Origin of the sequence: Geodermatophilus amargosae (assembly GCF_041028265.1) — a bacterium.
Lineage (GTDB): Bacteria > Actinomycetota > Actinomycetes > Mycobacteriales > Geodermatophilaceae > Geodermatophilus > Geodermatophilus amargosae_A.
Genome location: NZ_JABGCW010000013.1, coordinates 112643 through 221050, shown reverse-complemented (window position 1 = coordinate 221050; position 108408 = coordinate 112643). Strand labels below are relative to the sequence as shown.

Here is a 108408-nt window from a genome sequence, read left to right as displayed (position 1 = left end):
AGCGCCAGCAGGTTGGTCTGCTCGGCGATGCTGGTGATCACCTTCACCACGTTGCCGATCTCGGCGGAGGACTCGCCCAGCTTGGCGACGGTGGCGGTGGTGGTCTCCGCCGCGGTCACCGCGCGGGCCGCGACGGCGCTGGCCTCGGCGGCGTTGGTGGCGATCTCCCGGATGGAGGCGCCCATCTGCTCCGCGCCGGCCGCCACGGTCTGCACGTTCCGGCTGACCTCCTCCGCGGCGGTGGCCACGACACCCGACTGCGCGGAGGTCTCGCCGGCCGAGGCCGAGATCTGCGCCGAGGACGCCGACAGCTCCTCACTCGAGGCCGCCACCGCATCGGCGGAGGCGGCGACGGTGTCCAGCACCTCGCGCAGGGTCGTCTGGGCGCGGTCGAGGGCGTCGGCCATCCGCCCGACCTCGTCCCGGGACCGGATGCCGGTGGCGCGGGTCAGGTCGCCCTCGGCGAGCGCCTCCAGGGAGGCCTGGACTGTGCGCACCGGCCGGATCACCGAGCGGGCGGTCAGCCAGCTCAGCCCGACGAGCAGCAGGAAGCCGATCGCGGCCACCAGGTACGCGATCGACTCGTACCGGCTGACGGTGTCCTCGAGCTCCACCGCGGCGGCCTCGGCCTCGGCCTGCAGGGTGTCCTTGGCCTCGCCGACGGCGGCGTCGGTGAGGTCGTTGGCGGTCTGGATGTCCTCCCAGCGCGGCCGCATGCCGGCCTGGTCGGCGACCGCGCTGTTGACGAAGGCCGTGATGGCGTCGGTGTACTCGCCGTAGGAGCCCTGCAGGGCGTCGACGGCTGCTGCGCTGTCTCCGGTCAGCTCGATCTGCGCGAGCTCGTCGAGCAGCGCCTCCGGGGTCGCGACGTCGTCGGCCAGCTCGGCCAGCTGCTCGGCGGGGACCTGGCGGACCAGGGCCTTGAAGCCGTCGACCTTGAGCTCGCTGGCGCGGGTGTCGAGCTGGAGCACGAGCTCCTGCGCGTCGTTGAGCGCCTCCGCACGCTGCTGCTGATCGCGGACGGCGCCGTGGCCGAGCGTCGTCGCGGCGAGCAGCCCGCCCAGCGACAGCGTGCCGACGGCGACCAGCGCGCCGAACTTGACCGACAGCGGGCGGTCGGCGAACCAGCCGGCCGGACGCGAGGGGGATGCGGCGCTCACGAGTGCCTCCAGGGCTCCTGTGCACGCTGCGGCGGGGTGACCGGCGTGCAGGAGGAATGGTGGCGGCCGGCGGTGCCCACGCCGCGGCACGGGAAACGGCGGCGGACGGATCGTTGTGCGGCGGGTGGGGACCCTGCGCTCCGCCGTCGCCGAGTCGACGGCACCCGGTGGTGACCGGTGGCCGCCGGCGACCTCCGGCCAGGCGGGAGCGGGGGAGGGGCGACGTGTCGACCGCGCAGCGACCGGTCGGCGCCCGCGCCGCGGACGGTCACCTCCCGCCGCGCCGCGACGCGCCGGGGGAGCGGGTCAGTCGAGCAGGTCGGCCAGCTGCCGGAGCACCGCGACGACGGCGCCGGGGTCGGCCACCCGGTACCGCGCGGCTGTCTCGCCCTCACCGACCTTGATGCCGGCGTCGTCCGGGCCGAGCCTCGTGAAGACGTCCTCGTCGGTGCGGTCGTCACCGAGGTAGACGACGGCGGCCGCGCCGAGCTCGCCGCGCAGCCGGGTGACGGCGCTGCCCTTGTCGGCGTCAGTGACCGCGACCTCGAGCACCGCCTTGCCCGGCTTCTTCGTCAGTGACGGATCCACGGCCGCATCAGCGGCCGCCAGCAGCGCGGCGGCCGCGGCGGGGTCGGCGACCTGCCGCACGTGGACGGCGACGCTGGCCGGCTTGACCTCCAGCAGGGCACCCGGGGCGGCGGCCACCAGCGGCGCGAGCGTCTCGGCCAGCGCGTCGCGGCGGCCGGCCAGCTGCCCGGTGAGCGGACCGTCGAACTCGGCGCCGTGGCTGCCGATCCAGCGGTAGGGACCGGCGAAGCCGCTGACCGCCCGCAGGTCCTCGAGGCCGCGGCCGCTCACCAGCGCGACGGTCACCCCGTCGGCTGCGGCGACCCCCGCGAGCGCCTCGGCGGCGCCGGGGACGGGGACCGCTGCACCGGGGTCGCCGACCAGCGGGGCCAGCACGCCGTCGTAGTCGGTGGCGACCAGCAGCGGGCGGCGCCCGGCGAGACCGGTCAGCGCCGTCGCGAGGTCCGGGGGGACCGTCACGCCTGGGCCCGCAGGGCGTCGAAGAACGACGACGCCCAGTGCTCGAGGTCGTGCTTGACCAGGTACCGGCGCATCGCGCGCATCCGGCGGGCGCCCTCGGCCGGCTCGACCCGCAGCGCGCGCAACAGCTGGTTCTTGACGCCGGCGATGTCGTGCGGGTTGACCAGGAACGCCTGCCGGAGCTCGGCGGCGGCCCCGGCGAACTCGGACAGGACGAGCGCGCCCCCGTGGTCGGAACGCGCCGCGACGTACTCCTTGGCCACCAGGTTCATGCCGTCCCGGTAGGGCGTGACCAGCATGACGTCGGCGGCGCGGTAGAGGGCGGCGAGCTCCTCGCGCGGCATCGACTGGTTGAAGTAGTGCACCGCGGGGCTGCCGATCGAGCCGTACACCCCGTTGATGTGCCCGACCTGCTGCTCGATCGTCTCGCGCATGTGCACGTAGTGCTCGACCCGCTCGCGGCTGGGGGTGGCCACCTGCACCAGGACCGTGCCCGGCGCCTCGACGACTCCGTCCTCGAGCAGCTCCTGGAAGGCGTTGAGCCGGACGCTGATGCCCTTGGTGTAGTCGAGCCGGTCGACGCCCAGGATCATCTTCTCCGGGTCGCCGATCTCGGCGCGGATCTCCTTGGCGCGGGCCAGGACCTCCGGGGAGGAGGCCAGCTGGTCGAAGGCGGCGACGTCGATGGAGATCGGGAACGCCCGCGCGGTCACCGTCCGGCCGTCGTACTCGATCGTCGGGCCGCGCGTGGGCAGCTCGTGCAGCCGCCGGGCCAGCTGGACGAAGTTGGTCGCCGCGCTGGGCAGCTGGAAGCCGACCAGGTCCGCGCCGAGCAGGCCCTCGACGATCGCCGAGCGCCACGGCAGCTGGGTGAACAGCTCGTAGGGCGGGAACGGGATGTGCAGGAAGAAGCCGATGGTCAGGTCGGGTCGGCGCTGGCGCAGCATCGCCGGGACCAGCTGCAGCTGGTAGTCGTGCACCCAGACGATCGCGTCGTCGGCGGCGACCTCCGCGGCACGGTCGGCGAAGCGCTTGTTGACCTGCACGTAGGTGTCCCACCAGGTGCGGTGGTACTCCGGCTTCTCGACCACGTCGTGGTACAGCGGCCACAGCGAGGCGTTGGACATGCCCTCGTAGTAGCGGTCGACCTCCTCCTCCGAGAGCTCGACGGGGATCAGCGACATCCCGCCGGACTCGAAGGGCTCGGGTGCCTCGCCGGCCGAGCCGGACCAGCCCACCCACGCGCCGCCGCGGCCGGCGACGAAGGGCTCGAGGGCGGTGACCAGGCCGCCGGGGCTGCGCTGCCAGCGCGTCGTCCCGTCGGCGTCGGTCACCTGGTCGACGGGCAGCCGGTTGGCCACGACGACGACGGGGCTGTCCGCTCGCACGTCTCTCGCGTCTGACCCGGCCATACCGGTCCGACCCTATCCAGGACGGGCCCGTCAGGCACCCCCGGGCGGGCGGGGGGCAGATCAGCGGACGAGGAGGTAGCCGGCGGCCGCGGCCGCGAGGCCGACGACGAGCGTGGCCGCGACGTAGCCGACCGCCCGGCCGACGGCGCGCTCATCGACCAGCCGGACGACGTCGGCGCCGAAGCTGGAGAACGTGGTCAGCGTGCCGCAGAAGCCGGTGCCGACGAGGGCGAGGACCCCGGCCGGCACGTCCCGCAGGCCCAGCAGCACCCCGAGCACCGCCGCGCCGGCGACGTTGACGGCGAGCGTGGCCGCCGCCGGGTCCCGGTGGGCCCGGCCCGCCAGCCGGACGGCGAGCAGCCGCAGGGGAGCGCCGACGAGCGCGCCGGCCGCGACCAGCAGCGGTGTCACCGGCGCCCCGGGCCGCGCACCGCCCGGACCCCGGCCGCGACGGCGAGCACGCCGCCGAGGACCGAGACGAGCACGTAGCCGAGCGCCCGGGCGACCGCGCCGGCGTCGGCGAGGTCGACGACCTCCACCGCGAACGCCGAGTACGTCGTGTAGCCCCCGAGCACCCCGACGGCGAGGAACGGCCGCGCCCACGCCGGCTCGGGGTCGCGGCCGGCGAGCGCGCCGAGGAGGACGCCCATCAGCAGGCAGCCGGTGAGGTTGACGAGCAGCGTCGCCCACGGCCAGCCGCCGCCGGGGGAGGGGAGTACCCCGGCGACGCCCCACCGCGCCAGCGCCCCCAGCGCCCCGCCGACCGCCGCGAGCACGTACGCCACCCGCACCTCCGAGGCATAGGAAGCTCTCCCCACGTATCGGGGGTCGAGACGTGCGTAGAGCTTCCTATGCCTCGTTCGCCCTCACCGGCGGAGGGTCTCGGGGAAGAGCAGGTCGACGAAGCGGGCGGCGGTCGGCTGGGGCTCGTGGTTGGCCAGCCCGGGCCGCTCGTTGGCCTCGACGAACACCGCGTCGGGGCCCTCGACGTCGGGGACGAGGAAGTCGATGCCGGTGACCGGGATGCCGATGGCGCGGCTGGCCCGCACCGCCGCCTGGCCGATCGCCGGGTCGAGCCGGTCGGTGACGTCCTCGATCGTGCCGCCGGTGTGCAGGTTCGCCGTCCGCCGCACGCGCAGCCGCTCGCCGTGGGGGAGGACGTCGTCCATGGCGTACCCGGCGGCCCGGACGACGTCGGCGGTGACGTCGTCGAGCGGGATCCGCGACTCCCCGCCGGTGGCCCGCTCCCGGCGCCGGCTGGTCTCGCGGACGAGGTCGGTGACCGTACGGCGGCCGTCGCCGACGACCTCCGCGGGTTTGCGCACCGCGGCGGCGACGACCTGGTGGTCGATGACGACGACGCGCAGGTCCTCGCCGGCGACCAGTTCCTCGGCGAGCACGTCGGGGCAGAACAGCCGCGCCGCGGCCACGGCCCGGTCGAGTTCCTCGACGGTCCGCACACCCACGGTGATGCCCTTGCCCTGCTCGCCGCGGGCGGGCTTGACCACCAGCTCGCCGCACACGGCCAGCAGGTCCAGCGCCGGGCCGGCGTCCTCCTCGGGCACGGTGACGCCGCGGGGCACACGCACGCCGGCGGCCTCGACGATCCGGCGGGTCACCCGCTTGTCGTCGCAGCGGCTCATGGCGACGGCGGTGGTGAACTCCGACAGCGACTCGCGGGTGAGCACCCGCCGCCCGCCGAGCGACAGCCGCATCTCGCCGAACTCGGCGTCGGTCACCTCGACGCGGATACCGCGGCGCAGCGCCTCGTCGGCGATGATCCGGGCATAGGGGTTGAGCTGGTTCACCCCCGGCGGGCGGGCCGCGAACAGGGGCGTGTTGATGGGGTTCTTGCGCTTGACGCACACCGCCGGCGCCCGGACGAAGCCGAGCTTGCGGTACAGCGCGATGGCACCGGAGTTGTCGTGCATGACCGAGAGGTCGACGTAGGAGCGGCCGCGGCCGACGTAGCGCTCGGCCAGCACCCGCACCAGGGCCTCACCGGTGCCGGGCGGGGCGCTCTGGGCGTCGACGGCGAGGCACCACAGGCTCGTGCCGCCCTCCGGGTCGCCGAAGGCCAGCACGTGGTCGACCCCGGTGACCGTGCCGACGATCCGCCGCGTCCGCCGGTCCTCGGCGACGAGGTAGGTGAAGCAGCGGGTGCGGTGGTTGGCCCACATGGTCTCCGGGTCGCCGGACACCATGCGGTTGCGGGCGTAGATCTCGTTGATCGCCTGCATGTCCTCCAGCGAGGTCACCGTGCGCACGAAGACGCCGCGGATGAGCTCGGCACGGGGCCGGTAGCGGTACAGGTCGAGCCGGTAGGTGTAGCTGGGGTCGATGAACAGCTCGTCGGGGGCCAGCCCCACGAGGACGTGCGGGTCGCGCGCGTAGATGCAGATGTCGCGCCGGCCGGTCTCCTCGGCCCGCAGCGCGGTGAGGATGTTGCGCATCTCGGCGAAGGTCTGGCCGAAGACCAGCCGGCCCCAGGCGAGGTCCAGCACGACGTCGCTGTCCATGCCCTCCAGCTGGTGCTCGGAGGGCCGGGACCAGTTGCTGCCGGTGAGGTCGGGGGTGCCGGCCACCGTCATGCGACGGCGGTGGCCGGCGAGCCGGGGTGGCGCCACGGTGCCCTCCTCAGACCCCGTGGTTCTGCAGCCAGAGCTCCAGCAGGCCGAGTTGCCAGAGCTTGTTCCCCCGCAGCGGCGTCAGCTCGCCGTTGGGGTCCTCGAACAGCCGGGAGACGTACTCCGGACGGAACAGCGCCCGCTCCCGCGCCGCGTCGCTGGACAGCGCGTCCTTCACCAGCCCGAGGACCTTGCCCTCGAGGTGGGTGATGGCCGGCACGGGGAAGTAGCCCTTGGGCCGGTCGATGACCTCCGGCGGGATGATCCGGCGGCCCAGCGCCTTGAGCACGCCCTTGCCGCCGTCGGCGAGCTTGAGCTCCGGCGGGCAGGCCGCGGCCAGCTCCACGAGGTCGTGGTCGAGGAAGGGCACGCGGGCCTCCAGGCCCCAGGCCATGGACATGTTGTCCACCCGCTTGACCGGGTCGTCGACGAGCATGACCTCGCTGTCGAGGCGCAACGCGGCGTCGACGGCGGTCTGCGCGCCGGCCCGGGACATGTGGTCGCGGACGAAGTCCAGGCTCGGGTCGCCGTCGGGGGCGTAGCGCTCGCCGACCAGCGCGCGCATGTCCTCCGAGCGGCGGTCGAAGAAGGCCCCCGCGTAGCGCTCGACGGCCTCGTCGCGGTCGACGTCGGCCAGCGGCGGGTACCAGTGGTAGCCGGCGAACACCTCGTCGGCGCCCTGCCCGGACTGCACCACCCGGATCGACTGGCTGACCCGCTCGGACAGCAGGTCGAAGGCGACGACGTCGTGGCTGACCATCGGCTCGGCCATCGCGCCGATCGCGTGCCCGAGCGCGGCGGCGAGCTCGTCGGAGGAGACGCGGATGCGGTGGTGGTCGGTCCCGAACCGCTCGGCGATGACGTCGGAGTAGCGGAACTCGTCGCCCGCGTGCCCGCCGACGGTCTCGAAGCCGATCGAGTAGGTGGCGAGGTCGCGCTGCCCCTCCTGGGCGAGCAGCCCGACGATCAGGCTGGAGTCCAGGCCGCCCGACAGCAGCACGCCGACCGGGATGTCGGAGACCAGGCGACGGCGGACGGCGACCCGCAGCGCCTCCTCGATCGCGTCCTCCCAGTCGCGGGCCGACCAGCCGGAGTGCTCGGGGCGCCGCTCGTAGGTGGGCTCCCAGTAGCGGTGCTCGCGGCTGGTCCCGTCGGCCTCGATGACGCGGACGGTGGCCGGCGGCAGCTTGCGGACGCCGTTGAGCAGCGTGCGCGGCGCCGGGACGACGGCGTGCCAGGTCAGGTAGTGGTGCAGCGCGACCGGGTCGATGGAGGTGTCGACGTCGCCGGCGCGCAGCAGGGCCGGCAGCGACGAGGCGAACCGCAGCCGCCCCGGCGTCTCGGACAGGTAGAGCGGCTTGATGCCCAGCCGGTCGCGGGCCATGACCACCCGGCCGGTGTCCCGCTCGTGGATGACGACGACGAACATCCCGTGCAGGTGGTCGACGAAGTCGACGCCCCAGTGGTGGTAGCCCTTGAGCAGGACCTCGGTGTCGCTGGTGGAGAAGAAGCGGTAGCCGTGGCCCTCGAGCTCGGCGCGCAGTTCCTTGTAGTCGTAGATGCAGCCGTTGAAGACCGCCTCGAGGCCCAGTTCGCTGTCGACCATCGGCTGGGAGCCGCTGGCCGACAGGTCGATGACCGACAGCCGGCGGTGACCGAACGCCACCCGGCCCGCGCTCCACTGGCCCTGGCCGTCCGGTCCGCGGGGGACCAGCGCCTCGACCATCCGCGCCACCGCGGTGGTGTCGGCCAGGGAACCGTCGAACCTGATCTCGCCCGAGAGGCCGCACATGCATTCGATCCAACCCCAGCCCGACCGCTCACGCGACGTGGCCGCAGGAGTTCACAGAGACGTCACACGTCCCGGTTCCACGTGGAACCGGGACCCGGCGAACCGCCCGCCGCCCCCGGTCTGCAGGGTGGGGACGTGGCCGAGGACCCGCCGGGCGAGGCGCCCTGGGCGATGCAGCTGGTGGTGCGCGTCGAGAGGTCCGCGCCGCCCACCCGGACCGCCGTGTGCACGACCGCGGCGGTCGCGGTCGTGCGGCTGCTCGCCGACGACCGGGCGCTGCCGGGCGGGGAGTGGCATCCGCGGGTGCGGCGGTGGACCGACGGGGCGATCCGCAAGCACTGCCGGCGGGCGAGGGGAGTGGCCTGGGAGCGGGTGGAGACCCTCCCGGGCGTGACCGTCTCGGAGGCAGGGGCCGAGGTGCGGGCGCTGGTGCCGACGGCACTGGACGAGATGCCGCCCGAGGTGGCGAAGCTGCAGCTGTCGGGCAGCGAGCTGGAGGACCCGGACGTCCTGCGGACGGTCGACCCGGTGCCCGGCGGACCCGTCGTGGTGTCGGTCTGCCCGGAGCCGTTCCTGCCGCTGGGCAAGGCCGCGGCGGCCTGCGGCCACGCCGCGCAGCTGGCGGCGATGCGCATGCCCGCACGACGGCTGAGCGTGTGGTCCGCGGCCGGCTTCCCGGTGGCCGTGGAGCACCCGGACGTCGCCCGCTGGACCCGGCTGCGTCCACGGGCCGCGGTGGAGGTCGTCGACGCCGGGTTCACCGTGGTGGCGCCCGGCACCAGCACGGCACTGGCCCGCTGGGCGTAGGACCGCCCCGCAGGGCCGGCCGTCACCTCGGGTCAGAACGGACGCGGGTCGTCGTCCGGTTGGATGCCAAAGGGCGGTGGGTCGGGTGCCGGCGGTGGTGGTCGCAGCCTGGCCTCCACCGCCCGGGCGATCGCCGGGTCGGTGTGCGCAGGACGTCGACCAGCGTCATCGCCCGGTACTCGTCGAGCCGCCCGGCAGCCATCGCCGCCCAGGTGGCCGGCGCGTGGGTGCGGTGGGTCCACGCCCGGTGCGCCCGCTGACTGGCCGCCAGCCGGCCGCAGTCGAGGATCACCGCCAGCTCGGCCGTGGAGGACTCGGGGACCCCGGGCAGCTCGGGATCGGGGCCACGAGCGCGCCCGCGCGCCGGGAGTGCCCGGCTGCGGGTCGTCCTCATCGGGGGAGCCGTCGGCGAGGCCGAGGATCAGCTCGGCCTCCTAGGCCGCGTCCATGGCCTTGGGGGCCTGGAGCGCTGCAGCTCGGCGGCCGTCTGCTCGCGCGACAGCGACGCGACCGGCAGGCGCTGGAGTCGTACAGGCTGCTCGACGAGCCAGCCGGCCAGCGCCCGCTTCCTCCGGCGACACGTACGCCGCGATCTCCTGCACGACCCCGAACCCACGGGCGGGGTACGACGGTTCCCGCAGGTCGGGAGCGAGGAACGAGGAGATCGTCGACCGTCGGTTCGATGGTGCTGCGCGACCCGAGGTCGGGGACACCGGTGGTCTGCCCGGTGCGGCGGGTGGGGAGGCGCTGACCGGTTCGTCGCTCCCGGCCGTGGGCAGGAGCGGCGCCATGCAGACACGCACCCTGGGGTCCCTGTCCGTGCCCGCGATGGGGCTCGGCTGCATGGGGATGAGCGAGTTCTAGGGGACCGGCGACCAGGCGGAGGCCGAGCGCACGATCCGGCGGGCCCTCGACCTCGGCGTCACCCTCCTCGACACCGCGGACATGTACGGGCCCTTCACCAACGAGCGACTCGTGGGCCGGGCGATCGCCGGCCGCCGCGACGAGGTCGTGCTGGCCACCAAGTTCGGCAACGAGCGCGGCGAGGACGGCTCCTTCCGCGGCATCAACGGCCGGCCGGAGTACGTGCGGCAGGCGTGCGACGCCTCGCTGCAGCGGCTCGGCGTCGACGTCATCGACCTCTACTACCAGCACCGCGTGGACACCACGGTCCCCGTCGAGGACACCTGGGGCGCGATCGGCGAGCTGGTCGAGGCGGGCAAGGTCCGCGCCGCCGGCATCTCCGAGGCCGCGCCGGAGACCATCCGCCGCGCGCACGCCGTCCAGCCCCTGGCGGCGGTGCAGACCGAGTACTCGCTGTGGAGCCGCGATCCGGAGGAGGACGGCGTCCTGGCCACCTGCGCCGAGCTCGGCATCGGCTTCGTCGCCTACTCACCGATCGGCCGCGGCTTCCTGTCGGGGCAGATCCGCAGCGTCGACGACCTCGCCCCCGACGACTTCCGCCGCAACAACCCGCGCTTCCAGGGCGAGGCGTTCGAGCAGAACCTGCGGCTGGTCGACCGGGTCCGCGAGATCGCCGACGAGGAGGGCGTCACCGCCTCGCAGCTCGCGCTCGCCTGGGTCATGGCGCAGAGCGACCGCGCGGGCAACCCGGCCGTCGTCCCGATCCCGGGCACCAAGCGGGTGCGCCACCTGGAGGAGAACGCCGCAGCCGCCGACGTCCGGCTCGGCGAGGACGACCTGCGCCGCCTCGACGAGGCCGCTCCGGTCGGCGCCGCGATGGGGGACCGCTACCCCGACATGTCCGGCGTCCACCGGTGAGCCGATAGCGCTACGAAGGCCCCTCTCAGGCGACGGCGGTCCTGACCACCGGGGAGCGGAGGACGTCGGCGACGTGCGCCCGGGCCGCGGCGGCCAGCCGGGCGCCGGTGTCGGCCCACGCGTCGCGGACGTCCCGCGCGGGCCAGCCCGGCGGCTGGAGGGCGGCGGGCAGCAGCGGGTCCGCGGCGAGCACCGCACGGAGGTCCGCGCGCAGCCGCAGGTGCAGGGCCAGCGCGGCCGGGCCCTGGGGCACCTGTCCGGCGACGGCGCACAGCCGGTCGAACACGTGCGACCACGCGGCGGCCAGCCGGGGGAGGTCCCAGCAGCGGGCGGCTAGGTCGACGTCGGACAGCCGCGGGTCGGCCACGTGCGCGGTCAGCAGGTCCAGGCGCGAGGTGCGCTCGCCGGCCAGCTCGGCGTGCACCTCGTCGAGCGCCGACGGGTGCGGCGACACCCAGGTGGCCGGGGCGAGCGGGCCGAACCCGGCGCGGGCGAGGCCCCGGCGCACCCGCTCGCGCGCCGCCCGGTCGGTCTCCGGGACGCTGTAGACGACCATCCGCCACTGCCCGTCCCAGGGGTCCAGCCGCCGCTGGATGCGCTCGCCGCGGGCGGCCACGGACTCGCGCAGCAGCGCCGTCGGCAGGACCAGCGTCTCCCGTCCGCGCCGTGTGGCGCCCAGCCACCCCGCGCGACGCAGCGCCGCCGCGGCCACGCGGGCGCTGGGCTCGGCGACGCCGCACGCGGCCAGCAGCCGGACCAGCGTCTGCAGGGACACCGGGTCGCCGCCGAGGGCGTCCAGGTGCTCGGTGCAGAGGTCCACCACCAGGTCACGGACGGTCATGCCCCCATCACTACCCCCTGCCCGCAACCGGCTCGCGCGGCGGACGCGCGATCATGGAGGCGATGACCCCCTTCCTCGTCTGGTCGGCCACGACGGTCGCCGTCCTCGTGGCGCTCGCCGGCCTGGTCTCCACGCTGGCCCGCCGCCGGATCGGCCTGCTCCACCTGGCCGGTGCCGCGGTGCTCGAGGTGCTGCTCGTCGTCCAGGCGGTGGTGGCGGCGGCGGCGCTGGCCGGCGGGCAGCGGCCCCCCGAGACGGCGACCTTCGTGGGCTACCTCGCCGGCGTCGTCCTGCTGCCGGTGGCCGGCGTGCTGTGGTCGCGGACCGAGCCCAGCCGGTGGGCCGGGACGGTGCTGGCGGTGGCCTCGCTGGTCACGGCCGTGATGATCTGGCGGCTGGTCCAGCTGTGGGAGGCCCCGGGTGTCTGAGCCGGTCGGAACCGGGCCCGGCGGCACCGCCGCCGGCCCGGGGCGGGTGCTGGTGGGGGTCTACGCCGTCTTCGCGCTGGCCGCGGGCGCGCGGGCCACGATCCAGGTGGCGACCAAGTTCAGCGAGGCGCCGGTGGCCTACCTGCTGTCGGCGCTGGCGGCGGTGGTCTACGTGGTGGCCACCGTCGGGCTGGCCCGCGGCGGGCGGGGTGGACGGCGGACCGCCGTCGTCGCCTGCTCCATCGAACTGGCCGGCGTCCTGGTGGTGGGCACGCTGTCGCTGCTGGACCGGGCGGCCTTCCCCGACGAGACGGTCTGGTCGGCGTTCGGCCGCGGCTACGGGTTCGTGCCGCTGGTGCTGCCGGTGCTGGGCCTGCTGTGGCTGCGCCACCAGTCGGAGGTCGCCGCCGAGGAGGCCGCCGGGACCGCCCCGGACGACGGTCCCGGCCGGGCCTGAGCGACCTCGGCGAGCCGCCCCCGAAGTCCCCGCCCCCGAAGTCCCCGCCGCCGTAGTCCCCGCCGTCGTAGTCCCCGCCGTCGTAGCCGTTGTCGGCCCCGCCGGCGAAGTCGGCGCCCGGGTCCCCGCCGTAGCCGCCGTCGCCCGCCGCGTAGTCGCCGCCACCGGCGTCCCCGCCACCGTCCCCGCCGCCGTCGGCCCCCGCACCGTCCTGGTAGCCCTCGGCGTGGGCCTCCTCGTCGCCGCCGCCGAACAGGCCGCCGTCACCGAGACCGGTGTCGAACAGCGCGTCGGCCACGGCGGTCCCGACGACGAGGCCGCCGATGGTGCCGAGCAGGCTGCCGCCGATCGCGCCGCCGAACCCGCCCATCCCGCGCCCGTAGCCGCCGCCGTGACCGCCGCCGTAGCCCGGGCCGTAGCCGGGCCCGTACCCGCCGCCGCCGTACCCGCCGCCGCCGTGGCCCGGGCCGTAGCCGGGCCCGCCGCCGTACGCACCGAAGGTCCGCTCGAGGAACCCCGGCTGGCGCAGCTCGGCACGGGTGGCCACCCGCGCGAGGGTCTGCGCGTCGTCGCTGCGGGGACGCTCGGACGCCGGCACCCCGGCCGCGAGCTGGGTGAGCACCTCCTGCCGCTGCTGCGGGGTGAGCTGGCCGAAGGCCTCCGCGTGCGCCTGCTCGATCTGGTCGGGCGGCGCGGTGCGCAGCAGGTAGCGGTAGCGCTCGACGGCCTGCTGGTCGGTCAGCGGCGCGCGCTGCCCGGCCGCCGGGGGAGCAGGTGGGGGCTGCGGCGCGCGGTAGCCGTCGTACCCCCCGTAGCCCGAGGTCTCCGGCGCGCGGCGCCGGCCCAGGAGCCGGTCGAGCAGTCCCATGTCGTCTCCCTCCCGAGGCGTTCGGCGTCTGAGGTGCCCTCCTGGGAGCCGGGCACACCTGCCCGGGCGAGGTCACCCTCACGGTCGAGAGCGGCCGACCTGCGACGGCCGGTAGATTGGTTGCGTGCGATCGGACGACCGCCCGCGAACGGGGCAGGCCCCTCCACCTGGTGTCTTCCCCGGCGCGACCGCTCCGACCGACGCCCCGCCGGCCGACGGCATCCCCGCGCGGACGCGCGCCGCGATGGCCGAGGCCACGTCGCCCGGCGCCGAGGGCGGCCGGCAGGCCGGCATCGTCAGCGCCGCCACCGCCGTCCTCTCCGAGCAGGGCGAGTCGCCTTCCGCGTCCACCGCCCTGCCGGCAGTGCTGTCCGACGCCCCGATCGCGGTGCTGCTCATCGACCAGAAGTCCGGCGCGGTCACCTACGCCAACACCGCGGCGGTCGAGATGGCCGGCAACGTCCGCCTCCCGGTGGACGTCGACACGTGGGGGGCCTCGGCCGGCCTCACCGACCTCGGCGGTGCGCCGCTGGCCCGCACCAGCGGCCCGCTGTCCCTCGTGGCGCAGGGGCTGCCGGTCACCGGCGAGGCGGTGCGGCTCTCGCCCGGGCGCAGCACCGACGAGCGGCGGGCGTCGGGCAGGGACGGCGAGCAGAGCCGGCTGCTGTGGGTGACCGGCTTCCCTCTGTCCCAGCCCGGCAGCACGCAGGCGCTGTCGCTGGTCGTGCTGCTCGAGGTCGAGAGCGTGGCCGGCAGCGCCGACGCCGACGCCGAGCTGCAGGCGCTGCGCGAGCGGGCCGTGGTGGCCACCGACATCGCGTTCACGATCACCGACCCCCGCCAGGCGGACGACCCGCTGGTGTGGGTCAACCCCTCGTTCAGCCGGATCACCGGCTACTCCTACGAGGAGGCGGTCGGCCGCAACTGCCGGTTCCTGCAGGGCTCGAACACCGACCCGGCGACCGTCGACCAGATCCGCACCGCCCTGGCCGCGCAGGAGGCGGTCACGGTCACGCTGCTCAACCACCGCCGCGACGGCACGGCGTTCTGGAACCAGCTCGCCGTCAGCCCGGTCTTCGACGGCGAGGGCGAGCTGGTCAGCTTCGTCGGCGTGCAGACCGACGTCACCGAGCGGGTGCGGGTCGAGGCCGAGCGGGAGGCCGCGTTCGCCGCCGAGCGGGCCGCCCGGCAGGAGGCCGAGCTGGCCCGCGCGGTGGCCGAGCAGGCGCGGGCCGACGCCGAGCGCGCCCAGCGCGAGGCCGAGGGCGCGCAGGCCCGGCTCGCGCTGATGGCCGAGGCCACCAGCACCCTCATCGCCACCCTCGACGTCGCCGACCTGCTCGACCGGCTGGCCACGCTGTGCGTCCCGCAGCTGGCCGACTGGGTGGTCATCACCCTCGTCGACGAGGCCGGGGAGGTCCGCGAGCAGGCCTCCCGCGACCGCGAGCGGCAACGGACCGACCTGCGCCGGTTCGAGGCCGGCCAGTCGATCCGGCTGCCACCCGACTCGCCGAGCCGGCGCAGCATCACCACCTCGCGCGCGGTGCTCGTCGAGCACCTGACCGGCCGGCTGGACGGCGTGATGGCCTCCCCGGTGGCCCAGGAGATCGCCGGGCGACTGGGGGCGGTGTCGTCGCTGAGCGCGCCGATGGTGGCCCGCCGGCGGACCCGGGGTGCGATCACGCTGGTGCGCAGCTCACCGGAGCGCCCCTTCACGCCCGACGACGTCAGCCTGGTCGAGGACCTCGCCCGGCGCGCCGCCCTGGTCATGGACAACGTGCGCCTCTACCAGCAGGAGCACGCCGTCGCCGACACCCTGCAGCGGTCGCTGCTGCCCGACCTGCCCGACGTCGCGGGCCTGGAGGCGGCCGCGCACTACGTCAGCGCGTCCACCGCCGCCGACGTCGGCGGGGACTTCTACGACCTCCTGCAGCTGCCCGACGGGTCGGTGGGCATGGTGATCGGCGACGTCGCCGGCCACGACGTGGCCGCGGCCGCCGCCATGGGGCACCTGCGCGGGCTGATCCGCGCCTGCCTGTGGGACGCCCCGGACCCCTACCCCAGCACGGTGCTGACCCGGGTCGACCGGCTGGTGCAGGGGTTGCGGGTCGCGTCGCTGGCGACGATGGCCTACCTGCGTGCCGTCCCGCCGGCCGAGCCCGGGGGGAACTGGACCGTGCAGATGGCCAACGCCGGTCACCCGCCGGTGGTCCTGCGCTCGCCCGACGGGCACGTGCGGCCGGTCGACGGCGTCACCGGCCTGCTCGTGGGCGTCGACGTCGACGCCGAGCGGGCCACCCGCACGATGGAGCTGACCCCTGGCTCGACCGTCCTCGCCTACACCGACGGGCTGGTGGAGTCGCCCGGGTCGGACCTCGACCAGGGCATCGCGGCGCTGGTGGAGCGGCTGGCGGCCACCCCGGCCGACGCCTCGCCGCGCGACCTGTGCGACGCCGCGGTCAGCGGCACCCTCGACGGCCGCGACGACGTCGCGCTGATCGCCGTCCGCTTCCTGTAGGCCCCTCCGCAGGGTCCCTCAGTCGGCCAGACCGTAGCCGCCGCGGTGGAACAGCAGCGGCCGGCGGCCGGGCTCGGCGCCGAGGTCGAGCACCCGGGCGGCGACGATCGTGTGGTCACCGCCGTCGTACTCGGCCCACAACGTGCAGTCGATCCACGCCACGACGCCCTCGAGCACGGGCGAGCCGTGCCGGCTGGGCCGCCAGGGGACGCCGGCGAACTTGTCGGTGCCCGACCGCGCGAAGGCGGCCGACAGCTCCGACTGGTCCTCGGCGAGCACGTTGACGCAGAAGCGGCCGATGTCGCGCAGCCGCGGCCAGGTGCTCGACGTGCGGGCCGGCGCCAGCGCCACGAGCGGCGGGTCCAGCGACAGCGAGCTGAAGGACTGGCAGGTGAAGCCGATCGGGCCGGCGTCGGTGTCGGCGGTGACCACGGTGACACCGGAGGCGAAGTGCCCGAGCACGTCGCGCATGACCCGGGGGTCGACGACGTCCACGGGACCGGTCACGCCGGGTCCCCCACGGCGGAGCGCGGCACGGAACGCCCCCCGGCCCGGTAGAGGGAGCCGGGCAGCTCGTGGCCGACCGCGGACTCGGTGACCCGCGCGGCGGCCAGCAGCGCGTCCAGGTCGATCCCGGTGGCCACGTCGGACTCCTCGAGCCAGTAGACGAGCTCCTCGGTGGCGATGTTGCCGCTGGCGCCCGGCGCGAACGGGCAGCCGCCGAGCCCGCCGATCGAGGCGTCGAGCTGGGTGACCCCGGCCTGGACGGCGGCCAGCGCGTTGGCCTGCCCGGTGCCCCGCGTGTCGTGGAAGTGGACGGCGACCGGCGTCCCGGGGCAGGCGCGGCGGACGGCGTGCAGCAGGCGGACCACGCGGGCCGGCGTCGTCGTCCCGATCGTGTCGCCCAGGCACAGCGCGTCGGCGCCGGCGGTGACCGCGGCGCGGCAGACGTCGACGGTGCGGGCGATGGGGGTGCGCCCGTCGAAGGGGCAGTCCCAGGCGGTGGCGACGACGACCTCCAGCGAGCCGCCCGCCCCGTGCGCGAGGGCGGCCACCTCGCCCACGCCCGCGAGGGCCTCCGCGGTCGAGCGGCCGGCGTTGGCGCGGCTGTGCCCGTCGGAGGCCGACACCACCAGCTCGAGGTCGGCCATCCCGGCGTCGACGGCACGGACGGCGCCCCGGGGGTTGGCCACCAGTGCCGACCAGTGCACGCCCGGCCAGCGGGACAGCTCGGCGGCCACCCGGTCGGCGTCGGCCAGCGCCGGCACGGCCTTCGGGGAGACGAACGAGGTGACCTCGATGCGGCGCACGCCGGTGGCCACCAGCGCCTCGAGCATCGCCAGCTTGCCCTCGAGCGGGACGGGGGCCTCCAGCTGCAGGCCGTCGCGCATGCCGACCTCACGGACGTCCACGGACGTCGGCAGCACCAGGTCGAAGTCCGATGACACCGGCTGCCCTCCTGTCTGCTCGCCTGGACGGGGGAACCCCGACCATCCTGCCTGCCGAACAGGTTCCACGTGGAACCCATCCGGTAAAGAGTGGGGTGGGTACAACCGAGTTGAGGGAGAGGTGGGGACCGTGGACGTCAGCGAGGCCATGGGCACCCTGCCGCCCGCGGACCTGGGGAGTGCGTTCACCAACTCACCGATGGGCGTGGCGCTGGCCACGCCCGAGGGAGTGCTCCTCGAGGCCAACACCGCGCTCGGCGACCTGCTCGGGCTGGACTCCGCGACGATGCGCGGCTCGACGCTGTTCGCCGTCACCCATCCCGAGGACCTGCCCGGTGCGCTCGCCGTCTGCAGCGACCTGCGGGAGACCCACGGGCGCACCCGGCACGAGTGCCGGCTGGTGCGGTCCGACGGCGTGGTCGTGCCGGTGCAGGTGACGGCGTCCTGGGTCGACGGCACGCCGAGCGGCACGCCGCCGCACCTGGTGCTGGTCGTGGAGGACGTCACCGACCGCAAGGCGCTGGAGGCGCGGCTGCTGCACCTGTCCGCGCACGACCCGCTCACCGGGCTGCCCAACAGGCTGCTGTTCCGCGACCGGCTGCGTCACGCCCTGGAGCGGGGGCACCGCGAGCACACGCCCACCTGCGTCCTGGCCCTCGACCTCGACGGGTTCAAGGCGGTCAACGACGAGTTCGGCCACCCCACCGGTGACGCCGTCCTCGTGGCGGTGGCGGGTCACCTGACGTCGGTGCTGCGCGCCAGCGACACCGCGGCGCGGCTGGGCGGCGACGAGTTCACCGTCGTCTGCGAGAACACCGAGCGGGCCGACGCGGAGGTGCTGGCCACCCGGCTGCGCGAGGCGCTCCCCGGCAACCTGACCATCGGCGCGACCACCGTGCCGGTGGGCCTGAGCATCGGCATCGGCTCGGTCGACGGCGGGGTCGACCCCGAGGTGGCGCAGGAGGCGGTGGTCCGCGAGGCCGACGCGGCGATGTACGCCGACAAGGCCAGTCGCCGCTGACAGCTCCGGTCAGGGGCGGGAGCCGGCCCAGCCCACCGTCCGCGGCAGCCGGGCGAAGACCGCCGTGACCACCGGCAGCGGGAGCGCCAGGACGAGGAAGACGGTGAACCCGACGATGCTGTCGGCGTCCTGGCTCGCCGCCCCGACCACGAGGGCGAGGAACAGCACGACGACCGAGGCCAGCGCCGACGCGAACAGGACGACGGGAGAGCACCGGCCGAGCAGCCGCGCCGCCCCGGTGATCAGCCCGGCGGCGCAGGGGAGGCCCAGCAGCAGCGTGATGGTGATCGGGTCGTCCTCCTCGCCGGTGAGCACCGCGACGAGGAAGGCCAGCGACACCAGCGCGGTCAGCCCGCCCGTGACGAAACCGAGCACGGCCGCGGTCGTCGCCGACCCCGGCCGCCCGGGGCCGTCCGGCCAGGCCGGCGGGACCGGCGCCCAGCCCGGGCCGTAGGGCGCCGGCTGCCCGTACGGGGGCACGTAGGGCGGCACGGCGCCGTACGGGGGCGCGGCGCCGTAGGGGGGCACCGCGCCGTAGGGGGGCACCGCGCCATGGAGGGGCACCGCGCCGTACGGGGGTACGGCGCCGTAGGGGGGCACGGCGCCGTACGGCGCGGGCTGGCCGTACGCCGGCGGCTGGCCCTGTGCGGACGGCGCGCCGTACGGCGGGGGCGGCGGGACGGACCCGGGCGGGACGGCGTCCCACTCCTGCTCGTACGGCTGGCCGGTCATGCCCCCAGTCTGCCGACGCACCGGCTGCTCCCCGGTGCGCGGCCCGCGTGTCCACACCCGGAAGCGGCGGACATGGCCGTTCCTGCCGCACCTGTGGACGACGGGAGCGGGATCCGTCCGGTCCAGGGCAGTCTCCGCCGATGCCCAGCCCCGCTCACCTGGTCACCGGCGTGTTCCTCGGCAGCCACGCGGTGTCCGCCGGCGACCTCACCCCCCGGCAGCTGCGGTCGTTCCGCCGCGTGGTGCAGGGCGTGTACGCCGATCCGGCCCTGCCCCTCGACCACCGGCTGCGCTGCGAGGCGGTGGCGCTCCTCCTGCCGCCCGGCGCCGTCCTGGGTGGGGGCTCGGCCGCGGGCTGGTACGGCGCCCCGTGGCCCGGGCCCGGGGACCCGGCCACGGTCCTGCGGCCGCCGGACGTCGGGTCCGGAGTCCCGCGTGCGCGGAGCCCTGGTCACGGCCGGCGCACCCCCGCGACCCAGTTCGAGGTCCGGCACGGCGGCCGGTTCGTCGCCCGGTCGACCTCGCCTTCCCGGAGCTGCGGCTGGCCGGCGAGTACGACGGCGAGCACCACTTCGACGGCGTCCGGATCGTGCGGGACGACGAGCGCCACGCCCGACTGCTGGCCGCCGGGTGGCGGGTCATCCGCCTGAGTGCGGCCGACCTCCGCGCGCTGGACGCCGTCGTCCAGCGGGTCCGCGCGGCCCTCGCCGCCTGCTGAGGGCGGCAGGGATGACCGTTCCTGCCGCTGGGGTCAGGCGCCGAGGGCGGCGCCGACGACGGCGCGGGCCTCCTCCTGCACGCGGGCGAGGTGCTCGGGGCCCTGGAAGGACTCGGCGTAGACCTTGTAGACGTCCTCGGTCCCCGACGGGCGCGCGGCGAACCAGGCGTTCTCGGTGACCACCTTGAGGCCGCCGATCGCGGCGCCGTTGCCCGGGGCGGCGGTGAGCTTGGCGGTGATCGGCTCGCCGGCCAGCTCGGTGGCGGTGACGTCGGAGGGCGACAGCTTCCCCAGCGCGGCCTTCTGCTCGCGGGTCGCGGGGGCGTCCACCCGCGCGTAGGCCGACTCGCCGTACCGCGCGACCAGGTCCGCGTGCAGCTGCGACGGCGAGCTGCCGGTGACCGCCTGGATCTCGCCGGCCAGCAGCGCCAGCAGGAGGCCGTCCTTGTCCGTCGTCCACACCCGGCCGTCGCGGCGCAGGAACGAGGCCCCCGCCGACTCCTCGCCACCGAAGCCGACCGACCCGTCGAGCAGCCCGGGCACGAACCACTTGAACCCGACCGGCACCTCCACCAGCCGCCGCCCGAGGCCCTCGACCACCCGGTCGATGAGCGACGACGACACCAGCGTCTTGCCGACGGCGACGTCGGCGCCCCACTCCGGGCGGTGCGCGAACAGGTGGGAGATGGCGACGGCGAGGAAGTGGTTGGGGTTCATCAGCCCGGCGTCGGGGGTGACGATGCCGTGCCGGTCGGCGTCGGCGTCGTTGCCCGTGGCGATCGCGTAGTCGGCGCGCTTGCCGATCAGGGAGGCCATGGCCGACGGCGACGAGCAGTCCATGCGGATCTTGCCGTCCCAGTCCAGCGTCATGAACCGCCAGGTGGGGTCGACCAGCGGGTTCACCACGGTCAGGTCGAGGCGGTGCCGCTCGGCGATCGCGGCCCAGTAGTCGACGCTCGCCCCGCCCAGCGGGTCAGCGCCGATGCGCACGCCGGCCGAGCGGACCGCGTCGAGGTCGAGCACCGACGGGAGGTCGTCGACGTAGGTGCCCACGAAGTCGTAGCGCTGCGCGGCGGCGTGCGCCCGGGGGAAGGGGATCCGCCGCACGCCGTCGAGGCCGGAGGCGAGCAGCTCGTTGGCCCGCGCGGCGATCACCGAGGTCGCGTCGGTGTCGGCCGGGCCACCCGACGGCGGGTTGTACTTGAAGCCGCCGTCGCGGGGCGGGTTGTGCGAGGGGGTGACGACGATGCCGTCGGCCGGCCCGGAGCTCCTCCCCCGGTTGGCGGTGAGGATCGCGTGACTGACCGCCGGGGTGGGCGTGTACCGGCCGGCGGCGTCGACCAGCACGGTCACGTCGTTGGCCGCCAGCACCTCCAGCGCGCTGGCCCACGCCGGCTCCGACAGCGCGTGGGTGTCCCGGCCGAGGAACAGCGGGCCGTCGTACCCCTGGGCCGCCCGGTACTCGCAGATGGCCTGCGTGGTGGCCAGGATGTGCGCCTCGTTGAACGCGGTGTCGAACGACGACCCCCGGTGCCCGGAGGTCCCGAAGGACACCCGCTGCGCCGGCTCGGCCGGGTCGGGCACCAGGGTGTAGTACGCGGTCACCAGCGAGGCGACGTCGACCAGGTCGGCTGGGGAGGCCGGCTGGCCGGCGCGGGGATCGGTCACGCCCGTGATCCTGGCCTGACCGGCCCTCTCACGGCGACCGGGGTCACCCCACCCGGGCGGTGGTGCGGCGTACCCGCAGGCCGTCGAGCAGCAGCCCGGCGGCCAGCGCGGCGCCCGCGCCCTCCCCGGCGCGCAGCCGCAGGTCCAGCAGCGGCTCGAGGCCGAGGGCCTGCAGGACGAGGTCGTGCCCGCGCTCGCGGCTGCGCTGACCGGCCACCAGGCAGGCCTGCGCGCCCGGCTCGAGCAGCACGGCGGCCAGCGCGGCCACCGAGACGGCGAACCCGTCCAGGACGACCGGCGTGCGCGCCTGCGCGGCGCCGAGCACCGCGCCGGTGAGGACGGCGAGCTCCGGCCCGCCGAGCTCGGCCAGCGCCCGCGCGGGGCCGAGCCCGGTCCCGGCCCGGGCCAGCGCGGCGGCCACCACCGACCGCTTGCGCTCCAGCACCTCGCTGTCGGCGCCCGAGCCCAGCCCGGTGACGTCGGCGGGGTCGGCGCCCAGCAGCCCGGCGGCCAGCGCGGCGGCGACCGTCGTGTTGCCCACGCCCACCTCACCGAGCGCCAGCAGGCCCTCCGCCGCGGTGCCGAGCGCCCGCCCGGCCGCCAGCAGCCGCTCGACGTCGGCGGGGGTCAGCGCGGGGGCGGAGACCAGGTCGCCGCGGCGGCCGACCGGGCGGGCGTCCACCGCGCGGGGCAGCGGGTCGCCGGCCACCCCGGCGTCGACGACGACGGTCGCGAGCCCCGCCGCCGCGGCGGCCGTGGCGCCCACCGAGCTGCCGGCCAGCGCCGCGCGGACGACGTCGCGGGTGACGTGCCCGCCGTAGGCCGAGACGCCGCGCGCCGCGACCGGGTGGTCGGCGGCGGCGAGCACCAGCGTGCCGCTGGTGACCTCGCCGCGGCCGAGCGCCACCACCCGGTCCACGGCGCGGTCGAGCACGCCCAGCGAGCCGGGCGGGGTGAGCAGCCGGTCGGCCTCGTCGCGGACGCCGACCACCGCCTCCCGGCCGGGGGCGCGCAGGTGCGACGGGGGTGCCGCCGGGCCGCCGTCGTCGGCCGGCCAGCGGTCCTCCACGACGACGGCGTCCAGCGGCAGGCGCCGCGACCAGCCGGCCCGCTCCAGGCCTGGCGCGGGCGGGCGCTCGTCGGGCCAGCCCAGGCACAGCCAGCCGAGGGTGGCCACGCCGGCGGGCAGCCCGACCAGCCCGGCCAGCTCCTCGGGCCGGAACAGCGTCACCCAGCCCATGCCCAGGCCCTCGGCGCGGGCGGCCAGCCACAGGTTCTGGATCGCCGCGGCGCAGCTCCACAGGTCGGCGTCGGGGAAGGTGGCCCGTCCGAGCACGCCGGCCGCGGGCGTGCGCCGGTCGCAGCAGACGACGATCCCCAGCGGCGCCTCGCGCACGCCCTCCAGCTGCAGGTCCAGCAGCCGGCGCGCGGCGTCGGGCTCCAGCTGGGCGGCCTGGCGCAGCCGCTCGCGGTCGGTGAGGACGGCGGCGCGGTCGCGGACCGCGGCGTCCCGCACGACGACGAACCGCCACGGCTGGCTGTGCCCCACGGACGGCGCGGCGTGCCCGGCGGCGAGGACCCGCCGCAGGACGTCGTCGGGGACCGGGTCGGGGCGGTACCGGCGGACGTCGCGGCGCGCGGCGACGACGGCGTACAGGCCGTCGGCCTCCTCCGGCATGGCCCACGCGGCGGGGTCGCCGGCGCGCTGGGCGGCCGAGGTGGCGTCGCCGATGACCGGCACCGGCCGCGGGTAGCTCACGGGCGGTCCCGCCGCAGCCGGGCGGGCGCGCGCCGGGTCCACGCCTCCTCGAGCAGGTCGGCGACGACGGCGTCGTCGGCCGCCGCCAGGTCCACCTGGACGCCGGACAGGCGCGTGCCCCACCACAGCAGCGACACCGCGCCGCCCTCGGCCGCGCGCGCCTCCGACTCCCCGAGCATGACGTTGAGGATGCCCGGTGCCCACAGCGTGGCGAGCACCGTGGTCCCGAGCCGGAACGACGGGCGGCCGTGGTGGTCGGTCTCGGTGACCTCCGGGAGGGCGAGGGCCAGCGCGCGGACCTGCTCCTCGTTCATCCGCGCGGCGCCCCCCGGTAGTCGCCCACGCTCCAGCTGTTGCCCTCGGGGTCGCGGACGGTGAACTCCGTGCCGCCGTGGCCGGGCTCGCTGAGCGGCCGCACGACGTCGGCGCCGGCGTCCTGCACGCGCTTCCAGACGGTCTCGACGTCGTCGGTGACGAGGTAGGCGCCGGTGGCACCGGGCCGGACGGACCAGCCGCCGTCGTCGCGGACGGAGCCGAGCATGACCCCGCCGCCGGGCGGCCAGGCGAGCTCGGCGTGCACGACCAGGTCGCCGTCGGGGACGACGAGGGTCTCCTCGAAGCCGAGGACGTCGACCAGCCAGCGGATGAGGGCGGGGGCGTCGGCGGCGCGGAAGGCGGGCCAGACGGTGGGGGAGGGGGTCATGCCGCCGATCCTGGTCCGGCCGCGGCGGCGTGGTCTTGGACGAATCCGAACTCCGCGGCCAGCCAGCGCAGCGGGGAGAGCCCGGTGAAGGCGCGCCACTCGCGGGTCAGGTGGGCCTGGTCGGCGTAGCCGGCGGCCGCGGCGAGGCCGGCGAGGTCGGGCCGGGAGCGCCCGGCCAGGACCCGGCGGGCGCGGTCGAAGCGGACCACCCGGGCCGCCTCCTTGGGCGCCAGCCCGGTCTCGGCGCGGAACCGGCCGGTCAGGTGCCGTTCGGACCAGCCGATCCGGCGGGCGACGTCGGCGACCCGCAGCCGCCCGCCGCCGGCGAGGGTCAGCCGCCAGGCCTCGGCGACCTCGGGCGCGGGGTCGCCGGCCGGCCCGGCCGCCCGTCGCAGGACGTGCTCGGCGGCGGCGAAGCGCTCCTCCCAGGTCGCGGCCGCGCGCACCCGCTCGACCAGCTCGGGGCCGACGGCGCCCAGCACGTCGGCGAGGTCGACGTCGAGCGCGGCGAGCTCGCCCGCGGGCACGCCGAGCAGCCGGCGGGCGCCGAGCGGGGAGAGCGAGAGCTGGATGCCGGTCTGCCGGCCGGGGTGCCGGATCAGCGCCGGGGTGGTGTGCAGGCCGCCGACGAGCGCGTCGTAGCGGCCGGGTGCCTGCGCCGGGTCGGGGTGGGCGACGACGTCGAGCGGCTCGTCGAGCGTCACGACCAGCGTGAGGGTGGGGGAGGGCAGCCCGCGGTGCGTGCCGGCGGCGAGGCCCTCCTGCCGGTAGCCCACGGCGTCGGTGACCAGCCCGCGCAGCGCCGCGTGCGGCCGGTGCACGACGAACTCGCTGGTCACCCGCCCACGATGGCAGCGGCCGGCGACATCCTCCAGGTCCGGACGTGTGCACGTCCGCGGAAGTGCCCGCTCCGGTCACTCGACCGCGTCGAGGAAGCGGCGCAGCGTCTCGACGAAGACCTCCGGCTGCTCGGAGTGCACCCAGTGGCCGGCGTGCTTGACCTTCACCAGCCGGGTCGAGGGGAACAGCTCGTCCATCCGCGCGCGGTCCTCCGGCAGCACGTAGTGGCTCTTCGCCCCGGCGATCCAGAGCACCGGGCCGTCGAACGTGGCGCCCGGCGGCGGGTCGGGGAAGCCGCGCAGCTCACCGAGGTCGCGCTCGAGCGTCTCCAGGTTCAGCCGCCACCGCCAGCGACCCGAGCCGACACCCTCGCGGACCAGGCTCTGCAGCAGGAACGACCGCACCATCGTGCTGGGCACCGCCTCGCGCAGCGCCCGGTCGGCGTCCTCGCGGGTGCGCAGCGCGCCCAGGTCCACCGCCCGCATCGCGGCGATGAAGGCCGCGAAGGGGGAGGCCTCCTCGTCGGGGTCGTCGGTGCGCCCGCCGCTGAGCGGGTACTCGACGGGGGCGATGTCCACGACGACCAGCGCGCGCAGCAGCTCCGGCCGGCGCAGCGCCAGCGTCATGGCCACCTTGCCGCCCATCGAGTGCCCGACCAGCGTCACCGGCTCGCCGAAGGACTCCAGTTCCGCGGCGACCAGGTCGGCCATGTCCCCGTAGTCGACCCGCTCGGTCCACGGCGAGTGCCCGTGGTTGGGCAGGTCGAGCAGGGTGACGCGGTGCCGGTCGGCCAGCCCCTTGGCCGCCGTCGTCCAGTTCTTGCCCTGGCCGAACAGGCCGTGGACGAAGACGACGCGCGGCCCGGCCTCCCCGACGGTCCGCGCGGCCAGCCGCTCGTCGGAGGGCGCATCGGCGGTCACCCGGCGATTCCACCAGATCCCCGCTCCCCGGCCACCTACCGTGCCGGGGACGACGGGGGAGGTCCCACCATGCCCGGACGGCGCCGCGCCGCCACCACCACCAAGCGCCGGACGACGAAGCGGCGGACGACGGCACGCCGGCCACCGGTGCCCGACCTGCCCACCGCGGGCCCGGGCGAGCGGGTGTGGGTGCTCGCCGTCCCGTTCCGCGCCCCGGCGCCCGGCGCGGTGTGGCACGCCGGCCTGCAGGCGCACGTGTGGGTGGGCGCGCGGCTGCCGCCGGCGCTGGCGCCCCACGACCCGCCGCCGTACACCCTCGAGCGCTTCCTCGAGGACGAGCTCAACGACACGCCGCGCCCGCTGCCGGAGGGCGCGCCGATGGTGCCGCGCGAGGAGCAGTGCACCGGCGCCGAGGCCGTCGTCGCCTCCGCCGCCGCCGGGCACCGGGTGTTCCTGCTCGGCGACGACCCCGGCGTCGGCAAGACCGGCACCGCCGTGATGGCCGCGCGGGAGATCTGCGAGCTGCGCGGCGGTGAGCGGGTGCTCGTCGTCGCCGACCGCCCGGCGGCGATCACCATCCCGCACTGGACCCGCTCGATCGCCGGCTTCGGCGACGGCGGCCTGCGCTGGTGCGTGACCACCTGGGACCGGCTGGCGAAGGTGTCGAAGCTGTCGTTCGACGTCGTGATCGCCGACGAGGCGCACATGGTCCGGCACACCACGACGCAGCGGTGGAGGCACTGGAAGGCCGTCTCCGGCCACGCGCGGGCGAAGGACGTCCCGTTCGTCGTCGCGGCCACCGCCACCCCCGCGCACACGCCGCTGGAGCTGCCCTACCTCGCGCCGCAGTTCGCCCAGCGGCACGACGAGCCGCTGCGCGCCTGGGCCGACCTCCCGGCGAAGCTGGCCGAGCACGGGTTCCACGTGGAACGCGGCCGCTACGGCTGGACGTGGACCGAGGACGCCGACCAGCGCCGCGCCGACCTCGCCCGGCTGCAGGGCTGGCTGGCCGGCGGCGACCCGCCCGCGACCCTGCACCGCTCCGCGCCGTGGGGGCCGGTGTCGGTGACCGGGACGCCGGTGGCGCTCACCCCCGCCGAGCGGGCCGCCTACGAGTCGGGGTGGCAGGAGTTCCGCGCCGAGATGCGGCTGGCCCGCAGGGCCCGGCAGAGCGCCCGCGGCCGGGCGGCGCTGCTGCGGTTCCGGCAGAAGGCGGGGCTGATCCGCGCGCAGGCCACCGTCGACTGGGTGCGCGCCCAGGTGGAGGCCGAGCGGCAGGTGGCGGTGTCGGTCGAGTTCGTGGAGACGGCGGCCGACCCGATCCGCGAGGCGCTGCAGGACGCCGGCATCGCCGTCGCCTGCATCTACGGGCGCGACCGGTTCGACGTCGAGGCCGAGCGGCTGCGCTTTCAGACCGGCGCCGCGCCGGTGTGCGTGTTCACCGTGACCGCCTCGATCAGCCTGCACGCCGGCGAGCTGCTGCCCGGCGGCACCACCGCCTCGACGACGCCGCGGGTGGGCCTGTTCCACCAGCCGCGCTTCTCCGGCATCCAGGCCCGCCAGGTCACCGGGCGCACCCACCGCGACGGGCAGGTCTCGCCGTGGCGGGTGGCCTTCGCCGAGGGCACCGTCGAGGAGCAGGTGGCCCGGGTGATGGTGGAGCGGCTGGCGGTCAGCGGGTCGACGGCGGGCGCGGACACCTCCGCGCTGCAGGAGATCGCCGAGCTGCTCGACGCCGACTGGCTGCCGCCGGCCGCTCTGACGGAGTGAGGACCGCTAGCGTGCCCGGGTGGTCGTGGTCGCCGTCGCCGGTGTGGCCGTCCTCGCGGGCCTCGCCGTCTTCCAGGCGCTGCTGAACGGCGGGGCGCCGCTGGGCCGGTTCGCGTGGGGCGGGCAGCACGAGGTCCTCCCGACGCGGCTGCGCGTCGGCAGCGCGGTGGGGATCGCGGTCTACGCCGTCGCCGCCCTGGTGGTGCTGCAGGCGGCCGGGGCGCTCACCGTCCTGCCCCGCGGCCTGGTCGACGTCGGGATCTGGGTCCTGACGGGGTACTTCGCGCTCGGCGTGGCCCTCAACGCGGCGTCGCGCAGCCGGCCCGAGCGGCTGGTCATGACGCCGGTGGCACTCGCTCTGACCGTCGTCTGCCTCGTGCTCGCCCTGCGGTGACCGCGCCGGTCAGCGCAGGAACTCGGTGACCGCGCGCTCGGCACCGGCCGGGAGGGTGTGGTGCGTGGCCCCGGGCAGGGTCACCACCGTGGCCCGCGGCATGACCTCCGCGGCGCCGCGGGCCACCCGGCGCGGGTCCTGCGCCCGGCCGTCCGCGGGGACGACGACCAGCGTCGGCACGGTCAGCGCGCCCAGCCGCGCCGCGTCGGGACGCCGGGTGCGCACCGGCGCCGCCGCCGGGACCTCGGCACCCGCGGCCGCGACGTCGAGCCAGGCGTCGTCGACCGGCCGGCCGCCGGTCTCCCAGCGCACCAGCGCCCGCATCCGCCCGGCCGTGGGCCGGGTGAGCACCGGGACCGCGTGCAGCAGGTAGCCGGGGGAGAAGCCGGCGAAGGTGGTGGTCGGGTCGAGCAGCGCCAGCCGCCGCACCCGCCGGGGGCGGTCGAGGGCGAAGGTCAGCGCCTGCCACCCGCCGTAGCTGTGCCCGGCGAGGTCCGCGTCACGCAGGTCGAGGCCGTCGAGCACCTGCTCCAGCCACTCGGTGACGTCGTCGGTACCGGCCAGCGGGGTGCTCGCGGGGCTCCGGCCGGCGTCACCCACGGGGTCGACGGCGTGCACCCGGCGGACGGCGGCCAGCAGCCGCATCGCGCCCGACCAGGCCAGCGCGGTGGCGCCGCCCCCGGGGAGGAGCACCAGCGGGGGAGCAGACGCCGCTCCGCTGACCAGCACGTGCGTGCGGCCGAACCGGGTGTCGACCTCCCGGGACCGCACCGGCACGGGCCAGCGGGCCAGGGCGGCGTCGTAGGCCGCGTCGAACGCCGTCCGGCCGTCCCCCATGGGGCGGAGCCTGCCGGTGCCGCGGGGTCCCGGCAAACGGCCCGGCAGCGCCCAGGGAGGATCGGGGGCGTGCGGCGGGAGGCGAGCGTCCTGCACCTGGACCTGGACGCGTTCTTCGCCGCCGTCGAGCAGCGCGACAAGCCCTCGCTGCGGGGCCGGCCGGTGGTCGTCGGCGGGACCGGCGGGCGCGGCGTCGTCGCCACGGCGTCCTACGAGGCCCGCGCCTACGGCGCCCGCTCGGCCATGTCGACGGCGGAGGCCCGGCGCCGCTGCCCGGCCGGGACGGCGTTCCTCGGCGGCCGGTTCGGCGCCTACCGGCGGACGTCGGAGGTGGTCATGGGGCTGCTGGGCGAGGTCTCGCCGCTGGTGGAGCCGGTGTCGATCGACGAGGCCTACGTCGACCTGGCGGCCGTTCCCGGCCGCGACCTCTCCGTCGACGGCGTCACCGCGCTGGCCCGCGACCTCAAGGCGCGCATCGCCGAGGCCACCGGCGGGGTGACCGGCTCGGTCGGCATCGGCAGCTCCAAGCTCATGGCCAAGCTCGCCTCCGACCTCGACAAGCCCGACGGCCTCGTCGTCGTCGCCCCGGGCACCGAGCTGGACGTGCTGCACCCGCTCCCGGTGACCCGGCTCGGCGGCGTGGGACCGGCGACGGCGGAGCGGCTGCGGCAGGTCGGCGTCGCCACGGTGGCGCAGCTGGCGGCCAAGTCGCTGCCCGACCTCGTGGCACTGGCCGGCCGCGCGCACGGCACGGGGCTGTACCAGCTGGCGCGGGCCGACGACGACCGGCCGGTGGTGGCCGAGCGCGAGGCCAAGTCGGTGTCGCAGGAGTCGACCTTCGAGCGCGACCTCACCGACCTGGCCGAGCTGAACCGGCTGATCGACTCGATGGCCACGCGGGTGGGTGAGCGGCTGCGCTCCTCGGCGCTGTCGGGGCGCACGGTGACGCTCAAGCTGCGCCGCTACGACTTCACGACGATGACCCGCTCGCAGACCCTGCCCCAGCCCACCGACGACGCCCGCCAGGTCGCCTCGATCGCCCGGCGGCTGCTGGCCGAGGCCGGCACCGGCGGCGGCCTGCGGCTGATCGGCGTCGGCGTCTCGGGGCTGTCCCAGTACGCGCAGGGCGACCTGTTCGCCGTCGAGGGTCCCGCGCCCGCCGAGATGGCCGACGCCGTCGTCGAGGAGCCGGCCGCGCCCGAGCCGCCGGCCGACCGGCGGTGGTGGCCGGGGCAGGACGTCGTCCACGACGCGTTCGGGCCCGGCTGGGTGTGGGGCCGCGGGCTCGGGCGGGTGACCGTGCGCTTCGAGGGGCCGCTCACCGCGCCCGGGCCGGTGCGGACGCTGGCCGCCGACGACCCCGCGCTGCACCCGGGCGACCCGCCGGACTGGCGTCCGGCGACGATGAGGACATGACGGAACCGAGCGCGTGGGTGCGGATGACCCAGGCCGACCCGGGCCACTCGGCCGCCTACGTGCAGCGGTTCCGGACGCTGGCCGCCGGCGGGACGGACATCGTCGGCGAGGCCCGGCTGGTCGACGCGATGCTGGCGCGCGCCTCGCGGGTGCTCGACGCCGGCTGCGGGCCGGGCCGGGTGGGCGGCCACCTCGCGTCGGTGGGGCACCACGTCGTCGGTGTCGACGTCGACCCGGTGCTGATCGACGCGGCGCGGCAGGACCACCCGGGCCCGCGCTGGCTGGTGGGCGACCTCGCCGAGCTCGACCTGCCCGACCGCTTCGACGCGATCGTGTGCGCGGGCAACGTGGTCACGTTCCTCGCGCCGAGCACCCGCGGGGAGGTGCTGCGGCGGTTCCGGGCGCACCTGGCCGAGGGCGGGCGCGCCGTCGTCGGGTTCGGTGCCGGGCGGGACTACGCCTTCGGCGACTTCCTCGCCGACGCGCGCGCGGCCGGGCTCGAGCCCGACCTGCTCCTGTCGAGCTGGCACCTGCACCCGTTCACCGCGGAGTCGGACTTCCTGGTGGCGGTGCTGCGCCCCTCGTGACCCCGGCGCCCGTCCCCCCGCGATCATGGCGCCGGGACCACCCCCGACCGCCCTCACGTGGTCCGCGCGCCATGATCGCGGGGATGAGGTCCGTCAGCGGGCGCCGAGGGCGAGGGTCAGCTCCAGCACCGTCTGCGGGTCGTCGAGGCGCTTGCCGTAGAGGTCGCGCAGCTGCCCCATCCGGTAGCGCACGGTCTGCGGGTGGACGAACAGCTCCGCGGCCACCTGCTCGCGGCGGCCGTGGTGCAGCAGCCACGAGCGCAGGGTCTCCAGCAGCTTCTCCCGCGGGCCGGGGCCGAGGTCGTCGAGCGGGGCGAGCACCTGGGCGCGCAGGTCGGTCAGCGCCTCGCCGTCGGCCCGCAGCACCAGCTCGGCCAGCCGGACCTCGGTGTCCACCGGCGCCTCGCCCTCGGGCGCCAGGCCCAGCTGCAGCGCCCGCAGCGCGCGCGAGTACGACGACCGCGCGTCCTGCCACGGGCGGGCCGGCCCGACGACCGCGCCGCGCCCGGTCAGCGACGTCAGCAGCGCCGCCCGCGCGAACCCCTCGGCATCGGGGACCAGCAGCACCGCCCGCTCCGCCGAGGGCTCCGCGCCGGGCAGGTCCTCGCCGACCTGCAGGGTGCGCGCGTCGATCACCCGCGTCGCGTCCCGGGCGCCGGCCTCGGGCAGCAGGACGGCGGTGAGCGTGCGCGGCGGCGTCCAGTCCGCCCGCTCCGCGGCGACGTGCAGCTCGTACGGCGGCGCACCGGTGACCAGCAGCTCGGCCAGCCGCTCGAGGTGCCGGCGGCGCACCCGGCCGCTGGCGGCGAGCTGGTCGGCGTGCCCGGAGGCGCTGGCGGCCGACAGCTGGTCGATGTAGGCGAACACGAGCTCGGCGAAGCGGGCCAGCGTCGCGGCGGGCATCCCGGCGGTCACCGCCTTGTCGCTCAGGTGCCGCCAGGCCACCCGGGCGCCCACCCGGTAGGCCGACAGCAGCGCGTCCATCGACCGCCCGGTGCGCGCCTCGCCGCGGCCCAGCACGTAGGCGCCCTCGATGGCCGGGTCGACCGGCCGGCTGGCGTCCGCGCCGCCCGTGGCCAGCTCCAGGAAGCCACCGAGGGCCAGCTCGACGGCGCCCTCGATCTTGCGGCCCATCGGCCCGCGGAAGGCCTCGGCGTAGCTGGGCACCTCGACGACGATGGCCGCCACCGTCCGCTCGGCGACCGGCGTCAGCTCGGTGCGCAGCGCGGCAGCGACCTCGGGCGAGAAGGTCTCCTGCTGGGGTACCACGTGACCTCCCCGTGACCGCGGTTGTCCTCTGCGAACAGTAACCGCTCCGACGTTCACGTCCAGGGCACAGGTGATTGCCCCTCCTGCAGGGAACAGTGAGTACATGACCGCGACCGTTCCGCGCCCGACCGCGGCCAAGCCGGCGCTCCGGGCGTTGCGTGACCGCGTCATGCGCGTCGCCGAGCTCGTCACCACGCCCCTGCTGCCGGCCGACTACCTCGACCTGATCGATCCGCTGCGCTCCGGCGCGGCCCTGCGCGGACGGATCGAGGCCGTGCTGCCCGAGACCCGTGACGCCGCCACCGTGGTCATCCGCCCCGGTGCGGACTGGCAGACGCACCGGCCGGGCCAGTACGTGCGCATCGGCATCGACGTCGACGGCGTCCGCATGTGGCGCGCCTACTCGATCACCTCCGACCTGGGCCGGACCGACGGCTGCTTCACCGTCACCGTCAAGGCCATCCCGGGCGGCAAGGTCAGCAACCACCTGGTCCGCCACACGCAGCCGGGCACGATCGTCCAGCTCGACCAGGCCACCGGTGAGTTCTGTCTGCCCGAGCAGCTGCCCGGCAGGGCCCTGTTCGTCACCGCCGGGTCCGGCATCACCCCGGTGATGGGCATCCTGCGCAACCACCCCGAGCTCACCGACGTCGTCCTCGTGCACTCCGCGCCCACCCCGGACGAGGTCGTCTTCGGCGCGGAGCTGCGCAAGCTCGCCGCCGACGGCCGGATCCGGCTGGTCGAGCAGCACACCGACACGGCCGGGATGCTCGACGCCGCCGCGATCGCCGCGCTCGTGCCCGACCTCGCCGAGCGCGCCACCTGGGCCTGCGGCCCGGTCGGCATGCTCGAGGCGCTGGAGCAGCACTGGGCCGCGGCCGGCATCGCCGACCGGCTCTACACCGAGCGGTTCCGCCCGAAGGTGCTGGTCACCGGCGAGGGCGGCACGGTCACGTTCACGAAGAACGGGACGTCGGTCGAGGCCGACGGCGCCACCCCGATCCTCGACGCCGCCGAGCAGGCCGGCGTCCTCATGCCCAGCGGCTGCCGCATGGGCATCTGCTACGGCTGCGTGCTCCCGCTGCGCGAGGGCGCCGTCCGCGACCTGCGCACCGGCGAGCTCACCACCGCCTCGCCGGGCGACGGCGTCCTCGTCCAGACCTGCATCAGCGCCGCCGCCGGCGCCTGCGACATCGACCACTGACCCAGCGACACCCCAGGAGCCGCACCGCATGACCGTCCTGCAGAAGAAGACCGACAACCCCATCGAGCACCTCACCCCCGAGGACATCGAGCTCATCGGCAAGGAGCTCGACGAGATCCGTCAGGGCGTGATCGACAGCCGCGGCGAGTCCGACGCGCGCTACATCCGCAAGGTCATCGACGTCCACCGCAAGATTGAGCTGGGCAGCCGTGCCGTCCTGCTGGCCTCGGGCTTTCCGCCGGCCTGGATCGCCGGGACGATCGGCCTGTCGATCGCCAAGATCCTCGAGAACATGGAGATCGGGCACAACATCCTGCACGGTCAGTGGGACTGGATGCGTGACCCGAAGATCCACTCCACCACGTGGGAGTGGGACATGGCCAGCCCGTCCGAGCAGTGGAAGCACTCGCACAACGAGCTGCACCACACGTACACGAACGTCGTCGGCAAGGACAACGACCTCGGCTACGGCATCATGCGCGTCGACGAGGACCAGCCGTGGACGCCGATGCACCTCGGCCAGCCGCTGTGGAGCTTCATCAACGCCTGCTTCTTCGAGTACGGGATCGCCGCGTACGACCTCGAGCTGGCCGCCGTCGTCGCCAAGAAGCAGACCGGTGACCCGGACTTCCGCCGGCGCGCCCGTCAGGTGATGGTCAAGATCGGCCGGCAGGTGCGCAAGGACTACCTGATCCACCCGCTGCTCTCGGGCCCGAACTTCCTCTCCACCGTGGCGGCGAACTTCACCGCCAACCTGGTGCGCAACCTGTGGTCGAACTCGGTCATCCTCTGCGGGCACTTCCCCGAGGGCGTCGAGACCTTCGAGAAGAAGTCCATCGAGGGCGAGACCCGCGGTGACTGGTACCTGCGCCAGATGCTCGGCTCGGCCAACATCTCCGGCTCCAAGGCGATGCACGTCCTGACCGGGAACCTGTCCCACCAGATCGAGCACCACCTGTTCCCGGACCTGCCGAGCAACCGGTACGCCGAGATCGCGCCGAAGATCCGTGACCTGTTCGACCGCTACGGCCTGAACTACCACACGGCGCCGCTGCCGCAGCAGGTCGGCTCGGCCTGGCACAAGATCATCCGGCTCTCGCTGCCCAACGGCTGGCTGCAGAACACGACCCGGCGCAACCTGCCCTCGCAGGTGGCCAAGCTGTGGAAGATGACCACCGGTGCGCCGAAGGTCCGCCGCATGCTCGTCCGCGAGCAGGCCGCCATGGCCGCCGCGTAATCACTGCGCACGAGAGAGGGGCCCGGGACGCTGATCGCGTCCCGGGCCCCTCCGTGTATCAGCCCGCCGTCAAGCGGCCGGCGGCCTCGGGGTGAAGTTCAGCGGCAGCAGCAGCGCCGGGTCGCTGATCGGCACCTCCCAGACGTTCCCGGCACCGTCGGGGTCGATGACCTGACCCGTGCCGAGGAACTGGGCGATCTGCTCCTGCCCCTGCGCCGTCGCGGCCGGGTTCGCAGGGAAGGTCAGGATGAACCCGTGCGGGTTCGTCCCGGCGCCTGACGTCCGGTCGTTGCGGTAGAGGCTGGTCCGTGACCACAGGTCGCCCGCGTCGATGACCGTGTAGGACGTCGGGTTGGGCACGGTCTGGTCACCGAAGGCCACCTGGAAGACGACCCGCTCCGGCCGGATCAGTGGCGCGAACGTCTCCGGGCTGCCCGGCCGCGTGAGCCAGGTCGTCCGCGAGAGGTACTCCTGGATGGCCAGGGCACCCGGCACGTTGGCCGTCACCGGCCCTTCACCGCGCAGGGGCATCTGCTCGGTGAAGTAGGGCCGGGCGGGGTCGGTGCTGCCGTTGAGCAGGCCCACCGCCCCGAGCGCCTGGGCGGTGAGCCCTCGGAACGACGGCGAGAGCCGGGAGATCTCGGTGATCGGGCCGCCGGGGACGTTGAGCACCGAGCGGGTGACCGCCGGGTCGGCACCGGTCAGCATCGTGCCGTAGATGCCGCCGAAGCTCTGCCCGAAGTAGGTCACGTCCCGGCCGGAGAGGTCTGCAGTGCCGTCACCGTCGACGTCCGTGCCGCCCACCGAGCGGATCAGCGTCATGATGTCGGCCGCCGTCTGGCGCAGGGCGTCGCGGGACGACACCGCGGCGACGACGTCCCCTGCGGCCGAGGATCCCTCGGTGGAGCCGATCAGGACGTCCGCGTCGGCCTGGTCGACGCCACGACCGTAGGAAGGGAGCCTCTGTTCGCCGGCGGCAGTGGTGATCACCCATTGGCCGTCAGGCCCGAGGCCGTGCCCGACCACGTTGGTCCCGATGGTCGCGATGCCCCTTCGGGCGTTGGTCACGGCCGCGGCGAGGACGTTGGCGTCCGAACCGGTGAAGCCGTGGCCGAAGACGGCCACCGGCCAACCGCCGGTCGGCGGCGCACCCGGAGGCAGCACGGCGACGAAGGGCAGCGTCGCGGCAGCGACGGGTGCCGGACCGGCGTCGCGGGTCGGCGTCTGCGCGATCGTCACGTCCGGGCGCAGCCAGGACGGCGCCTGGAAAGAGCCGAATGCCAGGGTGCTGCCACCAGGCAGCAGTGCGGTCACCACCTGCGGAGTCGGCGCCGTGTTGGTCGGGCCGGTGTCCTGAGCGAGGGCGACCGTCGTCCCGGCAACCGGGAAGGCGCCGTCGGTCTGCAGCTCCGGCGTGATGCCCAACCGTGAGAAGGCGCTACCGCTGTCGATCTGGCGGCGGAGGTCCAGCAGGCCGTCGGTCGCGCTGAGCGTGGTGAAGGTGTCCTGGATGGACTTGTTGGCCGGTCCGCCCTGCACCCGCAGGCGGTAGGTGGTGCCGGGGGCGAGCTGCTCGGCCGGGTGGGCGTAGAGCGTGTTCGTGGCCGGGTCCCACACGACCCGGTCCACGCCCGTGCGCCAGCCGCCGTGGGCCTGCTGCACGGTGATCTGCGCCGCGGCCTGCACCGGGTCGACCGCACGGTCGAACCGGACGGCGATCCGCGGGTCGAGGTCGAAGCCGTCGAGCTGGTTGAGCTGCTGCACCAGGCCACAGCTGATGGCGGCGCCGCAGCCCTCCGTCGGCAGGTTCACGCGCCGGCCGGTCAGCTGCGCCGGGTCGCGCACGGTGAGGCTGTCGGACGGGAAGACCGAGAGCGGCTCGGCCTTGTCCGGGGTGGCCAGCGCGGGGGGCGCGGTGACCGAGAGAGCGGCCGTGAAGGCCAGCGCACCGATGAGCGACGAGGTCGTCCGGTGCCAGCGTCGTTGCTGCAAGGCATCTCCAGGTGGGGGTGAGGGGACGCCTATTGGTAGTCGCCGGTGTCTTGGATCACAAGGCGATCACGGAAACAGTGTGCGGAACCGTTCCCCCCTGCGTCCGGCCCCGGGGACGACCGGCAGCGGGGTCCTCGCGCGCCGCACCGACCGGGTGTCCGCCCTCGTCCGCACCGCGTGTTCCACGTGGATCGGCCCGAGACGCCACGGCGGCCCGGAGCATTCGCTCCGGGCCGCCGTGGTCGCTGCTCGACCGCCGTGTCAGGTCGTCGTGCCGTGCCGTGTCAGGTCGCGGTGCCGGGTCAGTTCGCCATGTCGACGAAGCGGCTGTAGTGGCCCTGGAAGGCGACGGTGACGTTCGCGGTCGGGCCGTTGCGGTGCTTGACCAGCATGATGTCGGCCTCGCCGGCCCGCGGGGACTCCTTCTCGTACATGTCCTCGCGGTGGATCATCATGACCATGTCGGCGTCCTGCTCGATCGAGCCGGACTCCCGGAGGTCGGACAGCATCGGCTTCTTGTCCTGACGCTGCTCGGACCCACGGTTCAGCTGCGACATCGCGATGACCGGGACCTCGAGCTCCTTGGCCAGCAGCTTCAGCGCACGGGAGAACTCCGACACCTCCTGCTGGCGGCTCTCGACGCGCTTGCCCGAGGTCATCAGCTGCAGGTAGTCGATGACCACGAGCTTGAGGTCGTTGCGCTGCTTGAGCCGCCGCGCCTTGGCCCGGATCTCCATCATCGTCATGTTCGGCGAGTCGTCGATGTAGAGCGGCGCGTCGGCGACCTCCCCCATCCGGCGGGCCAGCTTCGACCAGTCCTCGTCCGACAGCGTGCCGGCGCGCATGTGGTGCAGCGGCACCTTCGCCTCGGCCGACAGCAGACGCATGGTGATCTCGTGCTTGCTCATCTCGAGCGAGAAGATGACGGCCGGCATGTGGTGTTTCACCGTTGCAGAACGCGCGATGTCCAATCCCAGAGTGCTCTTGCCTACACCAGGCCTTGCTGCGATGACGACCATCTGTCCCGCTTGCAGACCATTCGTCAGTTCGTCGAGGTCGCGGATCCCGGTGGGCACGCCGCGGGCGGTGCCGCCGCGGGAGGCGATGGCGTCGAGCTCGTCCATCGTCGGCTGCAGGACGTCCTCGAGGCGCGAGTAGTCCTCGCTCATGCGCTTCTCGGTGACGTCGTAGATCTCCTGCTGGGCGCGGTCGACGATGTCGTCGACGTCGCCCTTGCCGCCGGCCGCGCCGTAGCCCAGCTGGACCACGCGGGTGCCGGCCTCGACCAGCCGCCGCAGCACCGCCTGCTCGGCCACGATGGCGGCGTAGTAGCCGGCGTTGGCCGCCGTCGGCGTCGAGGCGATGAGGGTGTGCAGGTAGACCGCGCCGCCCATCTTCGACAGCTGGTCGGTGCGGTTGAGCTCCGCGGCGACGGTGATCGCGTCGGCCGGCTCACCGCGCCCGTACAGGTCGAGGATGCAGTCGAAGATCACCTGGTGCGCCGGCCGGTAGAAGTCGGCTCCGTGCAACACCTCGACGACGTCGGCGACCGCGTCCTTGCTGAGCAGCATGCCGCCGAGCACCGACTGCTCGGCCGCGACGTCCTGCGGGGGCTGCCGGTCGTACGCCGGCGCCGCCGCCTGCGGCCGGCTGAAGTCGTCGGCCACCGCCACCTGGGTACCTCCCTCTCCTCGTCGGCACGCGCGCGTGCAGACCCCGGCCGCCCGGCCGGGGCCCGGTGGGGGAAGCACCAGGACGCCTCACGTGCTACTCGAACACGCGTTCGAGCACATTGCTACCGGGAGCCACCGACAGTTCTCGGCGCCCCGGCGCCGGGGAGGACGTTAGGAACCAGGGACGGACCCGTCCAACACCCGTGTGGGCCGCGTTCTGCACAACTTGTGGACAAGTCGGTGGACAGACCGAGTCGACATGTGGAGACGGCCGGGACACCGACCGGTCATCCCGCGGTCCCGGGCGCGTCACCTGCGCCGCGGCCGCCCACCGGCTGTGGACAGGAGAAAGTGGGCGTGGCGGCGGCGCCGGGCGTGTCGCGCCGTCCCGCCCTGAACAGCCGTCACAGCCGCGCCGGAGGTCGGCTGCCGGGCCTCCCGCGGCCATCCCGAGGACGGCGAGGAGGGCGGGTCCCTCCAGCGTCCCCCCGCTGCGGTCGAGTGCCGCGGGCAGCTCCCGGTCCAGCGCGGCCACCGCGTCCCGCCCGTGACAGCTGCCGCTGGCGCGCCGGGTGCGGCGCGCGCCTCGGTGCCCGCGGTGGGCGGGCTGCTGGTGCTGCCCGCCACCGGTCGCCACGACCCGGCGCCGCAGGGCTGAGGTCGGCGACCGCGCACGACAGGACCACACACGGCAGGAGGGGCGCCGGACGACGTCCGGCGCCCCTCCTGGGCGGTACTCGGTGCTGCGGGGCTCAGCCCGCGACGACCTCGATGGGCAGGGTCGCCGTGACCTCCGGGTGCACCCGCACGGTGACGGCGTGCTGGCCGGTGGTCTTGATGCTGCTCGGCAGCTCGATGCGCCGGCGGTCGAGCTCCGGGCCACCCGCGGCGGTGACGGCCGCGGCCACGTCGGCGGTGGTGACACGGCCGAACAGGCGGCCGCCGTCGCCGGCGCGGGCGGGGACGCGCACGGTCAGGCCGGAGAGGCGACCGGCCACGGCCTGCGCCTCCTCGAGCGACCGCACCTCGCGCGCGGCACGCGCGCGCCGCAGCGAGGTGACCTGCTTCTCGGCACCGCGGGTGGCCACGATGGCCAGGCCGCGGGGCAGGAGGTAGTTGCGGGCGTACCCGCCCTTGACCTCCACCGTGTCACCGGAGGACCCGAGACCGGTGACCTCCGCCGTCAGGATCAGCTTCGTGGTGCTCATGGTCAGCGCGCCGTCGAGGTGTAGGGCAGCAGGGCCATCTCACGGCTGTTCTTGACGGCCGTGGCGACGTCCCGCTGGTGCTGGCTGCAGTTGCCGCTCACGCGGCGGGCACGGATCTTGCCGCGGTCGGAGATGAACTTCCGCAGCAGGGTCGTGTCCTTGTAGTCGATGTAGGTCGCCTTGTCCTTGCAGAACTGGCAGACCTTCTTCTTGGGCTTGCGCACGGGGGGCTTGGGCACTGGGTTCTCCAGGTACGACTAGAGCGGGGAAAGAGGAGGGATCAGAAGGGCGGCTCGTCGGACGGGCCGGCCGGCGTCGACCAGGGGTCGCTGGCTCCACCGCCACCGCCGCCGAAACCGCCGCCACCACCGAAGCCGCCGCCACCACCGCCGCCGCCCTCACCACGGGAGGCCCGGGTGACCTTGGCGGTGGCGTAGCGCAGCGAGGGGCCGATCTCGTCGACCTCGAGCTCGATGACGGTGCGCTTCTCGCCTTCCTTCGTCTCGAACGAGCGCTGCTTGAGGCGCCCCGAGACGATGACCCGCGAACCGCGGGTGAGCGACTCGGCGACGTTCTCCGCCGCCTGCCGCCAGACGTTGCAGCGCAGGAACAGCGCCTCGCCGTCCTTCCACTCCTGCGACTGGCGGTCGAAGGTGCGCGGCGTCGAGGCGACGGTGAAGTTGGCGACCGCGGCTCCCGACGGCGTGAACCGCAGCTCCGGGTCGGAGGTCAGGTTGCCGATGACGGTGATGACGGTCTCGCCGGCCATGCTCAGTGGACCTCGGGCCGCATCAGCTTGGTGCGCAGGACCGCCTCGTTGAGGTTGAGCTGGCGGTCCAGCTCGGCGACCGCAGCGGGCTCGGCCTGGATGTCGACGATGGCGTAGATGCCCTCGACGTGCTTCTTGATCTCGTAGGCCAGGCGACGCCGGCCCCAGATCTCGGTCTTGACGGTGCCACCGGAGTTGGTGACGACGGTCAGGAACCGGTCGAGGGAGGGAGCGATGGTGCGCTCCTCCAGGTCGGGGTCGAGGATGACCATCAGTTCGTAGCGACGCACGGAGAACCCCACCTCCTCTGGTCTGTGGCGGCTGCAGGAGGTCTGCAGCAGGAGGGTCGAACACGCGTCGCGCGCCCTGTGCGCCGGGACGGCACACGGAACGCGCAGGTCGAGGATACCAGCGCGGCTCCCGCTGCCTCCCCGCCAGGACGGGAGCGACGTCCGCGGCGCCGGCGGGCACGGATCGCCGGGTACGTGCCCGCCGGCGGAACTACTGTCGCCGGGGTGGCGGAGCACCCGATCGGCGTACACGTCGGCCCCGGTCTGACGCAGGACAACGAGCTCGACGCCGGCGGCCCGCTGGCGCGCGCGGCGGAGATGGACGCCGACGGCGTGCAGGTCTTCCTCGGCGACCCGCAGGGCTGGAAGGCGCCCCTCCCCCGCCCGGACGCCGAGGACCTGCTGGCCTCCGACGTCGCGGTGTTCGTGCACGCGCCCTACGTGCTCAACGTGGCCTCGACCAACAACCGGATCCGCATCCCCAGCCGGAAGAACCTCGCGGTGCACGCGCGGGCCTCGGCGGCGATCGGCGCCCGCGGGATGGTCGTGCACGGCGGTCACGTGCTGGCCAAGGACGACCCGGCCGCCGGGTTCGACAACTGGCGCAAGACATTCGCCCGCCAGGCCGAGGACGGCGGCTTCCCGCTGCCGGTGCTCATCGAGAACACCGCCGGCGGGGACGCCGCGATGGCCCGCGAGCTCGGCGCGGTGGCCCGGCTGTGGGACGCCGTCGGCGAGTTCGGCGCGGGCTTCGTGCTGGACACCTGCCACGCCTGGGCGGCCGGCTGGGACCTCGCCACCGCCGTCGACGACGTCCGCGCGGTCACCGGCCGCGTCGACCTCGTGCACCTGAACAACAGCCGCGACCCGCACGGCTCCGGCCGCGACCGGCACGCGCCCCTCACCGAGGGTGAGATCCCGCTGGAGCTGCTGCTGGAGGTCGCGCGGGCCGCCGAGTGCCCCGTGGTCCTGGAGACCCCCGGCGACGCCGCGTCGCACGCCGAGGAGGTCCAGCTCGTCCGCGATGCCCTGCGCTGAGGCCCTGAGAGCGGTTTGGAAGCGGTATAGGAAGCGATCCGCACGTCGCGGGCGCCGGGACGTGCGGAGCGCTTCCTATGCCTCGACCCGTGCCTCGACGCGGCGGCGCAGGGTGACCCGGTCGGGAGCGCCGTCCAGCGGTCCGCCGGCGGGGTCGTCGACACCGGGCCAGCTGGTGCGGACGGGATCCTCGTCGGGGTGCAGGACGTCGCGCACGACCAGGCCCATGAAGACGACGACGGCGAGGTCGCGCGCGATCACCGCGAGGAAGAACCACTCGACGCCGACGCCGCGGTCCTCCGTGCCGAGGTACCAGAGCATCCGCAGCACCCAGAGCACCACCTCGCTGGCCTGCCACAGCAGCAGCGCGCGCCAGCGCGGCCGGGCGAGCACCGCCAGCGGCAGCAGCCACAGCGAGTACTGCGGGCTCCAGACCTTGGTCACCAGCAGGAACGCCGCGACCAGCAGGAAGGCCACCTGCGGCACCCGCGGCCGCACCGGGGCGCGCAGCACCAGCCAGCCGAGCCCGGCGACGACGAGCAGCACGCAGACCGCCACGACCGTGTTGAGCAGCACCGGCGGCGTGCCCTCGGGCAGCGGGCCGTCGAGGAACCGGCCGTCGGAGGCGGTGATCAGGACGTTCCACAGGCTGTCGGGGTCGGCCGGGCGGGCGGTGTTGAGGCGGAAGAACAGCGACCAGTTCCGCGGCGCCAGGAGCGCGACCGGCACGTCCACGGCCAGCCAGGCCACCCCGGCGGCGACGGCGGCCCGCAGCCACTCGCGCAGCCGGCCGGCCCGCAGGCACAGCAGGAACAGCGCGCCGAGCAGCAGCAGCGGATAGAACTTCGCGGCGACGCCGAGACCGAGCAGCGCCCCGGCCAGCACCGGCCGGTTGCGCGCCCAGGCCCACGTCCCGCCGGTGGCCAGGGCGACGGCGAACAGGTCCCAGTTGGTGAACGCGTGTACCAGCAGCAGCGGGGACAGGCCGATCATCGCCGCGTCCCACGGCCGGTGCCCGGCCAGGGCGAGCACCCCGCGGACGACGAGGAACGCGCAGCCGCACAGCAGCAGGCAGGTGGCCACGTAGTACGCCTGCACGGGCGGGACCTGCGGCAGCAGCCCGGCCGCCGTCGCCAGGTCGCCGTAGACCCGGCCGAGCAGCGCGGCCAGCGCCATGAAGGCGCCGGTGAGGACCGGGTACTCGACCCCGGAGTCGAGGTAGGGGAGCGACCCGGCGTCCAGGCCGTGCAGGGTGAACAGCGGGACGGTGTCGGAGTAGCAGAGGTGCGTGTACTGCACCGAGCCCGCCCAGTTGCCGTCCGAGCACGGCGCCTGCTTCAGCCACGCCCCGGCCAGGACGGCGGTGGCGTAGAGCAGGCAGATCCGCAGCGGCGTCCAGAACAGCGCGCGGCCGGTCACGGCGTGCCGTCCCCACGGCCCGCCGACCGCCTCGCTCGCCTGCGCCGCGACCGGGTCGGACCAGGTCGGCACCACGCGGTCCGGCCGGCCCGCGGGCACCGACCCGGGAGCCGGGAACGCCGCGGGCCCGTCCGCCGGCGGTTGCGCCGGGGCGGACGGGCCCGTGGGGGAGGAGCTCACCCGGTCAGTGTGCCGGGCGGGTCAGCCGACCGGCTGCGGCTGCGGCTGGGTGGTGGGTGCCGGCTGACCGGGTTGCTGCGGCTGGCCGGTGCCCGGGTCGGGCGGCACCGGAGCGGTGGTGCCACCGGTCACCGGGCCGTTCGGCGGCTGCTGCGGTACCGGGTTCGGCACCGGCGGCACCGGCGCGTTCGGGTCCGCGTTGCCCCCGTTCCCGCTGTTCGGGTCCACCGGCGTCCCGGGTCCCGGCACCGTCTCGGTGGGCGTGGCCGGGGTGGACGGCGCCGGCTGCGTGGTCGGCGCCGACTGGGTGGGGGGCGCCGACTGGGTGGTCGGCGCCGCCGGCTCGGTCACCGGCTCCGGCACGCCCTCGCCCGTGTCGCCGCGGATGACCGGCCGGTCGGGCAGGTCCTCCTCCGGCGTCCCGTCGAGCACCGTGTCCATGAACTGCTGCCAGATGGCACCCGGCAGGCCCGAGCCGTAGACGATCGCGCCGTCGTCGTTGCGGATCGGCTGGTAGCCGTCGCTGCCCATCCACACCGCGGTCGACAGCGACGGCGTGTAGCCGACCATCCAGGCGTCGGAGTTGTCGTCGGCGTCGATGCCCTGCGTGCCGGTCTTGGCGGCCACCTCGCGGTCGTCGTCGAGCGCCCGCCGCGAGTACTGCGCCACGCCCTCGAGCGCATAGGTGGTGTCGCTGGCGACCTGCTCGCTCATCACCTGCTCGCCGGCCGGGGCGCCGTTGTCGAGCAGCACGGCCCCCGCGGTGTCGGTGACCCGGCTGACGAAGTGCGCGTCGTGCCGCACGCCACCGCTGGCGAAGGTGGCGAAGCCGGTGGCCTGGTCGATCGGGCGCATCTCGTACTGCCCGATCCCGATCGAGGAGCCGGTGCTGCCGGTCTCGGGGTCGGCCAGCGTCGGCTTGTCGTCCAGCGACGACACACCGGTGGCCGGCCAGGTGTCGGGCATGCCGGTGGCGGCCAGCGCCGTCTCACGGACGTTCTCCGGGCCCACCTCGTAGGCCAGCCCGTAGTACGTCGTGTTCAGCGAGCGGGTCATCGCCTCGACCAGGGAGCAGGCCGGGCAGGAGGTGCCGCCGGAGTTGCGGACCGGCAGCCCGGGCCGGTCGGGGAACTCCTGCGGCGAGCTGCCGTCGCGGCGCGAGGTCACGCTGATGCCCTGGTCCAGCGCGGTCGCGAGCACGTAGGGCTTCATCGACGAGCCGGGCTGGCGGCGGGCCTGGGCGTAGTCGATCGCGTCGTCGCCGGCACCGACGTCCCCGCCGTAGTAGGCGCGGACCCCGCCGGTGCGCGGGTCGACGGCGACCAGGGCCTGCCGCAGGTTGTCCGGCTGGCCGTCCATCACCTCGGCGACCGCGGCCAGTGCGGCGTCCTGGGTGGGCTTGTCGACGGTGGTGGTGATCCGCAGCCCACCGGCCCGGATCTGCTCGTCGGAGTAGCCGCGGCCCTCGAGCTCGCTGATCGCCTGCGACACGACCAGGCCCTCGGGACCGGTCGGGATGCCCAGCGCGGAGGACTCCGGCCGCGGCTGGACCGGCGGGTAGACCGACGCGTCGCGGTCGGCCTGGGTCATCCAGCCCTCCTCGACCATCGCGTCGAGGACCAGCCCCCAGCGGTCCTGCGCGCCCTCGGGGTTGGCCTCCGGGTCGTAGGAGCTGGGGCTGCGGATCTGGACGGCGAGCACCGCGCCCTGCTGCGGGGTGAGCTGGGCCGCCGGGACGCCGAAGAAGGTGTTGGCCGCCGCCTCGATGCCGTAGGCGCCGCGGCCGAAGTAGATGGTGTTGAGGTAGTTCTCGAGGATCTCGTCCTTCGAGTACTCGTTGTCCAGCTTGACCGCCAGGAAGAGCTCCTGGAACTTGCGGCTGAACGTCTGGTCCGCCGTCAGGAAGGCGTTCTTCACGTACTGCTGGGTGATGGTCGAGCCACCCTGCGTCGAGCCGCCGGTCAGGTTGTTCCAGGCCGCCCGGACGATGCCGGTGAAGGAGATGCCCGGGTCGGAGTAGAAGTTCCGGTTCTCCGCGGCGAGCACGGCGTCGCGCGCGGCCTCGGACACCTCGGCCAGGCCGACGTTGGTGCGGTTGGTGTCCCCGAGGCGGGCCATCTCGGTGGTGCCGTCGGCGTAGTAGACGACGGTGGTCTGCGAGTTCTGCACCGAGCCGGGGTCGGGCACCTCGGTCGTGGCGTAGACGACGCCGACGAAGACGCCGAGCAGGAGGAACAGGCCGAGCAGGGTGCCCAGCGCGACCTTCAGCCGGCGACGGCGCCGCTGCTTCGTGCTGCGCGCCTTCTTGCTGCCGGGCTTGCCCCCCGCGGGCCGCGAGCCGGTGGGACGCGAGCCGCCGGGGCGGGAGCCGACGGAGCCCCCGGACCGCGACGCGTTCGTGCGGGCGCGGCCGCCGGCCCCGCCGGCAGCGGGCGTGCGGCCGGCCGGTGGGCGCCGCGGCGGGCCGCCGGCCGGCCCGACCGGCGTGGTCTCGTCGTGGGGAGGCACCAGGGAGCCCCTCCTCGGGTCTCGGTGGGCGGATCGGGTCCGGCCCAGCGTGGCGTCGTTGGCTGTGGGGCCCGGGGAGGACGCGCGGGCGCGCCGTCCCCCCGGGACGGGTGTGACGGACGGGTCCGCCGGTGTGCTCCCGCCGGCCGGCTCGGTCCAGCCCGTGGGGGCGCTAGTCCGTGGCGGTGCGGCGGCGCCGGCGCGGCTGACGCCCCGGCTCGGGCTCGACTCCGAGGACGTAGGAGGAGTCCAGGTGGTTCCACCCGCACCCGCGGCACACCTCGACGGTGTACACGGAGAACTCCTCCTGCGCGGCGTCCATCCGGGCGAGTTCCGCCTCGGTCTTCGCCTGCCCGGACACGTGGCCCAGCCCCTCACCGTAGACGTAGTTGACCAGGGTGAGGCGTTCACGGCGGCAGACCGGGCACGGCACGTCGGTCTGCCGGCCGTGGTAGCGGGCCGCGCGGGTCAGGTACGGGCCGGCGTCGCAGACCTCGAACAGGCCGGTGCGACCGGACCTGACGTCGGCCAGGACGGCCCGCCGCTGCAGCGAGTAGTCCACGACGGAGCGACGTCCGGGCACGGCCGCCAATGTACGCAGTCCGCGCCCTCCGGTCCCGTACGCGCGGGCGGTCCACGATCGGGCGCCCCACGTCGGGTTGCCGGCCCGTTCACACGCCGATGTATCGTCTCGATACATCGAACGGCAGGAGCCGATGGGGGGCGAGATGCTCGAGTTCGCCATCCTCGGACTGCTGCAGCAGTCCCCCATGCACGGCTACGAGCTGCGCAAACGGCTCGCGGAGGTGCTCGGGGGCCTGCGCAGCATCTCCTACGGCTCGCTGTATCCCGCGCTCAAGCGGTTGTACGCCGCCGGGCTCGTCACCACCGACGAGCCCGACCGGCACGCACCACTGCCGGCCGACGCACCGCCGCTCACCGGCCGGCGCGGGAAGGTGGTCTACACGATCACCGCGGAGGGCAAGGAACGCTTCGCGGAGCTGGTCAGCCAGGCCGGCCCCGAGGCGTACGACGACGGCAGGCTCTTCGGCGTCCACCTCGCCTTCTTCCGGCACACTGCCGCCGACGTGCGGCTGCGCATCCTCGAGGGGCGCCGCCGCACGGTCGAACGGCAGCGGGACGGCCTGCGGTCCTCACTGGCGCGGACCCGCGAACGGCTCGACCGCTACACGCTGGAACTGCAGCGCCACGGCCTCGACTCGGTCGACCGGGAGGTGCGCTGGCTGGCCGAGCTCATCGACAAGGAGCGCATCGACGGCGAGCAGAGCCGGCCCGGCCCGGCCCCGGGGGACGAGCGCCCACGAACCGGCGACGGGTGACGCCGCACCTCCGCGGCGCCGCACCGAGCACCACCGAACCGCGCACCACCCGCACCGCAGGCACGACGGCTGTCCAGCCCGCCGGCCGCACCGCCAGGACCGGAACGGTCCCGCGACACGGACCACCCGGTCCAGGGAGAAGGGAAAGCAATGGGAGCTGTCAAGGTCGCCATCGTCGGCGTCGGTAACTGTGCCGCCTCGCTCGTCCAGGGCGTGCACTACTACCGCGACGCCGACGAGACCGCCTCGGTGCCCGGGCTCATGCACGTCCGCTTCGGCGACTACCACGTCTCCGACGTGCAGTTCGTCGCGGCGTTCGACGTCGACGCCAAGAAGGTCGGCCGCGACCTCTCCGAGGCCATCGTCGCCAGCGAGAACAACACCATCAAGATCACCGACGTGCCGCCGCTCGGCGTGACCGTGCAGCGCGGCACCACCCTCGACGGGCTGGGCAAGTACTACCGGGCCACGATCGAGGAGTCCGACGAGGAGCCGGTCGACGTCGTCGCTGCCCTGCGCGAGTCCGGTGCCGACGTCCTCGTCTGCTACCTGCCGGTCGGCTCGCAGCAGGCCGCCGAGTTCTACGCGCAGGCCGCCCTCGACGCCGGTGTCGGCTTCGTCAACGCCCTGCCGGTGTTCATCGCCGGGACGAAGGAGTGGGCGGACAAGTTCACCGCCGCCGGCGTCCCGATCGTCGGTGACGACATCAAGAGCCAGGTCGGCGCCACCATCACCCACCGGGTGCTGGCCAAGCTGTTCGAGGACCGCGGCGTACAGCTCGACCGCACGATGCAGCTCAACGTCGGCGGCAACATGGACTTCAAGAACATGCTCGAGCGCGAGCGCCTGGAGTCCAAGAAGATCTCCAAGACCCAGGCCGTCACCAGCCAGGTCGACCGCGACATGGGCACCGACAACGTGCACATCGGCCCGTCGGACCACGTGCCGTGGCTGTCGGACCGCAAGTGGGCCTACGTCCGCCTCGAGGGCCGCGCCTTCGGCGACGTCCCGCTGAACCTGGAGTACAAGCTCGAGGTCTGGGACTCCCCGAACTCGGCCGGCATCATCATCGACGCCGTCCGCGCGGCGAAGATCGCCATGGACCGCGGGATCGGCGGCCCGATCCTGTCGGCGTCGTCGTACTTCATGAAGTCCCCGCCGGTGCAGTACAGCGACAGCGAGGCCCGCGACGCCGTCGAGGCCTTCATCCGCGGCGAGGTCGAGCGCTGACCCGCTGAGCGTCCCGCCCGCAGGCCCGTCCCCCGCTCCGGGGGGCGGGCCCGCGGCACGTCCGGGCCTGTCGGGACGCCGGGGACGCCGCCGCGCTGCCTACGCTGACCGCCATGCCGCGCCGACTGCTCGCGTCCGCGCTGGTCACGACCGGCGTGCTGCTCGCGGGCTGCTCCGACCCCGAGGCCGACCGGCAGCCGGGTGACCCGGTGACCGCCGAGGAGGCCGACGTGCTCGCCGGGTTGCTCGCGCGGGACACCGAGGAGGGCGGCGCGGACGTCGTCGTCACCGCGCCGTTCGGCGACGGCGGGCTGCTGACGCTCACCGGCGAGGTCGACTTCGCCGGCTCCGCCGGTCGTGCCCAGGCGGTGACCGACTACGGCGACGAGCGTCCCGACGACGTCCGCACGCTGTTCTTCACGCGCGAGCAGCTCTGGTTCGGCGACGTGCCGGGCCTGCCCGCCGCCCTGGCCGCCGCCGGGCTGCCCGACGCCCCGTTCGTGCGCCGCCCGCTGGCGACCGGTCCGGACGCGGTCCCGCTGACCGACGTGCTCGTCACCGTGGTGCTCAACCTCGGCGCCCCGGAGGCCGACGACGCCGCCGCCTTCCGCGGCGGGGAGCACACCTGGGAGGGCCAGCGCTCGATCGACCGGCGGCTGGCCACGGTCTACGCCGGCGAGACGGGCTGGTCGGTGGCCGTGGACGACACCAGCGACCTGCTGCTGCAGTACGTCACCCCGCTGCCCGGTCAGGACGCCGAGGTCACCGTGACGCTGTCGGACCACGGCCCGCGGACGATCGCGGTGCCCGAGGACGCTCAGACGGTGGACGCGGCGGCGCACCCGGAGCTGTCGGCGGCCACCGGGGTCTGAAGCACCCGGGCCTGGACACGAGGGGAGGGGGCGGCCTCTTCCCCAGACCGCCCCCTCCGGTGCCCTTCCTACCAGATCGCGCCGGCGCGCGCTGCCGGGAGACCTCCCGCGGCGTGTCCGGGTGGGGTCAGTTGGCGGAGGGGTCCGCCGGCGCCGTCGACAGCACGGCCAGCCGGCCGGTCTGCCGGGCGAGGACGGTGCGCCACAGCTGCGGACCGGAGAGGTCGCTGAGCACGTCGCCCGGGGTGCCCGGCACGCACGCCCACGCCCCCTCGGCGACCTCGGCGGCCAGCTGGCCCGGGGACCAGCCCGCGTACCCGGCGAACACCCGCAGCCCGGCCAGGCCGCTGTCGAGGGCATCGGGGTCGGCGTCGAGGTCGACGAGGTAGACGTCGCCGGCCACCCGCCGCAGGCCCGGGGCCTCGGCCGCGGCGCCGGGGCAGCTGGCCAGGCACAGCGCGGTGTCGGTCTCGCACGGGCCGCCGACGTGGAAGACCCCCGGCTCGACGGCGAGGTCGCACCAGCCGGGCAGCACGTCGCGGATCTCGACCTGGCTGGGCCGGCCGAGGACGACGCCGAGCGTGCCGGTGTCGTTGTGGTCGAGCACGTAGACGACGGTGCCGGCGAAGTTGGGGTCGGTGAGCGCGGGCATCGCGACCAGCAGCGAGCCCGGCACGACGTCGTCGAGGGTGCCGGTCGACAGCCGGGGCACCGCCGCGCGACGTCGGCCCGTGACCGGCCGCATCGGCGGGCCGGACTCGGGATCGGGTGACGGGGGCACCGAAGTCATCCCGTCCAGTGTGCAACAGTCCGCGGCCCGGGGGAGGTCGAGCCCGCGCCGTAGGGTGACCCGGTGCAGCGGGCCGCTCCGACCGTGCGGCACCTGCTGTCCCGCCGCGACTTCCGGCGGCTGCTCCTCACCCGGCTGTCCGCGCAGTTCGGCGACGGTGCCTTCCAGGCCTCCCTCGCCGGGACCGTGCTGTTCAACCCGCAGCGGGCGGCTGATCCGCTGGCCGTCGCGGCCGGTTTCGCCGTCCTCCTGCTGCCCTACTCGCTCCTCGGCCCGTTCGCCGGCGTCTGGCTGGACCGCTGGAGCCGGCGGCAGGTGCTCGTGCACGCCGACCTGCTGCGGGCCGGGCTGGTCGCCGTCGTCGCCGCCCTGGTCCTCGGCGGGGCGGCCGGCCTGCCGCTGGCCGTCACGGGGCTCGCGGTCTTCTCGGTGACCCGGTTCGTGCTGTCGGCGCTGTCGGCCGGCCTGCCGCACACCGCCGACGCCGGCACGCTGGTGACCGCCAACGCCCTGTCGACGACGTCCGGGGCGGTGGCCACGGTCGTCGGGGGCGGCGTCGCGGTCGGGCTGGTGCAGCTGGCACCGCCCGGGGACGCCGGGTACGCGGCCGTGGCGCTCTGCGCCGCGCTGCCCTACCTGGCGGCCGCCGCCGTCGCCGCCGGGTTCGGCCGGGGCGACCTGGGCCCGGACACCGCCACCCGCTCGGCCCGGCTGACGGTGCGGCGGGTCCTCGCCGGGATGGCCGAGGGTGCCCGGTCCGTGGCGGCGCACCCCCCGGCCGGGGCCGCGCTGCTGGCGATCGCCGGGCACCGGGTCGCCTACGGCCTGCTGACGCTGGTGTCCCTGCTGCTGTACCGCGGTCCCCTGCTCGAGGGGTCCGGCCCGCTGTTCCCCGGCGGGCTGGTGGGCCTCGGCCAGGTGGTCGGCGCCGGCGCGGTGGGCACGCTGCTGGCGGCGCTGGTCACCCCGGCCGCGGTGCGCCGGCTGGGCCGCCGGCGGTGGACGGCACTGCTGCTGGCCGGTGGCGGCGCGCTGCAGGTGCTGCTCGGGCTCACCTTCGCGCCACCGGGGGTCGTGGCGGCCGGGTTCGTGCTCGGCTTCGTCGGGCAGGGGGTGAAGGTCTGTGTGGACACCACGCTGCAGGAGTCCCTCGGCGACGACGTCCGCGGCCGGGTGTTCTCCGTCTACGACACCCTGGTCAACGTCACCTACGTGGCGGCCCTGGTGGCCGGTGCGCTGGTGCTGCCGGCCTCGGGCGTCTCCGTGCCGGTGCTGGTCGCCGTCGCGGCCGTGTACGCGCTGACCGCCGCCGCGTTCCTGCGCGGCAGCCGGGAGCCGGTCCCCGTCTAGAGACCCGGCGCGCAGACGCCGCGGCCGAGCTCCGCGAGCCCGGCGAGGTCGCCGGGGCCCAGGCCCTCCTGCCCCCGGTACTCCGGGTGCATCAGCTCCGCGGGGTCCTCGACGTGGTCGAGGCCGAGCACGTGGCCGAACTCGTGCATGAGCACCCCGCGGACCTCGGCCCGCCCCTCGACGGAGCGGGCCGGGCCGTCGGCCCATGCGGCGTCGATCGTGACCGTGCCGGTGACGTAGACCCACGACCCGGCGGCCGCGGCGGCCTGGCTCCCGCCGAGCCCCGCGACGGTGCCCTCCAGGTCGGGGACCTCGTCGGCCGTCGCCCAGGTGACCAGCACCGGCGCCCAGCGGTCGCCGTACCGGTCGGGCTGGAAGGCCGCCCGGTCCTGCGACCAGGACTCGTCGGTGGTCCCGTCGAAGACGAACCGCAGCCCGCTCGCGACCGAGAGGCGGGACAGCGCCTCCGCGACCAGGGCGGTCGCGCCCGGGGGCGCGCCGTCGGGCCGCATGACCCAGTGGACCGGCCGGCAGGGGTCGTAGGCGACGGGGGTGCCGTCGGGCTGGGTGTCGACGAAGGCGTGGGTCCCCGTGCCGGGCGCCGCCGACGGCGTGCCGAGCGGTGCGTCCGCCGCCTCGTGGCCGGGGGTGGGCCGGTCCGCCGCCGCGCCGGCGCCGGGGGGCGTGACGTCGGGGGAGGTGGACACGTGGCCGGACTCCCAGGGCCACGGGCGCGGGCCGGCCAGCACGGACGCCCCGAGGGAGAGCACGAGGACCACGACGACCGACAGCACCCCGCGGGCGGCCGACGACCGGCGGCGCGGCGGCTGCGGGGGACCGCCCTCCCAGGAGCGCCAGGGGGCGGGCTCCCCGTCGCGGCCGGTGGCGTCACCGAGCACCCGCTGCGGCACCCTGCCGGTGGGCGGGACCGGGACGGCCGGCGGGAGCGGCGGCGGCACGGGGGGCCGCCACTGCCCGGACGGCAGCTCCGACGGCCACGGCGGCCGTCCGCCGCGCTGCTGCTGCCCCGCCCCGTGCACCCGTCGCCCCGTCCCGTGGTCCGGCCGTCCGTCCTACCGGCGGACGGCGAGCCGGGGGAGGGGTGGGGCGGGCGGCGCCACCCGAGCGGGGGAGCCCCCGGGTCAGGCGCGGGCGGCCCACCAGGCGCGCAGCTCGGCCTCGGCCTCGTCACGGTCGAGGGGGCCGCGCTCGAGCCGGAGGTCCTTGAGGAACCGCCACGCCTCGCCGACCTCGCGGCCGGGCGGGAGGCCGAGGATCTCCATGATCGCGTTGCCGTCGAGATCGGGCCGGACGCGCGCGAGGTCCTCGGCCACCGACAGCTCGGCGATCCGCTGCTCGAGGGAGTCGTAGGTGGCCGACAGCGCCGCGGCCCGCCGCCGGTTGCGCGTGGTGCAGTCCGAGCGGACCAGCTTGTGCAGCCGGGACAGCAGGTCGCCGGCGTCGGTGACGTAGCGGCGCACCGCCGAGTCGGTCCACTCGCCGCGGCCGTAGCCGTGGAACCGCAGGTGCAGGAAGGTCAGCCGCGCGACCGCCTCCACGACGTCCTTGGGATAGCGCAGCGCCGTCAGCCGCTTGCGCACGAGCTTGGCGCCGACCACCTCGTGGTGGTGGAAGGAGACCCGGCCGCGGGGCTCGTGCCGCCGCGTGGCCGGCTTGCCGATGTCGTGCAGCAGCGCCGCCAGCCGCAGCACCAGGTCCGGCGACGGGGCGTCGTCACCGCCCGCCCGCCCGTCGGCCCGCTCCAGCGCGATCGCCCGGTCCAGCACGGTCAGCGAGTGGCTGTAGACGTCCTTGTGCTGGTGGTGCTCGTCGATCTCCATGCGCAGCGCCGGCAGCTCGGGCAGGACGACGTCGGCCAGGCCGGTGGAGACGAACAGCTCCAGCGCCGCCCGGGGAGAGTCCTGCAGCAGCGTCTTCGACAGCTCCGCCTGGACCCGCTCCGGCGTGATCCGGGCCAGCTCGCCGGACATCGACGTCATCGCCGCGACCACCTCGTCGGCGGGCGTGAGACCGAGCTGGGCGACGAACCGGACCGCCCGAAGCATCCGCAGCGGGTCGTCGGCGAAGGAGTCCACGGCCGCGCCCGGAGTCCGCAGCCGGCGGGCGAGCAGGTCACCGAGACCGCCGAACGGGTCGGTGACCGTGCGGTCGGGACCCAGCGACACCGCCATGGCGTTCACCGTGAAGTCCCGGCGGGCCAGGTCGTCCTCCAGCGAGTCACCCCACGCCACCTCGGGGTTGCGCGATTCCCGGTCGTAGCGGTCGGCGCGGAAGGTGGTGATCTCCAGCCGGGTGCCGCGGACCTCGGCGCCGACGGTGCCGAAGGCGATGCCCTGGTTCCACGTGGAACCCGCCCACCCGCGCAGGAGCGCGAGCACCTGCTCCGGCCGGGCATCGGTGGTGACGTCGAGGTCCCCGGCCGGCATCCCCGCCCCGGTGCCCGCCGCCCCGGCGCCCGCCGACAGCAGCGCGTCGCGCACCGATCCGCCCACCAGGTGCGTCTGGAACCCGGCGGCGGCGAAACGTCCGCCCAGCTCGACGAGCACGGGGGAGACGTCCACCAGCTCGCGCACGGTCTGCTGTACCGCCGGCGGGACACTCCCGACGGCCGGGCGACTCTGCGGCTCTCCGGACACGACGAGCCAGGGTAGTGGCGCGGCTCGCGCTACCCTCCTCGCATGGCAGGGACCGGCGGACGAGGGCGTCCCGGTCGCCGTCTGCGCCGGGTCGACGAGACCTCCGCGGGGGGCCTGGTCGTCGCCGACGACCCCCTCACCGGTCCCCGCGCCGCGCTCATCGGGCGCACCGACCGGCGCGGCCGGCTGCTGTGGTCGCTGCCCAAGGGCCACATCGAGGAGGGCGAGACCCCGGAGGACACCGCCGTCCGGGAGGTCGCCGAGGAGACCGGGATCATCGGCGAGGTGCTCGCCCCGCTCGGGATCATCGACTTCTGGTTCGTCGCCGAGGGCCGCCGCGTGCACAAGACGGTGCACCACTTCCTGCTGCGCGCCATCGGGGGCGCCCTGTCCGACGCCGACGTCGAGGTGACCGAGGTCGCCTGGGTCCCCCTCGACGAGCTGGCCGGCCGGCTGGCCTACGCCGACGAGCGGGCGCTGGTCGAGCGGGCGCCCGCACTGCTCGCCGACAGTGCGTGACCCGGACCCCGAGGTCCGTCCGAGGCAGAGTCCCCCGCGCCCCGGGGCCGGCCGGCGCGGGAGGACGGTGACCCGCGTCCTGACGGCGGCGCTGCTGGCCCTCCCGCTGGCCGCCGCACCCGCCCTCGCCCCGGAACTCTCCCCCGCGGCGGCGGCACCGGCCGCGCCCGCACCGGCCGCCGAGCGCCCGGTCGTCGTCGACCTCACCCGCCTCGACCCGCGCACCGTCGCCCCCGGCGGCACGGTGACCCTGGCCGGCACCCTCACCAACACCGGCAGCGAGACGCTGAGCGACCTCGGCGTCCGGCTGCAGCGCGGCGGAGTCGTCACCACCCGGGCCGACCTGCTCGCCGCCGACGCCGACACCGACCCCGTCACCGCGGTCAGCACGCCGTTCCTGCCGCTGCCCGGACCGCTCGCTCCCGGGGCCACCCTCCCGTTCACCGTCACCGCGACCACCGCCGACCTGGGCCTGGGCGGCGACGGCGTCTATCCGCTGCTGCTCAACCTCAACGGCACCGGCGACGACGGCGAGCAGCGCCGGGTGGGGGAGGTCCGCACCCACCTGGTGCAGCAGACCGCGCCGCCGGCCGCGGCGACCTCCGTCGCCTGGCTGTGGCCCCTGACCGAGCGCAGTCACCGTGACGCCGCCGGCGACTTCACCGACGACGGGCTGGCCGCCGAGGTGGCCGAGGGCGGCCGGCTCGACCGTGCGCTGGCCGTGGTCGAGCGGCTGCCGGCGGTGCTCGCGCCCGGCGCCCCCGCACCGACCCCGGTCGCCCCGGTGACCCTGGCCGTCGACCCGGCGCTGGTCGAGGAGCTCTCGGTCATGGCCGAGGGCCCCTACGCCGTGGCCGGCGAGCAGGACGCGGGCACCGGCACCACGGCCGCCGGCGCGTGGTTGGAGCGGCTGCGGGCCGCGGCCGCCGACCACCCCGTCGTCGCACTGCCCTACGGCGACGTCGACGCCGACGCGCTGCAGGCCACCGGTCTGGGAGCCGCGCTCACCCGCACGCTGCCCGGCGCACCGACCGGCGAGCCCACCGGGAGCGACGGCGCGGACGGCACCGACGGGGATCCCGATGCCTCCGGCACGCGGCCCACCGCCACCGACGCCTCACCCGGACCGGCCGGCGCCGCGCTGCTCGCCGACGTCCTCGGGGTCGCACCGCGGACCGACCTCGCCTGGGCGCCCGGCGGGGCCCTGCGCCCGGACACCCTGGCCACCCTGCGCGCCGGCGGCGTCGAGCGGGTGGTGCTCGCCTCGAGCGCGCTGAGCGATGGCGACGCCGTGCTCGGCGTCCCGGACGGCACCGCCGCCGCACGGGCGAGCGTGCCCGCCGACGACGGGCCGGTCGAGGCGCTGGTGGCCGACGCCGGGCTGTCCTCCGTCGTCGGCACCGCGGACACCGCCGTGGGCGGGCCGCGGATCGCCGAGCAGCGCTACGTCGCCGAGCTGGTGCTGGTCTCGCAGCAGGCGGGGACCGACCCCGCGGGCCAGAGCGTGCTGGTCGCCCCCGCGCGCGGCGTCGACCCCGATCCCGAGGCGGTCGCCGCGATGATCGCCGACACCGCACTGCCCGGCCTGCGCCCGGCCTCGCTGACCGACCTGGCCGCCGGCCCGGTCGCCGACGCCGGCACGCCGCTGGAGCAGGCCGGCGCCGCGGTGCTCGACCCGGCCGGCCTCGGCGAGCTCGCCGCCGCCGGCGGTCTGCGCGACGACCTGGCCGGCGCCGTCGTCGGCGAGGACCCGGCGACGGCCCTCGCCTCCTCCGACGCCGCGCTGGCCCGGGCGGCCTCGGCGGCCTGGCGGGACGACCCGGCCGGCTTCCTGGCCGCCGCGCAGGACGTCCGCGACACCGTCGGCGGACTGCGGGGGCGGGTGACCCTGGTGGCGCCGGCCGACGGGACGTACAGCCTGGCCTCCAGCGACGCGCCGCTGGTGCTGACCGTCCAGAACGACCTGCCCTTCGCCGTCCGGGTGCTGCCTCAGGTGCGCACCCGGGACAACGTGGGGCTGACCATCGGCGACCTCAGCGCGCAGGAGCTGGCCCCCGGCCAGCGCACGACGCTGGAGGTCCCCACCCAGGTCCGCCAGTCGGGGCGCTTCGCCGTCACCGCCAGCCTGACCACCCCCGGCGGCGGGGCCCTCGGCGACGACGTCGCCATCCAGGTCCGCAGCACCGCCTACGGGACGATCTCGCTGTCGATCACCATCGGCGCGGCCGTCCTGCTCGGGCTGCTCTTCCTCCGCCGCGGGATCCTCTTCCTGCGCCGCCGCGGGCGGACCGAGGAGGAGCTCCCCGACGGGGCCGGCGCCGCGTGGCCGCCCAGCCGGAGCCCGGTGTGACCGGCCGCCCGCGCAGCGACGAGGACGCACCCGCCCGCGACCCGGTGCAGCGCCCGCTGCCGCCGGTGCCCCCGGCGGTGTCGTCGGGGGACTCCCCGGCGCGGCCGGCCCGCGAGCGCTCGCGGCCGCTGCCCCCGCCGCCGTACCCGGTGGCCCCGCCCCCCGGCTCGGACCTCACGGGTGCGGCCCCGCGCCGTCCCATGCCGCCGGTCCCGCCCCCGGCGCGGCCGCGGCCGCCCGCCACCCCCGCGGCGGCTCCCGTCGCGGGCCCCGCGGCGACCCCTGCTGCGAGCCCTGCCGCGACCCCCGCCGCGCCCCCCGCCGTCCCCCCGGCGGCGGCCGCCCGGCCGGCGCCCCGGCCGCTGCCGCCGGTGCCCCCGCCGGTCCGGCGCCGGTTCATCCCCGCCGACGAGACGCAGGTCATCCCGATCCTGCAGCTGCCGCCGGTCCCGCAGGCACCGGAGGGGGAGACCGAGGAGGAGGCGCAGGAGCGCGAGGGCGCCCCGGGCGGCAGCCGCGGGATCCTGCGCGCCGCCGGGACGATGGCGGTGGCCACGCTGGTCTCCCGCGTGACCGGCCTGATGCGCACGATGGTGCTGGCCGCGGCGCTGGGTGTCGGGCTGGTCAACGACGCCTACAACACCGCCAACACGCTGCCCAACATCGTCTACGAGCTGCTGCTCGGCGGCGTCCTGACCTCGGTCATCGTGCCGCTGCTGGTGCACGCCCAGGAGCGTGACCGCGACGGCGGCGTCGGCTACGCGCAGCGGCTGTCCACGGTGGCGATCGCCGGGCTCGTGGTGGTCACGGTCGTCGCCGTCGCGGTGGCGCCGCTGCTCACCGCCCTGTACGGCATCCAGGGCGATCCCGAGCAGGTCCGGCTGGCCAACTGGCTGGCCCGGATCCTGCTGGTGGAGATCGTCTTCTACGGCGTCGGGGCGCTGGCGCAGGCGATCCTCAACAGCCGCGGCGTCTTCGGCCCGCCGGCGTGGGCGCCGGTGCTCAACAACGTCGTGGTCATCGCCACCGGCGTGCTGTTCGTGATGGCCAGCGGGCCCGGCAGCCTCGACCCGGCCACCGTCACCCCCGGCCAGGTCTGGCTGCTCGGCGGCGGCACGCTGCTCGGCATCGCCGTCCAGGCGCTGGTGCTCGTGCCGCTGCTGCACCGGGCCGGCGTCCCGCTGCGGCCCCGCTGGAGCCTGCGCCAGACCGGCCTGCGCGAGGCCGGCGGGCTGGGCCTGTGGGTGGTCCTGTACGTGGCGGTCAGCCAGATCGGCGTCATCGTGGCCACCCGCGTGGCCAACGCCGCCACCCGCGAGGGCGGACTGGGCTCGAGCGCGTTCGCCTACGGCAGCCTGCTCTTCCAGATGCCCTACGGGATCATCGGCGTCGCGCTGCTCACCGCTCTCGTGCCGCGGATGAGCCGCGCCGCCGCCCGGCACGACGTCCCCGGCGTCGTCCAGGACCTCGCGCTCGGGACCCGGCTGTCCGCGCTCGGGCTGCTGCCGGTGGCCGCCGCGCTGACGGTCGTCGGCCCGGCGCTGGGGATCGTGGCCTTCGCCCGCGGCAACACCTCGGTCGAGGACGCCCGGGGCATCGGCGAGGCACTGGCCGTCGGCGCCTTCGGCCTGCTGCCGATGGCGGTCACGCTCCTGCAGCTGCGGGTCTTCTACGCCATGAAGGACGCCCGGACGCCGACGCTGATCCAGATCGGCATGGTCGTGGTGCGGGTCCCGCTGCTGCTGCTGGTCCCGGTGCTGGTCGAGCCCCGGCACGTCGTCGCCGGGCTGATGCTGGCCACGAGCCTCACCTACCTCGCCGGCTGGGTGCTCGGGCACCTCGCGCTCCGGCGGCACCTCACCGGCGAGCGGGGTGGCGGGGCGCTCGGCCCGGTGCTGCGCATGGTGGTGGCCGCCGCCGTCGCCGCCGGTCTGGGCTGGGTCGTCGTCCGCGTGACCGACGACGCGCTGGGCCCGTCGCTGGCGGGCTCGCTCGGGACCCTGTTGGTCGGTACCGTGGTCGTCGGCGTCACGACCCTCGCCGGGTTCGTGCTCGCCCGCATCCCGGAGCTCCGGGCACCCCTCGCCGCCGTCCGCGCGCGGCTGGGCCGCGGGTGAGCGGCGGACCCGCGGGCACGGGCGCCGTTCCCGGGGCAGCGCGCCGCCGGGGAGAGAGGACAGGGGGACGGACGCGTCCATGACGGCCACGATCACCGGCCTCCCCGACCGGTACCGCCCGCTGGACCAGGTCGGCCCCGAGGAACGCACCGACACCGGTGTCATCCACTGCTGGCGCGCCAAGGACCGGATCCTCAACCGCGACGTCGCCATCCGCGTGCACGTGCCCGGTGGCCCCGCGGCGCGCGGCTGGATCGCCCGGGCGCTCACCGCCGGCGGGCTGGCGACCCCCGCGCTGGCGATGGTCTACGACGCCTCGGAGGGCACCGGCGGCGAGAGCGGCGTCGCCTACGTCGTCAACGAGTGGATCGAGGGGCAGACCCTCGCCGAGCGGCTGGAGTCCGGGCCGATGGGCGAGCGGGAGGCCCGCACGGTCCTGCGCCGGCTGGCCGAGGGCATCGCCGAGGCGCACCGGGTCGGCCTCCCCGTCGGCGGGCTGAGCCCCGAGACCGTCGTCCTGCGGCCCAACGGGCTGGTCGGCCTGCGCGCCGTCCCCGCGGCCACGGGCTCCGTCCAGGAGGACATCGCGGCGCTCGGCGCGCTGCTCGAGTACTGCCTCACCGGCCGGCAGGCCGGCGTCCCCGGTCCCGACGGCGCCCCCGGCCGCCCGCCGGTCATCGGGGCGCCCGACCTGGCCGCGCTGGTCCGCCGCGCCCGCTCCACCGAGCCCGGCGCCCGGCTGGCCAGCGCCGCCGCGATGGCCGCCCTGCTCGCCGAGCGCCCGCGGTCGCACGCCTCCGTCCCGGTCCGCGGCCGCGACGAGAGCGACAGCGGCTGGCTGCGCCGGCTGCGCGACCACCGCGACGCCGACCGGGAGTCCGAGCGGGACCCCGCGGTCGCGCAGGTCCCCGACGACGACCCGCAGCGGCTCGACCCGCACACGCTGCCGCCGGTGCCCCTCGGCCGCGCGCGCGTGCTTCCGCCCGCCTCGTCCGGGCCCGGCTACGACGCCGACCAGCACGACGACCACGACGGCGGCGGCCACGACGGCCACGACGGCCACGACGTCTTCGGCGACGCCGACGGCTACGACGAGGACGACGACGAGAGCCCCGGCCGCCGCCGGCTGCTGATGGGCGGCCTGCTGCTGGTCGCGGTCGCCCTCGTCGTGCTGCTGGCCTGGTGGGTCGGCACCAACCTGCTGTCGGTCGCCGGCGACGTCGACGAGCGGCCCGGCGCCGCGCCGCCGGCCGGCACGAGCAGCGCCGCCCCCGCCGAGGACGAGGCCGCACCCTCCGCCGCCGGCCCGCTGGTGGGCATCACCGGTGCCACGGTGTTCGACCCCTTCGGCGACGGCGAGCCGGAGAACGACGACGAGGTCCCCGCGACCTACGACGGCGACCCGGCCAGCACCTGGTCGACGCTGAACTACCGGGGCTCGGCCGACTTCGGCAACCTCAAGCCCGGCGTCGGGATCGTCTACGACCTCGGCTCCGAGCAGGCGGTCGGCGGCGTCACCCTGACGACCACCACGCCGGGCATCGCCGTCGAGGTCCGCACCGGCGACGCCCCCGACGGCGACCTCGACTCCTTCGCCGTCGCCGCCGCCGGCAGCGTCGACGGGACCACCGACCTCGCCTTCGAGGAGCCGGTCACCGCGCGCTACGTGCTGGTGTGGGTCACCGGCCTGGTGCCCGCCGAGGGTGGCTTCGCCGGCGCCCTGGCCGAGGTCGGCGTCACCCCTGCCTCCTGAGGGTGAGCTGCACGTCAGCGGCCTGACGGCGGGAATCTCGCCCTACGATGCGTCGTTGTGCCGCGCGTGACCGATCCCCAGCCCACCCCCGGCCCCGCGACGACCACCGAGGTCCGCTCGCCCGTGATCCCGCCCGCGGAGCACGACGGCGTCCGTGACCTGGTCATCATCGGATCGGGTCCCGCCGGGTACACCGCGGCCGTCTACGCCGCCCGGGCCAACCTGCACCCGCTGGTCTTCGAGGGCTCGCAGTTCGGCGGCGCCCTGATGACCACCACCGAGGTGGAGAACTTCCCCGGCTTCGCCGAGGGCATCCAGGGCCCCCAGCTGATGATGGACATGCGCCAGCAGGCCGAGCGCTTCGGCGCCGAGCTGGTCGCCCGCGACGTCACCGAGGTCGACCTCACGGCCACGCCCAAGGTGGTCAAGGTCGGCGACGAGGTGACCCTCGCGCACGCGGTCATCGTCGCCACCGGCTCGAAGTACCGGTACCTCGGCCTGGACAACGAGCAGCGCCTGCTCGGTCACGGCGTCTCCGCCTGCGCCACCTGCGACGGCTTCTTCTTCCGGGACCAGGACATCGTCGTGGTCGGCGGCGGCGACTCGGCGATGGAGGAGGCCACCTTCCTCACCCGCTTCGCCAAGACGGTGACCGTGGTGCACCGGCGCGAGGAGCTGCGCGCCTCGAAGATCATGCAGAAGCGCGCGCAGGACAACGAGAAGATCCGCTGGGCGCTCGGCAAGCAGGTCACCGACGTCCTCGGCGACCGGACCGTCTCCGCCGTGCAGCTGACCGACGTCGCCACCGGCAGCACCGAGGAGCTCCCCGTCTCGGGTCTGTTCGTCGCCATCGGCCACGACCCGCGCAGCGAGATGTTCGCCGGGCAGCTCAAGCTCGACGACGAGGGCTACGTGCAGGTCGAGCACCCCACCACCCGCACCAACATCGACGGCGTCTTCGCCTGCGGCGACGTGGTCGACCACGTCTACCGGCAGGCGATCACGTCGGCCGGCACCGGTGCCGCCGCCGCGATCGACGCCGAGCGCTGGCTCGCCGAGACCTTCGACGAGCGCTGAGGACGGCACGGGCATAGCGCACCGCCCCTCCGGGTTATCCACCAGGAGGTCCACCCCCAGACCTCGAACGCGACACAGGGAGAACGACCATGGCAGGCAACACCGTGACGGTGACCGACGCGACCTTCGCCGACCAGGTGCTGGGCAGTGACAAGCCCGTCCTCGTCGACTTCTGGGCCGAGTGGTGCGGGCCGTGCAAGATGGTCGCCCCGGTGCTCGAGGAGATCGCCAAGGAGCACGGCGAGAAGCTGACCATCGCCAAGCTCAACATCGACGAGAACCCGCAGATCGCCCGCGACTACCAGGTCATGTCGATCCCGACGATGACCGTCTTCCAGGGCGGCAAGCCGGTCAAGAGCATCATCGGCGCCAAGCCGAAGGGCGCCATCCTCTCCGACCTCTCCGACTACCTGTAGGTCGACGGTCGAACGTCGAGGGCCCGCTCGTCCACCAGGACGGGCGGGCCCTCGCCGTTCCGGGAGGACCGTGCCCCCCCGACTGGGCCGGGAGCGGCCGCAGAGGCCACAATCGGGACACGATGGGTAGCGAGAGCGACATGCAGCCGCTGGGTCCGGGCAGCCACGGAGCCGCCGTCGCCGACGTCCAGGCGGCGCTGCGCAGCCTGGGCCTGCTCGAACCCGGCACCGACGGGGTCTACGACCACGCCACGGGGCTCGCCGTCCGCCACTTCCAGCAGGTGCGCGGGCTGTCGGTGGACGGCCGGGTCGGCGAGGAGACCTACCGGGCACTGTCGGAGGCACGCTGGTCGCTGGGCGACCGGCTGCTGCACCACGACCCGGTGCGGCCCATGCGCGGCGACGACGTCACCAACCTGCAGGAGCGGCTGCTCGAGCTCGGCTACGACGCCGGCCGCGCCGACGGCATCTTCGGCCGGGAGACCGAGACCGGACTGCAGGCCTTCCAGCGCGACTACGGGCTGACCGCCGACGGCACGTGCGGTCCGGCGACGCTGCGAGCGCTCCGCCAGCTCGGCCGCAAGGTCACCGGCGGCCGTCCCCAGCTGCTGCGGCAGAGCGCCTCGTTCGTCGAGAGCGGCCCGCACCTCATCGGCCGGCGCATCGTCGTCGACCCCGGGCACGGCGGCGCGGACACCGGCGTCGCCGCCGGTGAGACCACCGAGGCCGACCTCGTGCTCGACCTCGCCAGCCGGATCGAGGGCCGGCTGGCCGCCGCCGGCGCGACGGTCTACCTGACCCGCGGCCGCCACCAGGACCCGACGCCGGCCGAGCGCACCGCGTTCGCCAACGACGCCCGCGCCGACCTGTTCGTCTCGCTGCACGTGGACGCCCACGACTCCCCGCACGCCCGCGGGGTCGCCAGCTACCACTACGGCACCGGCTCCGGGACGTCGTCGACGGTGGGGGAGCGGTTCGCCGACCTCGCCCGGCGCGAGGTGGTGGCCCGCACCGGCATGCTCGACCTGGGCGGGCACCCCAAGACCTGGGACCTGCTGCGGATGACCCGGATGCCCGCGGTGCGCCTCGACGTCGGCTACCTGTCCCACCCGGTCGACCGGCTGCTGCTGCTCGACGCCCGCCTGCGCGGCACGGTGGCCTCGGCCGTCCTGGCCGCCGTCCAGCGGCTGTTCCTGCCCGCCGACGCCGACCCACCCACCGGCACCTTCGTGCTCCCTGCCCCGTCATCGTCCCGATGACACCGCGGCCAGGAGCCGTCCCCGGCGTCTGCTGAGCCGGACCCACCCCTCGTCGCGGAGGCCTCCGGCCCCCACTCCCCGGAGCGCCTCGCGGGGCGGCTCACCCGTGGGACCGGTGGGGCGCCTGGCGCCCCAGGTGTGACGGGTCCGTCTCATCCCGCCGTGTCGGGGAGGTCGGCCCCGAGCCGTCCCTACACTCGGTCCGTGGCCTCTCTCCCGCCGTCGCACGGCCAGCCGCACCGCACGCCGCCGCAGCAGCACGGGCACGTGGTGCCCCGCCATCCGCGGCTGGACCCGCTGGCCGACCGGTACGCAGCCCGCACGCACGGCATGAAGGCCTCGGAGATCCGCGCACTGTTCTCCGTCGTCAGCCGGCCCGAGGTCGTCTCGCTGGCCGGCGGCATGCCCGCCGTCACCGCGCTCCCGCTCGACGCCGTCGGCTCGATGATCGGTGAGCTGGTCAGCGGGATGGGCGCCCAGACGCTGCAGTACGGCTCGGGCCAGGGCGACCCCCGGCTGCGCGAGCGGATCTGCGACGTCATGGCGCTCGAGGGCATCACCGACGCCTCGCCCAGCGAGGTCGTGGTCACGGTCGGCTCCCAGCAGGGGCTGGACCTGGTCACCCGCGTCTTCTGCGACCCGGGCGACGTCATCCTCGCCGAGGGACCGTCCTACGTCGGCGCGCTCGGCGTCTTCCAGGCCGCCGAGGCCCGCGTGCGGCACGTGCCCATGGACGACGACGGCCTGATCCCCGAGGCGCTGGAGCAGGCGCTCCTGGAGTGCCGGGCCAACGGCGACCGCGTGAAGTTCCTCTACACGGTGCCCAACTTCCACAACCCGGCCGGCGTGACGCTGTCGGAGCCGCGCCGCCAGGCGATCGTCGACATCGCCGACCGGTACGACCTGCTGGTCATCGAGGACAACCCCTACGGCCTGCTGGGCTTCGACCACGAGCCGATGCGCGCCCTGCGCGCCCGCGACAACCAGCGGGTCATCTACCTCGGCTCGTTCTCCAAGACCTTCTCGCCGGGCCTGCGCGTGGGCTGGGTGCTCGCGCCGCTCGCCGTCCGCGAGAAGCTCGTGCTGGCCACCGAGGCGCAGGTGCTGTGCCCGCCGTCGCTCACCCAGTACGCCGTCGCCCGGTACCTGGACACCCAGCCCTGGCGCGAGCAGATCAAGCTGTTCACCGAGCTCTACCGCGAGCGGCGGGACGCCACCCTGGAGTCCCTCGAGGCGCTCATGCCCCCGGGCACCACCTGGACCCGCCCCGACGGCGGCTTCTACGTCTGGCTGAAGCTCCCGGACGGCCTGGACAGCAAGCTGATGCAGCCGCGCGCGGTCGGCGCACACGTCGCCTACGTGCCGGGCATCGGCTTCTACGCCGACGGGTCGGGCCGCGAGTACATGCGGCTGTCCTACTGCTACCCCGAGCCCGACCAGATCCGCGAGGGCGTGCGCCGCCTCGCCCGGGTCATCGAGGCCGAGCTCGACCTGCACTCGACCTTCGACGCGGTCGACACCGGCACCTTCCGGGCGGTCGGCCGATCCGACGGCACCACTGCCGGGACCGTCGTCGGCCCCGCCACCAGCGACCGGATCGAGGACTGACGCCCGTGACCGAGCCTGCTCCCTCCCCGGTCGCCGACCGGTCCCCCGAGGAGACGCCCCTGCGCGCCGTCGTCCTGGCCGGGGGACTGACCTTCGAGCGCGAGGTCAGCCTGTCCTCGGGCACCCAGGTGGTCGAGGAGCTCGCCCGCGTCGGCGTGGACGCCGAGCTGCGCGACGCCGACGCCGAGCTGCTGCCGGGTCTGGCCGCCGCGCCGGCCGACGCGGTCTTCGTGGCCCTGCACGGCGCCACCGGTGAGGACGGCGCCCTGCGCGCGGTCCTGGACCTGGCCGGCGTCCCCTACGTCGGCTCCCCGGCCGCGGCCTGCCGGCTGGCCTGGGACAAGCCGGCCGCCAAGTCGGTCGTGCGCACCGCCGGCGTGACGACGCCGGACTGGGTGGCGCTGCCGCACAGCACCTTCCGCGAGCTCGGCGCCGGTGCCGTGCTCGACCTCATCGTCGCCCGGCTGGGTCTGCCGCTGATGGTCAAGCCGGCCTCGGGCGGCTCGGCGCTGGGCGCGCAGAAGGTCAGCCGGGTCGAGGACCTGCCCGCCGCGATGGTCAGCTGCTTCGCCTACGGCGACACGGTGCTGGTCGAGCGGTTCGTCGACGGCGTGGAGCTCGCCCTGTCGGTGATCGACCTGGGGGAGGGTCCCGTGGCGCTGCCGGCGGTGGAGATCGAGCCGGAGTCCGGCGTCTTCGACTACACCGCCCGCTACACGCCCGGTCTCACCGAGTACCACGCGCCGGCGCGGCTCTCCGACGACGTCGCCGCCCGCGCGGCCGAGGTCGCGGTGCGGGTGCACGAGGCGCTGGGCCTGGCCGACCTGTCCCGCACCGACGCGATCGTCACGCCCGACGGCGAGGTGCACTTCCTCGAGGTGAACGTCTCCCCGGGACTGACCGAGACCTCGATGTTCCCCATGGCCGTCGAGGCCGCCGGTCACGACCTGGGTGAGGTCCTCGCCCGGCTGCTCACCCGCCGGGCCCGTCCCGCCTGACCCACCCTACGGAGAGCCCGGGTTCCGTCCGTGACGGAACCCGGGCTCCGGCGTGGGTCAGGCGCCGTCCGGCTCGTCCCGGCGGGCGGTGACGTCCGGCGCCATCTGGCCGATGATGCGCTGCAGGTCGTCCACCGATCCGAACTCGACGACGATGCGTCCCTTGGCCCGGCCGATCTGGATCTTCACCTTCGTCTCGAAGACGTCGGACAGCCGGCCGGCGAGGTCCTCGACGCCGGGCGCGCTGATGCGGCGGCTGCGGCGGCGCGCGGCCGGCTGCTCGGCCGCGGTCAGCGCGACGGCCTCCTCGGTGGCCCGCACCGACAGCCCCTCGGCGACGATGCGCGCGGCCAGGGCCTCCTGCGCCTCGGCGTCGTCGAGGCCCAGCAGCGCCCGGGCGTGCCCGGCGGAGATGACCCCGGCGGCGACCCGGGTCTGCACCTTCACCGGCAGCTTGAGCAACCGGATGGTGTTGGTGACCTGCGAGCGGCTGCGCCCGATCCGCTGGGCCAGCTCCTCGTGGGTGGCGCCGAACTCCTCGAGCAGCTGCTGGTAGGCCGCCGCCTCCTCCAGCGGGTTGAGCTGGACGCGGTGGATGTTCTCCAGCAGCGCGTCGCGCAGGAGGGCGTCGTCCTCGGTGTCCCGGACGATGGCCGGCACCGTCTCGAGCTCCGCGGCGCGGGCGGCCCGCAGCCGGCGCTCGCCCATGATGAGCTCGTAGCCGCCCTCCCCGCGCTCGCGGACGACGATCGGCTGCAGCAGGCCGAACTCGCGCACCGAGTAGGTGAGCTCCTCCAGCGCCTCGTCGTCGAACACCTGCCGCGGCTGGCGGGGGTTGGGGACGACGTCGGTGACGGCGACCTCCCGCAGCTGCGCGCCGGGGACGCCGACCGCCGCCACACCGGCCGCTTCGGCCTGCGCGGCGACCGTCGCGGCGACCTGGGCGGCCGGCGGCAGCAGCGTCACCGACGCCGGGGCCGTCCCAGCAGCCCCAGCAGCCTCGGTGGCGCGTACCGGGCCGTCGCCGTCGGTCTCGGGCAGCGTCGGCTGCTCGACCGGCGGGGCGCTGGTGGGGATCAGCGCCGCGAGCCCCCGGCCGAGGCCGCCACGCTTGCTCATCGGGTCTCCTCGTCGACGGTGGTGGGAACGGGCAGGACGGCGGCGTCGGGACCGGTGGAGGTCTCGGCCGCCCGGTGGGCACCGGTGCGGACCGCCGGCATCGGCGCCGTGGGCGGCGGGGGAGGCGGCGCGCCCATCGGCCGGCCGTCGGGAAGCGGCGCCAGGCCCACCCCCCGCTCCGCGAGCTCGCGGGCGGCCTCGACGTAGCTGGTCGACCCCCGGGACCCCGGGTCGTAGGTGAGCACCGACTGGCCGTAGCCCGGCGCCTCCGACACCCGGACGTTGCGCGGGATGACCGTCCGCAGCACCAGGTCGCCGAAGTGGCTGCGGACCTCCTCGGCGACCTGGTCGGCGAGCCGGGTCCGGCCGTCGTACATCGTCAGCAGGATGGTGCGGACGGCGATCCCGGGGTTGAGGTGCGCGCGCACCAGCTCGATGTTGTTGAGGAGCTGCCCCAGGCCCTCCAGCGCGTAGTACTCGCACTGGATCGGGATGAGCACCTCGTCGCCGGCCACGAGGGCGTTGAGCGTGAGCAGCCCCAGCGACGGCGGGCAGTCGATGAGCACGTAGTGCGGCCGCTGGTCCTCGGGCAGGGCGGCGACGTGTCCCTCGATCGCCCGGCGCAGCCGGTACTCGCGCGCGACGACGGAGACGAGCTCGATCTCCGCGCCGGCCAGGTCGATCGTCGCCGGGACGCAGCGCAGGTTCGGGCTCGCCGTCGTCGGGTGGACGACGTCGGACAGCGAGCTGTCCCCGACCAGGGCGTCGTAGATGGACGGCGTCCCCACCGTGTGCTCGACGCCGAGGGCCGTGCTCGTGTTGCCCTGCGGGTCGAGGTCGATGACCAGCGCCCGCAGGCCGTAGAGCGCGAGCGCCACCCCGAGGTTGACCGTCGAGGTGGTCTTCCCGACGCCGCCCTTCTGGTTGGCGACGGTGATGACCCGGATGCGGCCGGGGGCCGGGAACGGCTCCTGGTCGGCGGCGTGCAGCACCCGGGTGGCCCGCAGCGCCTCCATCGCGATGGGGCTGTCGAACTCCGCGCCGGAGCCGGCCGACGAGTCGGCCGCGAGACTGCTGCGCAGCCGCTGGCCCGGGTCGGTCATCGCGGGTCCTCCCTGCCGTCCCGTTTCACGTGGAACGGGACGGGTACCTGTGCGCGTTCCACGTGGAACGCCGTTGCCGTCCGACGGGGGCTCACGCTCGGCCCCGCGTCATCACCACCACGGTAGTGGCAGCCTCCCCCAGCCCGGCGCCGACAGCCCGTGGGTGCACGTCGCGCATCCCGGCGGCCTCGAGGTCCGGCACGAGTGCCGGCAGCTCCTCCAGGGCGCGGGCGCCGACGAGGGCCACCAGCTGGGCTCCGGGGCGCAGCAGCCCGCGGCACCAGCCCACGAGTCGCGGGAGCGCGGCCACGGCCCGGGCGGTGACGACGTCGACCGGCCCCACCGCGGTGACGACCGAGCGCTCCTCGGCGCGGCCGCGGACCACCCGCCACGCGGCGCCGAGCTCGCCGACGACCTCCTCGAGGAACTCGACCCGCCGGGCCATGGGCTCGACCAGCGTCATCCGGAGGTCGGGACGGGCCAGCGCCAACGGGATCCCCGGCAGGCCGGCCCCGCTGCCGACGTCGACCACCCGGGCGCCCTCGGGCACCGCCTCGGCGACGGCGGCGCTGTTGAGCACGTGCCGCTCCCACAGCCGCGGGACCTCCCGCGGGCCGATCAGCCCGCGGGTGACGCCGTCGGAGGCGAGCCGGGCGACGTAGCGCTCGGCGCCGGGCAGCCCGTCCCCGAAGACCGAGGCCGCGACCTCCGGGGCGGGTGGGGCAGACGGGACGGGAGTGTCGCTCACCGCTCCGGCAGGACCACGACGCGCCGGTGCGGCTCCTCGCCCTCCGACTCGCTGCGGACCCCCGCGACGCCGGCGATGACGTCGTGGACGACCTTGCGCTCGAAGGGGTTCATCGGCGCCAGCCGCTCGGCCTGGCCGCTGCCGGCCACCCGGCGGGCGGCCTCGCCGGCCATGGAGGTCAGGTCGGCGCGGCGGCGGGCGCGGTAGCCGCCGACGTCGAGCATCAGCCGGCTGCGGACACCCGTGGCCTGGGCGACGGCGAGGCGGGTGAGCTCCTGCAGCGCCTCGAGCACCGCGCCGTCGGACCCCACCAGGTCGTCGAGGTCGCCGCCGACGATGGCCACCGAGGCACGGTCGCCCTCGACGTCGAGGTCGATGTCGCCGTCCACGTCGAGGATGTCGAGCAGCCGCTCGAGGTAGTCGCCGGCGACGTCGCCCTCACGGACGAGCAGGTCCGTGCCGCCGGCCGCGGCCGCCCGGCCGTTGCCGGAGGCAGCATCGGCGGGGACCTGACCGACGGGGATCGGGTCGGCGGCGGTCTCGTCGGTGGGCTCGAGCACGGCGTCGGCGCTGTGCGCGTCGGCGTCGGGCAGGTCGGGGGTCTCGGCCGGCGCGGTGGCGGCCGGGCCCTGGTTCGGGACGCTCACGGAGGTACCTCCAGTCGGTGCGGGCAGCCGGGGCGGGCCCGGTGGTCGGGAGCCGGGGGCGCGCCGGCGCGCGGCGTCCTCCCGGCGGGTCCGCGGCGACGGCGTCGTGGGGACGCCGGCGCGGACCGGGGTCTAGCGGCGCTTGCGCTTCCCGCCGGTGCCGGCGGGACGGCCGTGCGGCGCCCGGTTCGCCGGCCGCGACGAGCGGCTGGCACCGCCGGGACGGCCGGACGCGGTCCCGCCCGAGGCGGTCGCGCCGGTGCCGGTCGTGCCCGTCCCGTCCGCGCCGTCGGCCCCCGTGCCGGCCCGCGCCGAGCCCTCGGGGACGCCGTCGACGGTGCTGCCGGCCCCGCCGTCCACCGTGCCGCCGTCCTTGGTCAGCGTGACACCGCCGCCCGCGGGACGGGGGCCCTTCGGGCGCACCGGCTTGGCGCCCGGCTTGGGCGCGAGGGTCTTCGGGTCGATCGCCGGCTTGTCGGCAGCGGCCTTCGCCTTGGCGCCGGGGGACCCGGGCGGGGGCATCTTGCGCAGGATGAAGAACTGCTGGCCCAGCGTCCACAGGTTGTTGGTCATCCAGTACAGGAGGACGCCGATCGGGAAGAAGAAGCCGGTGACGAAGAGGCTGATCGGCATGCCGTAGAGCAGCAGCTTCTGCACCATCGCGGCCTGGCCCTCGACCGGGCCGGAGCGCGCCATGATCTGCTTCTGCGTGAAGAACGTCGTCGCGCACATGACCACCATGAGCACGAGCGCCACCACGCGGATGCCGCCCTGCGTGACGCCCGGCAGCGCGAGGATGTCGGCGGCCTTCTGCCCCGTCATGTTGAACGACGAGGAGATCGGCGCACCGAACAGCTCGGCGCGGGCGGCCTGGTCGGTGAGGGTGTCGTCCCAGCTGTAGAGCCCCTGGGCGTCCGGTCGCAGCCGGCGCAGCACGTGGAACAGCGACAGGAAGACCGGGATCTGCGGCAGGATCGGCAGACAGCCGGCCAGCGGGTTGACCCCGCGCTCCTTCTGCAGCGCCATCATCGCCTGGCTGAAGCCCTGGCGGTCGGCTCCGTACTGCTTGCGCAGCTTCTGGATCTCCGGCTGGATCTCCTGCATCGCCCGCTGGCTCTTCACCTGCTTGACGAACAGCGGGAAGAGGATCAGCCGGACGGTGACGACCAGGAAGACGATCGACAGGGCCCAGGTGATGCCGCCCTCGGGCGGCAGGAACGTCGAGAACACCGCGTGCCACTGCTTCATGACCCAGGCGATCGCGGTGTACAGCCAGTCAAGCAACGCCAGCCTCCTGCTGCGGGGTCCGGCGGGGAGCCGGCGGGGTCTCGGGGGCGGGACGACGGGCGCCGTCGGCGGCGGGCACCACGACGACCGGGGTCGCCGCGGGTGCTGCAGTGCTCGACGTGCGGCCGGCGTCGCCGGTTCCGGTGCGCGTCCGGTCCCCCCGCGGCGGGAGGACCGGGTCGTAGCCGCCGGGGTGCCAGGGCGCGCACTTCAGCAGCCGGACCAGCGCCAGCCAGGAGCCGCGGCCGGCGCCGTGGACGGCGACCGCCTCGGCGGCATAGGCGCTGCAGGTGGGCGCGAAACGGCAGCGTGGGGGCAGGGCGGGGCTGATGGCGCGGGAGTAGAAGCCGATGCCGGCCAGCAGTCCGCGCGCCAGCGGTCCGGGGCGCCGCTCCCCGCGGGTGCTCACGAGCGGGTCCGCTGGGTGGGGGGCCGGTCCCCGAGCACCCGGTCGAGGCCCGCGGTCAGGTCGCGGTGCAGCTGCTCCGACGTCGCCGTCGCGGCCTCCGGACGGGCCCGGACGACCAGGTCGGCGGTGTCCGGCAGCCGACCGAGCTCCTCGCGGACGACGGCGCGCAGCCGCCGGGTCACGCGGTGGCGCACCACGGAGTTGCCGACCGCCCGGCCCACCACGAACCCGGCCCGGGGACCGGTCCCCGGTCCCCCTGTCGCACCGTCGTCGGGCACGTCGAGACCCCCGGCCGTGCGGGCCGGGGGTCGGACGGGGAGGAAGTGGAGCACCATGGTCGGCCGACCTGCGCGCCGGCCCGACCGGACGACCGCGGTGAACTCCGGACGCCGGCGCAGGCGGGCCTGCGCGGGCAGCACCTCAGGCGGAGAGCTTCTCGCGACCCTTGCGGCGGCGGCCGGTCAGGATCGCGCGGCCCGCGCGGGTGCGCATCCGCAGCCGGAAGCCGTGGGTCTTGGACCGGCGGCGGTTGTTCGGCTGGAAGGTGCGCTTGCTCACGGGGGACTCCTACGGCAGGACATCGGTGGTGCGGCCGGCCGGAGGGCAGGCACGCGGCGGGCTCCGGGAGGGGCGGCGGGGCTCCTCCGCGGGATCCCGCGAGGCTGGTCGCTGCGGCCCGGCCACGGGAACTGCCCGGACCGGTCCACAGACTCCGACCAGCATAACCGAGGCCCGCCAGGACCGAGGACGCCGCCGGCACCGATCTGCCGACCACCGTGCCGCCGCCGTGCCGCTGCCGTGCCGCCGCCGTGCCCACACGGTGCCGTCCCGACGGCGACCCGTCATGGTCCACCGGCCGGGCGGACCGTCGGTGTCGGCACGCCGACGCCTCGATGACGACACGCCGGACGACACGCAGACCGGACGTCCCCAGCGTCCGCGGACGTCGTTGCCGGGCTGTGGACGGGGCTGTTAGCGTCGCCGTCGCTCCGGTCCGGGCAGTCCGTCCGGCCCGGGGGCCGACCACCCGGTCGACCTGACCGCCGTCCGCCTCGAGCCGTATCACGACCTCCCTCCCGACCAGCGACGACGCCGGGACCCTCCCGCCCCAGCGGGTCGACAAGGCGCCCTGTCGCCAGTCGTGCACAGCCTGTGGACACTCGTGTGGATCCCCGTGTGCCTGGATGTCCACAGCCCGGACGACCGCGGCACGGGGGACGCCGGCCACGGGGACACCGAGGTCGCGACAGCGGGGACGAGTGCAAGGGGAGGACACGGTCATGGCCGATGCCACGGAGGACCTGGCGGAGGTCTGGGACTCGGTCCGCGAGCGACTGGCGACCAGCCTGACCCGCCAGCAGAACGCGATGCTCAACCTCACCCGGCCGGTGGGGCTCGTCGGCGGGACCGCGGTCCTGGCCGCCCCCAACGAGTTCACCCAGACCGTGCTGGAGTCCCGGATGCGCCGGGTGCTCGCCGAGGCGCTCTCCGAGCAGCTCGGCCGGGACATCGGCGTCGCGATCCAGCTCGAGGACTCCCCCGCGTCGGCCGAATCCGAGCCCGTGCAGGCACCCACCCGCCGCCCGTGGACCCCGGTCGACGCCGGTCCCACCGACGAGGACCGCGAGCGGGCCGACGACGGGCGCAGCGCCTTCGGTGTGCGCAGCGACGCCCGCCCGCTGGAGCGGGCGCCCTTCGAGCCGTCACCGTTCGACGCCGGTCCCCGCTCGCCCTACGACGCCCCGCGCCACGACGCCGTGCCGCCGGCCGCCGCCGAGCCGCCGGCACCGGCCGGTGACCCGGCCGGCGAGTGGCCCGGCACCGACTGGAGTCCGGCCAACCGCGGGCGCAGCGGCGGCCGGCGCCGCGGCGTGCCGGCCGGCGAGGGCGCCGAGGTGCTGCCCTTCGACCTCGGCGACGACGAGGACTCCGGCGAGCCAGTGCAGCGGCGGAGCGGGAACAGCGGCCGGACCGGGGGGAGCGCGGTCCCGCTGTTCGGCGACCGCCGTCCGCCGGCCGGCCTGGACCCGGGCCTGAACCCCAAGTACGTCTTCGACAGCTTCGTCATCGGCAACAGCAACCGCTTCGCCCACGCCGCGGCCGTCGCGGTCGCCGAGGCACCGGCGCGGGCCTACAACCCGCTGTTCGTCTACGGCGACTCCGGCCTGGGCAAGACCCACCTGCTGCACGCGATCGGGCACTACGCGGCGCGGATGTTCCCCAACGTGCGGGTGCGCTACGTCAGCACCGAGGAGTTCACCAACGAGTTCATCAACCTGGTGCACTCCGGCCGGGCCGAGGACTTCCGCCGCCGCTACCGGGACATCGACTTCCTGCTCATCGACGACATCCAGTTCCTGGAGCGCGCCGAGCGGACGCAGGAGGAGTTCTTCCACACCTTCAACACGCTGCACAACGCCAGCAAGCAGATCGTCATCACCTCCGACCGGGCGCCGAAGAAGCTGACGACGCTGGAGGACCGGCTGCGGACGCGGTTCGAGTGGGGACTGATCACCGACGTCCAGGCACCGGACCTCGAGACCCGCATCGCGATCCTGCGGAAGAAGGCCTACGGCGAGCGGCTGCAGGTGCCCGACGCGGTGCTGGAGTTCATCGCGAGCAAGGTGCAGACCAACATCCGCGAGCTCGAGGGTGCGCTGATCCGGGTGACCGCCTTCGCCAGCCTGAACAAGCAGCAGGTCGACCTGCCGCTGGCCGAGCTGGTCCTCAAGGACCTGATCAGCGACGAGCAGGGCCCGCAGATCACCGCGGCGATCATCATGGCCGCGACCGCGGAGTACTTCTCCGTGACGATGGAGGAGCTGCAGGGCGCCAATCGCAGCCGCACGCTGGTCAACGCCCGCCAGATCGCCATGTACCTGTGCCGGGAGCTCACCGAGCTGTCCCTGCCGCGGATCGGCGCCTCCTTCGGCGGCAAGGACCACACCACCGTCATGCACGCCGTCAAGAAGATCACCAACCTGATGAGCGAGCGCCGGGCGACCTACACGCAGGTCACCGAACTGACCGCGCGCATCAAGAGCCGGGCCCGCCAGTAGCCCTCGGGCTGGGGACACCGCGCCGGCTGTCCACAGCCGTGGACGTCGACGGCGGCCGGCCGGCGGCGGGTCCGAGCCCGTCGTCGCGCGGCTGACCGGCGGTCACCGGCCCCCGCGCCGTCGACATCTCGCCGAGTTGTCCCCAGGGATGTGCACACCCTGGGGAGATCGTGATCGGTGTGTGACGGGACGTCTCCGGGGAGCGCTGGCACCGCGTTCCGTCCCCAGGTGGTTCCCCATGTGTGCACGGAGCTCCGCGCTGAGGTCCTGACCTGCGCTTTCGACGTCGCAGCGGGCCGTCGTCCCCACCTCGCGCCGGTGCCGGCCGCCGCGCGCCCCACGGACCTGGGCACGGACTGGGGACAGACAGGGGGCGGAGCGGGGACAGGACGTGGACGACGGACGGTGACTGTGCACGGCCGTCGAGATGTCCACGTGTCGACAACAGGAGGACACGAGTTGCCCACAGTGGGCCAACATGTCGACTCGGGCGCTGACCTGCACGAAGGGCCCCGATCCCCAGCTTCCACACCGGTGATGACGGAGATGAGGGATGTATTCCGGGATTCCTGGAACCCCAGTAGGGGTGGGGACGCTGCGGCCCGGAGGGGCTCCGGGCCGCAGGGACAGGGACGAGGACAGGGACCGGGAGCAACGGAACGGACACCTGATCGGGTCCCGGGTTCCCCGCACCGTGGCCGGACGGGCACGATGAGCTGCGCAGGACGTACAGAGCACCGCTCCGGGTCGCCGCACGGACGCCGGACGGCAGTGGTGCACAGACAGCAGTGAGCCGTGCAGAGCTGGGGTGGATCGGTCATGGAGTTCCGGGTGACACGCGAGGTGCTCGCCGATGCCGTCGCGTGGACGGCGCGCAGCCTCCCGCCGCGGCCGTCGGTGCCGGTCCTCGCCGGGATCCTGCTCGAGGTCGACGGCAGCCAGCTGTCGGTGTCCGGCTTCGACTACGAGGTGTCCGCGCGCGCGGAGGTCGACGTGCAGGCCGGTGAGAGCGGACGGGTGCTGGTGCCCGGCCGGCTGCTGGCCGAGATCACCCGCGCGCTGCCCCCGCACCCGGTCGACGTCCGCGCCGAGGGCCCGCGGCTGTCGATCACCTGCGGCAACGCCCGCTTCAGCCTCCCGACCCTGCCGGTGGAGGACTACCCGTCGCTGCCGTCGATGCCGTCGTCGGCCGGGGTGGTCGACAGCGACGTCTTCGCCGAGGCCGTCGGGCAGGTCGCCGTCGCCGCCGGGCGCGACGACACCCTGCCGATGCTCACCGGCGTCCGGCTGGAGATCGAGGACGACCGGGTGACCCTGGCCGCCACCGACCGCTACCGGCTGGCCGTGCGCGAGTTCGCCTGGCGCCCGGAGACGTCGGGCATCTCGGCCGCGGTGCTGGTCCCGGCGCGGACGCTGGCCGACGCCGCCCGCACGCTGACCAGCGGCCCGGAGATCGTCGTCTCGCTGTCCTCCGGCGGCTCGGGCGAGGGCATTCTCGGCCTGTCCGGCAAGGACCGGCAGACCACCACCCGGCTGCTCGACGCCGAGTTCGTCAAGTACCGGGCGATCATGCCGAGCGAGTCCGCCGCGTACGCGACGCTGCCGGTCGTGCAGTTCACCGACGCGGCCAAGCGCGTGGCCCTGGTGGCCGAGCGGGGCACGCCGCTGCGCTGCGAGTTCACGCCGGGGCAGGTCACCCTGCGCGCCGGTGGCAGCGACGACGAGGGCCAGGCCGAGGAGCGCTGCGACGTCGAGTTCGACGGCGACCCGCTGACCATCGGCTTCAACCCGACGTTCCTGCTCGACGGGCTGGCCGCGGTGCACACCGGCCGGGCGCGGATGGACTTCACCAGTCCCCTGAAGCCCGCGGTGCTCTCCGGCGTCGAGGAGCCGGCGACCGACGACGACGGGCAGCGGCCCGCGGAGCGTCCCGGCAGCTACCGCTACCTGATCATGCCGGTGCGACTGCCCGGCTGAGGACGCCGCAGCCGCGAGGTGTCCCGGGCCGCCGGCCCGGGCACGGCTGTGCGCGGGCACCCGCACCGGCGCGTGCGCCCGCATGACGACGACGGTGTGCGACGAGAGGACGAAGCCGTGCAGCTGGGGCTGATCGGGCTGGGCAAGATGGGCGGCAACATGGCCGAGCGGCTGCGCCGCGCCGGTCACGAGGTGGTCGGGTACGACCACTCGCCGGGGAAGCGGGACGTCGACAGCCTCGAGGCGCTGGTCGGCGCGCTGTCGGCGCCACGCGTGGTGTGGGTGATGGTGCCGGCCGGTGAGCCGACCCGGGCCACCGTCAAGGAGCTGGCCGGCCTGCTGGACGCCGGCGACGTGATCGTCGACGGCGGGAACTCCCGGTACACCGACGACCAGGTCCACGACGTGATGTGCCGCGAGAAGGGCATCGGCTACGTCGACGCCGGCGTCTCCGGCGGGGTGTGGGGCCTGGAGAACGGCTACGCGCTGATGGTCGGCGGGTCGAAGGACGACGTCGCCAAGGTGCAGCCGGTGTTCGACGCGCTCAAGCCGCCGTCGCCGACCGACGAGTCCGGCCAGGCGGTCCCCGGTGCCGGGTTCGTGCACGCCGGGCCCGTGGGCGCCGGGCACTTCAGCAAGATGGTCCACAACGGCATCGAGTACGCGCTCATGCAGGCCTACGGCGAGGGCTACGAGCTGCTGGCCGCCGTCGACCTGATCGAGGACGTGCCCGGCGTCGTCAAGTCCTGGACCCAGGGCACGGTCATCCGGTCCTGGCTGCTCGACCTGCTGGTGCGCGCCCTCGACGAGGACCCGGCGCTGGAGCGGATCCGCGGCTACGCGGAGGACTCCGGCGAGGGCCGCTGGACCGTCGAGCAGGCCATCGAGAACGCCGTCCCGATGCCGACGATCGCCGCGTCGCTGTTCGCCCGCTTCTCCTCCCGCCAGGACGACTCGCCGACCATGAAGGCGGTCGCGGCGCTGCGCAACCAGTTCGGCGGGCACGCGGTCCGCGGTATCCAGGCGCAGGAGGTCGAGCGACCGGCGTGAGCACGGCCGTCGTCCTCCCCGCAGGGCGCTGATGTACGTCCGGCACCTGCAGCTGGTGGACTTCCGCAGCTGGGAGAAGGTCGACCTGGCGCTGCAGCCCGGGCCGACGGTGTTCGTCGGCCGCAACGGGGAGGGCAAGACCAACCTCGTCGAGGCGGTCGGCTACCTCGCGACCATGAGCAGCCACCGGGTGTCGGCCGACGCCCCGCTGGTGCGCCACGGCGCGGGGCAGGCGGTGGTGCGCGCGGCGCTGCGCCGGGAGGACCGCGAGCTGCTCGTCGAGGTCGAGGTCAACCCGGGCCGGGCCAACCGCGTGCGGGTCAACCGGTCGTCGCTGCCGCGCCCGCGCGAGCTCCTCGGGCTGGTGAAGAGCGTGCTGTTCGCCCCCGAGGACCTCGCGCTGGTGCGGGGGGACCCGGCCGAGCGCCGCCGGTTCCTCGACGACCTGTTGGTCAGCCGCACGCCGCGGCTGGCCGGGGTGCGCAGCGACTACGACCGGGTGCTCAAGCAGCGCAACGCCCTGCTCAAGACGGCGCGGATGGCCCGCGGCGATGCCCTCGCCACCCTCGACGTGTGGGACGCCCACCTCGTCGAGCTCGGCGGGCAGCTGCTGGCCGCCCGCCTCGCGCTGGTCGCCGACCTGGCTCCGCACGTCGCCCGCGCCTACGCCACGGTGGCCGGCGCCGGCGGCGCGGCCGCGGGGCTCGGGTACTCCGGCACCGTGCCGCTGGCCGGCGACGGTGCGCCACTGGCCCCGGACGCTCCTGCGCCGCGGGCCGCCGAGTTGTCGGCCGCGCTGCGCGAGCGGATCGCCGAGCGGCGCCGCGACGAGGTGGACCGGGGGATGACGCTGGTCGGCCCGCACCGCGACGACCTGGTCCTGCACCTGGGCGTCGTCCCGGCCAAGGGCTTCGCCAGCCACGGGGAGTCGTGGTCGCTCGCGCTGGCGCTCAAGCTCGGCTGCTTCGGCCTGCTGCGCGCCGACGGAGAGGAGCCGATCCTGGTGCTCGACGACGTCTTCGCCACCCTGGACGCCGGGCGGCGGGCGGCGCTGGCCGAGGTCGCCCGGTCCGCCGAGCAGACGCTCATCACCGCGGCCGTCCTCGACGACGTGCCCGACGAGCTGAGGGGAGCCCGCGTGGAGGTCGGCGAGGGGACGGCGACGCTGGCCGGGACCGCCGGGGAGGTGCCCGGTGACTGACGACCGGCCGCCTCCCGACCGGCCGGGACGGCCCAGCGACATCGCCCGCGCCGCACTCGAGGCGGCCCGTGCGGCGTCGGCGTCCCGCCCCGCGCCCACCCGCCGCCGGGTGGCCGGCCCGCGGCGCCGGTGGACCGGCCCCGGACCCGGCGACGACGACCCGCAGCCGCTGGGGCGCCTGGTCGACTCGCTGGTCAGCACGCAGGACTGGTCGGAGCAGACCCGCGTGGGGGCGGTCTTCGGCCGCTGGTCGGCGATCGTCGGGCAGGACATCGCCGGCCACTGCCGGCCGGAGACGCTGACCGAGGGCGAGCTGCTGGTCGTCGCCGAGTCCACGGCCTGGGCCACCCAGTTGCGGCTGCTCGCGCCGACGATCCTCGCCAGGCTGCGCGCGTCGGTCGGCGGGGACGTCGTGACGCGGCTGCGCGTTGTCGGACCGACGGCCCCCAGCTGGAAGAAGGGCCCGCGGTCGGTCCGCGGGCGGGGGCCCCGCGACACGTACGGATGAGGACGGTGCCCCGATGAGCAGCCCCCGCGACGACCGGCCCGGCGACGACGACCCGCGCGACCGGGACGACCGGGACGACCGGCAGGAGCCCGCACACCCCGGCGAGGACGACCGGGCACCCGGGAGCACCCCCGTGACCGTCGGGTCCGGCCGGCCGCCGCGGGAGCCGGGGGTGGTGGAGCAGGTCTTCGCCTACCGGGGCGACACGGTCGGCGCGCAGGGCTGGGCGCTGCAGCACGGCTGGGAGATCTCCGACGGCACCGCGCCGCAGGACGCCGTCCTCGCCGAGCTGGTGGCCACCGCCCCGGTGCGGGCGACCAGGGACCACCGCCCGGCCGGGGTGATGCGCGGTCGCAGCGGCACGCTGGAGCTGGTCGCCTTCGACGTCGTCTTCGCCGACAAGCGGCGCACCGTGCCCGAGTACGCGGTCACCGCCGCGCCGGTGCTGCTGCCGCTGCCCGGCCTGCGGCTGTCGCCGGCCCGCTTCTGGCGCCACCGCACCGGCGGCCTGCTGCACGTGCCCAGCGGCGACCCGCAGTTCGACGCCCGCTGGGTGCTGCTGGCCGCCGAGGACGGCGAGGCGGTGCGCCGGCTGGTCGGTGACCTCACCGTGCGCGGGCTGCTGATGCACTCCGACGACGGCGACGAGTTCTGGGCGGCCGCGGGCCACCTCGCCGCCGTCCGGCCCGACGGCCACCGTCCCGAGCTGATCGAGCACCACGCCCGCCTGCTGGGCGCGATGGTCTCTGCCCTGGCCGGCGTCCCCTGAGCACCGCCGAGGCCCCCGGGACCGCGCCGTCCGCCGGGCTGCGCGACCTCCTGCCGCTGGTCCGCCCGCACAGGCGACCGCTGCTGCTCGCAGCCGGGCTCTCGCTCGTGGGCGCGGCGGCCGCGCTGGCCCAGCCGGCGCTGACCGGCCGGGTGATCGGCGCCGTCGGTGCCGGCCGGCCGCTGCTGCCCGCCGTCACCGCGCTGGTGCTGGTCCTGGTGGCCGGGGCGGTGCTCGACGCGGTGCAGTCCTACCTGCTGCAGCGCACCGGCGAGGGCGTCGTGCTCACCACCCGCCGCACGGTGGCCGACCGGCTGCTGCGGCTGCCGGTCGCCGAGTACGACCGCCGGCGCACCGGCGACCTGATGTCGCGGGTCGGCGCCGACACCACGCTGCTCCGGGCCACCGTCACCTCCGGCGCGGTGGAGGTGGCCGGCTCGGTGGTGATCGGCGTCGGCGCGCTGGTGGCCATGGCGCTGGTCGACGTCTGGCTGCTGCTCGTGACCGTCGCCTCCGTCGCGGTCGGCATGACCGTGGTGATCAGCAGCAGCCGGCGGATCCGGAAGCTGTCGCGCCTGGCGCAGGAGGAGGTCGGCGCGATGACGGCGGCCGTCGAGCGGGCGCTGTCGGCGGTGCGCACCATCCGGGCCAGCGGGGCCACCGGCCGCGAGGTCGAGGCCGTCGGGGAGAGCGCGGCGCGCGCCTACCGCGCCGGGGTCTCGGTGGCGCGGGTGCAGGCACTGGTGGCGCCGGCCGGCTCGGTCGCCGTCCAGGGGGCCTTCCTCGCCGTCCTCGGGCTCGGCGGCTACCGGGTGGCCACCGGCTCGATCGCCGTCGCCGACCTCGTCGCCTTCATCCTCTACCTGTTCCTGCTGGTCATGCCCCTGGGCCAGGCGATCTCGGCGTGGACCCAGCTGCAGACCGGGCTCGGGGCGCTGGCCCGCATCCAGGAGGTGCTGGTCCTCGAGCCGGAGCACGACGCCGTCCCCGAGGTGGGCGGTGCCACCACGGCACCGCGCCGGCCCGCGCCCGGTGTCCCGCTGCTGGAGCTCGACGACGTCTCGTTCGCCTATCCCGACGGCACGCAGGTGCTGCGCGGGGTGTCGCTGTCGGTGCCGGTCGGCAGCCGGGTGGCGCTGGTCGGGCCGTCGGGCGCGGGGAAGTCGACGGTGCTGGCGCTGGTCGAGGGCTTCTACCCGCTGACCGGCGGCACGATCCGCTGGGCCGGCACCGACGTCCGGGAGCTGCCGCGGGCGGCGCTGCGCGCGCAGCTCGGCTACGTCGAGCAGGAGGCGCCGGTCCTGGCCGGGACGGTGCGGGAGAACCTGCTGCTGGCCGCACCGGACGCCGGCGACGACGCCCTGTGGGCGGTGCTGGCCGACGTCGGGCTGACCGGGGTGGTGCAGCGCTCGGCACGCGGGCTGGACGTGCCGGTCGGCGACGAGGGCGTGCTGCTGTCCGGCGGCGAGCGGCAGCGCCTGGCGATCGCGCGGTCGCTGCTGTCCCGCCCGGCGCTGCTGCTGCTCGACGAGCCGACGGCCAGCCTCGACGCCCGCAACGAGAACCTGCTGCGCGAGACGCTGGCCGCCGCGGCCGCCGACCGGGCGCTGCTCGTCGTCGCCCACCGGCTGTCCACCGTGCTCGACAGCGACCAGATCGTCGTCCTCGACGGCGGCCGGGTGGTCGCCCGGGGCACGCACGCCGAGCTGGTGGAGACCAGCCCCCTCTACCGCGAGCTCGCCACCGCCCAGCTGCTCGTCTGAGGCCACGCACGATCAGGTGACCTGATCGCGCTGCGTCCTGGCTCACGGTCGACGGTGAGCCAGGACGCTCCACCGTGAGCCAGGACGGACGCCTCCCCTCGTCAGGCCGCTCGCGAGGACGCCGTCGCGCCACGCTGGTCGAGCGCCTCGGCGGTCCGGGTGATGTTGCGGATCATGCTGCCGAAGACGACGCCGTGGAACGGTGAGACGCTCCACCAGTAGAGCTGTCCGAGCAGGCCGAGCGGGTGGAACGTCGCCTTCTGCCGCAGCTGGGCACGCCCCGAGTCGGCACGTTCCACGTGGAACTCGAGCCAGGCGAGGCCGGGCAGCCGCATCTCCGCGCGCAGCCGCAGCAGCCGGCCCTCCTCCAGCTCCTCGACCCGCCACCAGTCGAGCGCGTCACCGACGTGGAGGTCGGCCGGGTCGCGCCGGCCGCGGCGCAGCCCGACGCCGCCCACCGCCCGGTCCATCCAGCCACGGACCTCCCAGGCCAGCGGGAAGCTGTACCAGCCGGTCTCCCCGCCGATGCCCTCGACGACCCGCCACAGCGCGTCGGGGGTCGCGTCGGTCTCCCGGGTGCGCTCGTCGAGGTAGAGGCTGCCGCCGGCCCAGTCGGGATCCGACGGCAGCGGGTCCGACGGCGCCCCGGGGACCGAGGCGCCGGTCCACCGGGTGTCGACGGCGTTGTTGCGGACCCTCAGCACGGCCAGGCGCACCGCCTCGTCGAAGCCGAGCAGCCCCTCCGGCGGGTCCGGCACGTACTGCGCGATGTCGTGCTCCTTGCAGACGACGGTGTTGCGCAGGGACTCCACCAGCGGCCGCGCGATGGCCGCCGGCACCGGCGTGATGACGCCGACCCAGTGGCTCGACAGCGACGGCGTGAAGACCGGGACCGGCAGGATCCGCCGCCGCGGCAGGCCGGTCACCTCGGCGTAGCGCTGCATCATCGTGGCGTAGTCCATGACGTCGGGACCGCCGATGTCGAAGCAGCGGTGCACGTCGGGCGGCAGCGTGGCGCAGCCGACCAGGTAGCGCAGGACGTCGCGGATGGCGATCGGCTGGATCCGGCTGTGCACCCAGCGCGGGGTGACCATGACCGGCAGCCGCTCGGTGAGGTAGCGCAGCATCTCGAAGGACACCGAGCCCGAGCCGAGGACGATCGCCGCGCGCAGGACCACCGTGGGCACCCCGGAGTCCAGCAGCACCCGCGCCACCTCGGTCCGGCTGCGCAGGTGGGGGGAGAGCTCCTCGTCGTCCGGCTCGAGCCCGCCGAGGAAGACCAGCCGGCCGACGCCGGCCTCCCGCGAGGCGCGGGCCACCACCTCCGCGGCCCGCCGCTCGGTCGCCTCGAACTCCGGGCCGCTGCCCAGGGAGTGGACGAGGTAGTAGACGACGTCGACGCCCTCGCAGGCCCGGGCCACCGCCCCGGCGTCCGTGGCGTCGGCCTCGGCGACCTCCACCTGGGCGATCCACGGCCGGTCGCGGAGCTTGCGCGGCGAGCGGGTGAGCACCCGGACGCGGTGGCCGGCGGCCAGGAGCTCCGGGACGAGGCGACCGCCGACGTAGCCGGTGGCGCCGGTGACCAGACAGGTGAGCGCACGTTCGGCTGGTGCCATGTCGACCAGTCTGCGAGGGCCGGACCACCCGTGCCCGACAGCCGGAACGGTTCCGCGCCCGCCGGTCGCGCCCAGCGGCCCTGGGCGGGCGTGTCGCACCCTGGGGCAACACAGGTGGTGCGTCCGGGGCCGCGAGTGGCACAGGAGCGGCCTCAGGGCGTGCGTGACGCCGTTCCTGTCGGTGGACCCGGTAACATGGGAACCAGGAATCCCCAGCATCCGGCTCAGTGGCGCTGTGCGCCCTCGGACCGCCTCCCGTGCGGGAGGTCCCGCACGCCGGTCGCTCGACAGAAGGGCCCCACGTGGTCGCTCGACCGAAGACCGAGAACGCCTACTCCGGCAGTTCGATCACCGTCCTCGAGGGACTCGAGGCGGTCCGCAAGCGGCCCGGCATGTACATCGGCTCCACCGGCGAGCGCGGCCTGCACCACATGGTGTGGGAGGTCGTCGACAACTCCGTCGACGAGGCGCTGGCCGGCTACTGCGACACCGTCCGGGTCACCCTGCTGGCCGACGGCGGCGTCCGCGTCGAGGACAACGGCCGCGGCATCCCGGTCGACATGCACCCGCGCGAGAAGCGGCCGACCGTCGAGGTCGTCATGACGGTGCTGCACGCCGGCGGCAAGTTCGACGGCAAGAGCTACGCCGTCTCCGGTGGTCTGCACGGCGTCGGCGTCACCGTCGTCAACGCGCTGTCGAGCTCGCTCGACGTGCGGATCTGGCGCGACGGCAAGGAGTGGCACCAGTCCTACACGCTGGCCAAGCCCGGGCCGCTCGAGGAGGTCGGGCCGACCACCAAGAACGGCACCCAGATCACCTTCTGGGCCGACGGGTCGATCTTCGAGACGACCACCTACTCGTTCGACACCATCAGCCGCCGCCTGCAGGAGATGGCCTTCCTCAACAAGGGCCTGACCATCGTCCTGCGCGACGAGCGGGCCGGTCAGGGCAAGGCCGACACGGGCATGGCCGACGAGATCTCCGTGGCCGAGGCGGCTCCCGCCCCGGGTCACGAGGACGAGGCGTTCGAGCCCACCGAGATCACCTACCGCTACGACGGCGGCCTCGAGGACTACGTCCGCCACATCAACGCGAAGAAGAGCCCGATCCACCGCTCGATCGTCGGCTTCGGCGCCGAGGGCCTCGGCAAGAACGACATGCGGATGAGCGTCGAGGTCGCGATGCAGTGGTCCGACGCCTACTCCGAGTCGGTCTACTCCTTCGCCAACACGATCAACACCCACGAGGGCGGCACCCACGAGGAGGGCTTCCGCACCGCGCTGACGTCGATCGTCAACCGCTACGCCGTCGAGAAGAAGCTGCTCCGGGAGAAGGACGAGAAGCTCACCGGCGAGGACATCCGCGAGGGCCTGGCCGCGATCGTCTCGGTCAAGATCGGCGACCCGCAGTTCGAGGGCCAGACGAAGACCAAGCTCGGCAACACCGAGGTCAAGGGCTTCGTGCAGAAGGTCTGCAACGAGCAGATCTCGCACTGGTTCGAGGCCAACCCGGCCGAGGCCAAGACCATCATCACCAAGGCCGCCTCGGCCGCCCGCGCCCGCCGCGCCGCCCAGGACGCGCGCAAGCTCGCCCGCAAGAACCTGCTGAGCAACAACTCGCTGCCGGGCAAGCTGGCCGACTGCCGCTCCACCGACCCGCGCGCCTCGGAGATCTACATCGTCGAGGGCGACTCGGCCGGCGGCTCGGCCAAGTCCGGCCGCGACTCGATGTTCCAGGCCATCCTGCCCATCCGCGGCAAGATCATCAACGTCGAGAAGGCACGCATCGACCGGGTCCTCAAGAACACCGAGGTCCAGTCGATGATCACGGCCTTCGGCACCGGCATCCACGACGAGTTCGACGTCTCGAAGCTCCGGTACCACAAGATCGTGCTGATGGCCGACGCCGACGTCGACGGCCAGCACATCCGCACGCTGCTGCTCACCCTGCTGTTCCGCTTCATGCGGCCGCTGGTCGAGGCCGGCTACGTCTACCTGGCCCAGCCGCCGCTGTACAAGATCAAGTGGGGCGGCAAGTTCGGCGACGAGTACGTCTACACCGACAAGGAGCGCGACGCCGTCCTCAAGGCCGGCGCCGAGGCCGGCCGCAAGCTGCCCAAGGACGACGCGATCCAGCGGTTCAAGGGGCTCGGCGAGATGAACGCGACCGAGCTGTGGGAGACCACCATGAACCCCGAGACCCGGATCCTGCTCCAGGTCACCCTCGAGGACGCCGCGACGGCCGACGAGCTGTTCAGCGTGCTCATGGGCGAGGACGTCGACGCCCGCCGCAGCTTCATCACCCGCAACGCCAAGGACGTCCGCTTCCTCGACGTGTGACGCGGACCCCCTGCGCCCTCCGCTGCTCGCGGCCGGGGGGCGCAGGGGTCCCACACGGCGCCGACCGCGACTCCCTCCTTCGACAGTGGAGAACTGAACCGTGACGGAGACCCCACCCCGCGACCGCGTCGAGCCGGTCGACCTCCAGCAGGAGATGCAGCGCAGCTACATCGACTACGCGATGAGCGTGATCGTGGGCCGCGCGCTCCCGGAGGTCCGGGACGGGCTCAAGCCCGTGCACCGCCGCGTGCTGTTCGCGATGTACGACCAGGGCTTCCGCCCCGACCGCGGGTACGTCAAGTGCGCCCGCGTCGTCGGTGAGGTGATGGGTAACTACCACCCCCACGGCGACAGCTCGATCTACGACGCCCTCGTGCGGCTGGCCCAGCCGTGGTCGATGCGCTACCCCCTGGTCGACGGCCAGGGGAACTTCGGCTCCCCGGGCAACGACCCGGCGGCGGCCATGCGCTACACCGAGGCCCGGCTGACGCCGCTGGCCATGGAGATGCTGGCCAACATCGACGAGGAGACCGTCGACTTCCAGCCCAACTACGACGGCAAGAACCAGGAGCCGCTGGTCCTGCCGGGGCGCATCCCCAACCTGCTGATCAACGGCTCGGCCGGCATCGCGGTCGGCATGGCCACCAACATGCCGCCGCACAACCTGCGCGAGGTCGCCTCCGCGGTGTTCTGGATGCTCGAGCACCCCGACGCCGAGCCGGAGGAGGCCCTCACCGCGTGCATGGAGCGGATCAAGGGCCCGGACTTCCCGACCCACGGCCTGATCGTCGGCCGCGACGGGATCGAGGACGCCTACCGCACCGGCCGCGGCTCGGTCCGCATGCGCGCGGTGGTCACCGTGGAGGAGGACGCCCGCGGCCGCGTCCAGCTCGTCGTCACCGAGCTGCCCTACCAGGTCAACCCGGACAACCTCGCCGAGGCGATCGCCGAGGGCGTCAAGGACGGCCGGCTGCAGGGCATCAGCGAGATCGCCGACGAGTCCAGCGACCGCGTCGGGCGCCGGCTGGTCATCACGCTGCGCCGCGACGCCGTCGCCAAGGTCGTGCTGAACAACCTCTACAAGCACACCCAGCTGCAGACGTCGTTCGGCTGCAACATGCTCTCGATCGTCGACGGCGTCCCGCGGACGCTGCGCCTCGACGAGCTGGTGCGCCTCTACGTCGACCACCAGGTCGAGGTCATCCAGCGGCGGACCCGCTACCGGCTGCGCAAGGCCGAGGAGCGCGCGCACATCCTGCGCGGCTGGGCCAAGGCCCTCGACCAGCTCGACGCCGTCATCGCGCTCATCCGCAGCAGCCCGTCGGCCGACGAGGCCCGCAGCGGGCTGATGGAGCTGCTCGACGTCGACGAGATCCAGGCGGTCTCCATCCTCGACCTGCAGCTGCGCCGGCTGGCCGCCCTCGAGCGTCAGCGGATCCTCGACGAGCTGGCCGAGATCGAGGCCCGCATCGCCGAGCTGCAGGCGATCCTCGACTCGCCCCAGCGGCAGCGGGAGATCATCCGCGACGAGCTGGCCGAGATCGTCGACAAGTACGGCGACGACCGCCGCACGCAGTTCGTCGCCAACGACGGCGACGTCTCGATGGAGGACCTCATCGCGGAGGAGGAGGTCGTCGTCACCATCACCCGCACCGGCTACGCGAAGCGGACCAAGAGCGACCTCTACCGCTCGCAGCGCCGCGGCGGGAAGGGCGTGATGGGGGCCGCCCTCAAGCAGGACGACCTCGTCGACCACTTCTTCGTGGGCTCCACCCACGACTGGATCCTGTTCTTCACCAACAAGGGTCGGGTCTACCGGGCCAAGGCCTACGAGCTGCCCGAGGCCAACCGCACCGCCCGCGGCGCGCACGTGGCCAACATCCTGGCGTTCCAGCCGGACGAGAAGATCGCCCAGGTCATGCAGATCAAGGACTACGGCGTCGCGCCGTACCTGGTCCTGGCCACGGCGAACGGGCAGGTGAAGAAGACCCGGCTGTCGGACTTCGACTCCCCGCGCAGCGGCGGCGTGATCGCGATCAACCTGCGCGAGAACGACGAGCTGGTCGGTGCCGCGCTGATCGATCCGGAGCAGGACCTGCTGCTGGTCACCCGCGCGGCCATGTCGATCCGGTTCAAGGCCGACGACGCCACGCTGCGCCCGATGGGCCGGGCCACCGAGGGCGTGCGCGGCATCGTGCTGGCCCCGGGCGACCGGCTCCTGTCGATGATGGTGGTCGAGGAGGGTGTCGACGTCATGGTCGCCACCGAGCGCGGCTTCGCCAAGCGGACCGGCATCGAGAACTACCCGGCGCAGGGGCGCGGCGGGAAGGGCGTGCTCACCGCCGACCCCAAGGCGCGCAAGGGTGCCCTGGTCGGGGCGCTCGCGGTGCGGCTCGGCGACGAGCTGTACGCGATCACCTCCGGCGGCGGCGTCATCCGGACGCCGGTCAACGGCGTGCGCCACAACAAGGACCGGGCCACCATGGGTGTCAAGCTCATGAACTTGCCCGAGGACGTGACGATCGTGGCGATCGCCCGGACGACGGACAACGACGAGCCCGCCGCCTAGTGTGAGACCGGGAGCACGGCGAGTGGCGACCTCGGGTCGCCGCTCGCCCCCGGCTCCCTCTGACGGGAACGACCGGCGCCCGGGCGCCTCCGGCACCGCGCCGGGGCGACCGGACGCGACGACGCGGCGAGGGCCGCAGGCGAACGGGAGAACGGCATGAGCGACCGGCCGCAAGCGGTGCGCACCGGGGTCCGCCCGGACGGCGCGCTCGGGTCGGACGGCACGCCGGGGGCGGGTGCGTCCCCGGCGGGTGCGTCTCCGGTGGGTGCGTCTGCGGTGGGTGCGTCCGCGGCCGGCCAGCAGGGCCCGGGCGGCCCGTCGCTGACCAAGCCGTCCACGGGCCAGGCCCCCGTCCAGGCACCGGGCCAGTTCACCGGCCAGGCTCCCGCCCAGGTCCCGGCCGATGCCACCGTCCCGCCTCCGTCGAGCAGCACCCAGGTCGTGCCGCCGGCCTCCGTGGCGCCGCCGCCGGCCGCCGGCGCCCGCACCGGGCAGCAGCCGGCCGCCGCCAAGGGCAAGAGCCGCGGTGGCCGCGGTCCGCGCCGGGCGCGGCTGCAGCTGCGGCACATCGACACCTGGTCGGCGCTGAAGATCTCGCTGGTCCTGTCGATCGCGCTGTTCTTCGTCTGGATGGTCGCGGTCGGGATCCTCTACGGCGTCCTGTCCGGACTCGGCGTCTTCGACACCCTCAACGACCTGTTCGGCCAGCTCGGCACGGCCTCGGACGGCGAGGGCGGCAGCAACGTCATCACCCCGGGCGTGGTCTTCGGCGGCGCCGCCGTCATCGGCGCGATCAACATCGTGCTGATGACCGCGCTGTGCACCGTCGCGGCGTTCGTCTACAACCTCTGCGCCGACCTCGTCGGCGGCCTCGAGGTCACGCTCGCCGAGCGGGACTAGCGCGGTACCCGCGTGCGGGGGCCCGGGAGGGTCCAGGTACGCTGGTCGAGGTCCACGGGCCTGTAGCTCAGGCGGTTAGAGCGCATCCCTGATAAGGATGAGGCCGGAGGTTCAAGTCCTCCCAGGCCCACCCGTGTACCGGTGCCCCCGGCACCGCGGAGCGAGGCCCCGTCCGTGGCCGCCGTCCCAGGAGGTACCGCGTGCTCAAGAAGTTGGCCCTGGCCGCAGTCGCGGCCGGCGCCGTCGCTGCCGTCCGCCGACGCTCGTCCGGCAACGGCACGAGCGAGGCCGATCTGTGGCACGAGGCCACCAACGGCCCGCAGGCGGTCAGCCGCCCCACCGCCCGCTGATCCCACGCTCCCGTCCGGGAGCTCCCGGGGACAGCCCGGGGACGTAGCTCAATTGGCAGAGCACCGCCTTTGCAAGGCGGGGGTTAGGGGTTCGATTCCCCTCGTCTCCACTCCGCCCGGCCTGACCGGGAGCGCCCCGCGCGCAGGTGGGAGAGTGGGTGTCGTGACCGAATCGACTCCCGCACGCCGTGCCGTGCTGCACACCAACCACGGCGACATCACCCTCGACCTGTTCCCCGACCACGCGCCGAAGACGGTCGCGAACTTCGCGGACCTGGCCGAGGGCCGCCGCGAGTGGACGCACCCGGCCACCCGCCAGAAGACGACCGACCCGCTCTACGACGGGACCGTCTTCCACCGGATCATCGACGGCTTCATGATCCAGGGCGGCGACCCGCTCGGTCAGGGCATCGGCGGCCCCGGGTACCAGTTCGGCGACGAGTTCCACCCCGAGCTGACCTTCAACCGGCCGTACCTGCTGGCCATGGCCAACGCCGGCCCGGGCACCAACGGCTCGCAGTTCTTCATCACCGTCGGCCCCACGCCGCACCTGAACCGCAAGCACACGATCTTCGGCGAGGTCGCCGACCAGAGCAGCCGCGAGGTCGTGGACCGCATCGCCAAGGTGCGCACCGGCCGCAACGACAAGCCCGTCGAGGACGTCGTCATCCAGTCGGTCGAGGTGCAGCGCAGCTGACCACCGGTCCCGACGACGGGGGCGCCGGCCGGCCGCCGGCGCCCCCGTCGGCCACCTGCTACCGCCACCCGGACCGGCCGACGGGTGTCCGGTGCGTCCGGTGCGAGCGGCCCATCTGCCCGGAGTGCATGACGCCGGCGTCGGTCGGCTTCCAGTGCCCCGACGACGTCCGCGCGGGCAACGCCGGCGTCCGCCGTGCCCGCCCCGTCTCCCGCCTGGCCGGCGCGCGCCGCCGGTTCGGCCCGGTGACCGTCTCGCTGGTCGCGGTCAACCTCGTCGTCTTCGTCATCACCGCCGTCTCGGCGGCCTCGGTCGGTGAGAGCCCGCTGGACAACTGGCGCTCGCCGGTGTTCCAGGAGTTCTCGCAGGTGCCCGTCCTCGTGGACGTGCTCGGCCAGGACTGGCGGCTGCTCACCGGGGCGTTCCTGCACATCGGGATCACCCACCTGCTGCTGAACATGCTCAGCCTGCTCATCTTCGGCCCCGAGCTCGAGGGCCGGCTCGGCCGGTGGCGCTACCTCGCCGTCTACCTCGTCTCCGCTCTGGGCGGCGCCGTGGCCATCCAGTTGTTCGGCGACCCCGGTCGGCCCGTGGCCGGTGCCTCCGCGGCCCTCTACGGCCTCCTGGGCGCCCTGGGCGTGCTCATGGTGGTGGCCCGCCAGGACCTGCGGGGCCTGCTCACCCTGCTGGCCATCAACGTCGTCATCAGCTTCCTGCCCGGGGTGTCCCTGCTCGGCCACCTGGGTGGCCTGGTCGCCGGCATCCTGGCCACCGGGCTGCTCGTCCTCGCCCGTCGGCGCACGGCGCTGCAGGCGGGGGGCCTCGCGCTGCTCGCGGCGACGCTGGTGACCCTCGCCCTGTCCGTCCCCCCACCGCTGGTGGTCCTCGGCCTCTGAGCCCCCACCCGGCCGCAGTGCCTCAGGCCGGCCGCAGCGCCTCGAGGGCCTGCGCGACGGCCGCCGGGTCGGTCCCCAGGTCGCGGCGGCCCAGGACCACCAGCGTGCCGGCGTCGTCGGGACCACCGGCGGTGTCGAGCTCGAGCAGCCGCGAGCGCGTCCCCAGTCGCCGCGTCGTCCGCAGCCGCACCCGCAGATCCGGCCAGGGCAGCCGCGTGCGGCCGCCCAGCGTCCGCACGACGACGCCGGCGTCGTCGGCCGCCAGGCGAGGCCGAAGGACGACGTCGCGCAGCGCCAGGGCCAGCAGCAGCACCCCGGCCGCGCCGACCAGGAGCCGGCCACCGGCATCGAGGGTCAGAGCGGCCGGCAGGAGCAGCACGCCGCCGAGACCGAGGGCGACCGTCTCCGCCGTCCGTGCCGACCAGTGCACATCTCCACCCTCCCAGGCCGTGTCGTCCGTCCACAGGCCGGGTGCCCTGGGGACGGCGCCCCGGAGGAGGGGATCTGCCCTGCTCGGCGCGCGTGTCGACTCCTCGACGCCAGGTCCGTGATTGCTGTGTGTGACCGTCCCGGTGCAGCGCCCTTGTCGACACATCCACAGCTGGGTACACAGCTGGGGACAAAGCACAGACCTGTAGTTTCCGGGCCGCCCTTCACGTCACACCCGCCCCACCGGTGAGGAACGCACTGCTCAGCGCGGTGCAGTCGAACACGCGTTCTCCACACGTGGTGGACAACCCTGGGGGTGGATCGTCATGTCGACCTGTGGATGCACCCACCGGCTGTGCACAGCGGTGCACACCCCCGGTGGCAGCCGCTCTCCCCGGCCCGTGTACGGACGGAGGCCCCCGTCCCGGACGCGGGACGGGGGCCTCCGGTGAGGTCCGGTGCGGCTACCTCCAGCGCATCGACATGATCAGGCCGAGCACCATGGCGCCGAAGCCGATGGCGAAGTTCCACGCCCCCAGCGAGACCATGAACGGGATCTGGTCGCCGGCCACGTAGTAGACGACGATCCACAGCAGGCCCAGCACCATCAGCGTCACCATGAGCGGCGCGTACCAGCGCGGGCTGGGCTGGACGGCCCGCGCGCTCGCCGCCCGCGACTGCAGCACGCCCTCGGGCGGGGTGTAGACCGACTTCTTGCGGACCTTGGACTTGGGCACCTGGACCGACTCCTGCTGACTCGCTCGGCTGCCGGTCCGTCACGACCGGCACGATCGCCGTCCAGCCTAAGCTCCGGGGGGAGCCGCACGGTCCTCCCGACGGTCGTGCCTCGCCCTCGCGTCCCCCCAGGAGCCGCTGTGACCCCGCCCGCGCCCCCGGCGACCGTCCGGCGCGGCCGGTCGGGCTGGGGCGCCCTGGTGCCCGTGGTGGCGCTGGCCGCGGGGCTGCTCTTCGCCACCTCCGGCCAGACCGCCGAGGGGTCGGACCTGCGGGCCGGCAACGTCACCGAGCTGTCGGGACTCATCGCCCAGCGCAACGAGGTCATCCTCGAGCAGCAGCAGCAGCTGGCCGACCTGCAGCGCCGGGCCCGCGAGCTCACCGACCAGGCCGCCTCCCGGGACGGCGCCGTCGCGCAGGCGCAGGCCGCCGGGGACGCCGGCGCCCTCTCGGCGGGCCTGGTGGCCCTCCGGGGGCGGGGGCTGGAGATCACCCTCGACGACGCCCCGCGCCGGCCCGACGGCAGCCTGCCGATGGGCGCCCGCGCCGACGACGTGGTGATCCACCAGTCCGACGTGCAGGCCGTGGTCAACGCCGTGTGGGCCGCGGGGGCCGACGGAGTGGCCGTCATGGACCAGCGGCTGGTCGCCACCAGCGCCGTCCGCTGCGTGGGCAACGTGCTGCTGCTCCAGGGGCGGACCTACTCGCCGCCGTTCGTCGTCACCGCGATCGGGGACCCGGCCGCCATCCGCGCCCAGCTGGCCGCCTCGCCGCAGGTGGCGGTCTTCCAGCAGGCGGTCGAGGACTTCGGGCTCACCTTCGGCGTCCGCGACCGGCCCGAGGTGACGGTGCCGGCGTACACCGCCCCGCTGGACATGGCCTACGCCACAGCCTCTGACGGCTGAGCGGGCGCTGCGGTACACAGGGACCGTGAGCCGGCCCGTCCTCGTCGTCGACAACTTCGACAGCTTCGTCTACAACCTGGTCCAGTACCTGGGCCAGCTGGGCGTCGAGTGCGTCGTCCGGCGCAACGACGCCGTGACCGTCGACGAGCTGCCCGACCTCGACGTGGCCGGTGTGCTGCTGTCCCCCGGGCCGGGCACGCCCGCCGGCGCCGGGGTGACCGTCCCCATGGTGCGGGCCGCAGCCGAGGCCGGGACGCCGGTGCTGGGCGTGTGCCTCGGGCACCAGGCGATCGCCGAGGCGTTCGGCGCCGAGGTGGTCCGGGCGCCGGAACTGCTGCACGGCAAGACCAGCGAGGTCGTGCACGACGGCGCCGGCGTGCTCGCCGGGCTGCCCTCGCCGTTCACCGCCACCCGCTACCACTCGCTGGCCGTGGACCGCGCCACCGTCCCCGACGAGCTCGAGGTCACCGGCGCCACGGAGTCGGGTGTCGTCATGGCGCTGCGGCACCGCGAGCTGCCCGTCGAGGGCGTGCAGTTCCACCCCGAGTCGGTGCTCACCGAGGGCGGCCACCAGATGCTCGCCACGTGGCTGGCGACCTGCGGCCTCGCGCCCGACCCCGCCGTCGTCGAGGCGGCCGCGGCGGGCGCACGGAGGCTGTCCGCAGCCGTGTGACCCCGTATGACAGAAGGGCCCCTCCCGGACGGGAGGGGCCCTTCTCTCGTCTCAGCCGGTCGGCGGCGAGGGTGACGTGGGGGTGGGAGTGCCCCCGTCCCCACCCGGGACCGCCCGGTAGACGATCAGGACGATCGCGCCGTCGGCGGCCACCGAGGAGCCCGGCGTCGGGTTGCTGCCGGCGACCGTCTCCGGGGTCTGACCGGCCCCGGCCTCGAGCGGCTGCACGGTGATCGTGCCGGTGAAGCCGGCGGCGGCCAGCGTCTGCCGCGCCTGCTGCTCGGTCTGGCCGACGATCGCGGTGGGCACGCTGATCTCCGCGGCACCGCCGGACACCTGCAGGGTGATCGCCTGGTCGGCGCCCGCCTGCTGGCCGGCGGCCGGGTTGGTGGCGATCGCGGTGCCGGCGGGCTGGTCGGAGTCGACCTCGCTGACGGTCACGTTGCGGAAGCCGGCGTCCAGGAGCGCCTGGCGGGCGGCGTCCTGCGGCTGGCCGGCCACGTCCGGGACCGCGTCCGTGCCGTCGGACACCGACAGCGTGACGGCGGTGCGCGGCGCGACGGCGGTGCCCTCCTCCGGGTCCACCGCGACGACGGTGCCCTCCTCGGCGAGGGAGTCGGTCTGGTCGGAGCTGACGGTGCCGGTGAACCCGGCGTCCTCGAGCGCGGTGCGCGCCCGGTCCTCGTCGAGGTCGACCACCTGCGGCACGGTCACGGTGTCGGGCGCGCCCGCGACCGTCAGGTCCACCTGCGTGCCCTCGTCGACCCGGGCACCGCCGGCCGGGGTGGTGGACTGCACCGTGCCGACGGCGGCCTCGTCCTGGCTGGGCTGCGTGGTCACCGTGCCCACCTGCAGGCCGGCCGCCTCGATGGCTGCCTCGGCGTCGGCCTGCGGCTGACCGACGAGTCCGGCGGGCACGGTGACCTGTGCGGTGGCCTGCGGCTGCGGGTCGTCGTCGCCGGAGTTGACCAAGAGGGCCACCCCGACGACGGCGCCGATGAGCACCAGCGCGCCGACGACCAGGGCGATCACCCGGTTGCGCTTGCGCCGGCGCGCGGCCTCGTCGTCGTCCCAGTCCCCGTCGCCGTAGGCGCCCGGGGTGGCGCCGAGGATGGTGGTCTTCTCCTCGTCGCCCATGACCGGCGTGGCCTCGACCCGCTGCCCGGCCAGTGCCCGCAGCAGGTCGTTGCGCATCTCGGCGGCCGACTGGTACCGGTTGGCCGGGTTCTTGCTCATCGCCTTCATGACGATGGCGTCGAGCTCCGGCGGGATGGCGGGATTGACCGACGACGGCAGCCGCGGGTCCTCGCGCACGTGCTGGTAGGCCACCGAGACGGGCGAGTCGCCCGTGAACGGCGGCGCGCCGGTGACGAGCTCGTACAGCAGGCAGCCGAGGGAGTAGACGTCGGAGCGCGCGTCGACGGCCTCGCCGCGGGCCTGCTCGGGGGAGAGGTACTGGGCGGTGCCGATGACCGCGGCGGTCGAGGTCATCGTGGCGGCGGAGTCCGACACCGCCCGGGCGATGCCGAAGTCCATCACCTTGACGGTGTCCTGGGGCGTGATCATCACGTTCCCGGGCTTCACGTCGCGGTGCACGATGCCGTTGCGGTGGCTGAAGTCGAGGGCGGCGCAGATGTCGGCGGCGAGGGTCATCGCCTTCTCCGGCCGCAGCACACCCTCGCGGCGCAGCACGTCGCGCAGCGTGTCGCCCTCGACGTACTCCATGACGATGTAGGGCGTCGCGCCGCTCGGCGACCGGTCCTCGCCGGTGTCGTACACCGCGACGATCGACGGGTGGTTGAGCGAGGCGGCCGCCTGGGCCTCCCGCCGGAAGCGGACCTGGAACGACGGGTCGCGGGCCAGGTCGCTGCGCAGGACCTTCACCGCCACCTCGCGGCCGAGCCGCAGGTCCCGCCCGCGGTGCACCTCCGCCATGCCACCGCGGCCGAGCACCCCGCCGATCTCGTAGCGCTCGCCGAGCACCTGGGGGGTGGTCATCGGTGGTCCTCTCGAGCGGTGCTCCGGCGGGTCGCAGGCGCCCCCGGACAGGGTGCAGCGCCGGGCGCTGACCCGGTTCCGGCGGGCAGCGTAACGGCTGACGGGGCCCGTTCCCGGGCGGCGCGAGGGAGCGGTGTCACTCCGCCCCGTCCGGCGTGCGCCCACCCGTCGGGACCGGGGGGACGGCGTTCCCCGCACCGGGCTCGGTCTCCTCGGTGACAGGCGGCTCGGTGGGCGCCGCCGGCGGCGGCGGCGCCGAGGAGCCGGGCGCGGTCGTCGTGGGCGTCACTGCCGTCGTGGGCGCCGGGGCCGGCGGGGTCGGCGTCGAGGGCTGGGCCGTGGTGGTGGGCGCAGGCGGGGGCGTCGACGTCTGGGTCGGCGTCCCGCCCCCGGTGCCGGCGCCACCGCCGTTGCCCGGGCTGCTGCCGCCCGTGTCACCGTCGTCCTGGCCGCTGCTCCCGCCGTCCCCCGGGTCCTCCTCGGTCTCCGGGACGCGGTGGTCCTCCTGGGCCACGAACAGCGTGACGCCGGAGCCGCGGGGCACCGGGATGCCGGCCGGGTCGACGGCGGCGACCTCGCCCGCGTTCAGGTCGACGCCCGGGGCGGCCAGCTGGTCGGCGTCCGCGTCGGCGAGCGTCACCTCGAGACCGGCCTCCTGGAGCTCCTGACGCACGTCCTCGGCGTCCTCACCGATGTACTCGGACGCGGCGGGGATGGTCACGAGCTGCTGCGTGGCCGTGGGCGTGCCGCTCGCCGAGGCGCTGCCCGACGTCGTCCCCGCGGCGGTACCGCCGGGGTCGTCGCCGTCGCCGGCGAGGAGGAAGTACGCGCCGGTGACGACGCCGGCGACGAGCAGCAGCGACAGCAGCGCCCACAGCAGCCGGCGGTCGCCGCCCTTGCGCTGCGCGGGCCGGCCGTCCCAGCCGGTCCGGTCGTCGTCGACGGGCGGGCCCTGCAGCGGCGGCATGGTGCGCGCGCCGGCGGCGTGCCGGCCGCCGGTGCGCGGGCCGGAGGCCGTGGCGGCGCCGACCGCGGCGGCGCCCGCCGCCATCCCGGTGGCCGGGCCGCCGAGCACGCGGGTGCCGTCGGCGTCGACCTCGGGGATCACCTCGGTCCGTGCGGCGGCCATCATCCCGGTGCCCGACGTCGCCGCGGCCGGCCCGGCGGGGCCGAGGCCCTTGCCCGCGGCCACCGAGCGGATCGCGGTGGCGAAGTCGGCGCCGTCGGCGAAGCGGTCGTGCGGGTCCTTGGCCAGCGCCCGGTCGATGAGCATCCGCACCGCCGGCGGGACGTCGCCGGGCAGCGGGGGAGGCTGGCGGTTGATGTGCGCCAGCGCGATGGCCACCTGCGAGGTGCCGTCGAAGGGCCGCCCGCCGGTGAGGCACTCGTAGCCGACGACGCCCAGGGAGTACACGTCGGAGGCCGCGGTGGTCTCCAGGCCCTGTGCCTGCTCGGGGGAGAGGTACTGCGCGGTGCCGACCACCATCCCGGTGCGGGTCAGCGGCGTGGCGTCGCGGGTGCGGGCGATGCCGAAGTCGGTCAGCTTCACCACGCCGTCGGGCCGGACGATGAGGTTGCCCGGCTTGATGTCGCGGTGGACCACCCCGGCGGCGTGCGCGGCCGACAGCCCGTCGGCGGCCTGCTCGAGCACGTGCAGCGTCCAGTCGACCGGCAGGTGACCCTCCTCGTGGAGGATCGTCACCAGCGGCTTGCCCTCGACGAGCTCCATGACGAGGAAGGCCAGGGTCTGGCCGGGACCGCCGGCCTCGGTCTCGCCGTAGTCGTAGACCGAGGCGATGTTCGGGTGCGACAGCGCCGCGGTGTGCCGCGCCTCGTTGCGGAACCGGGCGACGAAGCTCGGGTCGCCGGTGAACTCGCTGCGCAGCACCTTGGCCGCGACGACGCGGTCGAGGACGCGGTCGCGCGCCCGCCAGACCTCGCCCATGCCGCCCGTGGCGATCGGCTCGGTGATCTCGTAGCGGCCGGCCAGGATGGTGCCGGTGGACAGGGCCATCAGCCCCCCTGACCCTCGAGATAGGCCTGCATCACGTCACCGGCGATCGGCGCGGAGACGTCTCCGCCGGTACCCCCGCCGTTCGCCACGAACACCGCGACGGCGATCTGAGGGTCGTCGGCCGGGGCGAAACCGACGAACCAGTTGTGGTCGGGCACGTCCTCGGCGACCTGGGCCGTGCCGGTCTTGCCGGCCACCGCCACGCCGGGGATGCGGGCCGCGCGGCCGCTGCCGTTGGCCACGACGCTCTCCATCATCTGCTGCAGCTGGTCGGCGACCTCCGGCGTGACCGGCGAGGAGAACTCCTCCGGGTCCGACCGGTCGATCACGGTGAGGTCGGGGGCGCGCACCTGGTCGACGAGGTACGGGGTCATCAGCGTCCCGTCGTTGCCCACGGCCGCGGCGATCATCGCGGCCTGCAGCGGGGTCATCCGGACGTCGCGCTGGCCGATGGAGCTCTGGCCCAGCGCCGCCTCGCTCTCGATGTCGCCGATGCCGCTGCCGGCGACCTCCAGCGGGATCTCCATGCCCTCCCCGGTCATGCCGAACGCCTCGGCCATCTCCCGCACGCGGTCCTCGCCGAGGTCGATGCCCAGCTGGGCGAAGGCGGTGTTGCAGGAGATGGTCAGCGCGTCGAGCAGCGACTGCTCCTGGCTGCTGCTGCACGAGGACCCGTTGAAGTTCTCCAGCGTCGTGGAGGTGCCCGGCAGCGTGAGCAGGTCCGGAGCCGGGACGACGGTGTCGGGGGTGTACTCGCCGCTGGACAGTGCGGCCGCCGACACGATGACCTTGAAGACCGACCCGGGCGGGTAGTTGTCCTGGGTCGCCCGGTTCAGCCGCGGGTCGGTGTCCATGGCGCCGAGCTCCTCGGCGTAGGCGCGGATGGCGGCGGGGTCGTGGCTGGACAGCAGGCCCGGGTCGTAGGTCGGGGTGCTGGCCATCCCGAGCACCGCGCCGGTGGACGGGTCGAGCGCGACGACGGCGCCGGTGACCCCCTCGAGCCCGGCCATCGCGGTCTCCTGCACGGCGGCGTCGAGGGTCAGGACGACGTCGCCGCCGGCCGGGTCGCGGCCGGTGAACAGGTCGGCCAGCCGCCGGGTGAACAGCCGGGCGTCGGAGCCGGCGAGCACGTCGTTGGCGGCGCGCTCCATCTGCGCGCTGTTGTAGAGCAGCGAGTAGTAGCCGGTGACCGCGGCGTACGTCTCCCCCTGCGGGTACTGGCGCAGGTAGGTCAGGGTGTCCTGGGTGGGTGTCGACAGCGCCACCTCGGTGCCGTCGACGACGATCGAGCCGCGCTCGCGGGAGTACTCCTCGCTGAGCACGCGGGTGTTGCCGGAGTCCTCGCGCAGCTCGTCGGAGCGCACGACCTGGATGTAGTTGACGTTGACGATCAGCAGCGTGAACAGCACCAGCACGCTGATCGCCACCTTGCGCAGGGGCGCGTTCACCGCGACACCACCTCGGTGGGCGCCTCGCCGAAGGCGGCCCGGGGCGGGGCGGGCGGGGTCGCCGGGCGGCGGGCGGCGTCGCTGATCCGCACCAGGACGGCGACCAGCCCGAAGTTGGCCACCAGCGAGGACCCGCCGTAGGCGACGAACGGCGTCGTCAGGCCGGTGAGCGGCAGCAGGCCGGTGACGCCGCCGAGGACGACGAACAGCTGCCAGGCGACGGCGAAGGCCAGGCCGCCGGCCAGCAGCTTGCCGAACGCGTCGCGGACGATCAGCGACGTGCGCAGGCCGCGCTCGACGAGCACGAGGTAGATGACGATGACCGCGACCAGCCCGAACAGGCCGAGCTCCTCGCCGATCGCCGAGGCGATGAAGTCGCTCTTGGCCACCGGCACCTGGTCGGGGCGGCCCCCGCCGAGCCCGGCGCCGAACAGCCCGCCGGTGCCCAGCCCGAACAGCGACTGGACCAGCTGGTAGCCGCCCTCGTCGCGGTAGGCGAAGGGGTCGAGCCAGGTGTCGACGCGCACCTGCACGTGGCCGAACACCTGGTAGGCGAGGAACGCGCCGCCGGCGAACAGCGCCAGGCCGATGAGCAGCCAGCTGGCCCGCTCGGTGGCGACGTAGAGCATCACCACGAAGATCCCGAACAGCAGCAGCGAGCTGCCCAGGTCGCGCTCGAAGACCAGCACGAGGATCGACACGACCCAGACGGCGAGCACCGGGCCGAGGTCGCGGCCGCGCGGCAGCTCCAGGCCCACGACCCGGCGGCTGGCCAGCGCCAGCACGTCGCGCTTGTCGACCAGGTAGGCGGCGAAGAAGACGATCAGGCAGATCTTGGCGAACTCACCGGGCTGGATGCTGAAGCCGGCCACCCGGATCCAGATCTTGGCGCCGTACACCTCGGAGATCGACGCGGGGAGCACCGCGGGCAGCGCGAGCAGCACCAGGCCGACCAGGCCCAGGGTGTAGGCGAAGCGGGACAGCAGCCGGTGGTCGCGCAGCACCACGACGACGGCGACGAACAGCGCCACGCCCACGGTCGCCCACAGCAGCTGCACGGGGGCGTCCTCGCGGGTGGCCTCGCCGTCCTGCAGGCCGGCGAGGTCCAGCCGGTGGATCATCGTGAGCCCGAGGCCGGTGAGCACCGCGACGGCGGGGAGCAGCAGCGGGTCGGCGTACGGGGCGAACCGGCGGACGACGAGGTGGACGACCACCCAGAGCGCGGTGAACCAGCCACCGAAGGTGAACAGGTCCGCGCGCAGCGAGCCCGTGACCGTGACGTCGACGATGCACTGCGCCGCGAGCGTGATGAGGACGGCGAAGCCCAGCAGCGCCAGCTCGGTGTTGCGCCGCGTGGGCGGGACCGTCCCCGGGGCGGCGGCGCGCGGGTCGGTCGTGGGCCCGCCCATCACTCCGCCTCCCGGCAGTCCACTCCCGGCTCGGGCGACGAGGCCGGGGTGCCCGACGTCGGCGCGGCCTCGGTGCTGCTGCCCGGCCCCGGCGCGGTCGGCAGGGCCCCGGTGTCCGGGGAGGGCAGCCCGCCGTCAGGCAGCGGCGGCAGCGAGGTCCCGGCCGACGGGGGAGCGTCGGCCGGAGGGGTGGACGGTTTCGTGTCGCACGCCGGCAGGGTGGCGTCGTGCAGGTCGTCGACGATGCGCTGCGCGTCGCCGGCGTCACCGGCGTCGATGCCCTGCCGCACGCTGTTCTGGTCGTAGGAGCTCAGGTCGTCGAGGTGGATGTCGGTGACGTCGTCGACGCGGTAGAGGTCCAGGCCGAGCAGGTCGGTGTTGAAGCCGCGGTAGACCGCCACCCGGTCGCCGTCGTCGGCGGCCGCGACCCCGACGAACCAGTGGGTGAGCACCCACAGCCAGGTGGCGATCCCGCCGACCAGCAGGAGCAGCACCACCCCCCCAGCGACGAACAGCCGCCGCCGAGGGCGGCGGCGGTCGGGGGGAGCGGCTGCCGTGGAGGTGCTGGTCGGTGGAGGTGGCGCCGGCGGGGGGTCGGCCAGCGCGGCCCGGCCGGCCGCGGAGCGCGGGTCGACCTCGCGCTGGCCGCGGTTGTCGCCGGCCGCGCCGTCGACGACCGGCTCCATGGGGAAGCCGCTGCCGGAGTCCTCGACGACGTCGGCGACGATCACGGTGATGTTGTCCGGGCCGCCGCTGCGCAGCGCCAGCTCGACCAGCCGGTCGGCGGTCGACTGGGGGTCGGGGTCGCGGAGCGCCTCGGCCAGCGTCTCCTCGCTGACCACGCCGGACAGGCCGTCGGAGCACAGCAGGTAGCGGTCGCCGGCGCGCGCCTCGCGCATCGACAGGTCGGGGTCGACGTCCTGGCCGTTGAGCGCCCGCAGCAGCAGCGAGCGCTGCGGGTGGTGGTTGGCCTCCTCGGGCGTGATCCGCCCGTCGTCGATGAGGGTCTGCACGAACGTGTCGTCGTGGGTGATCTGGGTGAAGACGCCGTCGCGCAGCAGGTAGGCGCGGGAGTCGCCGACGTGGCAGAGCGCGAGCCGGCCGCCGGCGAAGAGGACGGCGGTGAGCGTGGTGCCCATGCCCTCGAGCTGCGGGGACTCGCGGATGACCTCGCGCAGGTGCTCGCTGCCGTCGAAGACCGCCTCGCGCAGCGCCTGCAGCATGTCGCCGCTCGGGGCGTCCTCGTCGAGGTGCTCCAGCGCCGCGATCACGACCTTGCTGGCGACGTCGCCGGCCGCGTGCCCGCCCATGCCGTCGGCGACGGCGAGCAGCCGGGGCCCGGCGTAGACCGAGTCCTGGTTGTTGCCGCGGACCAGACCCCGGTCGGAACGGGCGGCGTAGCGCAGCGCGAGACTCATCGGACCCTGCTCACGTCTGCTCTGCCGCTCCCCGTGGTCACCTGCGTCGTGCGTGGACTGGTCATGAGCGCAGCTCCATGGCGGTCTGGCCGATGCGGATCGGCTGGCCGGGAGCCACGAGCAGCGGGCCCTGGACCCGCTGCTGGTCGAGGTAGGTGCCGTTGGTCGAGCCGAGGTCCTCGACGTACCACTGCCCGCCCCGGTTGGTCAGCCGCGCGTGCCGCGAGCTGGCGAAGTCGTCGGTGAGCACGAGCGTCGAGTCGTCGGCGCGGCCGATGAGGATCGGCTGCTCGCCCAGGGTGATCTTCGTCCCGGTCAGCGGACCGGCGGTCACCACCAGTGTGCGCACGCCACGGCCGCGCTTGCGACCGGGGGCGGCCGCGCGCGGTGGCACCGATGCCACCCGCCCGGTCCGGCCGCCGAACAGGTCGGCCCGGACGACGCGGAAGGCCGCGAAGATGAACAGCCAGAGCAGCAGCAGGAACCCGAAGCGGAAGACCTGCAGGACGATCTCGGCGGTCACGGCCGGCCCCCGCCGCGTCGCCCCGTGCGTGCGAGCTCGCTCACGTGCCGTCCTGCCGGTACACCAGCACCGAGTGCCCGATGCGGATGACGTCGCCGTCGGACAGGGCCTGGCGGGTCACCCGGCGGCCGTTGACCAGGGTGCCGTTGGTCGAGCCGAGGTCCTCCACGACGGCGGTGCCGCTGTCGAGGACGACGTCGACGTGCTTGCGGCTGACGCCGGTGTCGGGCAGCCGGATGTCGGCGTCGGTGCCACGGCCGATGACGTTGCGGCCGGTGGTGAGCTCGTGGCGGGTGCCCGGCCCGTCGACGACGAGCACGTGGGTGAGGCCGGGCCTCGAGCCGGCGCGACCGACGACCGACGGGTGCTGCCGGCCGGTGTCGGTGGCCACCCGGCCGGGCAGCGGCGGCAGCGGCGGGACGCCACCCGAGCCGTGCAGCGGCGGTGCCGGGGGGACGGCGACGGCGTCGGCCCGCGAGCCCGGGTTCGCCGGGTCGGCGACGTGCGAGCTGACCTCGAAGACGCCGGTGGGGAGGTCGTCGGAGCGCTCGAGGCGGACCTGTACCGCGCCGAAGACCTGCCAGCCCTCGTCGTCGATGTGCTCGGACACCATGTCGGCGAGCTCGGTGGCCAGCTGGCCGGACCACTCGGCGAGGTTGTCGTAGTCGGTGGGGCCCAGCCGGACGTCGTAGACGTTGGGGGCCAGCACCCGGCCCTCGCCCATGACCGAGCGCTGCTCGTCGGCCTCCCGCTGCAGCGCCTTGGCGATCTCGGCAGGATGGACCTTGCCCTTGAAGATGCGCGCGAAGGCGAAGCCGACCATGCCCTCGAGCCGTCGCTCGAAGCGCTGCAGCACGCCCACAGTCGCTCCTCCACGCTCGCCCGGACAGGTGGCCCTCCGACTGATCCTAGCCGGGTGACCGCGTCGTGACCGGCCAGGAACACGGGTTCCCCGTGCCTGGCGCGGGACACCCGGGAGGACGACGGACCCCTGCGCCGGGCGCCGCCGGACGACTGCTAATGTGGCTCCTCGCCAGGGCAAGTGGCGGAATGGCAGACGCGCACGGTTCAGGTCCGTGTGTCCGAGAGGACGTGGGGGTTCAACTCCCCCCTTGCCCACCCAGAGACGAGCGGCCCCCGGGGATCCCGGGGGCCGTTCTGCGTGTCGGGGCGGGGTGCGGAGCCGCTCAGGCGGTGCCGGCGGTCTCCTGGAGGAACGCGGCGGAGTCGTAGTAGGTGCGCACGCCGGTGAGCAGGCCGTCGTCGGAGCCGTCGCCCTCGATGACGGTGACGCCGCGGTAGCTGAACGGCTTCCCGCTGCGCAGCGTGCCGCGCGACTCCCACTCCAGCGCGGCCGTCTTCTCGCCGACGGTGCTCGAGGTGAACGTCGTCTCCAGCTCGCCGAAGACGTGGCGGTAGTCCTCCCAGAACCGCTGGGCGCCGTCCCGCCCGCGGGCCTCGTGGTCGGAGTTGAGCTTGACCAGCTCGGCGTCGTCCCCGGTGAGGTCGACGAGCGGCTGCGGGTCGGACTCGGCGTCGAGGTGGTGCAGCGCTGCGGTGAAGCGCTCGGTCAGGTTGTGCACGGGGGTCCTCCCGGGACGTCGTCTGCGGTCCCCGGCACCTACCCGGCCGATCGCGGACGCACCCGCACCGGAACTCAGACGGACAGCCGCTGCGGGTCGGTGCCCTGCGCCCGGCGCTCGCCGATCGTGCGCGCCAGCAGCACCACGCCCCAGGGGCCGATGACCCAGACCGGCCAGGGGTACTGCAGGTCCCCGGTGGCCAGCATCGAGACCAGCCAGATGCCGACGACGATCACAGCGGTGGTGGCCCACCCGGTCCACGCGCCGCGCAGGTCGGGGCCCCAGGCGCCGTGCCAGGCCCCGCCGTACACGGCGCAGGCGGCGTTCGAGCGGGCCGGCTCCTGGCCGGCGGCCTCCCGGCGGGCCGGGAGCGGCAGGTCGGCGGTGAGCTCGGCCAGCTCGCCGTAGGTGCGGGCGGCGTGGGCGCGCGCCGAGCGGTCCTCGTACTCGGCCAGCGTCAGCCGGCCGTCGGCCAGGGACTCGTCCAGGCGGGTCACGACGGCGGTGCGGTCGGTGTCGGCGGCGAGCAGGTGCGGCTCGGGCATCTCGGGCTCCTCGTCAGGCGGTGTGCACCGAGTCTTTCCCGCGGCCGGGCCCACCACCATTGACAGACGTCACCGATCCCCCGTGCGTCCTGCACGCCGGGCCGGCTCAGCCGTTGGCCGGTGTGGCCTCCCTGGCCAGGTGCTTGCCGATGACCATCCGCTGGATCTGGTTGGTCCCCTCGAAGATCTGCATGACCTTCGCCTCGCGCATGTAGCGCTCGGCGGGGTGGTCGCGGGTGTAGCCGGCGCCGCCGAGCACCTGGACGGCGTCGGTGGTCACCCTCATGGCGGCGTCGGTGGCCACGAGCTTGGCGATGCTGGCCTGGCGGGAGTAGGGCTTGCCGGCGTCCTTGCGGCGGGCGGCGACCAGGTAGGTGGCGCGGGCGGACTCCACGGCGGCGGCCATGTCGGCCAGCAGGAACGCCACGCCCTGGTGGTCGACGATGCGCCGGCCGAAGGCCTCCCGCTCGAGGGCGTAGGCGACGGCGACGTCGAGGGCGGACTGCGCCAGCCCGACGGCCACCGCGCTGACCCCGAGCCGGCCGGAGTCGAGTGCCGACAGTGCGATGGCCAGGCCGCGGCCGGACTCGCCGACCATCCGGCCGGCCGGCACCGCGACGTCGTCGAGGCGCATGGCCGCCGTCGTGGAGCCGGTGAGGCCCATCTTCTGCTCGGGCGGCGCGGCGCTGAACCCGGCCAGGTCGGGGGTGAGGTGGAAGCAGGAGATGGCGTTCGGGCCGTCGTCGGGGGTGCGCAGGAAGGTCGAGTAGAAGTCGGCGTGCCCGCCGTGGGTGACCCACGCCTTCTCGCCGGTGGCCGTCCACCCGTCGTCGGTGGTCTTGGCGCTCGCGCGCATGGCGGCGGGGTCGGAGCCGGCGTGCGCCTCGGACAGGCAGTAGGCGCCGAGCAGGCGCCCGCCGACCATCTCGGGCAGCCACTGCTGGCGCTGCTCGGGGGTGCCGAAGCGGTCGACCGGTCCGCAGGCCAGCGTGTGCACGCTGACGCCGAGCGCGACGCTGGCCCACCGCATGGCCAGCTCCTCGACCACCTGCAGGTAGACGGCGTACGGCTGGCCGCCGCCGCCGACGTCCTCGCCGAAGGGCAGCCCGAGCAGGCCGGCCTCGCCGAGGAGGGCGAACACCTCGCGAGGGAAGCGCTCCTCGCGCTCGTACGCGGCCGCCTTCGGCGCCAGCTCGGCGTTGGCGATCTCGCGGGTGAGCGCGACGAGGTCGACGGCCTCCCGGGTGGGCAGCTCTCGGTCGACGGCCACGGGGATCCCCCTCATCGCAGGTGCTCTGTCACGCTCGGCAGTACCGGCGACGATACGCCGGTACTGTCCGGCGTCCAGGCGCATGCTGGCCGGCCGGGAGGTGCCGTGACGACGACGGAGATCGCGGGGAGCGGCGAGCGCCGGCTGACCGCGCGCCAGGCCCAGCTCCTCGACCAGCTCACCGAGGTGTTCCTCGCCGAGGGCTTCGCCGGCTTCACGCTCGAGGACCTCGCCGTCCGGCTGCACTGCTCGAAGACGACGCTGTACGCGCTGGCCGACAGCAAGGAGCAGCTCGCCGTCCGGGTGGTGCGGCACTTCTTCCGCCGCGCGACGGCCGCCGTCGAGGCGCGGACCGCGGGTGAGACCGACCCGGCGCGGCGGGTGACCGCCTACCTCGAGGCCGTCGCCGTCGAGCTGACGCCGGCGTCCCGGGCCTTCCACCGGGACCTGGAGGCCTTCCCGCCGGGCCGGGCCGTCTACGAGCACAACACCGCGGCCGCCGCCGAGCGGGTCACCGCCATGATCGCCGAGGGCGTCGCGGCCGGCCGGTTCCGCGAGGTGCACCCGGGGCTCGTGGCCGACACGGTGACCACGCTGATGTCCCGCATCGGCCGCGGGGACACCGCCCGCGCCACCGGCCTGGACGACGCCACCGCCTACCGAGAGCTGGCCGCGCTGCTGCTGCACGGGATCAGCCGGTGAGGATCGCCGCGGCGTCGTGGGACGACGAGGAGGTGCAGCGGCTGACCGCCGCGCAGCAGGCCGAGCTGCGGGCCCGCTACGCCGGCGACACCGAGCCGGGGACGCCGCCGTCGGCCGCCGACGTGAGCGTGGTGCTGGTCGCCCGCGACCCGGCCGGGACGGCGGTCGGGTGCGGGGCGCTGCGGACCCTGGGCGCCGGTGCCGCCGAGGTCGAGCGCATGTACGTGGTGCCGGAGGCGCGGGCGGGGCGTGTCGAAGCTGCTGCTCGCCGGGCTGGAGGACGCGGCCCGGACGCGGGGGTGGACCGTGCTGCGGCTGGAGACCGGCCCGCGCCAGCCGGAGGCGATCGCGCTGTACGAGCGCGCCGGCTACCGGTCGATCCCCGCGTTCGGCGGCTACGTCGACGAGCCCGACGCCGGGTGCTCGCTGTACTACGAGCGGGTCCTCGGCCCGGCCTGACCCGTCAGGCGGAGAGGGCGTCGTCCTCCTCGTCGGGCAGCGTCCACGCCAGGTGCCAGTAGGGCAGCAGCCCGGAGGCGAACCAGAGCAGGAAGCCGAGGCAGAGCGCCAGGACGGTGTGCCCGGTGCCGGAGGCGAGGGCGATGCCTCCCGCCCAGGCGGCGAAGGTCAGCGCGGTCATCGGCCACCCGACGCTGCTGTGGGAGTGCTCGCGCAGGCCCTCCTGGTGCTCGTCGAGGGAGTGGCGCCCGCGGTCGAACACCCCGCGGATGCCGAGGTTGAGCAGCGAGTGCAGCGGGATGAACAGCAGCATCCCGGCCGACCAGGCGAGGAAGTAGGCGGTGGTCCAGCCGTCGTCGGTGAGGGCCTGGACGAGCGTGGCGACGGCGAGGGCACCCAGGAGGGCCGCCTCGGCGAGCACCGCCCGCACCCGGACCCGGTGGGTGCGGGTCCACGCGTAGCGGCCGTCCTCGAACGTGCGGGCGAGGAACGTCTGGTCGGGTGAGGTGGTCATGGCGTCCTCCGGGTGAGCTCGGAGCCGATCGCGGGCAGCGGGTCGAGGGAGAAGACCGCTTCGACCGGGAGGTCGAAGAAGCGGGCGATGCGCAGGGCCAGTGCCAGCGACGGGCTGTACTCGCCGCGCTCGAGGTAGCCGACCGTCTGCGGGTGGACCCCGACACCGTCGGCGAGCTCCTTGCGGCTGACCCGGCGCTCCGCCCGGAGCACGGCGATCCGGTCGTGGACCCGGTCGGCCTCTCCTCGTGGCTGACGACCCATGCCGCGCTTTGTAGCATTATTGCTACGGGTGGTGCAAGGAGTAGGACGAGGGGACGGCCGTGCGGAGCACCGGCGGGTCAGGCCGCAGGGACCAGTGCCGCGGGAGTGGTGATCTGTGACCCGTCGGGTCGCCAGGTGTGCCATCGACCGTCGGGTCGTCGTTCGACGCGGAAGCCGTGGTGGACCTGGGTGTGGTGGCGTTCGCACAGCAGGGCTGGGTTCTGCAGCGACGTCTGGCCGCCGTCGATCCGGTGCACGAGGTGGTGGACGTCGGCCCACCAGGTGGGGGCGGCGCAGCCGGTGAACACGCAGCCGCCGTCGCGCAGTTCGACCGCGCGGCGCAGGTGGCGGTCGGCGAGGCGGTGTTCGCGGCCGAGGTCCAGCGGCACGCCGTCGGGGCCGACCACGACGCGGGAGACGGTGCCGTCGCAGGCCGGCCAGCGAGCGCGGGCGGCGGAGAGGACCGCGCCGGAGCCGAGGGTGGCGGCGTTCCTGCCGGTGGCGGGGTCGTCGAGGTCGTCGGGGTCGTCGAGGTCGATGCGGGCCGCGACGTGCGGCTCGACCGTCCGCAGCGTCGGCAGGCCGCCCGCGGCCAGCGCGTCGTCGCCCACAGGCTGTCGTCGGCGTGCCGCGCCAGTGTGAGCGACCGCTGCTCGGTCGGATCGGGTTCCGGGCCGTCGGGGTCGAGGTCGTCCAGGGGGCGCTGCACCACCTGCACCAGGTCGCCGTGCGGCTGCTCGATCGCGACCTGGGTGGACACCGCGTCGATCACCGCCAGGTGCACACCGGCCGCCGGTCGCCGCGGCGTCACCGCCCGCGCCGCCTCGGCCACCTGCGC

Annotated in this window: 99 protein-coding genes, 3 tRNA genes and 1 pseudogene (1 of these 103 running past the window's edge); 47 read left to right on the top strand and 56 right to left on the bottom strand. The window is 74.9% G+C overall.

Annotated features, from left to right (window positions below; all coding sequences use genetic code 11):
• The 7 genes from HLV61_RS16975 to HLV61_RS16945 form a co-directional block, all read right to left on the bottom strand.
• On the bottom strand, window positions 1–1160 hold a 1160-nt coding region (locus tag HLV61_RS16975; protein WP_369257507.1), incomplete at its 3' end, for a methyl-accepting chemotaxis protein.
• 306 nt (window positions 1161–1466) lie between these two features.
• Complete coding sequence (gene otsB / locus HLV61_RS16970) at window positions 1467–2207, bottom strand: trehalose-phosphatase (RefSeq protein WP_369257505.1); 741 nt, start codon at window positions 2205–2207, stop codon at window positions 1467–1469.
• On the bottom strand, window positions 2204–3595 hold the full coding sequence (locus HLV61_RS16965) for an alpha,alpha-trehalose-phosphate synthase (UDP-forming) (RefSeq protein WP_369257503.1): 1392 nt from the start codon (window positions 3593–3595) through the stop codon (window positions 2204–2206). Before HLV61_RS16965 ends, otsB begins: the two co-directional genes overlap by 4 nt.
• A gap of 84 nt (window positions 3596–3679) precedes the next feature.
• Window positions 3680–4030 carry a fluoride efflux transporter FluC gene (locus HLV61_RS16960; protein ID WP_369257501.1) on the bottom strand — a complete coding sequence of 117 codons (351 nt, stop codon included), beginning with the start codon at window positions 4028–4030 and terminating at the stop codon, window positions 3680–3682.
• Window positions 4027–4404, bottom strand: coding sequence for a fluoride efflux transporter CrcB (gene crcB / locus HLV61_RS16955; RefSeq protein WP_369257499.1), 378 nt, complete (start codon window positions 4402–4404; stop codon window positions 4027–4029). The genes HLV61_RS16960 and crcB overlap by 4 nt, the downstream gene beginning before the upstream one ends.
• Window positions 4405–4485: 81 nt before the next feature.
• Window positions 4486–6246, bottom strand: coding sequence for an N-acetylglutaminylglutamine synthetase (ngg, locus tag HLV61_RS16950; RefSeq protein ID WP_369257497.1), 1761 nt, complete (start codon window positions 6244–6246; stop codon window positions 4486–4488).
• Between the two features lie 10 nt (window positions 6247–6256).
• Window positions 6257–8038 (bottom strand): N-acetylglutaminylglutamine amidotransferase, encoded by a 1782-nt coding sequence (locus tag HLV61_RS16945; RefSeq protein ID WP_369257495.1) that lies wholly within the window; start codon window positions 8036–8038, stop codon window positions 6257–6259.
• A gap of 135 nt (window positions 8039–8173) precedes the next feature.
• Here HLV61_RS16945 and HLV61_RS16940 point away from each other — a divergent pair, with 135 nt between their 5' ends.
• Together HLV61_RS16940 and HLV61_RS16935 are read left to right on the top strand one after the other, a co-directional pair.
• A complete protein-coding gene (locus HLV61_RS16940; protein WP_369257493.1) occupies window positions 8174–8845 on the top strand; it encodes a peptidyl-tRNA hydrolase in 672 nt (223 codons plus the stop codon).
• 885 nt (window positions 8846–9730) lie between these two features.
• Window positions 9731–10627: pseudogene (locus tag HLV61_RS16935) on the top strand (aldo/keto reductase); the annotation flags it as partial.
• Window positions 10628–10652: 25 nt separating this feature from the next.
• On the opposite strand, the gene HLV61_RS16930 reads toward HLV61_RS16935, so the two are convergent.
• Window positions 10653–11468, bottom strand: coding sequence for a PaaX family transcriptional regulator C-terminal domain-containing protein (locus HLV61_RS16930; protein ID WP_369257491.1), 816 nt, complete (start codon window positions 11466–11468; stop codon window positions 10653–10655).
• Window positions 11469–11530: 62 nt separating this feature from the next.
• On the opposite strand from HLV61_RS16930, the gene HLV61_RS16925 reads away from it, so the two are divergent.
• From HLV61_RS16925 to HLV61_RS16915, 3 genes are all read left to right on the top strand, one after another.
• Complete coding sequence (locus HLV61_RS16925) at window positions 11531–11896, top strand: hypothetical protein (protein WP_369257489.1); 366 nt, start codon at window positions 11531–11533, stop codon at window positions 11894–11896.
• Window positions 11889–12353 (top strand): hypothetical protein, encoded by a 465-nt coding sequence (locus tag HLV61_RS16920; RefSeq protein WP_369257487.1) that lies wholly within the window; start codon window positions 11889–11891, stop codon window positions 12351–12353. The genes HLV61_RS16925 and HLV61_RS16920 overlap by 8 nt, the downstream gene beginning before the upstream one ends.
• 992 nt (window positions 12354–13345) lie before the next feature.
• The gene (locus tag HLV61_RS16915; protein ID WP_369257485.1) at window positions 13346–15739 is read left to right on the top strand and encodes a SpoIIE family protein phosphatase; all 2394 of its coding nucleotides are present in this window, start codon (window positions 13346–13348) and stop codon (window positions 15737–15739) included.
• Between the two features lie 18 nt (window positions 15740–15757).
• Here the strand turns inward: HLV61_RS16915 and HLV61_RS16910 are convergent, their stop codons facing one another.
• Together HLV61_RS16910 and HLV61_RS16905 are read right to left on the bottom strand one after the other, a co-directional pair.
• Window positions 15758–16246, bottom strand: coding sequence for a flavin reductase family protein (locus HLV61_RS16910; protein ID WP_369257483.1), 489 nt, complete (start codon window positions 16244–16246; stop codon window positions 15758–15760).
• A complete protein-coding gene (locus HLV61_RS16905; protein WP_369257481.1) occupies window positions 16243–17187 on the bottom strand; it encodes a hydroxymethylglutaryl-CoA lyase in 945 nt (314 codons plus the stop codon). Before HLV61_RS16905 ends, HLV61_RS16910 begins: the two co-directional genes overlap by 4 nt.
• A gap of 130 nt (window positions 17188–17317) precedes the next feature.
• On the opposite strand from HLV61_RS16905, the gene HLV61_RS16900 reads away from it, so the two are divergent.
• Complete coding sequence (locus HLV61_RS16900) at window positions 17318–18208, top strand: diguanylate cyclase domain-containing protein (protein ID WP_369257479.1); 891 nt, start codon at window positions 17318–17320, stop codon at window positions 18206–18208.
• Between the two features lie 9 nt (window positions 18209–18217).
• Here HLV61_RS16900 and HLV61_RS16895 read toward each other — a convergent pair whose 3' ends face one another.
• On the bottom strand, window positions 18218–18940 hold the full coding sequence (locus tag HLV61_RS16895; RefSeq protein WP_369257477.1) for a hypothetical protein: 723 nt from the start codon (window positions 18938–18940) through the stop codon (window positions 18218–18220).
• 140 nt (window positions 18941–19080) lie between these two features.
• On the opposite strand from HLV61_RS16895, the gene HLV61_RS16890 reads away from it, so the two are divergent.
• A complete protein-coding gene (locus HLV61_RS16890; RefSeq protein ID WP_369257475.1) occupies window positions 19081–19590 on the top strand; it encodes a hypothetical protein in 510 nt (169 codons plus the stop codon).
• Between the two features lie 101 nt (window positions 19591–19691).
• On the opposite strand, the gene pgm is transcribed toward HLV61_RS16890, so the two are convergent.
• The 6 genes from pgm to HLV61_RS16860 form a co-directional block, all read right to left on the bottom strand.
• Complete coding sequence (gene pgm / locus HLV61_RS16885) at window positions 19692–21326, bottom strand: phosphoglucomutase (alpha-D-glucose-1,6-bisphosphate-dependent) (protein WP_369257473.1); 1635 nt, start codon at window positions 21324–21326, stop codon at window positions 19692–19694.
• A 43-nt stretch (window positions 21327–21369) separates the two neighbouring features.
• Window positions 21370–23085: a 5,6-dimethylbenzimidazole synthase gene (gene bluB / locus HLV61_RS16880; protein ID WP_369257471.1), complete on the bottom strand. Its 1716-nt coding sequence runs from the start codon at window positions 23083–23085 to the stop codon at window positions 21370–21372.
• Window positions 23082–23399, bottom strand: coding sequence for a hypothetical protein (locus HLV61_RS16875; RefSeq protein WP_369257469.1), 318 nt, complete (start codon window positions 23397–23399; stop codon window positions 23082–23084). Before HLV61_RS16875 ends, bluB begins: the two co-directional genes overlap by 4 nt.
• Complete coding sequence (locus HLV61_RS16870; RefSeq protein WP_369257467.1) at window positions 23396–23788, bottom strand: VOC family protein; 393 nt, start codon at window positions 23786–23788, stop codon at window positions 23396–23398. Before HLV61_RS16870 ends, HLV61_RS16875 begins: the two co-directional genes overlap by 4 nt.
• On the bottom strand, window positions 23785–24627 hold the full coding sequence (locus HLV61_RS16865; RefSeq protein WP_369257465.1) for a helix-turn-helix transcriptional regulator: 843 nt from the start codon (window positions 24625–24627) through the stop codon (window positions 23785–23787). The genes HLV61_RS16870 and HLV61_RS16865 overlap by 4 nt, the downstream gene beginning before the upstream one ends.
• Before the next feature lie 75 nt (window positions 24628–24702).
• Window positions 24703–25548 (bottom strand): alpha/beta fold hydrolase, encoded by an 846-nt coding sequence (locus tag HLV61_RS16860; protein ID WP_369257463.1) that lies wholly within the window; start codon window positions 25546–25548, stop codon window positions 24703–24705.
• A 69-nt stretch (window positions 25549–25617) separates the two neighbouring features.
• Here HLV61_RS16860 and HLV61_RS16855 point away from each other — a divergent pair, with 69 nt between their 5' ends.
• Window positions 25618–27318: a helicase gene (locus tag HLV61_RS16855; RefSeq protein ID WP_369257461.1), complete on the top strand. Its 1701-nt coding sequence runs from the start codon at window positions 25618–25620 to the stop codon at window positions 27316–27318.
• A 19-nt stretch (window positions 27319–27337) separates the two neighbouring features.
• The gene (locus HLV61_RS16850) at window positions 27338–27712 is read left to right on the top strand and encodes a hypothetical protein (protein ID WP_369257459.1); all 375 of its coding nucleotides are present in this window, start codon (window positions 27338–27340) and stop codon (window positions 27710–27712) included.
• A 9-nt stretch (window positions 27713–27721) separates the two neighbouring features.
• On the opposite strand, the gene HLV61_RS16845 is transcribed toward HLV61_RS16850, so the two are convergent.
• Window positions 27722–28549 carry an alpha/beta fold hydrolase gene (locus HLV61_RS16845; protein ID WP_369257457.1) on the bottom strand — a complete coding sequence of 276 codons (828 nt, stop codon included), beginning with the start codon at window positions 28547–28549 and terminating at the stop codon, window positions 27722–27724.
• A 69-nt stretch (window positions 28550–28618) separates the two neighbouring features.
• Between HLV61_RS16845 and HLV61_RS16840 the strand changes: the two genes are divergently transcribed.
• Together HLV61_RS16840 and HLV61_RS16835 are read left to right on the top strand one after the other, a co-directional pair.
• Window positions 28619–29965, top strand: coding sequence for a DNA polymerase IV (locus HLV61_RS16840; RefSeq protein WP_369257456.1), 1347 nt, complete (start codon window positions 28619–28621; stop codon window positions 29963–29965).
• Window positions 29962–30552, top strand: coding sequence for a class I SAM-dependent methyltransferase (locus tag HLV61_RS16835; RefSeq protein WP_369257454.1), 591 nt, complete (start codon window positions 29962–29964; stop codon window positions 30550–30552). The genes HLV61_RS16840 and HLV61_RS16835 overlap by 4 nt, the downstream gene beginning before the upstream one ends.
• 93 nt (window positions 30553–30645) lie before the next feature.
• Here the strand turns inward: HLV61_RS16835 and HLV61_RS16830 are convergent, their stop codons facing one another.
• On the bottom strand, window positions 30646–31821 hold the full coding sequence (locus HLV61_RS16830; protein WP_369257452.1) for a PucR family transcriptional regulator: 1176 nt from the start codon (window positions 31819–31821) through the stop codon (window positions 30646–30648).
• Between the two features lie 103 nt (window positions 31822–31924).
• Between HLV61_RS16830 and HLV61_RS16825 the strand changes: the two genes are divergently transcribed.
• Window positions 31925–33025: a ferredoxin reductase gene (locus HLV61_RS16825; RefSeq protein ID WP_369257450.1), complete on the top strand. Its 1101-nt coding sequence runs from the start codon at window positions 31925–31927 to the stop codon at window positions 33023–33025.
• 28 nt (window positions 33026–33053) lie between these two features.
• Window positions 33054–34262, top strand: coding sequence for a fatty acid desaturase family protein (locus HLV61_RS16820; protein WP_369257448.1), 1209 nt, complete (start codon window positions 33054–33056; stop codon window positions 34260–34262).
• 69 nt (window positions 34263–34331) lie between these two features.
• Here the strand turns inward: HLV61_RS16820 and HLV61_RS16815 are convergent, their stop codons facing one another.
• The 6 genes from HLV61_RS16815 to rpsF all read right to left on the bottom strand — a co-directional run bounded on the left by HLV61_RS16815 (window position 34332) and on the right by rpsF (window position 40194).
• The gene (locus tag HLV61_RS16815) at window positions 34332–36254 is read right to left on the bottom strand and encodes an Ig-like domain-containing protein (protein ID WP_369257446.1); all 1923 of its coding nucleotides are present in this window, start codon (window positions 36252–36254) and stop codon (window positions 34332–34334) included.
• A 302-nt stretch (window positions 36255–36556) separates the two neighbouring features.
• Complete coding sequence (dnaB, locus tag HLV61_RS16810; protein ID WP_440284929.1) at window positions 36557–37921, bottom strand: replicative DNA helicase; 1365 nt, start codon at window positions 37919–37921, stop codon at window positions 36557–36559.
• 758 nt (window positions 37922–38679) lie between these two features.
• A complete protein-coding gene (rplI, locus tag HLV61_RS16805) occupies window positions 38680–39135 on the bottom strand; it encodes a 50S ribosomal protein L9 (protein WP_369257442.1) in 456 nt (151 codons plus the stop codon).
• A 2-nt stretch (window positions 39136–39137) separates the two neighbouring features.
• Window positions 39138–39374, bottom strand: coding sequence for a 30S ribosomal protein S18 (rpsR, locus tag HLV61_RS16800; RefSeq protein ID WP_073422051.1), 237 nt, complete (start codon window positions 39372–39374; stop codon window positions 39138–39140).
• Between the two features lie 41 nt (window positions 39375–39415).
• Window positions 39416–39904: a single-stranded DNA-binding protein gene (locus tag HLV61_RS16795; protein ID WP_369257440.1), complete on the bottom strand. Its 489-nt coding sequence runs from the start codon at window positions 39902–39904 to the stop codon at window positions 39416–39418.
• A gap of 2 nt (window positions 39905–39906) precedes the next feature.
• Window positions 39907–40194, bottom strand: a complete 288-nt coding sequence (gene rpsF, locus HLV61_RS16790) for a 30S ribosomal protein S6 (protein WP_369257438.1) — start codon at window positions 40192–40194, stop codon at window positions 39907–39909.
• A 225-nt stretch (window positions 40195–40419) separates the two neighbouring features.
• Between rpsF and HLV61_RS16785 the strand changes: the two genes are divergently transcribed.
• A complete protein-coding gene (locus HLV61_RS16785; protein WP_369257436.1) occupies window positions 40420–41232 on the top strand; it encodes a deoxyribonuclease IV in 813 nt (270 codons plus the stop codon).
• Window positions 41233–41307: 75 nt separating this feature from the next.
• Here HLV61_RS16785 and HLV61_RS16780 read toward each other — a convergent pair whose 3' ends face one another.
• From HLV61_RS16780 to HLV61_RS16770, 3 genes are all read right to left on the bottom strand, one after another.
• Complete coding sequence (locus HLV61_RS16780; RefSeq protein WP_369257434.1) at window positions 41308–42723, bottom strand: glycosyltransferase family 87 protein; 1416 nt, start codon at window positions 42721–42723, stop codon at window positions 41308–41310.
• Between the two features lie 129 nt (window positions 42724–42852).
• The gene (locus tag HLV61_RS16775; RefSeq protein ID WP_369257432.1) at window positions 42853–45339 is read right to left on the bottom strand and encodes a transglycosylase domain-containing protein; all 2487 of its coding nucleotides are present in this window, start codon (window positions 45337–45339) and stop codon (window positions 42853–42855) included.
• Window positions 45340–45511: 172 nt separating this feature from the next.
• The gene (locus HLV61_RS16770; protein ID WP_369257430.1) at window positions 45512–45922 is read right to left on the bottom strand and encodes a DUF5318 family protein; all 411 of its coding nucleotides are present in this window, start codon (window positions 45920–45922) and stop codon (window positions 45512–45514) included.
• A 133-nt stretch (window positions 45923–46055) separates the two neighbouring features.
• Between HLV61_RS16770 and HLV61_RS16765 the strand changes: the two genes are divergently transcribed.
• The 3 genes from HLV61_RS16765 (at window position 46056) to HLV61_RS16755 (ending at window position 48781) form a co-directional block, all read left to right on the top strand.
• Window positions 46056–46679, top strand: a complete 624-nt coding sequence (locus tag HLV61_RS16765; RefSeq protein WP_369257428.1) for a PadR family transcriptional regulator — start codon at window positions 46056–46058, stop codon at window positions 46677–46679.
• Between the two features lie 150 nt (window positions 46680–46829).
• The gene (locus HLV61_RS16760) at window positions 46830–47909 is read left to right on the top strand and encodes an inositol-3-phosphate synthase (protein WP_369257426.1); all 1080 of its coding nucleotides are present in this window, start codon (window positions 46830–46832) and stop codon (window positions 47907–47909) included.
• Window positions 47910–48022: 113 nt separating this feature from the next.
• On the top strand, window positions 48023–48781 hold the full coding sequence (locus HLV61_RS16755) for a hypothetical protein (protein ID WP_369257424.1): 759 nt from the start codon (window positions 48023–48025) through the stop codon (window positions 48779–48781).
• A 127-nt stretch (window positions 48782–48908) separates the two neighbouring features.
• Here the strand turns inward: HLV61_RS16755 and HLV61_RS16750 are convergent, their stop codons facing one another.
• Window positions 48909–49571, bottom strand: coding sequence for a YqgE/AlgH family protein (locus HLV61_RS16750; protein WP_369257422.1), 663 nt, complete (start codon window positions 49569–49571; stop codon window positions 48909–48911).
• Window positions 49572–49634: 63 nt separating this feature from the next.
• On the opposite strand from HLV61_RS16750, the gene HLV61_RS16745 reads away from it, so the two are divergent.
• Entirely contained in the window at window positions 49635–50921 is a 1287-nt protein-coding gene (locus HLV61_RS16745) for an MFS transporter (protein ID WP_369257420.1), read from the top strand.
• Here HLV61_RS16745 and HLV61_RS16740 read toward each other — a convergent pair.
• Both HLV61_RS16740 and HLV61_RS16735 read right to left on the bottom strand, forming a co-directional pair.
• On the bottom strand, window positions 50918–51880 hold the full coding sequence (locus tag HLV61_RS16740) for a matrixin family metalloprotease (protein ID WP_369257418.1): 963 nt from the start codon (window positions 51878–51880) through the stop codon (window positions 50918–50920). The two genes, HLV61_RS16745 and HLV61_RS16740, sit on opposite strands and share 4 nt — an antisense overlap.
• A gap of 183 nt (window positions 51881–52063) precedes the next feature.
• Window positions 52064–53515 (bottom strand): CCA tRNA nucleotidyltransferase, encoded by a 1452-nt coding sequence (locus HLV61_RS16735; protein ID WP_369257416.1) that lies wholly within the window; start codon window positions 53513–53515, stop codon window positions 52064–52066.
• A gap of 105 nt (window positions 53516–53620) precedes the next feature.
• Between HLV61_RS16735 and HLV61_RS16730 the strand changes: the two genes are divergently transcribed.
• The 9 genes from HLV61_RS16730 to HLV61_RS16690 all read left to right on the top strand — a co-directional run bounded on the left by HLV61_RS16730 (window position 53621) and on the right by HLV61_RS16690 (window position 65675).
• Complete coding sequence (locus HLV61_RS16730; RefSeq protein WP_093583022.1) at window positions 53621–54097, top strand: NUDIX hydrolase; 477 nt, start codon at window positions 53621–53623, stop codon at window positions 54095–54097.
• 67 nt (window positions 54098–54164) lie between these two features.
• Window positions 54165–56447 (top strand): DUF6049 family protein, encoded by a 2283-nt coding sequence (locus tag HLV61_RS16725; RefSeq protein ID WP_369257413.1) that lies wholly within the window; start codon window positions 54165–54167, stop codon window positions 56445–56447.
• Complete coding sequence (murJ, locus tag HLV61_RS16720) at window positions 56444–58564, top strand: murein biosynthesis integral membrane protein MurJ (RefSeq protein ID WP_369257411.1); 2121 nt, start codon at window positions 56444–56446, stop codon at window positions 58562–58564. The genes HLV61_RS16725 and murJ overlap by 4 nt, the downstream gene beginning before the upstream one ends.
• Before the next feature lie 79 nt (window positions 58565–58643).
• Window positions 58644–60317, top strand: coding sequence for a protein kinase family protein (locus tag HLV61_RS16715; protein WP_369257410.1), 1674 nt, complete (start codon window positions 58644–58646; stop codon window positions 60315–60317).
• Window positions 60318–60383: 66 nt separating this feature from the next.
• A complete protein-coding gene (trxB, locus tag HLV61_RS16710) occupies window positions 60384–61394 on the top strand; it encodes a thioredoxin-disulfide reductase (RefSeq protein ID WP_440284920.1) in 1011 nt (336 codons plus the stop codon).
• A gap of 89 nt (window positions 61395–61483) precedes the next feature.
• Window positions 61484–61810 (top strand): thioredoxin, encoded by a 327-nt coding sequence (trxA, locus tag HLV61_RS16705; protein WP_093583016.1) that lies wholly within the window; start codon window positions 61484–61486, stop codon window positions 61808–61810.
• Between the two features lie 122 nt (window positions 61811–61932).
• Window positions 61933–63069 (top strand): N-acetylmuramoyl-L-alanine amidase, encoded by a 1137-nt coding sequence (locus HLV61_RS16700; RefSeq protein ID WP_369257407.1) that lies wholly within the window; start codon window positions 61933–61935, stop codon window positions 63067–63069.
• Window positions 63070–63273: 204 nt separating this feature from the next.
• Window positions 63274–64677 (top strand): aminotransferase-like domain-containing protein, encoded by a 1404-nt coding sequence (locus HLV61_RS16695; protein ID WP_369257405.1) that lies wholly within the window; start codon window positions 63274–63276, stop codon window positions 64675–64677.
• Between the two features lie 5 nt (window positions 64678–64682).
• On the top strand, window positions 64683–65675 hold the full coding sequence (locus HLV61_RS16690; RefSeq protein ID WP_369257403.1) for a D-alanine--D-alanine ligase family protein: 993 nt from the start codon (window positions 64683–64685) through the stop codon (window positions 65673–65675).
• Window positions 65676–65732: 57 nt separating this feature from the next.
• On the opposite strand, the gene HLV61_RS16685 is transcribed toward HLV61_RS16690, so the two are convergent.
• The 8 genes from HLV61_RS16685 to rpmH form a co-directional block, all read right to left on the bottom strand.
• Window positions 65733–66794 carry a ParB/RepB/Spo0J family partition protein gene (locus HLV61_RS16685; protein ID WP_369257401.1) on the bottom strand — a complete coding sequence of 354 codons (1062 nt, stop codon included), beginning with the start codon at window positions 66792–66794 and terminating at the stop codon, window positions 65733–65735.
• Window positions 66791–67897: a ParA family protein gene (locus HLV61_RS16680; protein WP_369257399.1), complete on the bottom strand. Its 1107-nt coding sequence runs from the start codon at window positions 67895–67897 to the stop codon at window positions 66791–66793. Before HLV61_RS16680 ends, HLV61_RS16685 begins: the two co-directional genes overlap by 4 nt.
• 91 nt (window positions 67898–67988) lie before the next feature.
• Window positions 67989–68645 (bottom strand): 16S rRNA (guanine(527)-N(7))-methyltransferase RsmG, encoded by a 657-nt coding sequence (rsmG, locus tag HLV61_RS16675; RefSeq protein ID WP_369257397.1) that lies wholly within the window; start codon window positions 68643–68645, stop codon window positions 67989–67991.
• On the bottom strand, window positions 68642–69292 hold the full coding sequence (locus HLV61_RS16670; RefSeq protein ID WP_369257395.1) for a Jag family protein: 651 nt from the start codon (window positions 69290–69292) through the stop codon (window positions 68642–68644). The genes rsmG and HLV61_RS16670 overlap by 4 nt, the downstream gene beginning before the upstream one ends.
• A gap of 132 nt (window positions 69293–69424) precedes the next feature.
• On the bottom strand, window positions 69425–70576 hold the full coding sequence (yidC, locus tag HLV61_RS16665) for a membrane protein insertase YidC (protein WP_369257393.1): 1152 nt from the start codon (window positions 70574–70576) through the stop codon (window positions 69425–69427).
• The gene (gene yidD, locus HLV61_RS16660; RefSeq protein ID WP_369257391.1) at window positions 70569–70988 is read right to left on the bottom strand and encodes a membrane protein insertion efficiency factor YidD; all 420 of its coding nucleotides are present in this window, start codon (window positions 70986–70988) and stop codon (window positions 70569–70571) included. Before yidD ends, yidC begins: the two co-directional genes overlap by 8 nt.
• Window positions 70985–71407, bottom strand: a complete 423-nt coding sequence (gene rnpA / locus HLV61_RS16655) for a ribonuclease P protein component (protein WP_369257389.1) — start codon at window positions 71405–71407, stop codon at window positions 70985–70987. The genes yidD and rnpA overlap by 4 nt, the downstream gene beginning before the upstream one ends.
• 1 nt (window position 71408) lies before the next feature.
• On the bottom strand, window positions 71409–71546 hold the full coding sequence (rpmH, locus tag HLV61_RS16650; protein ID WP_091368159.1) for a 50S ribosomal protein L34: 138 nt from the start codon (window positions 71544–71546) through the stop codon (window positions 71409–71411).
• Window positions 71547–72268: 722 nt separating this feature from the next.
• Here rpmH and dnaA point away from each other — a divergent pair.
• The 7 genes from dnaA (at window position 72269) to HLV61_RS16615 (ending at window position 81315) form a co-directional block, all read left to right on the top strand.
• Window positions 72269–74047, top strand: a complete 1779-nt coding sequence (gene dnaA / locus HLV61_RS16645) for a chromosomal replication initiator protein DnaA (protein WP_369257387.1) — start codon at window positions 72269–72271, stop codon at window positions 74045–74047.
• Between the two features lie 819 nt (window positions 74048–74866).
• Window positions 74867–76024: a DNA polymerase III subunit beta gene (gene dnaN, locus HLV61_RS16640; RefSeq protein WP_369257385.1), complete on the top strand. Its 1158-nt coding sequence runs from the start codon at window positions 74867–74869 to the stop codon at window positions 76022–76024.
• Window positions 76025–76141: 117 nt separating this feature from the next.
• A complete protein-coding gene (gnd, locus tag HLV61_RS16635; protein WP_369257383.1) occupies window positions 76142–77074 on the top strand; it encodes a phosphogluconate dehydrogenase (NAD(+)-dependent, decarboxylating) in 933 nt (310 codons plus the stop codon).
• A 31-nt stretch (window positions 77075–77105) separates the two neighbouring features.
• Window positions 77106–78275, top strand: coding sequence for a DNA replication/repair protein RecF (recF, locus tag HLV61_RS16630; protein WP_369257381.1), 1170 nt, complete (start codon window positions 77106–77108; stop codon window positions 78273–78275).
• The gene (locus HLV61_RS16625) at window positions 78268–78783 is read left to right on the top strand and encodes a DUF721 domain-containing protein (RefSeq protein WP_369257379.1); all 516 of its coding nucleotides are present in this window, start codon (window positions 78268–78270) and stop codon (window positions 78781–78783) included. The genes recF and HLV61_RS16625 overlap by 8 nt, the downstream gene beginning before the upstream one ends.
• 13 nt (window positions 78784–78796) lie before the next feature.
• Window positions 78797–79552, top strand: coding sequence for a hypothetical protein (locus tag HLV61_RS16620; protein WP_369257377.1), 756 nt, complete (start codon window positions 78797–78799; stop codon window positions 79550–79552).
• Window positions 79549–81315 carry an ABC transporter ATP-binding protein gene (locus tag HLV61_RS16615; RefSeq protein ID WP_369257511.1) on the top strand — a complete coding sequence of 589 codons (1767 nt, stop codon included), beginning with the start codon at window positions 79549–79551 and terminating at the stop codon, window positions 81313–81315. The genes HLV61_RS16620 and HLV61_RS16615 overlap by 4 nt, the downstream gene beginning before the upstream one ends.
• A 101-nt stretch (window positions 81316–81416) precedes the next feature.
• Here HLV61_RS16615 and HLV61_RS16610 read toward each other — a convergent pair whose 3' ends face one another.
• Window positions 81417–82931: an SDR family oxidoreductase gene (locus HLV61_RS16610; RefSeq protein ID WP_369257375.1), complete on the bottom strand. Its 1515-nt coding sequence runs from the start codon at window positions 82929–82931 to the stop codon at window positions 81417–81419.
• 302 nt (window positions 82932–83233) lie between these two features.
• Here HLV61_RS16610 and gyrB point away from each other — a divergent pair, with 302 nt between their 5' ends.
• The 8 genes from gyrB to HLV61_RS16570 all read left to right on the top strand — a co-directional run bounded on the left by gyrB (window position 83234) and on the right by HLV61_RS16570 (window position 90682).
• Window positions 83234–85270: a DNA topoisomerase (ATP-hydrolyzing) subunit B gene (gene gyrB, locus HLV61_RS16605; protein ID WP_369257373.1), complete on the top strand. Its 2037-nt coding sequence runs from the start codon at window positions 83234–83236 to the stop codon at window positions 85268–85270.
• A 100-nt stretch (window positions 85271–85370) separates the two neighbouring features.
• Window positions 85371–87839, top strand: coding sequence for a DNA gyrase subunit A (gyrA, locus tag HLV61_RS16600; protein WP_369257371.1), 2469 nt, complete (start codon window positions 85371–85373; stop codon window positions 87837–87839).
• Between the two features lie 276 nt (window positions 87840–88115).
• Window positions 88116–88739, top strand: a complete 624-nt coding sequence (locus HLV61_RS16595) for a DUF3566 domain-containing protein (protein WP_369257369.1) — start codon at window positions 88116–88118, stop codon at window positions 88737–88739.
• 56 nt (window positions 88740–88795) lie between these two features.
• Window positions 88796–88869: transfer RNA gene (locus HLV61_RS16590), tRNA-Ile, on the top strand.
• A gap of 70 nt (window positions 88870–88939) precedes the next feature.
• Window positions 88940–89089: a DLW-39 family protein gene (locus HLV61_RS16585; protein WP_369257368.1), complete on the top strand. Its 150-nt coding sequence runs from the start codon at window positions 88940–88942 to the stop codon at window positions 89087–89089.
• 37 nt (window positions 89090–89126) lie between these two features.
• Window positions 89127–89199 (top strand) — tRNA-Ala (locus tag HLV61_RS16580).
• Between the two features lie 53 nt (window positions 89200–89252).
• Window positions 89253–89786 (top strand): peptidylprolyl isomerase, encoded by a 534-nt coding sequence (locus HLV61_RS16575; protein WP_369257366.1) that lies wholly within the window; start codon window positions 89253–89255, stop codon window positions 89784–89786.
• Window positions 89787–89914: 128 nt separating this feature from the next.
• Complete coding sequence (locus HLV61_RS16570) at window positions 89915–90682, top strand: rhomboid family intramembrane serine protease (protein WP_369257364.1); 768 nt, start codon at window positions 89915–89917, stop codon at window positions 90680–90682.
• A 22-nt stretch (window positions 90683–90704) separates the two neighbouring features.
• Here HLV61_RS16570 and HLV61_RS16565 read toward each other — a convergent pair whose 3' ends face one another.
• On the bottom strand, window positions 90705–91112 hold the full coding sequence (locus HLV61_RS16565; RefSeq protein ID WP_369257362.1) for a PH domain-containing protein: 408 nt from the start codon (window positions 91110–91112) through the stop codon (window positions 90705–90707).
• Between the two features lie 463 nt (window positions 91113–91575).
• On the bottom strand, window positions 91576–91848 hold the full coding sequence (crgA, locus tag HLV61_RS16560; protein WP_369257360.1) for a cell division protein CrgA: 273 nt from the start codon (window positions 91846–91848) through the stop codon (window positions 91576–91578).
• A gap of 138 nt (window positions 91849–91986) precedes the next feature.
• Here crgA and HLV61_RS16555 point away from each other — a divergent pair, with 138 nt between their 5' ends.
• Together HLV61_RS16555 and HLV61_RS16550 are read left to right on the top strand one after the other, a co-directional pair.
• On the top strand, window positions 91987–92751 hold the full coding sequence (locus tag HLV61_RS16555) for a DUF881 domain-containing protein (RefSeq protein ID WP_369257358.1): 765 nt from the start codon (window positions 91987–91989) through the stop codon (window positions 92749–92751).
• A gap of 25 nt (window positions 92752–92776) precedes the next feature.
• Window positions 92777–93424, top strand: coding sequence for an aminodeoxychorismate/anthranilate synthase component II (locus tag HLV61_RS16550; RefSeq protein WP_369257356.1), 648 nt, complete (start codon window positions 92777–92779; stop codon window positions 93422–93424).
• A gap of 51 nt (window positions 93425–93475) precedes the next feature.
• Here HLV61_RS16550 and pknB read toward each other — a convergent pair whose 3' ends face one another.
• From pknB to HLV61_RS16515, 7 genes are all read right to left on the bottom strand, one after another.
• On the bottom strand, window positions 93476–95422 hold the full coding sequence (gene pknB, locus HLV61_RS16545) for a Stk1 family PASTA domain-containing Ser/Thr kinase (protein WP_369257354.1): 1947 nt from the start codon (window positions 95420–95422) through the stop codon (window positions 93476–93478).
• Between the two features lie 136 nt (window positions 95423–95558).
• Window positions 95559–97436, bottom strand: a complete 1878-nt coding sequence (locus HLV61_RS16540; protein WP_369257352.1) for a serine/threonine-protein kinase — start codon at window positions 97434–97436, stop codon at window positions 95559–95561.
• Window positions 97436–98884: a peptidoglycan D,D-transpeptidase FtsI family protein gene (locus HLV61_RS16535; RefSeq protein ID WP_369257350.1), complete on the bottom strand. Its 1449-nt coding sequence runs from the start codon at window positions 98882–98884 to the stop codon at window positions 97436–97438. Before HLV61_RS16535 ends, HLV61_RS16540 begins: the two co-directional genes overlap by 1 nt.
• Window positions 98881–100293, bottom strand: coding sequence for an FtsW/RodA/SpoVE family cell cycle protein (locus tag HLV61_RS16530; RefSeq protein WP_369257348.1), 1413 nt, complete (start codon window positions 100291–100293; stop codon window positions 98881–98883). The genes HLV61_RS16535 and HLV61_RS16530 overlap by 4 nt, the downstream gene beginning before the upstream one ends.
• The gene (locus tag HLV61_RS16525; RefSeq protein WP_369257346.1) at window positions 100293–101711 is read right to left on the bottom strand and encodes a PP2C family protein-serine/threonine phosphatase; all 1419 of its coding nucleotides are present in this window, start codon (window positions 101709–101711) and stop codon (window positions 100293–100295) included. The genes HLV61_RS16530 and HLV61_RS16525 overlap by 1 nt, the downstream gene beginning before the upstream one ends.
• 61 nt (window positions 101712–101772) lie before the next feature.
• Entirely contained in the window at window positions 101773–102234 is a 462-nt protein-coding gene (locus HLV61_RS16520; protein ID WP_093584757.1) for an FHA domain-containing protein FhaB/FipA, read from the bottom strand.
• A gap of 40 nt (window positions 102235–102274) precedes the next feature.
• Window positions 102275–103096 (bottom strand): FhaA domain-containing protein, encoded by an 822-nt coding sequence (locus tag HLV61_RS16515; RefSeq protein WP_369257344.1) that lies wholly within the window; start codon window positions 103094–103096, stop codon window positions 102275–102277.
• Between the two features lie 174 nt (window positions 103097–103270).
• Here HLV61_RS16515 and HLV61_RS16510 point away from each other — a divergent pair.
• Window positions 103271–103353 (top strand) — tRNA-Leu (locus HLV61_RS16510).
• A 68-nt stretch (window positions 103354–103421) separates the two neighbouring features.
• On the opposite strand, the gene HLV61_RS16505 is transcribed toward HLV61_RS16510, so the two are convergent.
• The 3 genes from HLV61_RS16505 to HLV61_RS16495 form a co-directional block, all read right to left on the bottom strand.
• A complete protein-coding gene (locus HLV61_RS16505) occupies window positions 103422–103817 on the bottom strand; it encodes a nuclear transport factor 2 family protein (protein ID WP_369257342.1) in 396 nt (131 codons plus the stop codon).
• A gap of 74 nt (window positions 103818–103891) precedes the next feature.
• Window positions 103892–104362, bottom strand: coding sequence for a DUF1707 SHOCT-like domain-containing protein (locus tag HLV61_RS16500; protein WP_369257340.1), 471 nt, complete (start codon window positions 104360–104362; stop codon window positions 103892–103894).
• Between the two features lie 106 nt (window positions 104363–104468).
• Window positions 104469–105632, bottom strand: a complete 1164-nt coding sequence (locus HLV61_RS16495) for an acyl-CoA dehydrogenase family protein (RefSeq protein ID WP_369257338.1) — start codon at window positions 105630–105632, stop codon at window positions 104469–104471.
• Window positions 105633–105737: 105 nt separating this feature from the next.
• Between HLV61_RS16495 and HLV61_RS16490 the strand changes: the two genes are divergently transcribed.
• Together HLV61_RS16490 and HLV61_RS16485 are read left to right on the top strand one after the other, a co-directional pair.
• The gene (locus HLV61_RS16490; RefSeq protein ID WP_369257336.1) at window positions 105738–106334 is read left to right on the top strand and encodes a TetR/AcrR family transcriptional regulator; all 597 of its coding nucleotides are present in this window, start codon (window positions 105738–105740) and stop codon (window positions 106332–106334) included.
• A 249-nt stretch (window positions 106335–106583) separates the two neighbouring features.
• Window positions 106584–106793, top strand: a complete 210-nt coding sequence (locus tag HLV61_RS16485) for a hypothetical protein (protein ID WP_369257334.1) — start codon at window positions 106584–106586, stop codon at window positions 106791–106793.
• A 4-nt stretch (window positions 106794–106797) separates the two neighbouring features.
• On the opposite strand, the gene HLV61_RS16480 is transcribed toward HLV61_RS16485, so the two are convergent.
• From HLV61_RS16480 to HLV61_RS16465, 4 genes are all read right to left on the bottom strand, one after another.
• Window positions 106798–107307 carry a hypothetical protein gene (locus HLV61_RS16480; protein ID WP_369257332.1) on the bottom strand — a complete coding sequence of 170 codons (510 nt, stop codon included), beginning with the start codon at window positions 107305–107307 and terminating at the stop codon, window positions 106798–106800.
• Window positions 107304–107570 (bottom strand): helix-turn-helix transcriptional regulator, encoded by a 267-nt coding sequence (locus tag HLV61_RS16475; RefSeq protein ID WP_093584736.1) that lies wholly within the window; start codon window positions 107568–107570, stop codon window positions 107304–107306. The genes HLV61_RS16480 and HLV61_RS16475 overlap by 4 nt, the downstream gene beginning before the upstream one ends.
• A 77-nt stretch (window positions 107571–107647) precedes the next feature.
• A complete protein-coding gene (locus HLV61_RS16470) occupies window positions 107648–108181 on the bottom strand; it encodes an HNH endonuclease signature motif containing protein (RefSeq protein ID WP_369257330.1) in 534 nt (177 codons plus the stop codon).
• 196 nt (window positions 108182–108377) lie between these two features.
• Window positions 108378–108408: the end of a hypothetical protein gene (locus HLV61_RS16465; protein WP_369257328.1), read on the bottom strand. 275 nt of this gene lie beyond the right edge of the window; the window shows 31 of its 306 coding nt (coding positions 276–306); its start codon lies off the right edge, out of view; it ends in the stop codon at window positions 108378–108380.

What these genes read in the sequence shown, in the direction of transcription:
- HLV61_RS16945 (WP_369257495.1), bottom strand. Translation starts at nt 8,038, where the DNA reads ATGTGCGGCCTCTCGGGCGAGATCAGGTTCGACGGTTCCCTGGCCGAC.
- HLV61_RS16930 (WP_369257491.1), bottom strand. Translation starts at nt 11,468, where the DNA reads ATGACCGTCCGTGACCTGGTGGTGGACCTCTGCACCGAGCACCTGGAC.
- HLV61_RS16925 (WP_369257489.1), top strand. Translation starts at nt 11,531, where the DNA reads ATGACCCCCTTCCTCGTCTGGTCGGCCACGACGGTCGCCGTCCTCGTG.
- HLV61_RS16895 (WP_369257477.1), bottom strand. Translation starts at nt 18,940, where the DNA reads ATGACCGGCCAGCCGTACGAGCAGGAGTGGGACGCCGTCCCGCCCGGG.
- HLV61_RS16890 (WP_369257475.1), top strand. Translation starts at nt 19,081, where the DNA reads ATGCCCAGCCCCGCTCACCTGGTCACCGGCGTGTTCCTCGGCAGCCAC.
- HLV61_RS16875 (WP_369257469.1), bottom strand. Translation starts at nt 23,399, where the DNA reads ATGAACGAGGAGCAGGTCCGCGCGCTGGCCCTCGCCCTCCCGGAGGTC.
- HLV61_RS16870 (WP_369257467.1), bottom strand. Translation starts at nt 23,788, where the DNA reads ATGACCCCCTCCCCCACCGTCTGGCCCGCCTTCCGCGCCGCCGACGCC.
- HLV61_RS16855 (WP_369257461.1), top strand. Translation starts at nt 25,618, where the DNA reads ATGCCCGGACGGCGCCGCGCCGCCACCACCACCAAGCGCCGGACGACG.
- HLV61_RS16845 (WP_369257457.1), bottom strand. Translation starts at nt 28,549, where the DNA reads ATGGGGGACGGCCGGACGGCGTTCGACGCGGCCTACGACGCCGCCCTG.
- HLV61_RS16835 (WP_369257454.1), top strand. Translation starts at nt 29,962, where the DNA reads ATGACGGAACCGAGCGCGTGGGTGCGGATGACCCAGGCCGACCCGGGC.
- HLV61_RS16825 (WP_369257450.1), top strand. Translation starts at nt 31,925, where the DNA reads ATGACCGCGACCGTTCCGCGCCCGACCGCGGCCAAGCCGGCGCTCCGG.
- HLV61_RS16820 (WP_369257448.1), top strand. Translation starts at nt 33,054, where the DNA reads ATGACCGTCCTGCAGAAGAAGACCGACAACCCCATCGAGCACCTCACC.
- rplI (WP_369257442.1), bottom strand. Translation starts at nt 39,135, where the DNA reads ATGAGCACCACGAAGCTGATCCTGACGGCGGAGGTCACCGGTCTCGGG.
- HLV61_RS16795 (WP_369257440.1), bottom strand. Translation starts at nt 39,904, where the DNA reads ATGGCCGGCGAGACCGTCATCACCGTCATCGGCAACCTGACCTCCGAC.
- HLV61_RS16765 (WP_369257428.1), top strand. Translation starts at nt 46,056, where the DNA reads ATGGGGGGCGAGATGCTCGAGTTCGCCATCCTCGGACTGCTGCAGCAG.
- HLV61_RS16760 (WP_369257426.1), top strand. Translation starts at nt 46,830, where the DNA reads ATGGGAGCTGTCAAGGTCGCCATCGTCGGCGTCGGTAACTGTGCCGCC.
- HLV61_RS16755 (WP_369257424.1), top strand. Translation starts at nt 48,023, where the DNA reads ATGCCGCGCCGACTGCTCGCGTCCGCGCTGGTCACGACCGGCGTGCTG.
- HLV61_RS16750 (WP_369257422.1), bottom strand. Translation starts at nt 49,571, where the DNA reads ATGACTTCGGTGCCCCCGTCACCCGATCCCGAGTCCGGCCCGCCGATG.
- HLV61_RS16730 (WP_093583022.1), top strand. Translation starts at nt 53,621, where the DNA reads ATGGCAGGGACCGGCGGACGAGGGCGTCCCGGTCGCCGTCTGCGCCGG.
- HLV61_RS16715 (WP_369257410.1), top strand. Translation starts at nt 58,644, where the DNA reads ATGACGGCCACGATCACCGGCCTCCCCGACCGGTACCGCCCGCTGGAC.
- trxA (WP_093583016.1), top strand. Translation starts at nt 61,484, where the DNA reads ATGGCAGGCAACACCGTGACGGTGACCGACGCGACCTTCGCCGACCAG.
- HLV61_RS16700 (WP_369257407.1), top strand. Translation starts at nt 61,933, where the DNA reads ATGGGTAGCGAGAGCGACATGCAGCCGCTGGGTCCGGGCAGCCACGGA.
- HLV61_RS16685 (WP_369257401.1), bottom strand. Translation starts at nt 66,794, where the DNA reads ATGAGCAAGCGTGGCGGCCTCGGCCGGGGGCTCGCGGCGCTGATCCCC.
- HLV61_RS16680 (WP_369257399.1), bottom strand. Translation starts at nt 67,897, where the DNA reads ATGACCGACCCGGGCCAGCGGCTGCGCAGCAGTCTCGCGGCCGACTCG.
- dnaA (WP_369257387.1), top strand. Translation starts at nt 72,269, where the DNA reads ATGGCCGATGCCACGGAGGACCTGGCGGAGGTCTGGGACTCGGTCCGC.
- dnaN (WP_369257385.1), top strand. Translation starts at nt 74,867, where the DNA reads ATGGAGTTCCGGGTGACACGCGAGGTGCTCGCCGATGCCGTCGCGTGG.
- recF (WP_369257381.1), top strand. Translation starts at nt 77,106, where the DNA reads ATGTACGTCCGGCACCTGCAGCTGGTGGACTTCCGCAGCTGGGAGAAG.
- HLV61_RS16620 (WP_369257377.1), top strand. Translation starts at nt 78,797, where the DNA reads ATGAGCAGCCCCCGCGACGACCGGCCCGGCGACGACGACCCGCGCGAC.
- HLV61_RS16610 (WP_369257375.1), bottom strand. Translation starts at nt 82,931, where the DNA reads ATGGCACCAGCCGAACGTGCGCTCACCTGTCTGGTCACCGGCGCCACC.
- HLV61_RS16570 (WP_369257364.1), top strand. Translation starts at nt 89,915, where the DNA reads ATGACGCCGGCGTCGGTCGGCTTCCAGTGCCCCGACGACGTCCGCGCG.
- pknB (WP_369257354.1), bottom strand. Translation starts at nt 95,422, where the DNA reads ATGACCACCCCCCAGGTGCTCGGCGAGCGCTACGAGATCGGCGGGGTG.
- HLV61_RS16540 (WP_369257352.1), bottom strand. Translation starts at nt 97,436, where the DNA reads ATGGCCCTGTCCACCGGCACCATCCTGGCCGGCCGCTACGAGATCACC.
- HLV61_RS16530 (WP_369257348.1), bottom strand. Translation starts at nt 100,293, where the DNA reads ATGGGCGGGCCCACGACCGACCCGCGCGCCGCCGCCCCGGGGACGGTC.
- HLV61_RS16525 (WP_369257346.1), bottom strand. Translation starts at nt 101,711, where the DNA reads ATGAGTCTCGCGCTGCGCTACGCCGCCCGTTCCGACCGGGGTCTGGTC.
- HLV61_RS16500 (WP_369257340.1), bottom strand. Translation starts at nt 104,362, where the DNA reads ATGCCCGAGCCGCACCTGCTCGCCGCCGACACCGACCGCACCGCCGTC.
- HLV61_RS16480 (WP_369257332.1), bottom strand. Translation starts at nt 107,307, where the DNA reads ATGACCACCTCACCCGACCAGACGTTCCTCGCCCGCACGTTCGAGGAC.
- HLV61_RS16475 (WP_093584736.1), bottom strand. Translation starts at nt 107,570, where the DNA reads ATGGGTCGTCAGCCACGAGGAGAGGCCGACCGGGTCCACGACCGGATC.